Source organism: Microcoleus harperi Pol14_C6, from assembly GCF_036701295.1.
Taxonomy (GTDB): Bacteria; Cyanobacteriota; Cyanobacteriia; order Cyanobacteriales; family Microcoleaceae; genus Microcoleus.
In genome coordinates this window covers 57,672-170,636 of sequence record NZ_JAUBQN010000001.1, presented here as the reverse complement: position 1 = coordinate 170,636, position 112,965 = coordinate 57,672, and the positions used below count along the sequence as shown (strand labels likewise).

95 protein-coding genes, 4 tRNA genes and 1 pseudogene (1 of these 100 cut by a window edge) are annotated in these 112,965 nt (G+C 45.9%); 36 read left to right on the top strand and 64 right to left on the bottom strand.

The features are described 5' to 3' along the window. Positions 1 to 876, top strand: a pseudogene (locus tag QUA27_RS00725) (hypothetical protein); the annotation flags it as partial. 25 nt (positions 877 to 901) lie between these two features. Here QUA27_RS00725 and QUA27_RS00720 read toward each other — a convergent pair. From QUA27_RS00720 to QUA27_RS00705, 4 genes are all read right to left on the bottom strand, one after another. After that, positions 902 to 2,791, bottom strand: a complete 1,890-nt coding sequence (locus QUA27_RS00720) for a tetratricopeptide repeat protein (RefSeq protein ID WP_333065702.1) — start codon at positions 2,789 to 2,791, stop codon at positions 902 to 904. 459 nt (positions 2,792 to 3,250) lie between these two features. Continuing rightward, the gene (locus QUA27_RS00715) at positions 3,251 to 7,840 is read right to left on the bottom strand and encodes a tetratricopeptide repeat protein (protein ID WP_333065700.1); all 4,590 of its coding nucleotides are present in this window, start codon (positions 7,838 to 7,840) and stop codon (positions 3,251 to 3,253) included. Between the two features lie 473 nt (positions 7,841 to 8,313). Next, on the bottom strand, positions 8,314 to 8,919 hold the full coding sequence (locus QUA27_RS00710) for a 50S ribosomal protein L25/general stress protein Ctc (RefSeq protein ID WP_333065699.1): 606 nt from the start codon (positions 8,917 to 8,919) through the stop codon (positions 8,314 to 8,316). A 190-nt stretch (positions 8,920 to 9,109) separates the two neighbouring features. Then, the gene (locus tag QUA27_RS00705; RefSeq protein ID WP_333065697.1) at positions 9,110 to 10,447 is read right to left on the bottom strand and encodes an adenylosuccinate synthase; all 1,338 of its coding nucleotides are present in this window, start codon (positions 10,445 to 10,447) and stop codon (positions 9,110 to 9,112) included. 255 nt (positions 10,448 to 10,702) lie between these two features. On the opposite strand from QUA27_RS00705, the gene QUA27_RS00700 reads away from it, so the two are divergent. The 6 genes from QUA27_RS00700 (at position 10,703) to QUA27_RS00675 (ending at position 18,771) form a co-directional block, all read left to right on the top strand. Beyond that, positions 10,703 to 11,740 carry an adenosine deaminase gene (locus tag QUA27_RS00700; protein ID WP_333065695.1) on the top strand — a complete coding sequence of 346 codons (1,038 nt, stop codon included), beginning with the start codon at positions 10,703 to 10,705 and terminating at the stop codon, positions 11,738 to 11,740. Between the two features lie 328 nt (positions 11,741 to 12,068). Next, the gene (aptA, locus tag QUA27_RS00695) at positions 12,069 to 13,373 is read left to right on the top strand and encodes an omega-aminotransferase AptA (protein WP_333065694.1); all 1,305 of its coding nucleotides are present in this window, start codon (positions 12,069 to 12,071) and stop codon (positions 13,371 to 13,373) included. Between the two features lie 266 nt (positions 13,374 to 13,639). Further along, positions 13,640 to 15,118: a TldD/PmbA family protein gene (locus QUA27_RS00690; RefSeq protein WP_333065692.1), complete on the top strand. Its 1,479-nt coding sequence runs from the start codon at positions 13,640 to 13,642 to the stop codon at positions 15,116 to 15,118. Positions 15,119 to 15,243: 125 nt separating this feature from the next. Continuing rightward, the gene (locus tag QUA27_RS00685; RefSeq protein ID WP_333065691.1) at positions 15,244 to 16,590 is read left to right on the top strand and encodes a TldD/PmbA family protein; all 1,347 of its coding nucleotides are present in this window, start codon (positions 15,244 to 15,246) and stop codon (positions 16,588 to 16,590) included. Between the two features lie 239 nt (positions 16,591 to 16,829). Then, entirely contained in the window at positions 16,830 to 17,954 is a 1,125-nt protein-coding gene (locus QUA27_RS00680; protein WP_333065690.1) for a THUMP domain-containing class I SAM-dependent RNA methyltransferase, read from the top strand. A 112-nt stretch (positions 17,955 to 18,066) separates the two neighbouring features. Continuing rightward, positions 18,067 to 18,771, top strand: coding sequence for a hypothetical protein (locus tag QUA27_RS00675; RefSeq protein ID WP_333065689.1), 705 nt, complete (start codon positions 18,067 to 18,069; stop codon positions 18,769 to 18,771). A gap of 24 nt (positions 18,772 to 18,795) precedes the next feature. On the opposite strand, the gene hpxZ is transcribed toward QUA27_RS00675, so the two are convergent. The 3 genes from hpxZ to QUA27_RS00660 all read right to left on the bottom strand — a co-directional run bounded on the left by hpxZ (position 18,796) and on the right by QUA27_RS00660 (position 20,799). Then, positions 18,796 to 19,182: an oxalurate catabolism protein HpxZ gene (gene hpxZ / locus QUA27_RS00670; RefSeq protein WP_333065688.1), complete on the bottom strand. Its 387-nt coding sequence runs from the start codon at positions 19,180 to 19,182 to the stop codon at positions 18,796 to 18,798. Positions 19,183 to 19,273: 91 nt separating this feature from the next. After that, the gene (locus QUA27_RS00665; RefSeq protein WP_190732048.1) at positions 19,274 to 19,693 is read right to left on the bottom strand and encodes a peptidylprolyl isomerase; all 420 of its coding nucleotides are present in this window, start codon (positions 19,691 to 19,693) and stop codon (positions 19,274 to 19,276) included. A 236-nt stretch (positions 19,694 to 19,929) separates the two neighbouring features. Further along, positions 19,930 to 20,799: a prohibitin family protein gene (locus tag QUA27_RS00660; protein WP_333065685.1), complete on the bottom strand. Its 870-nt coding sequence runs from the start codon at positions 20,797 to 20,799 to the stop codon at positions 19,930 to 19,932. A 135-nt stretch (positions 20,800 to 20,934) separates the two neighbouring features. On the opposite strand from QUA27_RS00660, the gene QUA27_RS00655 reads away from it, so the two are divergent. After that, positions 20,935 to 21,726, top strand: a complete 792-nt coding sequence (locus QUA27_RS00655; RefSeq protein WP_333065683.1) for an RNA ligase family protein — start codon at positions 20,935 to 20,937, stop codon at positions 21,724 to 21,726. A gap of 15 nt (positions 21,727 to 21,741) precedes the next feature. Then, positions 21,742 to 22,926, top strand: coding sequence for an AAA family ATPase (locus tag QUA27_RS00650; protein ID WP_333065682.1), 1,185 nt, complete (start codon positions 21,742 to 21,744; stop codon positions 22,924 to 22,926). A gap of 10 nt (positions 22,927 to 22,936) precedes the next feature. Here QUA27_RS00650 and QUA27_RS00645 read toward each other — a convergent pair whose 3' ends face one another. The 5 genes from QUA27_RS00645 to QUA27_RS00625 all read right to left on the bottom strand — a co-directional run bounded on the left by QUA27_RS00645 (position 22,937) and on the right by QUA27_RS00625 (position 26,883). Beyond that, complete coding sequence (locus QUA27_RS00645) at positions 22,937 to 23,623, bottom strand: HAD family hydrolase (protein WP_333065681.1); 687 nt, start codon at positions 23,621 to 23,623, stop codon at positions 22,937 to 22,939. A 228-nt stretch (positions 23,624 to 23,851) separates the two neighbouring features. Next, positions 23,852 to 24,706 carry a manganese catalase gene (locus QUA27_RS00640; protein WP_333065680.1) on the bottom strand — a complete coding sequence of 285 codons (855 nt, stop codon included), beginning with the start codon at positions 24,704 to 24,706 and terminating at the stop codon, positions 23,852 to 23,854. Between the two features lie 373 nt (positions 24,707 to 25,079). Continuing rightward, the gene (locus QUA27_RS00635) at positions 25,080 to 25,289 is read right to left on the bottom strand and encodes an acetyltransferase (RefSeq protein ID WP_333065679.1); all 210 of its coding nucleotides are present in this window, start codon (positions 25,287 to 25,289) and stop codon (positions 25,080 to 25,082) included. A 27-nt stretch (positions 25,290 to 25,316) separates the two neighbouring features. After that, on the bottom strand, positions 25,317 to 26,483 hold the full coding sequence (locus QUA27_RS00630; protein ID WP_333065678.1) for a zinc-dependent alcohol dehydrogenase: 1,167 nt from the start codon (positions 26,481 to 26,483) through the stop codon (positions 25,317 to 25,319). Between the two features lie 274 nt (positions 26,484 to 26,757). After that, positions 26,758 to 26,883 carry a hypothetical protein gene (locus tag QUA27_RS00625; protein WP_333065677.1) on the bottom strand — a complete coding sequence of 42 codons (126 nt, stop codon included), beginning with the start codon at positions 26,881 to 26,883 and terminating at the stop codon, positions 26,758 to 26,760. 339 nt (positions 26,884 to 27,222) lie between these two features. Between QUA27_RS00625 and mutS the strand changes: the two genes are divergently transcribed. Further along, a complete protein-coding gene (gene mutS / locus QUA27_RS00620) occupies positions 27,223 to 29,850 on the top strand; it encodes a DNA mismatch repair protein MutS (RefSeq protein ID WP_333065676.1) in 2,628 nt (875 codons plus the stop codon). Between the two features lie 193 nt (positions 29,851 to 30,043). Here the strand turns inward: mutS and QUA27_RS00615 are convergent, their stop codons facing one another. The 18 genes from QUA27_RS00615 to QUA27_RS00530 form a co-directional block, all read right to left on the bottom strand. Further along, positions 30,044 to 30,754 carry a hypothetical protein gene (locus tag QUA27_RS00615; RefSeq protein ID WP_333065674.1) on the bottom strand — a complete coding sequence of 237 codons (711 nt, stop codon included), beginning with the start codon at positions 30,752 to 30,754 and terminating at the stop codon, positions 30,044 to 30,046. Positions 30,755 to 30,783: 29 nt separating this feature from the next. Continuing rightward, positions 30,784 to 31,461, bottom strand: coding sequence for an actin-binding WH2 domain-containing protein (locus QUA27_RS00610; RefSeq protein ID WP_333065673.1), 678 nt, complete (start codon positions 31,459 to 31,461; stop codon positions 30,784 to 30,786). A gap of 426 nt (positions 31,462 to 31,887) precedes the next feature. Next, positions 31,888 to 31,958 (bottom strand) — tRNA-Gly (locus QUA27_RS00605). 162 nt (positions 31,959 to 32,120) lie between these two features. Then, positions 32,121 to 34,139, bottom strand: a complete 2,019-nt coding sequence (uvrC, locus tag QUA27_RS00600) for an excinuclease ABC subunit UvrC (RefSeq protein WP_333065672.1) — start codon at positions 34,137 to 34,139, stop codon at positions 32,121 to 32,123. Positions 34,140 to 34,255: 116 nt separating this feature from the next. Continuing rightward, complete coding sequence (locus QUA27_RS00595) at positions 34,256 to 35,008, bottom strand: amino acid ABC transporter ATP-binding protein (RefSeq protein ID WP_333065671.1); 753 nt, start codon at positions 35,006 to 35,008, stop codon at positions 34,256 to 34,258. Positions 35,009 to 35,059: 51 nt separating this feature from the next. Next, a complete protein-coding gene (locus QUA27_RS00590; protein WP_333065670.1) occupies positions 35,060 to 36,259 on the bottom strand; it encodes an amino acid ABC transporter permease in 1,200 nt (399 codons plus the stop codon). Between the two features lie 117 nt (positions 36,260 to 36,376). Beyond that, positions 36,377 to 36,898, bottom strand: coding sequence for a DUF29 family protein (locus tag QUA27_RS00585; RefSeq protein WP_333065669.1), 522 nt, complete (start codon positions 36,896 to 36,898; stop codon positions 36,377 to 36,379). Positions 36,899 to 37,068: 170 nt separating this feature from the next. Beyond that, a complete protein-coding gene (locus QUA27_RS00580) occupies positions 37,069 to 38,283 on the bottom strand; it encodes an amino acid ABC transporter permease (protein WP_333065667.1) in 1,215 nt (404 codons plus the stop codon). A 180-nt stretch (positions 38,284 to 38,463) separates the two neighbouring features. Then, positions 38,464 to 39,549: an amino acid ABC transporter substrate-binding protein gene (locus tag QUA27_RS00575; protein WP_333065666.1), complete on the bottom strand. Its 1,086-nt coding sequence runs from the start codon at positions 39,547 to 39,549 to the stop codon at positions 38,464 to 38,466. Between the two features lie 322 nt (positions 39,550 to 39,871). Further along, the gene (locus tag QUA27_RS00570) at positions 39,872 to 40,099 is read right to left on the bottom strand and encodes a hypothetical protein (RefSeq protein ID WP_190656515.1); all 228 of its coding nucleotides are present in this window, start codon (positions 40,097 to 40,099) and stop codon (positions 39,872 to 39,874) included. A gap of 312 nt (positions 40,100 to 40,411) precedes the next feature. After that, the gene (locus QUA27_RS00565; RefSeq protein WP_333065665.1) at positions 40,412 to 45,517 is read right to left on the bottom strand and encodes a PAS domain-containing hybrid sensor histidine kinase/response regulator; all 5,106 of its coding nucleotides are present in this window, start codon (positions 45,515 to 45,517) and stop codon (positions 40,412 to 40,414) included. Between the two features lie 204 nt (positions 45,518 to 45,721). Next, positions 45,722 to 46,123, bottom strand: coding sequence for a CO2 hydration-associated protein CupS (locus tag QUA27_RS00560; RefSeq protein ID WP_194011615.1), 402 nt, complete (start codon positions 46,121 to 46,123; stop codon positions 45,722 to 45,724). Between the two features lie 339 nt (positions 46,124 to 46,462). After that, a complete protein-coding gene (locus QUA27_RS00555) occupies positions 46,463 to 46,849 on the bottom strand; it encodes a hypothetical protein (RefSeq protein ID WP_333065663.1) in 387 nt (128 codons plus the stop codon). A 1-nt stretch (position 46,850) separates the two neighbouring features. After that, positions 46,851 to 47,159: a hypothetical protein gene (locus tag QUA27_RS00550; protein ID WP_333065661.1), complete on the bottom strand. Its 309-nt coding sequence runs from the start codon at positions 47,157 to 47,159 to the stop codon at positions 46,851 to 46,853. A gap of 2 nt (positions 47,160 to 47,161) precedes the next feature. After that, positions 47,162 to 47,332, bottom strand: a complete 171-nt coding sequence (locus QUA27_RS00545; RefSeq protein ID WP_333065660.1) for a hypothetical protein — start codon at positions 47,330 to 47,332, stop codon at positions 47,162 to 47,164. A 273-nt stretch (positions 47,333 to 47,605) separates the two neighbouring features. Continuing rightward, positions 47,606 to 48,049 carry an Hsp20/alpha crystallin family protein gene (locus QUA27_RS00540; RefSeq protein WP_333065659.1) on the bottom strand — a complete coding sequence of 148 codons (444 nt, stop codon included), beginning with the start codon at positions 48,047 to 48,049 and terminating at the stop codon, positions 47,606 to 47,608. Between the two features lie 14 nt (positions 48,050 to 48,063). Next, positions 48,064 to 48,276, bottom strand: coding sequence for a hypothetical protein (locus QUA27_RS00535; protein WP_333065658.1), 213 nt, complete (start codon positions 48,274 to 48,276; stop codon positions 48,064 to 48,066). A gap of 26 nt (positions 48,277 to 48,302) precedes the next feature. After that, positions 48,303 to 48,590, bottom strand: a complete 288-nt coding sequence (locus QUA27_RS00530; RefSeq protein ID WP_333065657.1) for a hypothetical protein — start codon at positions 48,588 to 48,590, stop codon at positions 48,303 to 48,305. Positions 48,591 to 48,775: 185 nt separating this feature from the next. Between QUA27_RS00530 and QUA27_RS00525 the strand changes: the two genes are divergently transcribed. The 4 genes from QUA27_RS00525 (at position 48,776) to plsY (ending at position 52,196) form a co-directional block, all read left to right on the top strand. Then, positions 48,776 to 49,570, top strand: coding sequence for an MlaE family lipid ABC transporter permease subunit (locus QUA27_RS00525; RefSeq protein WP_333065656.1), 795 nt, complete (start codon positions 48,776 to 48,778; stop codon positions 49,568 to 49,570). Positions 49,571 to 49,633: 63 nt separating this feature from the next. Continuing rightward, complete coding sequence (locus QUA27_RS00520; RefSeq protein ID WP_333065654.1) at positions 49,634 to 50,026, top strand: DUF3119 family protein; 393 nt, start codon at positions 49,634 to 49,636, stop codon at positions 50,024 to 50,026. 58 nt (positions 50,027 to 50,084) lie between these two features. Then, positions 50,085 to 51,416: a DUF3086 domain-containing protein gene (locus QUA27_RS00515; RefSeq protein WP_333065653.1), complete on the top strand. Its 1,332-nt coding sequence runs from the start codon at positions 50,085 to 50,087 to the stop codon at positions 51,414 to 51,416. 99 nt (positions 51,417 to 51,515) lie between these two features. Beyond that, entirely contained in the window at positions 51,516 to 52,196 is a 681-nt protein-coding gene (gene plsY / locus QUA27_RS00510) for a glycerol-3-phosphate 1-O-acyltransferase PlsY (protein ID WP_333065651.1), read from the top strand. Positions 52,197 to 52,293: 97 nt separating this feature from the next. On the opposite strand, the gene QUA27_RS00505 is transcribed toward plsY, so the two are convergent. Beyond that, complete coding sequence (locus tag QUA27_RS00505; protein ID WP_333065650.1) at positions 52,294 to 53,094, bottom strand: calcium-binding protein; 801 nt, start codon at positions 53,092 to 53,094, stop codon at positions 52,294 to 52,296. A gap of 124 nt (positions 53,095 to 53,218) precedes the next feature. Here QUA27_RS00505 and QUA27_RS00500 point away from each other — a divergent pair, with 124 nt between their 5' ends. Further along, positions 53,219 to 55,642: a bifunctional serine/threonine-protein kinase/ABC transporter substrate-binding protein gene (locus tag QUA27_RS00500; protein ID WP_333065649.1), complete on the top strand. Its 2,424-nt coding sequence runs from the start codon at positions 53,219 to 53,221 to the stop codon at positions 55,640 to 55,642. A gap of 36 nt (positions 55,643 to 55,678) precedes the next feature. Here QUA27_RS00500 and proC read toward each other — a convergent pair whose 3' ends face one another. The 9 genes from proC to der all read right to left on the bottom strand — a co-directional run bounded on the left by proC (position 55,679) and on the right by der (position 62,224). After that, positions 55,679 to 56,524, bottom strand: a complete 846-nt coding sequence (gene proC, locus QUA27_RS00495; RefSeq protein WP_333065647.1) for a pyrroline-5-carboxylate reductase — start codon at positions 56,522 to 56,524, stop codon at positions 55,679 to 55,681. A 206-nt stretch (positions 56,525 to 56,730) separates the two neighbouring features. After that, on the bottom strand, positions 56,731 to 57,348 hold the full coding sequence (locus QUA27_RS00490; protein WP_333065646.1) for a cell division protein SepF: 618 nt from the start codon (positions 57,346 to 57,348) through the stop codon (positions 56,731 to 56,733). Between the two features lie 117 nt (positions 57,349 to 57,465). Beyond that, positions 57,466 to 58,131 carry a YggS family pyridoxal phosphate-dependent enzyme gene (locus tag QUA27_RS00485; RefSeq protein ID WP_333065643.1) on the bottom strand — a complete coding sequence of 222 codons (666 nt, stop codon included), beginning with the start codon at positions 58,129 to 58,131 and terminating at the stop codon, positions 57,466 to 57,468. A 72-nt stretch (positions 58,132 to 58,203) separates the two neighbouring features. Next, a complete protein-coding gene (pipX, locus tag QUA27_RS00480; protein WP_006634205.1) occupies positions 58,204 to 58,473 on the bottom strand; it encodes a transcriptional coactivator PipX in 270 nt (89 codons plus the stop codon). Between the two features lie 42 nt (positions 58,474 to 58,515). Beyond that, entirely contained in the window at positions 58,516 to 58,974 is a 459-nt protein-coding gene (gene acpS / locus QUA27_RS00475; protein ID WP_333065641.1) for a holo-ACP synthase, read from the bottom strand. A gap of 165 nt (positions 58,975 to 59,139) precedes the next feature. Next, positions 59,140 to 60,135, bottom strand: coding sequence for an energy-coupling factor transporter transmembrane component T family protein (locus tag QUA27_RS00470; RefSeq protein ID WP_333065640.1), 996 nt, complete (start codon positions 60,133 to 60,135; stop codon positions 59,140 to 59,142). Positions 60,136 to 60,511: 376 nt separating this feature from the next. Next, positions 60,512 to 60,628 carry a four helix bundle protein gene (locus QUA27_RS00465; protein WP_333065930.1) on the bottom strand — a complete coding sequence of 39 codons (117 nt, stop codon included), beginning with the start codon at positions 60,626 to 60,628 and terminating at the stop codon, positions 60,512 to 60,514. Between the two features lie 27 nt (positions 60,629 to 60,655). After that, a complete protein-coding gene (locus QUA27_RS00460) occupies positions 60,656 to 60,838 on the bottom strand; it encodes a hypothetical protein (RefSeq protein ID WP_333065639.1) in 183 nt (60 codons plus the stop codon). Positions 60,839 to 60,862: 24 nt separating this feature from the next. Continuing rightward, entirely contained in the window at positions 60,863 to 62,224 is a 1,362-nt protein-coding gene (der, locus tag QUA27_RS00455; protein ID WP_333065638.1) for a ribosome biogenesis GTPase Der, read from the bottom strand. Positions 62,225 to 62,580: 356 nt separating this feature from the next. Between der and QUA27_RS00450 the strand changes: the two genes are divergently transcribed. Both QUA27_RS00450 and QUA27_RS00445 read left to right on the top strand, forming a co-directional pair. Beyond that, positions 62,581 to 63,168, top strand: a complete 588-nt coding sequence (locus tag QUA27_RS00450) for an acireductone dioxygenase (RefSeq protein WP_333065637.1) — start codon at positions 62,581 to 62,583, stop codon at positions 63,166 to 63,168. A gap of 43 nt (positions 63,169 to 63,211) precedes the next feature. Further along, the gene (locus QUA27_RS00445; RefSeq protein WP_333065635.1) at positions 63,212 to 63,811 is read left to right on the top strand and encodes a class I SAM-dependent methyltransferase; all 600 of its coding nucleotides are present in this window, start codon (positions 63,212 to 63,214) and stop codon (positions 63,809 to 63,811) included. A 233-nt stretch (positions 63,812 to 64,044) separates the two neighbouring features. Here QUA27_RS00445 and QUA27_RS00440 read toward each other — a convergent pair whose 3' ends face one another. The 4 genes from QUA27_RS00440 to QUA27_RS00425 all read right to left on the bottom strand — a co-directional run bounded on the left by QUA27_RS00440 (position 64,045) and on the right by QUA27_RS00425 (position 67,080). Beyond that, entirely contained in the window at positions 64,045 to 64,941 is an 897-nt protein-coding gene (locus QUA27_RS00440; protein WP_333065634.1) for a hypothetical protein, read from the bottom strand. A gap of 121 nt (positions 64,942 to 65,062) precedes the next feature. Further along, positions 65,063 to 65,536: a DUF732 domain-containing protein gene (locus tag QUA27_RS00435; RefSeq protein ID WP_333065633.1), complete on the bottom strand. Its 474-nt coding sequence runs from the start codon at positions 65,534 to 65,536 to the stop codon at positions 65,063 to 65,065. 212 nt (positions 65,537 to 65,748) lie between these two features. After that, positions 65,749 to 66,369, bottom strand: coding sequence for a cupin domain-containing protein (locus QUA27_RS00430; RefSeq protein WP_333065632.1), 621 nt, complete (start codon positions 66,367 to 66,369; stop codon positions 65,749 to 65,751). 144 nt (positions 66,370 to 66,513) lie between these two features. Next, on the bottom strand, positions 66,514 to 67,080 hold the full coding sequence (locus tag QUA27_RS00425; protein WP_333065630.1) for a sigma-70 family RNA polymerase sigma factor: 567 nt from the start codon (positions 67,078 to 67,080) through the stop codon (positions 66,514 to 66,516). 622 nt (positions 67,081 to 67,702) lie between these two features. Between QUA27_RS00425 and QUA27_RS00420 the strand changes: the two genes are divergently transcribed. The 3 genes from QUA27_RS00420 to QUA27_RS00410 all read left to right on the top strand — a co-directional run bounded on the left by QUA27_RS00420 (position 67,703) and on the right by QUA27_RS00410 (position 72,178). Continuing rightward, positions 67,703 to 68,917 (top strand): DUF4331 domain-containing protein, encoded by a 1,215-nt coding sequence (locus tag QUA27_RS00420; protein WP_333065629.1) that lies wholly within the window; start codon positions 67,703 to 67,705, stop codon positions 68,915 to 68,917. A 109-nt stretch (positions 68,918 to 69,026) separates the two neighbouring features. Next, complete coding sequence (locus QUA27_RS00415) at positions 69,027 to 70,433, top strand: tetratricopeptide repeat protein (RefSeq protein ID WP_333065628.1); 1,407 nt, start codon at positions 69,027 to 69,029, stop codon at positions 70,431 to 70,433. A 242-nt stretch (positions 70,434 to 70,675) separates the two neighbouring features. Then, positions 70,676 to 72,178, top strand: a complete 1,503-nt coding sequence (locus tag QUA27_RS00410; protein WP_333065627.1) for a nickel/cobalt transporter — start codon at positions 70,676 to 70,678, stop codon at positions 72,176 to 72,178. 120 nt (positions 72,179 to 72,298) lie between these two features. Here QUA27_RS00410 and QUA27_RS00405 read toward each other — a convergent pair whose 3' ends face one another. Both QUA27_RS00405 and QUA27_RS00400 read right to left on the bottom strand, forming a co-directional pair. Continuing rightward, on the bottom strand, positions 72,299 to 72,736 hold the full coding sequence (locus tag QUA27_RS00405; RefSeq protein ID WP_333065626.1) for a DUF6918 family protein: 438 nt from the start codon (positions 72,734 to 72,736) through the stop codon (positions 72,299 to 72,301). A 372-nt stretch (positions 72,737 to 73,108) separates the two neighbouring features. Next, a complete protein-coding gene (locus QUA27_RS00400; RefSeq protein ID WP_333065624.1) occupies positions 73,109 to 73,291 on the bottom strand; it encodes a QAALIT motif small membrane protein in 183 nt (60 codons plus the stop codon). A gap of 372 nt (positions 73,292 to 73,663) precedes the next feature. Here QUA27_RS00400 and QUA27_RS00395 point away from each other — a divergent pair, with 372 nt between their 5' ends. The 3 genes from QUA27_RS00395 to QUA27_RS00385 all read left to right on the top strand — a co-directional run bounded on the left by QUA27_RS00395 (position 73,664) and on the right by QUA27_RS00385 (position 77,415). Further along, positions 73,664 to 75,304 carry a Ycf66 family protein gene (locus QUA27_RS00395; RefSeq protein WP_333065622.1) on the top strand — a complete coding sequence of 547 codons (1,641 nt, stop codon included), beginning with the start codon at positions 73,664 to 73,666 and terminating at the stop codon, positions 75,302 to 75,304. Positions 75,305 to 75,643: 339 nt separating this feature from the next. Then, positions 75,644 to 77,110: a cobyric acid synthase CobQ gene (gene cobQ, locus QUA27_RS00390; RefSeq protein WP_333065621.1), complete on the top strand. Its 1,467-nt coding sequence runs from the start codon at positions 75,644 to 75,646 to the stop codon at positions 77,108 to 77,110. Positions 77,111 to 77,178: 68 nt separating this feature from the next. Continuing rightward, positions 77,179 to 77,415, top strand: a complete 237-nt coding sequence (locus QUA27_RS00385) for a 2Fe-2S iron-sulfur cluster-binding protein (protein ID WP_333065620.1) — start codon at positions 77,179 to 77,181, stop codon at positions 77,413 to 77,415. 65 nt (positions 77,416 to 77,480) lie between these two features. Here the strand turns inward: QUA27_RS00385 and QUA27_RS00380 are convergent, their stop codons facing one another. Beyond that, the gene (locus QUA27_RS00380) at positions 77,481 to 78,815 is read right to left on the bottom strand and encodes a BAR domain-containing protein (RefSeq protein WP_333065619.1); all 1,335 of its coding nucleotides are present in this window, start codon (positions 78,813 to 78,815) and stop codon (positions 77,481 to 77,483) included. 82 nt (positions 78,816 to 78,897) lie between these two features. On the opposite strand from QUA27_RS00380, the gene QUA27_RS00375 reads away from it, so the two are divergent. Beyond that, positions 78,898 to 79,698, top strand: coding sequence for an SDR family NAD(P)-dependent oxidoreductase (locus QUA27_RS00375; protein WP_333065617.1), 801 nt, complete (start codon positions 78,898 to 78,900; stop codon positions 79,696 to 79,698). A 179-nt stretch (positions 79,699 to 79,877) separates the two neighbouring features. Here the strand turns inward: QUA27_RS00375 and QUA27_RS00370 are convergent, their stop codons facing one another. From QUA27_RS00370 to QUA27_RS00345, 6 genes are all read right to left on the bottom strand, one after another. Continuing rightward, entirely contained in the window at positions 79,878 to 80,657 is a 780-nt protein-coding gene (locus tag QUA27_RS00370; RefSeq protein ID WP_333065616.1) for a photosystem II electron transport protein, Sll1252 family, read from the bottom strand. Positions 80,658 to 80,895: 238 nt separating this feature from the next. Next, on the bottom strand, positions 80,896 to 81,720 hold the full coding sequence (locus tag QUA27_RS00365; protein WP_333065615.1) for an SWIM zinc finger family protein: 825 nt from the start codon (positions 81,718 to 81,720) through the stop codon (positions 80,896 to 80,898). A gap of 15 nt (positions 81,721 to 81,735) precedes the next feature. After that, positions 81,736 to 85,014: a DEAD/DEAH box helicase gene (locus QUA27_RS00360; RefSeq protein ID WP_333065614.1), complete on the bottom strand. Its 3,279-nt coding sequence runs from the start codon at positions 85,012 to 85,014 to the stop codon at positions 81,736 to 81,738. Between the two features lie 217 nt (positions 85,015 to 85,231). Beyond that, complete coding sequence (locus QUA27_RS00355; RefSeq protein ID WP_333065612.1) at positions 85,232 to 85,846, bottom strand: Uma2 family endonuclease; 615 nt, start codon at positions 85,844 to 85,846, stop codon at positions 85,232 to 85,234. Between the two features lie 77 nt (positions 85,847 to 85,923). After that, positions 85,924 to 86,430: a hypothetical protein gene (locus QUA27_RS00350; protein ID WP_333065611.1), complete on the bottom strand. Its 507-nt coding sequence runs from the start codon at positions 86,428 to 86,430 to the stop codon at positions 85,924 to 85,926. A gap of 47 nt (positions 86,431 to 86,477) precedes the next feature. Then, a complete protein-coding gene (locus tag QUA27_RS00345; protein WP_333065609.1) occupies positions 86,478 to 87,512 on the bottom strand; it encodes an RRXRR domain-containing protein in 1,035 nt (344 codons plus the stop codon). Positions 87,513 to 88,021: 509 nt separating this feature from the next. Between QUA27_RS00345 and serA the strand changes: the two genes are divergently transcribed. Together serA and prmA are read left to right on the top strand one after the other, a co-directional pair. Then, positions 88,022 to 89,605 carry a phosphoglycerate dehydrogenase gene (gene serA, locus QUA27_RS00340; protein WP_333065608.1) on the top strand — a complete coding sequence of 528 codons (1,584 nt, stop codon included), beginning with the start codon at positions 88,022 to 88,024 and terminating at the stop codon, positions 89,603 to 89,605. A gap of 184 nt (positions 89,606 to 89,789) precedes the next feature. Further along, entirely contained in the window at positions 89,790 to 90,680 is an 891-nt protein-coding gene (prmA, locus tag QUA27_RS00335) for a 50S ribosomal protein L11 methyltransferase (protein ID WP_333065606.1), read from the top strand. Between the two features lie 54 nt (positions 90,681 to 90,734). Here the strand turns inward: prmA and QUA27_RS00330 are convergent, their stop codons facing one another. Beyond that, on the bottom strand, positions 90,735 to 91,328 hold the full coding sequence (locus tag QUA27_RS00330) for a hypothetical protein (protein ID WP_333065604.1): 594 nt from the start codon (positions 91,326 to 91,328) through the stop codon (positions 90,735 to 90,737). A gap of 87 nt (positions 91,329 to 91,415) precedes the next feature. Further along, a complete protein-coding gene (gene trxA, locus QUA27_RS00325; RefSeq protein ID WP_333056552.1) occupies positions 91,416 to 91,733 on the bottom strand; it encodes a thioredoxin in 318 nt (105 codons plus the stop codon). A gap of 73 nt (positions 91,734 to 91,806) precedes the next feature. Between trxA and fabG the strand changes: the two genes are divergently transcribed. Further along, complete coding sequence (fabG, locus tag QUA27_RS00320; protein ID WP_333065602.1) at positions 91,807 to 92,571, top strand: 3-oxoacyl-[acyl-carrier-protein] reductase; 765 nt, start codon at positions 91,807 to 91,809, stop codon at positions 92,569 to 92,571. A gap of 60 nt (positions 92,572 to 92,631) precedes the next feature. Here fabG and QUA27_RS00315 read toward each other — a convergent pair whose 3' ends face one another. From QUA27_RS00315 to QUA27_RS00305, 3 genes are all read right to left on the bottom strand, one after another. Continuing rightward, positions 92,632 to 93,087: a GTP pyrophosphokinase gene (locus tag QUA27_RS00315; RefSeq protein WP_333065601.1), complete on the bottom strand. Its 456-nt coding sequence runs from the start codon at positions 93,085 to 93,087 to the stop codon at positions 92,632 to 92,634. Positions 93,088 to 93,371: 284 nt separating this feature from the next. Continuing rightward, the gene (locus tag QUA27_RS00310; protein WP_333065599.1) at positions 93,372 to 93,812 is read right to left on the bottom strand and encodes an NUDIX domain-containing protein; all 441 of its coding nucleotides are present in this window, start codon (positions 93,810 to 93,812) and stop codon (positions 93,372 to 93,374) included. Between the two features lie 36 nt (positions 93,813 to 93,848). Next, on the bottom strand, positions 93,849 to 94,904 hold the full coding sequence (locus tag QUA27_RS00305; RefSeq protein WP_333065598.1) for an adenylate/guanylate cyclase domain-containing protein: 1,056 nt from the start codon (positions 94,902 to 94,904) through the stop codon (positions 93,849 to 93,851). Between the two features lie 552 nt (positions 94,905 to 95,456). Between QUA27_RS00305 and QUA27_RS00300 the strand changes: the two genes are divergently transcribed. Both QUA27_RS00300 and QUA27_RS00295 read left to right on the top strand, forming a co-directional pair. Continuing rightward, positions 95,457 to 96,590, top strand: a complete 1,134-nt coding sequence (locus QUA27_RS00300; RefSeq protein WP_333065596.1) for an SAM-dependent methyltransferase — start codon at positions 95,457 to 95,459, stop codon at positions 96,588 to 96,590. Positions 96,591 to 96,907: 317 nt separating this feature from the next. After that, complete coding sequence (locus tag QUA27_RS00295; protein WP_333065593.1) at positions 96,908 to 98,611, top strand: lipoxygenase family protein; 1,704 nt, start codon at positions 96,908 to 96,910, stop codon at positions 98,609 to 98,611. Positions 98,612 to 98,670: 59 nt separating this feature from the next. Here QUA27_RS00295 and QUA27_RS00290 read toward each other — a convergent pair whose 3' ends face one another. From QUA27_RS00290 to QUA27_RS00275, 4 genes are all read right to left on the bottom strand, one after another. After that, entirely contained in the window at positions 98,671 to 99,810 is a 1,140-nt protein-coding gene (locus tag QUA27_RS00290) for a fatty acid desaturase family protein (RefSeq protein WP_333065591.1), read from the bottom strand. A gap of 330 nt (positions 99,811 to 100,140) precedes the next feature. Next, the gene (locus QUA27_RS00285) at positions 100,141 to 101,406 is read right to left on the bottom strand and encodes a glutamate-5-semialdehyde dehydrogenase (protein ID WP_333065589.1); all 1,266 of its coding nucleotides are present in this window, start codon (positions 101,404 to 101,406) and stop codon (positions 100,141 to 100,143) included. A gap of 4 nt (positions 101,407 to 101,410) precedes the next feature. Further along, positions 101,411 to 101,815: a hypothetical protein gene (locus QUA27_RS00280; RefSeq protein ID WP_190663244.1), complete on the bottom strand. Its 405-nt coding sequence runs from the start codon at positions 101,813 to 101,815 to the stop codon at positions 101,411 to 101,413. Positions 101,816 to 102,078: 263 nt separating this feature from the next. Further along, a tRNA-Gly gene (locus QUA27_RS00275) sits at positions 102,079 to 102,150 on the bottom strand. A 218-nt stretch (positions 102,151 to 102,368) separates the two neighbouring features. Here QUA27_RS00275 and QUA27_RS00270 point away from each other — a divergent pair. Next, a complete protein-coding gene (locus QUA27_RS00270; RefSeq protein ID WP_172188980.1) occupies positions 102,369 to 102,509 on the top strand; it encodes a hypothetical protein in 141 nt (46 codons plus the stop codon). Between the two features lie 35 nt (positions 102,510 to 102,544). On the opposite strand, the gene QUA27_RS00265 is transcribed toward QUA27_RS00270, so the two are convergent. Then, the gene (locus QUA27_RS00265) at positions 102,545 to 102,775 is read right to left on the bottom strand and encodes a hypothetical protein (protein ID WP_333065587.1); all 231 of its coding nucleotides are present in this window, start codon (positions 102,773 to 102,775) and stop codon (positions 102,545 to 102,547) included. A 23-nt stretch (positions 102,776 to 102,798) separates the two neighbouring features. On the opposite strand from QUA27_RS00265, the gene QUA27_RS00260 reads away from it, so the two are divergent. From QUA27_RS00260 to QUA27_RS00250, 3 genes are all read left to right on the top strand, one after another. Then, positions 102,799 to 104,619: an ABC transporter ATP-binding protein gene (locus tag QUA27_RS00260; protein ID WP_333065586.1), complete on the top strand. Its 1,821-nt coding sequence runs from the start codon at positions 102,799 to 102,801 to the stop codon at positions 104,617 to 104,619. Positions 104,620 to 104,816: 197 nt separating this feature from the next. Beyond that, positions 104,817 to 104,898 (top strand) — tRNA-Tyr (locus QUA27_RS00255). Positions 104,899 to 104,971: 73 nt separating this feature from the next. Continuing rightward, positions 104,972 to 105,043, top strand: a tRNA-Thr gene (locus QUA27_RS00250). Between the two features lie 364 nt (positions 105,044 to 105,407). On the opposite strand, the gene QUA27_RS00245 is transcribed toward QUA27_RS00250, so the two are convergent. Next, positions 105,408 to 107,966 (bottom strand): alkaline phosphatase D family protein, encoded by a 2,559-nt coding sequence (locus QUA27_RS00245; protein ID WP_333065583.1) that lies wholly within the window; start codon positions 107,964 to 107,966, stop codon positions 105,408 to 105,410. Between the two features lie 145 nt (positions 107,967 to 108,111). Here QUA27_RS00245 and QUA27_RS00240 point away from each other — a divergent pair, with 145 nt between their 5' ends. The 3 genes from QUA27_RS00240 to QUA27_RS00230 all read left to right on the top strand — a co-directional run. Then, positions 108,112 to 110,274 (top strand): CBS domain-containing protein, encoded by a 2,163-nt coding sequence (locus QUA27_RS00240; RefSeq protein ID WP_333065580.1) that lies wholly within the window; start codon positions 108,112 to 108,114, stop codon positions 110,272 to 110,274. A 950-nt stretch (positions 110,275 to 111,224) separates the two neighbouring features. Further along, complete coding sequence (gene bchL / locus QUA27_RS00235) at positions 111,225 to 112,091, top strand: ferredoxin:protochlorophyllide reductase (ATP-dependent) iron-sulfur ATP-binding protein (RefSeq protein WP_006634709.1); 867 nt, start codon at positions 111,225 to 111,227, stop codon at positions 112,089 to 112,091. A 34-nt stretch (positions 112,092 to 112,125) separates the two neighbouring features. Next, positions 112,126 to 112,965 carry the 5' portion of a DUF5331 domain-containing protein gene (locus QUA27_RS00230; protein WP_333065579.1) on the top strand. 585 nt of this gene lie beyond the right edge of the window, so the window shows 840 of its 1,425 coding nt (coding positions 1-840); it begins with the start codon at positions 112,126 to 112,128; the stop codon falls past the right edge of the window.

Genomic DNA, 112,965 nt, shown 5'->3' with positions numbered 1-112,965 from the left:
TCCCAAACTCAACTGCATCAGACTCAAACGGAATTGGAAAACTCCCAAACTCAACTGCATCAGACTCAAACGGAATTGGAAAACTCCCAAACTCAACTGCATCAGACTCAAACGGAATTAAAGAGATCGCAGTCTCAACTCGATCAGACGCAGGAAGAATTGGCGCAATCGCACTCTCAAGTTTACCAAAGCCAGAGAGAATTAGAACAGTCACAGATACAACTGCATCAAAGCGAGGCTTTATTAGAACAGTCACAGATACAACTGCATCAAAGCGAGGCTTTATTAGAACAGTCGCAAACTCAACTGCATCAGAAGCAAGAGGAATGGAACCGATTGCAGACGCAACTTTATCAAATTCAGGAAAAATTAGAACAATCTCAGACGCAACAGCATCAAATCGAGGCAAAAGTGCAACAATTTCAGATGCAACTGCATCAAACTCAAGAGCAATTGAAACTGTCTCAGACTCAACTGCATCAAACTCAAGAGCAATTGCAACAGTCCGAAATACAACTGCATCAGACTCAAGGAGAATTAGAACTATCCCAGTTTCAGGAAGCTTTAGGCAACGATAAAGATGGACAAGACCAGATGCAGTACAAACTTTTAGTTTGGGAGGCGTGTCGCGCTTATCACAATAAGGCTTTGACTAAGATGCAGGAGTGCTTGCAGCAATCTTTAAAATATACGCCTTTTTCAGGAACCCAAACCGTTAATGACTGGTTAGAGAGTTTTGCTAAGTTTTCTTCAGAAAAAGGTTGTGAACTTGATACCTATTCGCTGACTAACTCACAAGAGTGGAAACAATTAATGGCTCGATCCGTTAGGGTTAAGTCAATAGTAGGCACAAGTCGATTTGTGGGACAGGCATAGAATAAAACTTCAGGTGAATCGCACCTTAGTCACCCAGTAGAGCCTTCTCTAATCTTTGGTAATACTGGGTAAAAAAACTAGGATCGAGTTCTATAGCCTTCAAGCAAGAAGCAACAGCTTCACGATTCCGAGCTTGTTTGGCTAGAACTCTGGCTAAATTGTGGTGAGACCAAGCAAAATTAGAATCAACCTCAATAGCTTGGCGGTATGAACTAATAGCTTCTTCAAGATTTCCCTTGGCTGCCAGGGCATCCCCTAAGTTGTGGTGAGACCATACAAAGTTTGGGTTCAGCTCAATAGCTTGATTGTAGGCCGTGATAGCTTCGTCAAGAAAAGTCTTTTGTTGAAGGACATCCCCTAAATTATGGTGAGAGCCAAAGTAGTTTGGATCGAGATAGATAGCTCTTTGGTAGGCGACAATAGCCTGATCTAGATTACCTTGTTTTTGCAGAGCTTCCCCTAACTTGTGGTGAATTTGAGCATCCTCTGGGTTAAGCTCAACAGCTTGGTGATACGATGCGATCGCATTTTCTAAAGCATTGTTTATTACAAAAGCTTCCCCTAACTTCTGGTGGATTTCAATATCATCGGACTTAATTGCCAGTGCCTTTTGATAATAAGCGATTGCCTCATCCACCCGATTTTGCTCTAACAAAATATTGCCTAATGGTTTGTATAATTCATACTCGTCAGCCTTAATCTCCAGCATCTTTTGGTAAGTCTCGACATTCCTTGGGTTAAGTTCGATCGCTTTGCGATAACACTTTATCGCCTCATCTAAATCCGACTGAACTTGTTGTGTAAGAGACGGGATACAATATCGCTGTTGTAGAGCATCTCCTAAATGGTGATAAACCACATCCGAGTCGGGGGCTAGCTCAATAGCTTTGCGATAAGAGTTGATCGCTTCGTCCCAGCGCTGAAGTTGAGCCAGAGCAAATCCTAAATGGTCTTGGGATTCAAGAGAGTTTGGTTCAATCTCGACAGACTTCCGGTACTCAGCTACAGCTTCGTGCCACCTTTGCTGTGTCGCTAAGGCATCGCCTAAATGAAAGTATACGGTAGCAACGTTGGGGGCAAGAGCGATCGCTTTTCGATAACAAGCGATCGCCTCCTCCCACCGCTGCATGAGCGACAAAGTATGCCCCAAATAGTGGTGAACGATCGCCGAACCAGGTTCTAACTCAACCGCCTGCGAGTAAGATGCGATCGCCTCCTCCCATTTACCTTGTGCCACTAAAGCCGTTCCCATTTTATAGTAAGACCAATGCACATCAGGCTTCAACTCAATCGCCTTTCGGTAATAACCCACGGCTTCTGCTAATTCATTCTTTCCTTGCAAAGCTTCTGCCAACTTCAGGTACAAATCTCCCTCGCCCGGATTTAGCTCGATCGCCCTTCGCAAGCAATCAATCCCTTCATCAACCCGTCCCTGTCTTGCCAAAGCCTCCCACAAATTTTGGTAAGGCAAAGCCGATTCCGAGTCAAGCTCGATCGCTTTTCGCAAACAACTTATAGATTCATCCAGTTGACCTTGCAAGCACAAAGCCTTCCCTAAACTATTGTGAAACTCGTAGAAATCCGGATATATTTCCACAGCTTTGCGGTACGCAGCCACGGCTTCATCGAGATTCCCCTGCTGTTCCACAACCTCCCCTAAATTGTGCCAATACCAAGCCGAATTCGGGTTAAGTTCGCAGGCCCTGCGATAACTTTTCTCCGCCCCATCCCGCTGCCCCAACTTCCCCAAAACTTCACCCAAATTATGGTGATACCAGGAAAAATCCGGGTTAAGTTCAGTACATCGCTGGTAGGCAGCCGCGGCTTCCTCTAATTTATCCGACTGTTTTAGGAGGTTGCCTCTATGAAAATAATTAGAAGCTGTCTCTTCATGCACTTGTAATGAGTTATTCATAGTTTTGTACCGTATATTTCCTTTTTTTAGCTTTGTTGAGAAAGGGTTTATAACTACCTTGTATCTGAGAACTTGCACCACAGTCAATTTTCAGGATTCTCGCGCGGGGTGGGGGCTAGTTTTTTAGTCTTTGGGTATTCCTTCAAGCTACCGGTGAACCCGCCCCTACAGGTTTTTGACATTGGTGCCGTCCGGTGAATTGTATCGGTTTTGTGTCTGAATCACAATCCTCTCGATCCCCCCTAGCCCCCCTTAGCAAGGGGGAAGAGCGTTCAACGTCCCTCTTCTTGAGTCTGAGTCACACTCCTCTCGATTCCCCATTGCGGCCCTTAACAAGGGGAAAGAGCCTTCAAAGTCCCCCTTTTTCAGGGGGATTTAGGGGGATCGAGACTTGGGTACAAAGCAGAAATACAGAAGGCTGGAGGCTTAAGTTCACACCCTAAACTCAGGGAGATGTTCTTAATTCGTCGGCCGCCAATTCTCGTCCTCCAATCTGATACCGCTGTCTTGACAAGCTCTGGTTAAATGAGGGCTGTAGTAAGGGTCATTGTCAATATATTTTTGCCACCGGCTTTCAATCAGCTTTGATTCCTTCCTCAGCCGCTCTTTCTTTTCAGGCGAGTCTTCGTAACCTCGGCTTTTAGATTCGTGGTGGTATAAAACTACATGAGGCAGGTAAATATTGCGATACCCTTGCTCTAGCATTTTCAAACACAAATCCACATCATTGTACGCCACTGTTAGTTCTTCGTCAAACCCCCCAACACTTTCAAATACTTCGCGGCGACACATTAAACACGCAGCAGTTACCGCTGAAACATTATTCATACCTACCACATTCCCGAAATATCCTGGTATCGATCGAGGCATATGATAGAAGCTGTGACCGGCCACTCCGCCGCCGAGTCCCATCACTACTCCCGCGTGTTGAATTTTGTTATCTGAATATATCAACAAATTGCCCACCGCCCCGATCGAGCTTCTCTGAGCTTGTTCAACCATTGCGTCAATCCAATCGGGGGTAATTACCTCTGTATCGTTATTCAAGAACAGAAAGTAATCTCCCTCCGCTTTGCTAGCAGCGTAGTTGTTAATCTTAGAGAAATTGAAGGGAATATCGAGTCGATAACTTTTAAACCTCGCTGATTCCTTGGCCCTCCATTTAGCCATAATTTCCGCCGTGTGTTGCTCTTGACTGCCGTTATCGATCACGATAACTTCGTAGTTGGGGTACACGCTCTTAGTAAAGATAGACTCCAAGCAATTGTCCAAAACATCCCCTAAATCCCGCGTGGGAATAATGATGCTGACCCGCTTGTAATCTGCAATTTTGTACCGTGCAATAAAGTGTCCCAAAAAGTCGGGAACGCCTTCAATTTTCCCCGGTTCGCCCCTGCGTTCGATCGCCTCTTGCAAAGCTTTTTGCCCTGCATCATAGGCATAGGGTTTAGCCTCTACACCGCCAGCAGCCGATCCCGCGTGCATTCTCCAGTGATATAGAATTTTGGGAATATGAAAAATTTTGTCTGTTTTTTCCGTAAATCTCAAAACCAAATCGTAATCCTGAGCTCCTTCAAAACCCGGTCTAAAACCGCCGATTTCGTTAATTAGCGATCGCCTGTAAGTTCCCAAATGGCAAGTGTACATCCGAGATAAAAATGAATCCGGACTCCATTCTGGCTTAAAGAAAGGATTTATCAGTTCTTGATCCTGATAAATCTTATCTTCATCTGAATAAATCATGTCCGCTTCCGGATGCCGATTCAGCAACAGCACCACTTCATACAACGCCTCTGGTGTCAGTGTATCGTCGTGGTCTAATAAAGATACAAATTCACCCGTCGCCAACTCCAAAGCAGAATTAGAACAGTGAGAAATGTGACCGTTTTTTGTTCTGTAAGCTACTTTTATCCGGCTATCTTTGGCTGCATATTCTTGCAAAACTTGCTTGACATGAGGCGCGGTTGATGCGTCATCCGCAATGCACAATTCCCAATAAGGATATATCTGATTGATAACTGATTCTATTGCTTCCTGCAAATAATTTTCTGGCGTATTGTAAGCCGGCATGACAATGCTAATCAGCGGCTTGTAGTTAAAGATTTCTAATGTTTCCGCCATCTTCCGCAAGTCAGCTTCTCTGGGGCTGTTCTTAGCGCGCCACTTCGTGTAAGCTGGGTCTTGACCGAGGAATAGCGAATCTCGCAAGTTTTGATAATCCAAACCAAAAAGTTTCGGATCGAGTTTGCTCGCCGTCTGATAAGCTTCCAGAGCTTCCGAAAGCTTGTCTTGTTTAGCTAAAGTTTTTGCTAAATTGTGGTACGACCAGCCAAAGTCAGGAGCAACCTCGATCGCTTTCCGATAAGCAGCAACAGCTTCATCAAGGCGACCTTCTTGTTGAAATAAATCCGCTAAGTTGTGGTGCGACCAAACAAAACTTGGATTCAGTTCAGCAGCTTTCTGATAGCTTTTAATAGACTCATCAACTTTACCTATCGATTTGAGGACATCGCCTAAATTGTGGTGAGTTCCAAAGTAATTGGGATTAATTGAAATTGCTTTGCCGTAGGCGACCACAGCCTCAGCAAATTTACCTTCTTCTTGCAGAGACGCCCCTAATTCGTGGTACTCGGTAGCTACCCCAGGGGTGTGTTCTATCGTATTTCCAGAGTGTTGGTGAACCGCGCGATCGCTCTTTTCCGCCGCCCTACTTACACCCTTTTTTTTTAACACCTCTTCCAGCAGCGCCGAAATCCCCTGATCGTCCGGCCGAATCTGCAACGCCATCTGATAAAAGACGATCGCCCCGTCCGGCCAATTCTTCCGCACCAAAGCATCCGCCAACTCAACATAAAGGTCAGCATCATTCGGCGCAATCTCCAGCGCCTTGTGATACAACTGCACGTCATCAGGATTCTCCTGAATCGCCCGCCGGTACAAACGCATCGCCTCCTGCAAATCCCACTGCGATCGCATCCTCAAAGCATCAGCCAACTTTTGCGAAAGCCACGGCAAATCCGCCTGAATTTCCGCAGCGCGGCGGTAAGCGGCGATCGACTCCTCCCACCGTTCCTGCTTCTCAAAAGCTGTTGCCATGTTGTAATAAGTCCACGGAAAATCGGGATTTAACTCAGCCGCGCGTCGGTAAACATCGATCGCTTCCTCCCACCTTTCCATTTCTAGCAGCACGTCGCCCAATTTGCTCTGCGACCAAAAGAAATTCGGATTAACTTCGTTAGCACGCCGGTAGGCAACAACTGCCTCATCCCAACGTTCCAAATTCACCAGCGCTTCTGCTAAATTGTTGTGCGCCCAAAAATGGTCGGGATTGAGTTCTATCGACCTTCGGTAAGCCGAAATTGCCTCATCCCACCTTCCTAGTTTAATTAGCGCGTCTGCTAAATAGTTGTGCGACCAACTGAAATCAGGATTTAATTCTGTTGCTTTCCGGTAAGACTCTACAGCTTCTTCCCACCGTTCCAACTTCAGCAACACATCTGCTAAATTGTTGTGAGACCAGCTAAAATCGGGATTTAATTCGATAGCCTTGCGGTAGGCATTTACCGCTTCTTCCCAGCGTTCCAGCTTAACCAGCGACTCAGCTAAATTGTTGTGCGACCAAGAAAGAGCGGGATTGTTTCTAATGGCATTAGTGTAAGCATCTACCGCCGCTTCCCACTGTTCTTCACCCTTAAGAATTTCGCCCAATTCGTGATAAGCTGCGCCAGCATTTGGGTTCAACTCAACCGCGCGCCGGTAACACTCAATTCCTTTATCTACCTTACCTTGCTCGATCAAAGTTTTGGCTAAATTCTCGTGTTCCTCAGCCGTGCCGGATTTGGGGTCGATCGCAAATGCTCGATACCAAGCCTCAGCCGCCTCCTCCGACTTGCCTAACTGCGTCAAAAGTTTGGCAAAATTGCGGAAAGCACCGGCAAAATCCGGTTTCAGGGCTATCGCCTTTTCGTAAGCAGAAACCGCTTGCTGCCACTGTTCTTGCTGCGCGCAAATGCTGCCGTAATTAGCATAAGCTTCGGCAAAATTCGGGTTAATTTCTATTGCTTTGACATAGCAACTTTTAGCTTCATCAATTTTTCCGCCAGCTTGTAGGGCGTTGCCCAGCATTTTGTAAAGCGGCGCTTCCGGCTTTATTTGCAGCGCCTTTTTGCAAGCTGCGATTGCCTGTTCTAATTTGCCCTGAGCAAAATAGCCTTCTGCCAATATTTTGTATGCTTCTGGATCTTCTATATTAATTGTAGAATTAACTGCCTGCTGAACTGGCGGCTTAACTGGCTGCTGCACTGGCTGCTTAACTGCCGTTGCTGCTGGCTGCTGCTTAACTGCACCGTTTTTCGCAGTTGCACCCGCCAAAGTTTGCTGTCCCTCGCTGCCATTTCTCGCATTAGCTGCGTTCAGTTCAATAGCTTTGCGATAATATGCTGTCGCTTCCTCTAACTTCCCTTGTTTTTTTAGCGCTTCGCCCAAATTTTGGTAAGCAGTCGCCACATTAGGATTTAATTTTATGGCGCGATCGTAACAAGCGATCGCTTCGGGGTATTTTTCCTGCCGAAAAAAAGCGTCGCCCATATTCAAGTGTTCCCCAGGCGCTACTTTTTCCGGTTCCAAACTAAATGCTTGATACCAGCAATGCTGGGCTTCTTCCGGTTTGCTAATTTGTCCGAATACTTTTGCTAAATTCCGGTACACTCCCGCGAAATTCGGCTTAATCGCGATCGCCTTTTGATAAAATCCGATTGCCTCCTGCCATTTTTGCTGCTGCGCGCCAAGACTACCTAAATTCGCGTATACTTCCGCAAAATTCGGTTCTATTTCAATCGCTTTAGCGTACCAGTGCCGCGCCTCTTCCATCCTGCCTTGAGCTTGCAGCGCGTTGCCCAAAGTCTTGTAAGCCGGTGCAAAATTGGGGTGAATCTTCAAAGCTTGCTCGCAGGATGCGATCGCTTCTTCTATTTTTCCTTGGGATAAGTATGTTTCTCCCTGTTGGTTAAATTGAACCGCTGTTGATTCTGTATTCACTGTTGATGGCATATGGGCGGCGGCTCCAGAGGCAGGAATTAAATAAGGTAGTCAAAACGTTTCACAATTATACTCGCGTTTGACACTAAGAGTACCGGACTTGTTCCCCCAATTCTTAATTTTTTTGACTGCCGGTGCTGGCGAGAAACCGGGATTCTCGGTTGATTTTTTTGATTTTACGGCTAAATATGTAAGAATCAGTACGGTTTCTGGCGGATTTGTGCGCCAGTCCCGACTTTTGTACCTTCCGGGCGATCGCCCGTTTTGTAAAGCAAAGTAAACAAGGCTGGTTCTTGCTTGTGGGAGGCTTTCTTGTGGACTGGGCAAGGGAACCCGCCTAAAAAAATCTTACAAACGGTGCCAGATGTGCGATCGAACCCAAACGAGAATAGCCTTTTTAGCAAAAAACGATCGCCCTTTTGCGAGAAAGCGATCGCCCTTTTTTTTCAACCATTAGTTAGTTAACAACTATTAGCAATTACTAATCAAGCTGCTGCGTCTGCGTCTGCTTCTGCGTCTTCTGCTTCAGAACCTGCTTGAATTCCCAGCACGGTAACAACCACCTGATCTGGTTCGCCGAGAGCTACCACTCCCGCAGGCAAAACTAATTCGTGAATGTGCAGCGCATCCCCAACCTTTAAATTAGAAATATCTACATCAATTCCTTCAGGAATGCTGTCAGGTTTGCACTTAACTGCTAGTTGCGTCAGCACGGTATCCAAGATGCCGCCTTCTAACTTGACGCCCACAGCTTCGCCGACAAAATTCAGCGACACTTCAACTTCCAGACTGTCTTGAGTTGCCACGGAGAAAAAGCTCAGGTGGTAAGGATAGCCTTTCCAAGGATGAACTTGAACTTCCCGCAGCAAGGTTTTTCCGCTCCAAGAGAGGTCGGGAATGCTGAGGTCAATTAGGGTATTGTTGACTACGTGCTTTTTGAGCAGGTGTTCAACTGTTTTGGCTTTTATGGTAAGGGAAATGGATTCAGAGCCTTTGTGGCCGTAGAGGACGGCGGGAATCAATCCAGAGCGGCGTAGGGCGTTAGGTTTGCTGCCTTCTGCCCGCTTTTGACATTCTACTGCGAGTTCCATTTTATGACTTTCTGTTGATTGTTTTTACATTTTATCAAATTTATGCTACAGCGATCGAAGTTAATTAAATTCGCTGAATATTTGATAATAATTGGGAATTGGGAATTGGGAATTTGGCTATTCTCCGAATCTCGGCCTCTTCAACTCACCCAATCTCCCCATCAATCTTTCCCAATCTAAAATCTCAAACCTAAAATGGTTTGGCGGGATGGCCGTCTGCTGACAGCAAAGCGCGTTTCGGGCCGTGAATCGGGTCTTCTACAATAATAGTTTGGTCGCGGCTGGCGCCGAGAGAAACAATTGCGATCGGCACTTCCATCAAATCTGCCAAAAACTTCAGATAATCCAAAGCTTGCGGCGGTAAATCTTCCAAATTCCGGCACTCTTCCGTAGACTGTTTCCAACCGGGAAGGGTTTCGTAAATAGGTTGGCACCGAGCAAATATCCGGGAACTTTTCGGGAAATCAACACATTTTTCGCCGTCAATTTCGTAAGCAACGCAAACTTTTATTTCTTCTAATTCATCCAAAACATCTAGTTTGGTAATTGCCAGACAGTCAAGGCCGTTGATGCGGACTGCGTAGCGCCCGATTACCGCATCGAACCAACCGCAGCGGCGTTTCCTGCCCGTTGTCGTGCCGAATTCTGCACCTCTCTCGCCCAAAATTGCGCCTATTCCATCTACCATTTCGGTAGGGAAAGGGCCTTCTCCGACGCGGGTTGTATAAGCTTTTGCTACGCCAATTACGCGATCGATCGCTGTCGGGCCTACTCCTGTTCCCACACAAGCGCCACCTGCGATGGGATTGCTCGAAGTAACGTAAGGATAAGTGCCGTGGTCTAAGTCTAATAAAGTGCCTTGCGCGCCTTCAAAGAGAATATTTTTCCGCTTGTGAATTCCCTCATAAATTTTCAGGGAACTATCTACTACGTGCGGTCGCAAACGTTCCGCATAAACTCGATATTCATCAATTACATCTTGCGGATTTAGAGGCGGCAAATTGTAGAGTTTTTCGAGAAGGACATTTTTACAATTAATCGTCCATTCCAGTTGTTCTTGCAACCCTTCCAAGTCCATTAAATCGAGCATCCGAATGCCAGTGCGTTCGGACTTGTCTGCGTAAGTAGGGCCAATTCCGCGTCCCGTCGTCCCGATTTTATAATTTCCCCGCTGGGTTTCCGATGCTACATCAATTAATCGATGATAGGGCATGGTTACGTGAGCAGTTTCCGAAATCATCAGCGAGGCCGTTGAAATATTCAGTGCCTCTAGCTGATCTAACTCTGCAATTAAAACTTTAGGGTCGATGACCGTACCGCAGCCGATAATACACTCTTTATCAGGGTAGAGAATCCCAGACGGAATTAAGTGCAGCTTGAAAGTCTGACCGTTAACTACCACGGTGTGACCCGCGTTGACGCCCCCTTGGTAGCGGACAACGATATCTGCTGATTTGCTGAGCAAATCGGTAATTTTGCCTTTTCCTTCATCGCCCCACTGGGCGCCGATCACAACTACGTTAGCCAAGGGTTTCTCGCGTTCAGTTCAGGTTGACACAATCTCCGATTATCTATGAATGCGTCCCAAATGTCAATCAATTTTAGATTTTAAATTTTGGATTTGAGATTTGAGAGGCTACGCCACGGATACATTGGTTCGCAGGTCGATCGGATACGCAAATTAGTGAGAGCCGATCCACAGACGAGTCCGGGGGCAACAGACCCAATTGCTTTCGGTCAAATTAATTTTTGTTACAATCGAGAAAATTGAGGCTTTTTTGCCATGACTTTACACGCTGAGTTGCACCGCCATCTGGGTGGTTCTGTCGTTCCTAGGGTGCTGTGGCGGTATTTCGATCGCCACAATGCTGAGATGGTTAATCGATTTCAAAAATACTCGGATTTTGAGGAATTTTACACTCGTCCCCGCAATACTCTCAATGAGTATTTGGAACTGCACACGCTGGTAGAAAGCGTTCAAACTGTTGAGACTTTGCCTTATTTTATTTATCGGTTGATGCGGGGCGCTTACGTGTTTGAAAATATGGCTTATTTGGAGTTGCGCTATACGCCTTATTTGCGCACTCCAGAACATTTGGAACAGTCAGAACGCATTGATTTGATGGCAGAAATTGTAAAGGTTGTGGGCAAGGCAAGTCAAATTAGCGATTGTCCGATTGTTACCAGCCAAATTTTGTGTATGCACTCGCGTTTGCCTTATGAAGTGAATCGGGCGATCGTAGATTTGGCGGCCGGGATGGGAGAATATGTTTGCGCGATCGATCTAGCTGGGGGCGATGCTGCTATTGGCGAGCGTTTAGAGGAGTTTGTCGGATTGTACCAGTACGCGAGGTCGATCGGCATTAAAACTACCGGCCACCTCTATGAAACTACCTCTGGCTGTTATCCCGAACTTCTGCCTTATCTGATGCGTATCGGCCACGGGATTCAAATTCCTTTAAAATATCCCGAACTGCTGCCAGAAGTCGCGCGCAGGGGTCAATGCTTGGAAGTTTGCCCGACTACCTATCTCAAAACGGGGACGTTGCAGGATATGCGCGAATTGAAGGTTGTGTTCGATCGATGTTTTGAAGCTGGCGTCGATATTGCCATTTGTACCGACAACGCGGGATTGCACAACGTGCGACTACCTTTCGAGTACGAGAATTTGTTAACTTTGGATATCATTGATTTTCGGCAGTTGCAAGCGTGTCAAGAAGCTGCTTTCCGCCATGCTTTCGCCTGGCCCTACGGGGAGCGGCCTGTGAAAATGCTGACCGGTTTGTTGCAGCATGAGTCTGTGGAGGCGATCGTTAATTAGCTAGTTTTTGTCATTAAACATCAAGTTTTAAGGTTCCTTAAAAACCCGGTTTTTTTATGTTAATTAATGAACCGGGTTTTTTATCTGATATCTCTGTCGCTAGGAAAGCCATCGCCAAGATTTAGGATGGCGGCAGTGATTTTATTTCATTTGTGAATGATATTTTTTTTACTAACCGCAGAGGGCGCAGAGGGCGCAGAGGAGATAGAAAAGATAGAAAGAGGGAGAGAGGTGTTTTGTAAAATTATAATAAGCGTCTGGCGAGCGGCGATCGGGAGCCAGTTATAGTTTGGATGCAGAAGCATCAATATAAAAGGATAAAAAAACGATGACAAATATGGACGCTTACTGGATGCCATTCACTGCCAACCGACAGTTTAAAGCAAATCCGCGAATGTTGGTCTCTGCCAAAGATATGCACTTTACAAGCGATGATAACCGCTCAATTTTAGATGGTACTGCGGGGCTTTGGTGCGTGAATGCAGGGCACGGGCGCGAGACAATTGCCGAAGCAGTTAAACAGCAGGTTTTGCGTTTGGATTACTCTCCGGCTTTTCAGATGGGACATCCAGGTGCTTTTGAATTAGCGGAACGTTTGGTAAAGATGATTCCTGGCAATTTCGATCGCGTTTTCTTTACTAATTCTGGTTCGGAATCTGTAGAAACTGCTTTGAAGATTGCAATTGCTTATCACCGGGTGAAAGGTGAAGGAACTCGCCAAAGATTGATCGGTAGGGAACGCGGCTATCACGGCGTTGGTTTTGGGGGAATTTCTGTCGGCGGTATCGGTACAAACCGCAAGTTTTTTGGCAGTTTGCTCACGGGAGTCGATCATTTGCCTCACACTCACAATCTCGAACACAATGCTTTCAGCCGCAAACAACCGGAATGGGGAGCGCATTTGGCGGATGAACTGGAGCGGATTGTCGCTTTGCACGATGCGTCGAATATTGCAGCGGTAATTGTCGAACCAGTGGCTGGTTCTACAGGGGTTTTGATTCCACCTAAAGGTTATTTGGAGCGGCTGCGGGCGATTTGCGACAAATACGGAATTCTGCTGATTTTTGATGAGGTAATTACCGGATTCGGGCGACTAGGCTCTAGTTTTGCTACGGAATATTTTGGGGTGGTTCCCGATATTGTGACGGCGGCAAAAGGGATAACTAACGGTACGGTGCCGATGGGGGCGGTGTTTGTGAAAGAAGGCATTTATGATGCTTTTATGAATGCTCCTGAAAATGCGATCGAGCTTTTTCACGGTTATACTTATTCTGGTCATCCTCTGGCTTGTGCGGCTGCTCTGGCGACGCTGGATATTTATGACGAAGAAAGGCTGTTTGAACGAGCTGATAAGATGGCTGGTTATTGGGAAAATGCGGTGCATTCTTTGAAGGGGGTGCGGCACGTAATTGATGTTCGGAATCTGGGACTGGTAGCGGGTATTGAGTTGGAATCTATTGCTGGGAAGCCTGGGAAACGGGCTTTTGATTGTTTTATTCAGTGCTATGAAAAAGGCTTGCTGATTCGCACGACTGGTGATATTATTGCTTTGTCGCCACCGCTGATTATTGAGAAGGAACATATCGATAAAATTGTGGAAATTTTGACAGGGGTTTTGCAGGAAATGGAGTAGGATTAAACTGAGATATTGCCCAATGATAAACAACAGGCAAGATGCCTGTTCCACAAAGAGTGAATTTATTGTGGGGTGGGTATCCTGCCCGCGATTAAACTCACTCTTTGTACTATTTTTAAGAACAGGCAAGATGCCTGTTCCACAAAGAGTGAATTTATTGTTGGGTGGGCATCCTGCCCGCCCATAGAAGGCTTGTTGAAAATGGTTCAAAAAATTGAAAAGCGCTATAATAATTAACAACTAACGACGAATGACGAATAACTATGGTGCAATTAACTGCAAAAATCTCTGCTAACGAGTTAGCAAATTTGGCTGTAGATTTGATTCGGAAAACAGGTTGCGAGTACGGTGATGTACGTTTTTGCAGTTACCGAAGGCAGAATCTTTACGCGCGCGATCGATCTTTAAGTCAACTGTCAGATAATGTAAGTTCCGGTTTTGGCGTGCGAGTGCTTCTAGACGGCGCTTGGGGGTTTGCCGCCAGCCACAGCAAAACACCCGCAGAGGTTGCAAGAATAGTCGCTTTGGCTGTAGAAATCGCTAAAGGCAGCCGCTTGACTCAGAAGGAACCGGTGCGGTTAGTACCGGTCGAAAAATATGTCGATACCTATGTAACTCCGATCGCCATTGACCCTTTTTCTGTACCGGTTGCTGAGAAAGCTGAACTGCTACTAACTATCAACGAGAAGCTACTAGCACACGGCGCACAAGGCATCAAAAAAGCTTCTTCTTTTTTGCAGTCAAGCCGCGAAGACAAGGTTTTTGCTTCTACAGAAGGCTCGCTAATCGAACAAACAATCTACCGCAGCTATCCGGGTTTTGGCTGTACCGCAATTGCGGGCGGCGATGCCCAAAGTCGCAGTTACGAACGCCCGCCGCTGAATATCGGTTACGAACATATTAATCCCGATGATTTGTTGAGTCAAGTCGAAAGAGTTGCCGCCGAAGCTATTGAGAAAGTCCGCGCTCCCAAAATCCCTGCTGGTATTTGCAAATCTCTGATTCTTAAGCCGACAAATTTGTATTTGACAATCCACGAATCAGTAGGGCATCCAACTGAATTAGACCGGGTTTACGGCTACGAATCTAATTTTGCTGGCACGAGCTTTGCTACTACTGATAAGTTAAATAAACTGCAATACGCTGCACCTTGGGTGAATTTTAAGTGCGATCGCACTCAACCGGGCGGCCGCGGTACAATGGGTTACGATGATGAGGGCGTAAAATCACAAGATTGGTACGTTGTCAAGGATGGAATTTTAGTTGATTATCTCACTGACAGAGAGACGGCTTATCGCCTCGGACGCGGTAGCAGCAACGGTTCTGCTTGCGCTGACAGTTGGTCGAGCGTGCCGATGGTGAGAATTCCCAATTTGGGATTGGAGCCGGGCCCGGATGGCGGCAGCCATACTGCTACTTTGGCCGAGATGATTGCTGATACTGAAGATGGGATTTTAATTGACGGTGTTGGTAGTTTTTCTATCGACCAGCAGCGGCGCAATTTTCAATTCGGTGGCGATGCTTTTTGGAAGGTGGAAAAAGGTAAAGTAGTCGGTATGTTGAAGGATGTAACTTATCAGGCGATGAGCACTGATTTCTGGAATCAAATAGATGCGATCGGGCCGGCTTCGGAGCTGGTTCAGTGCGGTACTAATATATGCGGAAAGGGCGAGCCGATGCAGGTTGCTCAGATGACTCACGCTTGTGTACCGGTGCGAGTGAGAAATATTCAAATTGGGTAATAGGACATGGGACACGGGGCATCGGTTCTTAGTTATTAGTTAATTGCTAACAATGCCCAATTTGCAATGCCCAATTTGCAATGCCCAATTCGCAATGCCCAATTCGCAATGCCTAATTACCAATCATGATTGTAACAACATCGCCCGCACTTTTAAGTGAAGACCAAGCCTTATCTGTAGTAGAAAAAGCAGTCAAACTATCCAAAGCAGAGGAAGTATTTGTCAGTCTCTCTACTGGCGAAGAATCTCTTTCCCGCTTCTCGGAAAATCAAATTAGTCAAAATATTAGCAAAACTGTATTTAGCCTGAGCATTACTAGCTATTTTGGCAACAAAAGCGCCTCTGCTGCTGTTACAGAATTTGATGAAGATGCGATCGCCTCTGCAGTCAAGCGATCGGAAGAATTGGCCCGAATTGCGCCGGCAGACCCCGAATGGATGCCGCTGCTGCCGCCTCAAACCTACGATTTGCGATCGCCCGCATTCGACGCAGCAACGGCAACTGTATCGCCTCTAGCGCGGGCCAAAATGGTGCAGCAAGCTTGCGCCATTGCCGCAGAGGGGGGGGCTCACGGTTCGGGCACTTTGAGCGCTGAGGCGTCGCTGTACGCGATCGCCTCGTCAACCGGACTCCGCGCCTGCAACCATTCTACAGAGGCGGATTTCAGCTTTACGGCTCGCGTTGAAGACGGTTCTAGTTGGGCTCAGAGCACTGCTTGGAGTATCAACGAATTGCCCATCGCCGAATTAGCAGAACAAGTGCTCGATCGGGCGATCGCATCCCGCAACCCGCGCCCCATCACTCCCGGCGTTTATCCGGTAATCCTTGACGGCGCTGCTTTTGCGGGCTTGCTACCGTGGGTGATTTGGGGGCTGGATGCGAGGGCGGCGGATGAGGGGCGATCGTTTATGTCGATCGCCGATGCAGAGGGAAAACCAGCGGGAAACCGCGCGGGGGAACAACTTTTCAGCCCGTTAGTGCAAGTGCAGCGCGATCCGGCTCATCCTTTGTTGCGATCGAATACTTTTTTCGGCGACGGATTGAGCAATAATTATTTGGAAATCATCAAAGATGGCGTCCCTCAAAGTTTGTCTTATTCCCGCTACTGGGCCGCACAAAAAGGCAAAGAGGCAAAAGGTGCTTTTTACCCGATCGTGATGACAGGTTCCGACCAAAGTTTAGCAGATTTAATTGCTCAAACCGAGCGAGGAATTTTCGTCAGTCGAGCTTGGTACGTGCGTTACGTTAATCCGAAAACATTGGAAGTAACGGGGATGACTCGCGACGGTACTTTTTGGATTGAGGATGGCAAAATTGCTTATCCGATTAAGAACCTGCGTTTCAATCAAGTTTTACCTGATATGTTGCGCGATGTGGATGCAGTTAGTGCGGTGAAGCGTTACGGCGGTAGTGTCGTGCCCGGAGTGCGCGTGAAAGCTTTTAATTTCACGAGTATTACTGACAGTTTGTGAGTTGCAAGGGTGAGGTGCGCGGAAACCCACCCGGAGGAGGTGGGTTTTTGTGTCGATAAGGTAGATTGGGTGCGGCTTGGGGCGATCGCCTGTTGACAACGCTGTTCGGAAAATTAGTATTTTTTTTACCGAGGCATCTAGCTTAAGGTAGAGTATTGTTTGTGAGAGTTAGGATTTAAACCAGCTACTATCTAATTTAGAGCGATCGAGAAAAAGCAATTACCAATTACCAATTATCAATGAATCAATATTTTGCTACAGTTGCGCGCGGTTTAGAAACTATTGCCGCCCAAGAATTAGAACGTTTAGGGGCCCAGGATGTCAAGCCAGATTTTACTGGGGTTTACTTTGCGGGCGATCGCGCTTTATTGTACCGCGTGAATCTTTGGTCGAGAACAATTTTTCGAGTGCTAATGCCGATCGCCGAATTCCGGTGTTACAACTCGGATATGCTCTACCGCGAAGTGCAGAAAATCCCTTGGGACGAATACTTATATCCCGAAAATACTTTAGCAGTAAACTGCACCGGCGGCAACGAAAAGTTGAACCACACTCACTATACAGCTTTGCAGGTCAAAAATGCGATCGCCGACCAACAGCGCCTTCAATTTAACAAGCGTTCTAATGTTGATGTAGAGCATCCCGATTTGCTAATTAACATTCACATTCATCAAGATAGAGCTATTTTAAGTTTAGACAGTTCTGGAGGCAGTTTGCACCGCCGGGGATATCGACCGGCGATGGGGCTTGCTCCCCTCAAAGAAACCCTAGCTGCCGCTTTGTTGGAGATGGCAGAATGGACGCCTGACTTGCCGTTTTTAGACCCGATGTGCGGTTCGGGAACTTTGCCTTTGGAAGCGACTTTAAAGGCATTGAATATTGCACCGGGATTGTTTCGAGAAAATTTTGGATTTATGACTTGGCGGGATTTTGACGAACCTTTGTGGGATAAATTGTGGGCAGAAGCTGAAAACAGCGAATTGCCGGAACTTAAAGAGGTGATTGCAGGGTGCGATCGCGATTTCGATATGTTAACTCAAGCTCGCACGAACGCGCAGCAAGCCGGTATTTCCGGTAAGATTCACTTTGCTCAAACCGAGTTATCTCAGTTGGAAGCGCCCGCAGACAGAGGCGTTCTGATTTGCAATCCTCCCTACGGAGAGCGCCTAGGAGAGGCTAGCGAATTAGGAGATTTGTACAAGATGTTGGGGGATATTTTCAAGCATCGTTTTAAAGGTTGGAATGCGTTTATTTTGACGGGAAATAAGGAGTTGGGTAAAAAGGTGGGACTCAGGACATCGCGGCGAATTCCTGTTTATAATGGATCGATTCCGTGTACTTTGCTCAAGTATGAACTGTATTAGAGGATGGGATATGGGAAAAACAGCGGTAATGACCAAGCTAGTGCAAAATTGGATAACCAAGAAAGACCTGCAGCTATGGTAGAATTGCTCCGGCTATAGTTAAATTTAGCTTTTGGATACCGCTTTAGAATCATTTTCATTTACAGCCTCTAAAAATATGAAATCAAAATTTATAGTGTGGGGTGCGATAATTTTTAATATATTAAATTTAATTATCGTACTCTGTCCCTATTCTTTAGCTGGTATGGCTCTTGACTTGTGGGCGGGATTATTTGGTATAGTTTTTGTGTTAACTTATATTTTTTATATATTTTTAGACAAACAAATAATGTTACAAAATCCCAACAAGTTAGCTACCAAAATAGTGGCTTTTTATGTGATTATTTCCACCTGCACATTAATTTATGATATTGGTAACTTACCGAAATATTTGATTGGTATAATTGTTATTGGGGAAGGAAGAGGAGAATTCGTACAAGTTGTACAGTCACCCAATCAATTAAAATCTATTTATTGCTACTACAACGGAGATTTAATGTTAAACGATCACGATGATACCACAGGGTCATGCAGTCTCAGGTTAAGATACAAGTTAATCCCTTTTATTGAAAAAAAAATTTACTCTTATGACGGGCAAGAGCTTTATTTTAGAGTAAATGAACATGAAAACGAACCAAATGTGCCACCTTTGCCTATGAAGAATACAGGTAACAAAGCAGAGGCACTAATAGTAAAGGAAAAAAAGAATATCTGCCGAATTAAATGGCTCAACAATAATCAAATTCAAATACCGACAGGGGAAATTGTTTCACCTTGAGGGGAGGTGTATCACTGCTCATCCCTACGCAGGCAAAAAAGAAACGTGAGCGGAAACAATCTTCCACCCTTCAGGAAACTTGCGCCACATCTGACTCTGCCGCCCCAGCCGCACCACTCCATCGATCGCACGGCGGAATTCCAGCGTCACAGCCGCTGTGTCTGCATCGAAAGTCACGACTTTGAGGTTGAACATTTCTCGATCGACATTTACAGGCGATCGTCCTTTGCGAAAAGCCCTCACCTCATCGCTCCCGTACAGGTTCTCCGTCACCCCAAACCGCACCACTTCCGGCGCATCCCAGAACAAATTATCGAGAGTTTCAATATCATTCGTACAAAGAGCTTTTTCGTATTTTAAATATAGTTCAGTTAACTCAGCCACCACAGCAGAATCATTGATAACAGTCATAAATTGTAGATTTTAAAACTCTTAATTTTCAAAAGTTTTGTTGGCAATAACGACTTTATTCCTTATTGCCAACAAAACTAATTACTGGAAATTAATGCTCAATTTTGAGCGAAATAATCTTGTCACCTTGGCGGATAGCATTGACGACAGACATATCTTCTGTTTTGCCAAAAGTTGTGTGAACTCCATCTAGATGAGACTGGGGAGAATGGCAAATAAAGAATTGGCTGCCACCCGTATCGCGGCCTGCGTGAGCCATCGATAAAGTTCCTGCCAAATGTTTGTTGGAGTTGATTTCGCACTTGATTTTGTAGCCGGGGCCGCCCGTTCCATTGCCTTTTGGACAGCCACCTTGAATCATAAAGTTAGGAATGACTCGGTGAAAGGACAATCCATCGTAAAAACCTTTTTCCGCCAAGTCAACAAAATTCTTCACTGTGTTAGGCGCATCCGCATCGAACAATTCCAAATTGATTGTGCCTTTGTCGGTTTCCATAATAGCGCGGGTCATGATTTCTCCTGGCTTCCTAAAATGAGTGTGTTGCCTGCGTTTTAATTGCGGACTTCGCTTTTATAACGACAGGTTTTAAACTGTCGTTATATTGTGGCTTTCAGAAGTGTAGCATATTCCCGCAACTCTCATAAGACTTATGTGTGCTTTCTGAGTAAACCCGGTTTATTGCGAGATTTCTGGTTAGCAAAGCCAATATTTTCGGAGACACCGAGTTTGTTACCCTCAGTCATATTTTAATTGTTGGTCACTTGCGGGTGATCGGGTTCTTCCTGAATATCGCTCATATTAAAAATGAAAGGAACCCGACTATAACCTGCGCCCATAACCAGCACTTTTGGCATCTGAGCCCCGCCGCTTCTCCAAGCTTCGATCGCCTCTTTTTGCAGAACTAAATTGCCGCCTTGAGCCTTCAAAGTTTCAGCCAAAAGTCTTTGAGCTTCCGCCCTACCTTGAGCGCGGTTAATGTCAGCTTGAGCCTGTTGCTCTGCTTCCTGAGCCACATAAACAGCTCTTTGCGCTCGCTGTTCAGCAACCTGTTTCTCCTCAACCGCTTTCGCAAAATCTGAGGAGAATCGAATGTTAACAACGCTCGTATCGAGCACGATTACATCATACTTTGATAGCCTTTCCTTCAGCGCCGTATCAAAGTCTCGCTTCAGTTCACTTCTTTGAGTAATAGATTGTTCGGCGGTTCTCAGTGCAGCGGCTGTTTTAAATGCTTCTTGCGTCTGAGGAGCAATAATTTTTGAGACTATATTCTCCAAAGTTCCTTGAGTCCTTCGGACATCAACTATTTTATCAGGATCGAGGCGAAAGTTGATCGCAAAACTGGCATTTAAATCCTGAAGGTCTTTAGTAGCACTCTGGGCGGGAACTTCAAATTTTTGCACGGTTACATCGTACACATCTACCTTGGATATTAGCGGGGGTCTGAGGTGAAACCCTTCTAACAATGCTCCATCTGTGGCTTTTCCTAAAACGCTAACCACCCCTGCTTCACCGGGATTGATGACGACAAAAGAGTTTAAGCCGATGAGTAGCGCGCCTACTAATAGAATCCCAGCGAGTGCTGATGATATGCTCTGGAAACTTTGATTTTTCAACTTACACGCTCCTTTGTGCTCATTCCATTATAATCGTTAAATAGATTCGGCAGCCTCTCAAGTCTAAAATCTAAAATTACAATCTAAAATGGATGGGGTTGCCTCTGAAATCTCAAATCTAAAATGGATGGGCTGATGCTCAAAATTGTTAAATATCCTAGAACTTATCACATCGAAGGTTCGCGTTTCCAACCGGGTGATGAAGACCTCGACAGCGTGCCATTTAGCGCCCTGAGCGATCGCCCTCTAATTATAGAAGAAAAGGTAGACGGCGCTAATACAGGCATCAGCTTCGCACCAGACGGACAAATGCTGCTGCAAAGTCGCGGTCACTATCTCACCGGCGGGGCGAGGGAAAAACATTTTAACTTATTCAAACAGTGGGCTTTCAGTCTCAGCGGAGCCCTGGGAGAAGTGCTGGGAAATCGCTACATTCTTTACGGCGAATGGCTTTATGCGAAACACACTGTTTTTTATGATTTTTTGCCGCACTATTTTATGGAATACGACGTACTCGACTTAGAAACAAATCAATTTTTGAGTACAGAATCCCGCCGCAAGTTGTTAAACGGACTGCCGTTAGTGTCAGTTCCCGTGTTGTTTTCGGGAGTGGTGAAATCTCCCAAGCAAATGATGCAGTTTATGGACAAGTCTAATTTTATTCAACCTGGAAATTTGGAGCGATTGCGTTTGTACTGCGGGGAATTGGGATTAGATGAAGAACGGTGTTTGAAAGAGACTGACAAGAGCGATCGCATGGAGGGTCTGTACATTAAAGTTGAAGAAGATGGCATAGTAAAGGCGCGTTACAAATACGTGCGTGCCAGCTTTTTGACAGCTATTAAAAATGCAGAAGGACATTGGCTAAATCGCCCCATTATACCTAATATTCTGCGTCCCGATGTGAATTTATTTAATTTTAGTTAACCAGCAGGTGAATTTATGAAGGCACTGTTATCGCCCTCGGCAACTTGGACTTTTCCCTTTTGTCCTCAACCGCCCGATTGGTTCATGGATTGGGACAGCATTCAAAATCATTTCGATTGGATTCAAAACTTAAAAGGATGTCAGCAAGACCCGATTTATCACGCCGAAGGAGACGTTTTAATTCATACCAAAATGGTCTGCGAAGCATTAATATCTTCCCCAAATTGGCGACAATTACCCGTGCAAGAACGATCGATACTTTTTGCCGCCGCTTTGCTGCACGATGTCGCTAAACCAGCCTTTACAAAAATAGAAGCCGACGGCAGAATTAGCTCAAAAGGTCACGCCCGCCAAGGTGCGAGAATGGTCAGACAAATTTTAGCTCAATTCGAGCCGCCTGTGCAGTTTGAGATTCGCGAAACAGTGGTGGCGATCGTCAAATTCGGCAGTTTACCCATCTGGCTGATCGACAAACCGAACCCGCAGCAGTCGGTAATTAAAGTCAGTCAAGTTGTCCGCTGCGATTTCCTCGCACTTTTAGCCGAAGCAGACGTGCGCGGCCGACACTGTAGCGACAGACAAGAATTGCTCGATAAAATAGAACTATTTCGGGAGTTTTGTCAAGAAAATAATTGTTTGGATTCTCCCCGACAATTTCCATCAGCACACAGCCGATTTATCTACTTCCGCAAAGAGAACGGCAACCCGGATTACGAAGCATTTGACGACACTAAATGCGAAGTAATTTTGATGTCTGGCTTGCCAGGAAGCGGTAAAGATTATTGGATTCGGGAAAATCTTCCAGATTTGCCGATCATCTCGCTGGATGCACTGCGAAAAGAGATGAATGTGCCTCCCGACGAAACACCTGGAAATGTGGTGACAGCCGCCAAACAAAGAGCGCGCGAATATATAAATGAGGGGCGTTCTTTTGTGTGGAACGCCACGAATACAACTAAACAAATGCGGCAGCAATTAATTAATTTTTTTGCTGCTTACCAAACGCGAATTCGCATTGTTTATCTGGAAGTACCTCTAGAAGAAATATTGCAGCGGAATCGATCGCGCACAGCAACTGTACCGGAAGCAGTCATTCGCAAATTAGCTGCGCGGCTGGATATTCCAGATATCACAGAAGCCCATCAGGTAGAGTGGATTGTAGCCGATCAGGCTACTTTAGGGGCGATGCCCCGCAGTTAGCCATATTACTTCAACGCGCTACCAACTCCTTTTTCCCTAAAATAGAATCGTCATAATGCGCCAACAAATCAGCAGGGTGATCGTAAATTGCCGCAGCCTTTGCTAGCGAAGCATCATCGAAACCTCCGCACCTAAAAGCAATTACTGCCACCCCGCACTTGCCCGCAGCTTCGATATCGTAAGGAGTATCAGCTAACATGACAGTCTGACTCGCTTCCATCTGCAATTTGCTCAAAGCAGCTTCGACAATATCCGGTTCCGGCTTAGAAGCTTCTGCATCGCTAGATGTCGCCGCTTGATCTTGATCCAATAAATCGTCAACTTGTGCAGCTTTCAGCAAACCGGAAAGTTCTTCATTGGTAGCTGAAGTAGCAATAATTAGCCGCAATCCTTCTTGCTGCATTTTTAACAGCAAATCCCGCGAACCGGGGGTTGGAGAAAGTTCGGGAGCAAAGCGGTTAATAATCAGTTCTTTGCGCCGCTGTGCAATCTTTTTCCCGTCGCCTTCTTCGTCGGAAAGTCCTGATACCATTTTGGGTATCACTTTGTCGCCTCCCATGCCAATTAGCGGGCGAATTTTATCGAACGGCACCTCGTAGCCGTAAGCCGCAAATGCCTCTACCCAAGCTTGAGCGTGGGCGTCATTGCTGAGCGTCAGAGTACCGTCAATATCGAGAATTACTGCTTGCAATTTCATAAGTTATTTGCTGTTTGTTATTAAACTTTTTGCCAAAACCTGGTTTGTAGTAAGGACTCAACTCCTTAACTAATTAATTAGTAAATATGCGAGTAAAGTTCTTACCACTAACCCAACGTTAGTAGTAAGAACTTTAGTTGTTGTTAGGTTAGGAGTAAGCACTTTAGTCCTGAATTACTTAATTACTCTATCGCGGACAGAAAACTCCACTACTAACTTTTTGATTGGCTATTGCATGCCAGTGCCGTGCAATTTGGGTTCTGGCGGCGGCGGTACTGGTTCAGGCCCTAACGGTTGGGGATCGGCTACATATTCAAATTCGCCTTTGCCGTCCATTGATTTGCCTTTCGCCCAGCGTCCCTCGCTACTTTCGGAACCTTCAGAATGATTCCAAAACTGATAAGCAAATTCTGATTTTTCCAACTCTTGGGGGAAGGAACTCGGAACGGGTGTTGTTTCCATTCCCGAACTTTCTAAATCTTCGATCGCCGCCAGCCACAAATTTTGGTGCATCGTGTCGCGGGCGATCATAAAACTCAGGGTGTCTTTCACGCCCGGATCGTCTGACATTTCATACATCCGCACAGCCTGCAATCTTCCTTGCGATTCGGCGTGCAAATTCGAGCGAAAATCTGCTAAAAGATTGCCGCTAGCAACGATATAACGGCCGTTCCAGGGATACCCTACGCTGTCGCTAGGAAGTGCGCCCAAACCAGATACAATTGCGTGCTGCGGATTCATGCTGGCGGCGATCGCATCTCGCGGGCTGTTTCCTCCCATCACAGCACCCACCACAGCATCTTTGAAACCTTCTTCTTGCATAGATACAGGAGCTTTATCTAACAAGTGAGCAATCATAGTTGCTAGCATCTCGATATGCCCGATTTCTTCTGTACCGACATCAAGCAACATATCGCGATATTTTGCTGGACCTCGGCAGTTCCAACCTTGAAATAGATACTGCATCATCACGGTCATTTCGCCAAATGTACCGCCAATTAGTTCTTGTATTTTCTTGGCGTAAACGGCATCTGGCTTTTCTGGTCTTTTGTAATACTGTAGTGGCTTCTTATGGTAAAACATGGGGAAGTCCTCCCAGGGTGTTTTGAACAAGTTTCATTATTTGTAACGCTGCCACCGATGGAGGGGAATCAGCTTTTAGTCATAAAGAAATTAAATCAAGCCCGGTTATCTTTATCACTTTAGTTTAATGCGGTTTCTCGCGCCCGCGAACTAAAGACTCTGCATTAAATTTGGTCGATCGTACATTCTATTTAAACAAACACAGCGCTGTGTCCTCCGGGTGTCAAAAAACACATCAAAACCGCCCTCATCCAGGGGTTTTAACCCCGATCGGAGAGCGGTTTTTCGGGTAGAGCGGACACATATTTGTTGTGTCCATCCCCCTAGCTTCGAGTCCCGCCCTTGTTAAGCGGGATGGGGAGAATCAGGGGAATCAATGAGTTTGATAATTTTCCTCAGTCCAACAGCGCGGCAGAGTTTCACCAGAAGGAAACACTAAATTGCTTTTTGCAAAAGTTGCTTTCTCTTGCTCTTCTTGACCAGCTTGATTTTTTCCCGGCACTTCTTGTTTTGTAGGGCTGATTAAAGCATCTACATCGAGGATTTCAATCAAGTCGCCTGATTCTTTTTCTTGTAAAAGCATAGTTTTTCCTTAAAGGGTAAATGCGAGTTAGGGTTTGAGGACAACTTTGATGCAGTTGTCTTTTTTGTTTTTGAAAATGTCGTAGGCGTGGGGCGCTTCATCCAATTTCATTCGGTGCGTAATTACGAATGACGGGTCAATTTCACCTTTTTGAACGCGATCGAGCAAAGGCCGCAAATAGCGGTGAACGTGCGTCTGTCCCATTTTCATGGTCAAGCCTTTGTTGAAAGCTGCACCTAGGGGCACTTTGTCAACGAAGCCGCCGTAAACGCCGGGAATTGACACTGTGCCACCCTTGCGACACGCGACGATCGCTTGTCGCAGGGCAGTGGGTCGATCGCTCTCCAACCGCACGGCTTGCTTGGCTTTGTCGTACAAAGCGTCGAGACCGGTGCCGTGGGCTTCCATCCCCACCGCGTCGATGCAAGAGTCTGGCCCGCGTCCCCCCGTCATTTCGGTGACTGCTTCCCCGGCGTCGATTTCTTCGTAGTTGATGATTTCAGCTTTGGCCGCGGCCGCCATTTGCAAGCGTTCCGGTATGCGGTCGATCGCAATTACTCGCTCGGCCCCCAGCATAAACGCGCTTCTGATCGCAAATTGTCCGACTGGCCCGCATCCCCAAACAGCTACAGTATCCCCCGGCTGAATGTCGCAGTTTTCGGCCGCCATGTAACCAGTAGGAAAGATATCGGTGAGGAACAATACTTGTTCGTCAGAAAGTCCGTCGGGAATTTTTAAAGGGCCGACATCTGCAAACGGAACTCGCGCGTATTCTGCTTGTCCGCCTGCATAGCCACCCGTTAAATGCGAGTAGCCAAACAGTCCTGCAGGCGAATGACCGAACATTTTTTCCGCCAGCCCAGCATTGGGGTTGGAGTTGTCGCACAGCGACCACAAATCGCGGTTGCAAAAAAAGCAACTGCCGCAAGAAATAGTAAAAGGAATGACGATGCGATCGCCCTTTTTTAAGTTCTTGACTTCGCTGCCGAGTTCGACTACTTCTCCCATGAATTCGTGCCCCATGATGTCGCCCGATTGCATTGTCGGGATGAAGCCATCGTAGAGGTGCAAATCCGAGCCGCAGATTGCTGTAGACGTGATTTTAACTATCGCATCGCGCGGGTTGATAATTGTTGGGTCTGGTACATTATCAACTCGCACATCATTTGCTCCGTGCCAGCAAAGAGCTTTCATTATTTCGTTCTCCTCTAGTTAACTACTAGCTAGCAAATTTTTGCTTCTAAATCTTAAATTTACTGCGCCGATAAATTACCTGCTTGGATGTTTTAATTTTAATCATAAAAAATATAATTTCTCTCTATCCGAGGTATAATTTATAAATCTATCTTCGGGCTGTTTTCAATAACAAAAATGTAAAGTTTATCCTCGAAGTAAAGTGCGGGGGATTTCACATTCTTCTGTTAAGCCCCAACAGTTATAGCAACCGCGCCCGACGGTTAGAACGTTCTTAATTGCTGAAACCGTTGCGAAAGATTGCTTCTTGCTTCTCTCCTAGATAACTAAAGCCTTCTTCCTTCTCTTCTAGATAACTAAAGCCTTTTTCCTTCTTCTTTCTTCTTTCTTCCTTCAACATCTGCTATAAAAGCTAACAACTACATAGCTGAGATTGTTTTTGTCGCTCGCCGAGCGCTCCCCTCTCACAATCAATAAAATTTCCGCATTTTGCCTCACTAGAGCCGATATTGGGGCTCACTTTAGATAAATAGCGACCGAAAAATTCTCACTTAAAAGCGGGTTTATCAATTATTAAGCAGGGTTCGTGACTTTTGTATAGCTCAACACTTCACACCAATCAGGAGAATCTTGCACCCTGCTTAAGGAGGATTAATCGTCAAATATTGTATATTAGTTATAGCTAAAAGCCGAGCTTGCGCTAAAGTTGTTAAAGATTAAAATTTATCGATCGCCTTTTATGCCTTACACTGCATCTACCCCAACAGACCCCAATCAACCCAACATCCGCAATGCCGACCACCGCCTACTAGAATTCACCAAGCTGACACCGATGATGCAGCGGTATGTGGAAGTGAAAGAACAGTATCCCCACGCACTTTTATTGTTTCGAGTCGGAGATTTCTTTGAGTGTTTTTTCCAAGATGCAGTTACGATTTCGCGGGAATTAGAACTTGTTTGTACGAGTAAAGAAAGCGGCAAAGAAATTGGCAGAGTGCCGATGACAGGAGTGCCGCACCACGCCCTCGACCGCTATACTTCAATGTTAGTAGAAAAAGGCTATGCTGTGGTAGTTTGCGACCAAGTTGAAGATGCCTCGATAGCTGCTAAAGAAGGCCGCCAAGTCAAGCGAGAAATTACCCGCATTCTCACTCCCGGAACTTTGACTGATGACGGAATGCTCAAACCAAGACAAAATAATTTTTTAGCGGCAGTAGTCATCGCTGGGGAACATTGGGGATTAGCTTATACAGATATTTCTACTGGAGAATTTGTCACTACCCAAGCAGACAGTTTAGAACAATTAACCTTAGAATTGCTGCGTTTGCAGCCTTCGGAAGTCTTGGTGCCGACTAATGCGCCGGATTTGGTGACTATGTTGAGGCCCGGAGAGAAATCAGAGCATTTACCGGAGTGTTTGCCGAATTCATTCTGCTATTCTTTGCGATCGCAAATTCCGTTTAGTTTGTCCGAAGCAAAACAGAGAATCCTACAAAAGTTCAAAGTGAGATCGCTCGAAGGTATGGGATGCGGACACCTTTCCCTCGCAGTGCGCGCCGCCGGGGGTTTGCTGCAATATCTCGAAGAAACTCAAAAGGAAAAAGCAGTTTCTTTGCAAAGATTGCACACTTACACTCTCACCGATTTTCTCATCCTCGACTACCAAACCCGTCGCAATCTAGAAATTACTCAAACAGTGAGAGATGGGGTTTTTCACGGTTCGCTGCTGTGGGCTATAGACAAAACCAGCACCGCAATGGGAGGCCGCGCTTTGCGCCGCTGGGTGCTGCAACCTTTGCTCAGCATTAAAGGCATTTGCGCCCGACACGACACGATTCAAGAATTAGTAGAAAATAACGCCTTGCGCCAAGATTTGCAGCAGTTGCTGCGCCAAATTTACGACATAGAAAGACTCACAGGCCGCGCTGGTTCTGGAACAGCTAGCGCGCGGGATTTGGTCGCTTTAGCTGATTCTCTCTCGAAACTGCCGGCATTAGCCTCGATCGCAGTCCAAGGGCGATCGCCCTATTTGAAAGCACTGCAAAATGTACCGCCAATTCTAGAAGAATTAGCAAGTAAAATTCACGCTCATTTAGTTGATGAACCGCCGATTCATTTAAAAGAAGGAGGTTTGATTCGACCGGGAATCAATCCCATGCTAGATGAAATGCGACACACTGCATCAGCCGACCAAGAATGGATTGCAAATTTAGAAGCAACTGAGAGAAAACGCACCGGAATTTCTAATTTAAAAGTAGGCTACAATAAAGCTTTCGGCTATTACATCAGCATTACAAAATCGAAAGTAGACCAAGTGCCGAAGGACTACACCCGCAAACAAACTCTCACCAATGAAGAACGTTATAGCACTGAAGAATTAAAAGAAAGGGAAGTGCGAATTCTGACAGCGCGAGAAGATTTAAATCAATTGGAATACGATATTTTTGCTCAAGTGCGATCGGAGGTAGGAGAACACGCCGAAATTATTCGGAACGTTTCCCGCGCCGTGGCGGCGGTCGATGTTTTGTGCGGTTTGTCAGAAGTAGCAGTTTACCAGAATTACTGCCGCCCCACTATGACAGAAAGTCGGGAAATTAAAATTATTGAAGGTTGTCATCCTGTGGTGGAAAAGTCTTTGCCGCCGGGATTTTTTGTACCTAATTCGGCTTTTTTGGGTCGGGAAGACTCGTTAAACCGCCCAGATTTAATTATTTTAACCGGGCCGAATGCTAGCGGGAAAAGCTGCTACTTGCGGCAGGTGGGTTTGATCCAGTTAATGGCGCAGATGGGCAGTTTTGTGCCGGCGAAAGTGGCGAGTTTGGGAATTTGCGATCGCATTTTTACCCGCGTCGGTGCAGTAGACGATTTGGCAACGGGTCAATCTACGTTTATGGTGGAAATGAATGAAACTGCAAATATTCTCAATCACGCCACGCCGCAATCATTAGTTTTGTTAGATGAAATTGGCAGGGGAACGGCGACGTTTGACGGACTTTCTATTGCTTGGTCTGTGGCAGAATATTTAGCAACTGAGATTCGGGCGCGGACAATTTTTGCGACTCACTATCACGAATTGAATGAGTTAGCTTCTATTTTAGATAATGTCGCAAATTATCAAGTAACAGTGAAAGAATTGCCAGATCAAATCGTATTTTTGCACCAAGTTCAGCCGGGAGGTGCTGACAAATCTTACGGAATTGAAGCGGGGAGATTGGCGGGTTTGCCGCCGTCGGTGATTGACAGGGCGAGACAGGTGATGAAGCAGATTGAGAAACACAGCAAAATTGCGATCGGGCTGCGGAAAGGTGTTAAAAAAAATGGTAGAAAAGAGTCGGAGGGCGAACAGTTGGATATTTTTGATGATTGAAATTTCCGGTGGTAAAAAAAGTTTGTAGTAACTTCTATATTGCACCATTTTCAATCAGCCTTTCAGGGGCGGGCAGGATGCCCACCCCACAAGAAAATTTAATTTTTGTGGCACAGGCATCCTGCCTGTTGTTTAGCATGGTGCAAGATATCAGTTACTACTTTTACAACAAACCAGGAACGCTGCAACAACTCTAACGTCCATTTTGCAACTTTCTTACCTCTTTGTGCACGCTCATCCCAATTTCCAAAGCCTCATTCAGCAACCGCCCGTATTCAGTCGCCCGATCGCTCACATCCAGCGCCATCAAAGCAGCCAAATTACTTTCAATATTAGCAAATAGCTCGTAACGGCGACCGATAAATTGCTGATTCTCCCTGAGAATTCTTTCTGTTTTCAAAGCACAGACTAAACTTTCTCTGGTAATTTTTAAGGCTTCAATTGCATCTCCTCGGTTAATTAAATTGGCTTGTAAATTCCCAGCATCCGTTAGGCGATCGATAATATCTAAAGCCTGAATTACCTCATGATACTTCTCAACTTCATCCAGCAGACCCGCCAGCGTTGCCAGAGGCTTTGCCTTAACCCATTTATAGATATTCCAAGCAACAGTAATCGCCAGCGACAAACCCAAAGTTATTTGTAAAACCCTGACAAATATCTCAGCATCGCTAAATGAACCAACATTATGTTTATTAGCCAGTAAAGCAACAGGCAGCGAAACAACTAATGTCACGCAAAATATCAGCAACTCATTCACCAAAAGAGAAAACAGCTTTTTGCCGTCCCGGAGTGCAGCAGGTCGGTAAAAATCCGCTGCAAAACCGTCGCTCAAAGCTATTCCACTCAAATCCTCCAACTCCTTCTCAGAAATTTTTAACTGTTCCAAATCCGCTTGTATCACTCTTCAAAATCTCCTTTAATTGGGATTAATTACGATCCTCCCAGAGACATAATTGATTGCCACAGACTCATATAAAAATTGCTTTCTCGGTCTCGGAACAGTTGAAAAGCCATTCCCGGCGACCCCAAAAACGGTCTCAGCGTCCATCCCAACTGAGTCCCAACAAACGCATAAAGTCCCAACCAAAAGCGCAAAATATTTAGCCTGATGTCTTTGCCTTCCGCATCTTGTTCTGAAAGAAAGTGCATTCCTTGATAAATGAAACTTACTCCCAAAAATCCTGTGATTGCCATGATAGCAACATTCAGCAACAGATAAAAATTGTAATTGGTACTGCTTATGAGGAAAAACAAACTCACAGGTGCAAATCCAAACAGCAAAACGCTAATCATCGCCATCGCTGTCATCAACAATGTCAAATACTGTTCAAAAGTTCGTTTAGAACCAAACATGACATTAAAAAAGTACAGTGTGGGAAAGCAGATAATCAGCGTCAGCAAGTAAAGTGCTGGCAACTTAATTGCTGAAACCAGACATTGCATCCACGTACTAGATGCACCTAATATCGCTCCGTAAATGCCAAAAAATACGGTACTAGAAATCAACAAACCGAAAATTTTAGATTTGAGCTTTACACCTTGGCGAATTTCTTCAAGAAATTGTTGCCGTTCCCGCAGCAAATACATTACTACTGAAAAATATTTCACGGGCTCTCCTTGTGACTGATGCGACTCCGAATCAGTCATAACTCAAGCTGAGTTCGATCGGCAATCTTGCCAAACCAGGGTACTCTATGTTAACTAATGATTCTTGTACCCAGCTCACCGCAAGCTGAGAGGTGGAGGCGTTTTGAGAGATACTTGCCAAGCTAAACGGCTCAAACTGAATACAGTTATGCTTTGTATTCAATTTGTATTCATTTGTCTCCAAATTGTCCCCAAAAAGGGCGATCGGGTAGTCATTTGATACTCAGTTGATACTCAGTTTGGTCGTTCCGCAGTCAAATCGTAGTCATTTTGTATCCAATTTGTATTCAATTTCTAGTCAATCCGACCGCTGGATAACCGAAAAAATCAGCAATAAAAAACCTCAAACCGTTGATTTCTGGTTGGTTTGAGGTTTTTGTAGGCGCAAGCGGGCAGCGGGAATCGAACCCGCATAGTTAGCTTGGAAGGCTAAAGTTTTACCACTAAACTATGCCCGCGCACAGAAACTAAACATACCACAAGCCTCTGGGAATTGCAAGAGATCTGTTCAAAAATTTTGAAGACCTCCCTCACACAGGCGGAATCGGGGCTGAATCGGGACTTGCGCGCCGATCGCCCCCTCGCCCCAAAAATCCCCGTCTCCCATGCTGCGTAAGACTTTACGGGTGGAAATAATCGTAAATTTGCTGCGCCAGACGCGGGCCAATCCCAGAAACTTCTGCCAACTGTTCGGGAGTCGCTAAACGGAGGTAGTCGATCGACCGAAAATGTGCCAACAATTGTTTTTGTCGGTGGTGTCCCAATCCGGGAATTTCATCGAGGCGCGATCGCTTCATTCTCTCGCTTCTTCGATCCCGGTGAAAACTCACAGCAAACCTGTGCGCCTCATCCCGCACCCGGCGCAATAATTGTACGCCCGGTTGCTCAGAATTAGTTGGCAGCGGCAAAGATTCCCCCGGCAAAAATATCTCCTCTCGCTGCTTTGCCAAACTGACAACGCGCAACTCTTCTAGCAAATTCATCTCCCGCAAAACAGCCACAACTGCTGACAGTTGACCTTTGCCACCATCTATCATAATTAAGTCTGGTTTGTCGGAAATAGTATGAGAAACCGAGGATAAATTGCTGAGTTCTTTCGGTTCTTCTAAATCGCTAAATCCATCTTCCATCTTGCCTGTTTCTTCTTCCTTCAATCCTCGGAATCGGCGACCGATAACTTCGGCTAAACTAGCAAAATCATCAGAATGACCCGATTTAATTTCAGGATTTTTAATTTTGTAATGGCGGTAGTGTTGGTTGGCAGGCAAACCGTCAATAAATACGACGCGGGAAGCTACGGCGTCAGAACCTTGAATGTGAGAAATATCGTAACCTTCAATGCGGCGAGGAACTTCCGGCAAATCGAGAATTTCTGCTAAATCTTCCATTGCTTGAGAATTGCGATCGCTCAATCTTTGCATTCTCGCCAATTCATACTCAGCATTGCGTTCCACCATCTCAATCAATTCTGCCTTAGTTTGCCGCTGCGGCGTCAAAATCGTAACTTTTCGTCCCTTACGGTTGCTCAACCAATCTGCTAATATTTCCGCTTCTGGCAATTCGTACTGCACTGAAATTTCGCTGGGAATTTCTACGGATTCGACATTTTGATAGTGTTCTTCCAACACCCGCTGTAAAATCGCTCCGGCCTCTACCCCCCCTCGTTCCCCCCCAAGGCTTGGGGGGGAGGAAAGAGAAAGTTGAGATAACTCTTGCTCCCCCTTGGCAAGGGGGGGTTGGGGGGGTATTTCCGCCATAAATCCCAATCTTCCGACCAATTGACCGGCCCGAATTTGGAACAATTGAACGCAAGCGTGCTGACTATCGGCCGCAAGTGCGATCGCATCTCTCGAAACCGTATCGTCTGGCAAAGATACTTTTTGACCCGCACTCAAAGACTGCAAACCCTTAATTTGGTCGCGAATGCGTGCCGCCGTTTCAAAGTTTAAATCTTCGGCTGCCTCTTCCATTTGGGGCTCTAAAATATCCAGCAATTCATCAGTCCTTCCCTGGAAAATCATCGCTACTTTTTGGATGATTTTTCGATATTCTTCCGGCGAAGTTAACCCTTGACAAACGCCAACGCAGCGCCCGATGTCGTAGTTCAAACAAGGACGGTCTTTAAACAACGGTTGAGGGCGCTGCCGCAGCGGGAAAATCCGCTTAATTAAATGCAGCGTACTCCTCAGTGCCCCTGTATCGACGTAGGGGCCGTAATAGCGGTCTTTTGCACTACCTGCGCGGCGTTTGCGAGTGATAAAAATGCGCGGGTATTCCTCAGACCAAGTTATGCACAAATAAGGATATTTTTTATCATCTTTGAGCAGGACATTAAAGTAAGGTTGGTGCTGTTTTACGAGGTTTGCTTCTAAGGCTAAAGCTTCTGCTTCTGTGTCGGTGGCGATGAATTCAATTTCGCGCACTTGCTGCACCATCATCGCAATGCGGGGACTAAGATTTTGGCTTTCGCGGAAGTAGGAACGGACGCGGTTTCGGAGTTTTTTGGATTTGCCGATGTAAAGGATGCGATCGCTCTCGTCTCGCATTAAATATACACCAGGAACCGCCGGGATTTCTTTGAGGCGACTTTCTAGGCGTTCCGAGTCTTTAACTAACGGCAGAGTTTTTGTGGATGGCATTGCAAGCTATCTCAGCAAAATGGAGACTGATTGTACACTCTTTTATTTTACCTTAATTAGGTCGATTTTGACGGCTGCGACCGTCGCAAAACCCACCGACTACACTTGAAAATCAGTTACAGTATCTGAGATAAAAACTTGCGAGTGCGTTCTTCCTTCGGGTTCTGAAAAAACTCTTCGGGTTGGGCTTCTTCCACTAAAACACCGCCATCCATCAACACAATGCGATCGGCAACTTCGCGCGCAAACCCGACTTCGTGAGTCACCACTACCATTGTAATTCCTGTTTGAGCCAAATTTCGCATTACATCTAACACTTCCCGCACCATTTCCGGGTCTAATGCTGATGTCGGTTCATCAAACAGCATAATTTTAGGCTGCATGGCTAGAGAACGTGCAATAGCGACCCGCTGTTGCTGTCCTCCAGACAACTGTCCGGGATATTTTTTTGCTTGTTCCAAAATCCCCACTCTTTCTAACAGTTGCATTGCCACTTCTTCTGCTTTTTTCTTGGGCCATCGACGCACCCATACTGGCGCTAGCATGACGTTTTGCAAGACTGATAAGTGGGGAAACAGGTTGAATTGCTGAAACACCATTCCTACTTCGCGGCGAATTATCTCGATGTTGCGTAAGTCGTGGGAAAGTTCGATTCCGTCGATCGTAATTTTACCTTGTTGGTATTCTTCTAATGCGTTGAATGTGCGAATAAATGTGGATTTTCCCGAACCAGATGGCCCCATCACGACCACGACTTCACCTCGGTTTACGGTCATGCTGACACCGCGCAGTACGTGAAATTGTCCGTACCATTTGTGGACCTTTTCTGCTACGATTACTTGTTCTGCGATTGTGGGTTTAGTTTCCATATTTTTTTGTTTTTAAACCGCTGATAAATGCGGATGAACGCAGATATTTTTTTACCTTTCCCCTACGCCTAAAGTTCGCTCTATTTTGCGGCTTGCTAGGGACATTGAGTAGCAAAATATCCAATAAATGATCCCGACGAATATGTAAACTTCGGCGTACCTGCCAATATAGGATGGATTTGCTAAAACTGCGCGGGATATTCCGATTAATTCTAACATTCCGAATAGAGATAGCAGGGATGTATCCATGAATAATCCGATGAATTGACCGCCGATCGCCGGAATGACTATTCGCAGTGCTTGAGGCAGTACAATGAGAATTGTGAGTAGGGGTGTATTGAGTCCGATCGACCTCGCTGCTTCTATTTGTCCCCTGGGCACGGCCTGCAAGCCACCACGCACGTTTTCTGCCAAGTAGGCCGCACTAAATAAGGTTAATCCAGCTATGGCTCTAATCACTCTATCTAATTTCGGATATTCGGGCGGCAAGAAGAGTTGCAGCATTACTTGACCTAAAAACAAAATGCCAATTAAGGGTAAACCGCGAATAATTTCAATGTATAGTGTTGATAACACTCTTACCACTGGCAAAGAACTTTGTCTGCCGAGTGCTAGCAATACTCCTAAAGGAAAGGAAAGCACAATACTAATAACTGCTAAAAACAGCGTTAATACTAAACCGCCCCAATCATTTGTTGAAACTTCGATCAAACCCAACCCGCCTTTAATTAACCACAAAACTATTGGGAAGGAAAGAACCCAGATTGCAGGCATCCAGTCCATGATTTTTGGGTGAATTTGCCTTCCGATAGCATAGCTGGCGGCGGCTGCGATAATAATTCCTAAGAGGTAGAGGCGAGAGGTTAGGTCGATCGGCGAAATGACCGCACCTACAACAGCAGCACCGAGTATAATTAGTAAAGGCGGATTCCAAAGACGTTCTTGCCGCTGAATGTTTCCCCAACTTAATCCTCCCAACCAGGCAATTATGGCAGTTACTATCCACAGCCGCCAGTAGGATTCGCGGGGAAATCTGCCCGCGAAAAATAGTGGCAAGTTAGCTTCTAACACGTGCCACTGAGCTTTTGTTGTTGCCCAAACAATAATTCCTTTAATAGTTTGGAAGGCGATAATGAGGCAAACTACTGTCAGAATGCTGTTGTACCAGGTACTAAATAAGTTTTTGCGCGCCCAATTCCAAGGGGTAGGCGATTCGGTGGCTGGAGGCGGTAATATGGGGACAGTTTCCATATAGCGGTTTTCAATCCTATGACGTAGAGTAACAACCAGTTATTTTATTAACCCGCGTAGGCGGGTTTTGTTTGTGTAGACGCGATTTCCCATCGCAACGGCTAAAAAAAATCCTACTTATTTTCGCCGATTTATCCAATCTTCTCCACCTGGTAACTGACTTAAATGCTGGGCTAACACTGCGGGTAAATCTTTGGCGGAATGGATATAAGTCAAGTTCAATAACCTCACAGCGGTTTGAATAATCAGGTTTCTATCCATCATCTCGGCAAGTTGAAATTGAGTATAAACACCATTCAATACTTCCTCCGCAGCCTCTGCGATCGCATCCTCAATCACCTCCTCGTCTATAAAACTCTCCCATTCATCAGAATTGATGTAATAAGATGTTTTATTATCTTTAATATTTGCCTTCTTAATTTCTCTGATTGCATTGCGAATCGAACTTGCCCAAGAACCCGTTAATCGCTGTTCAACTTGATTTTTAATCAAGTGAATCAGCAAAACATTTAAAAAAGATTGGATTTGTCGCAAAATAGCCTGTTTGCTCATTCCATCTAACTCATCGACTATTGCCAAAGCATCCGTATACCTTCCTTCCACTATGCTCTTTCTAAGAGCAATTAATTCTTGTGTCATTTGATTCCCCTCAACTTTGATACTAGCAAGCCAAAGATAGTGGTGAGTTATTTATTATTGCTTAATCCTTAACTCACAATTTTTAGTTACTCGGTCTAAGCTAAAGTCACTGTATGCCATTTGACGCGCTCTCCTTTTATTCCAATTAAAATAGATTAAATATAAACTATTTACCTCTCCTTGATTTGTACAGTTTTATTGTACCAATTCATGAACAGAGAAACTATCAAACTAATTGTTAGATATGTTACCATGATAATTAACATTGCTTCGATCGCCCGACCGGTCTGATTCAAGGTTGGAGAGCCCACAACAAAATAAACGTCGGGATAAGCAACCGCAACCGCTAAACTCGAATTCTTAGCTAAATTCAGATACTGACTGGTTAAAGGCGGCACAATCACCCGCAAAGCTTGCGGCAAAATTACCATCCGCATCATTGTTCCCGACTTCAGCCCTAAAGACTTTCCCGCTTCCCACTGGCCTCTCGATACTGACTGAATTCCGGCCCGGACAATTTCTGCAATGTAACTGCCAGTATACAAGCTGAGCCCTGTCACCAAGGCTGCAAATTCTGGAGTTAATTTTAATCCTCCTTCGATTTGCAATGCTGGTGTCAGGCGCGGGAAATCTAGCCGGAAGGGCAGATTTTTGGTAATAATCAAAGCTAAGATTGCACTCAGCCCGATCGCACCTAAAGCCCAAAACAACTGTCTTCCCGGCTTAGCTTCTTCCAACATCACCCGCGCCCGCCACATCCACAGCCCCGCCGCCGCCAAAACTCCGACTGTTAGCAAAATCACCCAAATCTCAAAACCCGGCAAAGCCACAGCCCAAGGTACAGCAATGCCGCGATTTGTCAAGTAAATCGGCCCCCTCATCTGCTGATTGTCTTCGAGTTTTGGCAGGGAAATGAAAACTGCAAAGTACCAGAAAAATAATTGCAGCAATAACGGCGTATTTCGCAAAATTTCTACGTACAAACCAGCTAAATTCCGCAGCAGCCAATTGTCGGAAAGGCGCGCAATTCCTACCGTCAAACCCGCAACTGTTGCGAAAATAATGCCGATACCCATCACCCGCAGCGAGTTGATTAAACCGACAAAATAAGCTTGCCTGTAACTGTTGGCGGGACTGTAGGGGATTACACTTTCGCCAATGTCAAAAGATGCTTGGGAATTGAGAAAATCAAATCCAAACGCAATCCCCAGTTGCGAGTAATTGGCACTGAGATTATCCCAGAGAATGGCAATAACAACTATTACTAAAATTAGGGCGATCGCCTGTCCGGCTATTTTCCAGAAGCGATCGTCCCGCAGCAGTTTTGATATATCTTTAAATTTTGGCAATTTCTGCGATTTGCCCGGTTGAGGTTCTGGGTTCATAACTGTTTAATGTAGAGCACACTATACCTAACTTTAGCCTGCCTAAAATATCTTGTAGGGTACACCTAGCAAGCACCTTAAAAGTCGGGTAAGCGCGGAGTACCTTGCTGTCTAAAATATCTTGTTGGTTAACTGTTAACAGTTAACAGTCAACAGTTAACAGTCAACAGTTAACTAAAATTAACGGAACGGCGGCGAGTAAAGCAAACCGCCATCTTTCCAGAGTCTGTTTTGACCCCGTTCTAACTTGAGTATACTTTTGGGGCCGAGGTTGCGATCGTACATTTCTCCGTAATTCCCGACTTTCTTAACAACGCGGACTGCGTAGTCGTTCGGGAGTCCCAAACCTTTACCTAAATCTCCTTCTGTTCCTAGCAAACGTTTGACGTTCGGATCTGTAGTGCTTGCCACTATTTTGTCTACATTTCCCGAATTAATTCCCAAATCTTCAGCTTCAATCGCCGCAAAAATAACCCATTTCACCGCGTCCGACCATTTAGGATCGCCGCTTTTCACCGCTGGGGCTAACGGTTCTTTTGACATCACGATCGGCAAAACAACATTATTTTCGGAATTCGGCAGAGTTGTCCGCTTAGAAACAAGTTGCGATCGATCGGCAGTAACACCTTGACAGCGACCTTCTTGATAGGTAGCAAAGACAGCATTCACATCTTCAAACACCACAGGAGTGTATTTAACTCCTAATTTTCGCATTTGGTCGGACAAATTTTGTTCGGTGCTCGTACCTGTCTGCACGCAGATAGATTTGCCCGCAAAATCTTTTAAACTTTTGATGCCGCTGTCTTTTTTGACCATGATGCTTTGAGAGTCATAAAAGATCACCGGGGCAAATTCCAGTCCGGTAGTGCTGTCGCGACTCACCGTGTAGGTAGTATTTCGGCTGAGAATGTCGATTTCTCCGGCCTGCAAAACTGTAAATCTATCTTTAGCGTTGAGTTTTCGGTACTCGACTTTTTCGGGATCGTCAAATATTGCCGCCGCGACAGCCCTGCACACATCCACATCCAGTCCCGAATATTTGCCTTTTTCGTCTACAAAGCTAAAACCCGGCAGTTCGCCGCTGACGCCGCAAATCAGTTTGCCGCGGCTGACAATTGTATCTATCCGGCTGGAACCTTGTTGCGAGTTGCCACCTGCAGTAGTTGTTGCTGTTGTTTGTCCGATTTGTGCCGATCGATCCCTACAAGATGCCAACGGTGCCACAAATAACACGCTTGCTAGTAGCAGAAATCCCCATTTACGCATAGATTTTAGTAGAACGCTTTCCTGACAATCCTACCTTGTAGCTGTCGAGAACTGTGGCGATGATCTGCGAACTACAACAGCCTCCGGCTTCAAATTAGCCATTCTGCATCCGGTGCTGCACTGCAGCCACTGCACCGACTACCCGCCTGTTTTTTTTGAGCAAACTGGGAGCCCAGAGTTGGAAACCCGGTTTCCGGCTGGAGGTCTGGTCGTCAAACCTAAGATTTATCCTTGAAACCCGGTTTCTTTTCTGCTATTTCTGCCCAGCGCGAGGGCTCATCGCCCTTCCCTGGAACATTTATACGATTTTGATTGAATGGGCTCACAGTAGCTCTGGTGCTAGCCGCTGCTCAGCTAAATCGCGGATTAGGGAAAGCCGAGACTGGATGTATTCGTCCAACACATCTGCTTCTTTGCCATTAAGCGCAGAGTTCGTCTTTAACTGCTTTAGCAGCCACTGTACCAAGGTCGCATCGTCCAAATTGACTAACAAAGTAGCTTGGGTGGTCTCAATTAATGACCAGAGTTGGCGTAACATGACTGGAGTCATAAAACCTCGTTGAGCGTAAATACGCACTTAATGGGCGGGCCTAGCGAAAAGCTAGTCTTGGTGTCTCAAGCCGATAGACGAAAAGTAGCCTCAAAGCTATCGGCTTAATGATTATTTTATATTTGACCAGAATAACTTAATAAAGTAGTGTCACAAGCTACAACACACAAGATGTTATAAGAGTTCCCAATTCCGTCACATTGAGATAAATATCTTGATAAAAGATTAAAAATCTTTACACGCGATCGCTCGCGGGGGCTGCCAAGAGCTGTCGGGGATCCGGCTGGAGAGCCCGGTTAAAAACAAAATTGATTACTCACGAGCCACCAACTTTTCAACCCTCGCCAGAATTACTTCTAATTCAGCGATGATTTTTGTAGCCCCCTCCAAATCATTTGATTCTGCCCGACTTTGAAGCTGATCTGCCATATCGGGCATTAACCGCACCGCTGCCGTAGCGCTGACACCTTTAATTTGATGAGCGTGGCGGGCCAGTGTCTCCATATCTCCCGAGGCGATCGCCTCCTTAGCAGCTTCTAAATAACTAGCAGTATCCACCACAAAAGCTAGCAGTATTTCCCGCTCAAACTCTAAATCAGCGCCCGAAATTTCGTGCAAACGTGCCATATCGACTACCGATTCGATATCTGGCTCAGAATTTTGAAGTTCCTCGCCCTTAAACTTGGGAGTTTCAATTTTTAGCTTGGCGGACCAATTTTCTAGTACCGATTTTAACTTTTCAATCGAAATAGGTTTGCTAATATAATCGTCCATGCCCGCGGCCAGACACTTTTCGCGATCGCCCTTCAAAGCATTCGCAGTCATTGCAATCACCACCGTCTTTTGATGCAGCTTCATTTTTCCAGCAGCAACATCTGCCGCTTCTAGGCGGCGCAATTGCAGCGTTGCTTCGTAACCGTCCAAAATCGGCATCTGACAGTCCATCAACACAATGTCATACTTTTTCAGAGCAACCATAGATAGTGCCTCTGCACCATTATTGGCCACATCCGCCGCGCATCCCAAAACTCTGAGTTGATTGAGACCAACTTTTTGATTGATTGGAGTATCTTCAACTAACAAAATCTTTAAACTTGCTAAGTCCCGGTTGTCAATAGCTGAGGCTCGATTGGACGTTGGATTTGCTCGCGGCTCATCAATCAGCGTCATCGGGGCGATCGCGTTCGCCAAGCAATCAAATAGTCGGTGAGCTTTCACAGGTTTAGTTAAATACCCGCTAAAACCGCTATCTACCAAGCGTTTTGCCTCTGCAACCTGAGTCATTGAAGTCAGCACCACCCACTTTGTCTGCTGCATTGCAGGCTCAGAAATCCTCAAGCGTTCGAGACTTCCCGCCACCATTTCCGGCAACTGAATATCAACCAAAACAATATCGTAAGGGGAATTAACGCTGACAGCTTTGTACAGAGATGCGATCGTCATCCAACCGTTCTCAACCTCCTCAACCTCCATTCCCCACACAACAGCCATTCTCACTAACACTTTTCGCACTGTCGCCTTGTCGCTAGCAATTAACATTTTTCGCCCCGCCAGCACCGTTTCCAAATTCACTTCGCACGCTGTCCCTACAGCAGTTAAATTTTCCTTAACTGTCGGCACAGTAAACCAAAAAGTCGAGCCTTCGCCAGGGGTACTTTCCACACCGATTTGCCCACCCATTAACTCCACCAACTCCTTAGAAATAGCCAGACCCAAACCTGTGCCACCATATTTTCTTGTTGTAGAGGCATCAACTTGAGTAAAAGATTGAAACAGCTTTTTTTTATTTTCTGGAGCAATCCCAATTCCTGTATCTGTCACTTTAAACAACAGGAGCATCGACTCATTGTTTTCTATTTTTAACGGTTCGATATTCTCTAAAATTTTCTGAGTATCGCTGGCGGCCAATAACCCAGGATTACTAGCATTAGCAACCTCAATTACCACTTCTCCTGCTTCTGTAAACTTAATAGCATTGTTGATCAAATTAGTGAGTATTTGCCGCAACCGTGCTGCATCGCCTTTAATTTGCAGTGGCACGTCGCTGTCAATCAGTGCCACCACTTCTATACCTTTTTCTTGTGCGGGAGTTGCCAACAAATCCAGCACTTCATTCATACAGATACTCAGGTTAAATTCTAGTATTTCTAAGCGCATTTCTCCAGCTTCCAGTTTGGAGAGGTCTAGAATATCGTTAATAATCGATAGTAAATTTTGACCGCTGAGTTTCAGCGTCTGTACAAAGTCAAGCTGTTCGGGAGTAAGATTCGTTTTCAGCAGCAAATCCGTCATCCCCATCACTCCATTCATCGGAGTACGGATTTCGTGACTCATATTTGCTAAAAATAACGACTTCATTCGAGACGCTTCTAGGGCTGCTTCTCGGGCCTGCTGCGCTTGTTCAAAAAGAGTAGATTGCTGAATGGCGATCGCCAACTGCACGCTCAACCTTCCCAGCAAATCCATCTCAGAATCAGTCCAAACACGCGGAGCGCTGCACTGATGGGCAATCAGCAACCCCCACAACCGATTTTGACTCGTTTCCAAACTCCTTCCCGGCGGTTCAATTCGAGTTTCTGGCGAATATTCTGTTGCCAACTCCTGACTTTCATCGCCTATAAAAATTGGTACAACTAAATTAGCCCTTACCTGCAAACTAGCAAGTAAATCTCGGTGGTCCTCACTTAAGTTTGCCGTATCAATATCTGCCATTGCTTGAATTGTTCCTGCACTGTACAGCCATACATAGCTTTCCCCAAAGGATGTTCTTTGAACTTTTCTGCCCCGCAGGGGCATCCAATCATCCCCTACTGATTCCACAAGAACAACCGCTGTTTCCTCGGAATCAAAATGATAAATTATCGTGCGGTCAGTTGCCAGCAAATGCCGCACTTCTTGTACTGCTGTACTCAGAGTTTGAGTGAGGTTGAGAGACTGCCGGACTCGCTGGGCGATCGCCGAAACCAAGCGTTCTTGTTCTGCTTGTTCCCGTAGCATTCTCTCAGCTTTCTTGCGTTCGGTGACATCGCGAATTACCGCAGCAAAGCATAGGGGTTCGGTGGTTTGAGGGTGCTTGACCAGAAAAGCATTCATCACAACATCAATTGGTTGTCTGTTGCCCAAGTGCTGCATTTGACCTTCGCCTTGCCACTGGCCATGACTGATAATTGTTGGTAAAATTTCTGGACCGAATTTATGTTGGAAATAGGGCCCAATATAATCCCATATCTCCGTATAAAGCACTGCCGAAAGATTCTCTACACCCACCAGTTTTCGTCCGGCTTCGTTGACAAACAGTGTTTTGCCTTTCAGGGTAGCCATACCGATAAAATCGCTGCTGTTTTCAATCAGCGACACAAATTTTTGCCGTTCTTCTTCTCCTTTTTTGCGTTCGGTAATGTCGCGCTTGACGCAGACGTGACAAATTACATCATTGGCGTTGTTAATCACAGAGTATGCCGCAACGTCGATCGCCAGCGTCTGGCCTTTTTTAGTGCAGTTAGTAATTTCGCCCCGAAAACTTCCTGTTTTCGCTAAACTTTGGGCAATTGCCGAAAAACGCTCCCCCGCAACCAGTGGCGAAGCTTCTGCTTCTAATTCCGCGTCTGTGTATTCTAGAAGCGTTTGGTGAGCAAGATTTTGTTCGAGGAAAAACCCGTCAGCATCGATAATGACGATCGCATCATTGGAGTTTAAAAATATTTCTCGGTAAAGCTTTAGTTTTTCCTCAGCTCGCTTGCGTTCGGTTATGTCTCTTTTGACACTTACGTAACAAACTACATCTCCAGCATCATTGAGAACCGCAAAAGCCGAAACCTCCACCTCAACTGTTCCTTCTTGCACAGCCTTAATACAGGTCATTTCGCCTCGGTAACTCCCTGTTTCTGCCAAGCTTTGCATTACCGAGGCAAATGCCTGTTCTCCCATGTGAGTTGCAGGCGTTTTTCCCCACAATTTTGACGCGCTGTTACCCAGCAAAGCCGTGTGAGCTTGATTTGTTTCTAAGTAATAGCCTTGAGGGTCTAATATGGCGATCGCATCGTTGGATTTCAAAAAGATTTGTTGATAAAGTTGCAGCTTCCGTTCAGCTTGTTTCCGGGCGCTAATATCCGTGAACAAGCCGTAGTAAACTATCTCGCCCGATGCTTGGAATTCTGGCTGGGAAGCTCCTTGCACCCATTTAAGTTTTCCTGACGGAGTGACAATTCTTCCTTCCCACCGCCAAGGCTGCAAATTTTCAGCAGAAAGCGTCACCGAGTTGAGAAAATCATCTCGATCTTCGGGATGAATCATGTCAACAATTACATTAAAATCCTGCTGAGCCACCTCTGGTTCTATTTCATACAATTCTCGGCAGCCCGCGCTCACAAACGAGAAAGCCATCGAGCCGTCTGGATGCAAGTCAATTTGATATACCGTACCGGGTACGCTAGCAGTAATTTTTTGCAGTTTGGCTTGGCTTTGATTCCTCGCTTCATCTGTGACCTGCAATTGACCAATCTCTCTAGAAAAACCCAAAACCCCAAATATATTACCCTCTGCATCGCACAGCGGCACTTTTTGCGTATCAAAAACGTGCTGTTTGCCACTTTCAAAGGCGATCGCCTGGTAGGGATTGCGAACCCTCTCCCCAGCCAGCACAGCTCGATCTTCCTCGCGGACGCCCCTAATTTGGCTGTTGCGATCGCCAAATACTAATTCGGCTGAAAACCCTAATTCAATATCATCTTTGCCGAGAATTTCCTCAACATTTTTCCCCACATATTCAGCAAAACTTTGATTGACAAAAATGTATCTAAAGTTTCTATCTTTCGCAAAAACTCCGTCGGGGGCCTCGTCCATTACAGCCCGCAACAATAGTTCTTGACTTTCCGAATCCAGAGCAAAAATATTTTGGAATTTATCCTTGACACTGGTTGTTTTAGATGCTACTATCTTTAACTGTTTGGCGCCAATTTGAGCTACAGTGTGGAGCAAACAAAGGTGTTCCAAATTAAAAGCAGTTGCCTGCTCTGCACCAATGAAAAATACTGCCAACAATTCTTCACTTTCATCCAGGTTGGCTGGTGCCATCAATACCGACTGAAACTGAGCAATTGGTGGCGGAGTGATGTTGTGCGCCCAGTCCCGATTGCCAGCGAGCCATTCACTCCGAGCAGCTTGCAAGCGCCCTTCTATTTCGGCTTTGGCGCTAGCACTTAACGGCTGTAAGTGTTCCAGGTATATTCGATCGTCCGGTAGCGTCAAAATGGCGATCGCCTGTGTGGGAAGGAGGCGATCGAGATGTGCCAGACACGCAGACCAAATTTCCTCAACACTGAGAGCGGCTTGAACTTTTGCAGTAAGTTCGTTGAGAACTTGCAGTTCCAAGGTACGCTGGCGGACTTTTGCTTTGAGGCTGGCGGCTAGGATTTGCATAGTGCTCACCAAACTGGTTTGCTTATATTATAATTATTGATTTTTAAACTTTTTCAAACAATCATCTTAAAATACCTCCGCCGAAAAAACAACTTTTTTATATTGAAATTACCTTCTACCGATAAAAAAACAAGGGCGCGATCGGGAGCAAAGCGGCACCGCAAAGCACCTGCTTGGCTCCCGCAGCGAGATTAAACGGCGAAATTATCCCATTAAAATTACGTTATCGATCACATGGATCACACCGTTATCAGCTTCGATATCTGCCGCGACAACTGTGGCATTTTTCACCTCAAAACCGTCAGAACAATCAATTTTAATCGGCGAACCTTCCAAGGAAGTAACAAAACCGAGTTTGGCCAAATCAGCTTTCATAAACTTGCCGGAGACGACATGAAACATCAAAATCCTACTCAGTTGGGGAACGTTCTGCACTAGGGTGGTGATAGTTCCCGGTGGCAATTTCGCAAAAGCATCGTCCGTGGGTGCAAAGACAGTAAAAGGGCCTGGACTTTTGAGTGCGTCTACTAAATTAGCTACTTGCACGGCTGTTACGAGGGTTTGGAAGGAACCCGCACCTACGGCAATATCAACAATATCAGGCATTGTGTTTTACCTCATCTGGGAAAAAAGTTCTATTAAGTATCGTAAACTGAGGCGGGCAACAATACCTACTGTCTTTTTTGAAAAATTGGTAATTATTTTGTAGTCAGGACTTCAATCCTCACATTTTTGATGAGGACTTCAGTCCTCACTGCACACCTAATAATATAGGACTTACGCATGGGGGTCCAGAAACCGGGTTTATTACGAAAATACTTCGTTAAAACCCGTAGATTAGGTAAAAAACCCAGTTTCGAGGAGTCGGAGTGCGTAAGTCCTGTAATAGTTATTTTACCCGATATAATATTACTAACGCCTTGGCAATTTAACCGCGGGGTGCTTTTAAATTGCTGGCGATTGTGATACCAAATCCTCTGTTTCTAAATCTGCTACTTCAGCATTTAGGTTTTCTCCCTTGTGAATGCTAAAACTGCCGTACAAAATTGAAATTTCAAAAATATCCGTATGAATTAAAGCTGGTTTCCGGTGCGCGTCTTCACCCACATGAAAACCAATCAAATCAGCTAATGGTTCTTTTACTTCCTCTTCATCATGCACCTCCCACATAATTTCTCGGCAGTCTTGAAAAACTAAAGAGTAAGGCAATCGATCGCCTGTAGGATCGTAGATACATTCCAGTAATACTTCATTCCCCCACAAAGACACATCGACATTTTTCACGAGGGATGTAAGTCCACCTAAATTAAGCAAGTTGTAGTCATCAGGCATATTAATTACTCACTTTTTCTCCAGTAATGTGCGTATCAGGAATCTGATTGCCAAATTCATCGCGTGTTTGGAGTACCCTACCATCTTTGCCCAGACGCAAACCCCAGTTTATTCTTCTACCATCGGAGCCATATCGCGGTGCTGGCAGGCGAACAACTTCACTATTAGTGCGGATTATGACTTTTGACCTGTCGGAAAATTTGTATTCAACATAATTTCCTGAAGAAATTTGGCGTTGCTTAATCAGGGTATGAAAAAAATAAGTTGAAAATCCAGAAGCTTTGTAGATACTGGTTTCTAGGATTTGCATATTTAGTCTTTCATACCGTAAATCAGCAACGCCGAAATTTTTACCTTAGCACCCAATCCGCGCAAAAAATCATCGACTTCTTGGCGAGTCATCCCAATTAAGTCTCCAAAGTCAGATGCAATTCCATTTCCTCCAACTCCCGGACTCGGCACGCAAGTCTCCTCACCAACCATTGCATCTTCGAGTTTAGCACAGTTGCAGAATCGGAAAAAGGAAGTTCGGCAACGGATTCGCTTTCTGAAGATGTAACGGATGGATGGAAGAAGGAAGAAGGAAGAAGGAAGAAGAAGGATAAAGGAAGAATCATTCCTCAAACTCGCAATGGCCAATGCTTTTAGGTCCAATTTTCAATTCCCAATGACCAATTATCAATTCCCAAAACAAATAGGGGGTGCCTTGCGCACCCCTACTAATTAACTAAAACTAACTAAAGTAGGAAACAATTATTAGCCGCCAATTTGAACTTTCACGACGCGGTTCTTTTCTGCTTCCGCTTTAGGCAAATTCAGGTGCAAAACTCCATTTTTGTACTCAGCTTCTACGCTGTCATTTTGAACCCGTGCGGGTAGGGGAATCACCCGGCGGAACGAACCGTAACGGAACTCAGAGCGAGTCATGCCTTTATCTTCACTCTTAGTTTCCTGACGGCGTTCGCCGCTAATAGCAACCGCTTCTGCGGTTACTTGTACGTCCAAATCCTTAGCTTCCATGCCCGGAACTTCTAATTTAAGGTGGATGGCTTCGGGAGTTTCATCGAGTTCGGCGGCGGGTAGAAAAGCAACACCGTTAGATGCGCGATCTGTTGCCGGTGACAAGCTATCAAACAACCGATTCATTTCTCTTTGCAAGGAGTCCCTTTCCCGCAAAGGTTCCCAACGAATAAGTGCCATAACTAATACCTCGACTATCTGAAGTGTTGATGGTTGAGAAACACTTGACTCAACCTGTATTTAATATATTCCAGCTCCAGAAATAGGGGGATTCGGTTTTCCGCAAAAAGGGCGATCGCATTTCCGAACATTCGCGATCGGTATTGTAAAATCATCCCCGGTGCGGGTATCCGAGCCAACCAGAACCCAGCAATTTTAGATTTTAGATTCGAGCCAGGAATTCCCATCTAAGAATCTAAAATCGAAGATTCGATTAACTCCACCGCGAATGCTGATAAGAAGCGTAGGTATCAAACAAAGCACCCACCAAACCAAAAGTTAGACCAATGACGAAAAAGCCCTGAAGGGGACAGCCGCTGCCGAAAGTAGCTAAGAACTGCAAAATCAGGTCTTCTCCAGAACGACCAACTCCTTGGAGAGCAGGCACGAAGCCGATCAGCAAAAAGCTAGTCAATCCCGCGCCGATTAACAATACGGGGGCGACAAAGCTCAACAGGCTGGTCAGCAGTACAGAGCGAAGAAAATTGGGAAAAATGCTCATAAGAGTCAGTAAATTCAGCTAAACTGCCGAAAGGTGCAAGCAAACAAAACTTGTCCTTTTCTACGATAGGCAGCGATCGCCCTCAGCGGCCAATTATGTCAAAAATCTTAAATCTTAGAGAAGAAAGTTGTTTAAGATTTGTAGATAGATTTCATTTTTGGCAGTTGTTCTACACTCGAAATCCCTTGAGCACAACTACACCATCGAGCATCAGTTTGTGGAGTCAGCGGTTGCTGGCAGCAATTTTATTGGGCGGCCAAGTCATGCTGCACTTGCTGAAGGGCAAAATTCACCGCCGCAACACCCTCGACCAAATGGCAGCAGTCGGCCCGGAATCTCTGCTGATTGCTTTGCTGACTGCGGGTTTTGTCGGCATGGTATTTACTATTCAGGTAGCGAGGGAATTTATTAACCTCGGGGCCGGCAATGTCGTCGGTGGCGTTTTAGCTTTGTCTTTGACTCGCGAGCTCGGCCCCGTCTTAACAGCCGTCATCGTGACGGGACGGGTAGGTTCGGCTTTTGCAGCGGAAATCGGCACGATGCAGGTAACAGAACAGATAGATGCCCTGCTGATGCTCAGAACAGACCCGATCGACTATTTAGTAATTCCCCGCGTCCTTGCTTGCTGCTTGATGCTGCCAATTTTAACCATCATGTGTCTCGTCACCGGCATCGTCGGCGGACTGCTGATTGCTACGACAATGTACGGCATCTCTCAAAGCGTGTTTTTAGAATCAGTCCGCAATTTCCTGAGTCTGTGGGATATTTGCAGCGCGGCAATTAAGGCTTTTGTATTCGGTGGCTTGATTGCTGTAATCGGCACTAGCTGGGGTTTGACCACCACCGGCGGGGCAAAAGGCGTCGGTCAATCGACTACTACGGCGGTGGTGACGGCTTTACTGGCTATTTTTATTGTGAACTTTTTCCTGACTTGGCTGATGTTTCAGGGGACGGGCTCTAGCGTACTCAAAGGCTTGTAAGCTAGGAAACATATAAAATATGAATAATCGGCAACATTCGTTTACTACCCTTGATTTAAACCCGTGAATAACACTGCCTCTTCGACTGCGCCGACAAGTACGATCGAACTCGCTCCGAGTTATGCGATTCCCCTAGTCTTGGTACTGGCGGCCCTACCGCTGCTGTTCGTTCAGAAGTGGGTGAGTTTGCCGCTTTCTGTGTTCGGCTTGTTTCTGATGTACCAAGCCGCCACCCTCCGGCTGCAATTTACCCCAACAGATTTGGATATTTATCGAAAGTCCAACTTAATCCGCCGCTTTCCTTACCGAGAATGGCAAAATTGGCGGATATTTTGGCCCGCTGTGCCGATTTTGTTTTATTTCAAAGAAATTAACAGCATTCACTTTCTGCCGGTTCTGTTCGATCGTAAAATGCTACAGACCTGCTTAGAACAGCGCTGTCCCCGTCAAGACTAAAAAAGTTGTTAATTTTAAATTTTTAACTTTTCCATGCCCACGCCGAACAAAATTTCCCATGAATTCAGACGAATCTCCAACCCAAGAACCGCAATCACAACCAGCCGCCCCAAGCGGTGACGGCGAAGTCGATTTACCCGTGAATGAGACGGAGTATCAGCTTCCATCTCAAACAGAGGATTTGTGGCTCGACCAAAATGAAATGCCAGCCCAACTCCCGCCAGAAACAGACCCGCCGCTGGGCGAGGAAGATGCCGAAATCGCCCAATTCGTGGACGAAGCAGGCGCAATCGCCCAAATTCCGCCCAACACCGACGATGGCGAATCAGAAAGTCCGATCGCTCAAATCGATCCTCCAACAGACTCCCAGGCAACAGCAACCGCAGAAACGGTAACGCCCATCCCAGAAAATGTTACCGAACAGTTGGCCCAGAGAGTCAAAGAATTGCAGCAGCAAGAACAAGCTTTGACAGAAAAAATTGCCGGCTTGGAAGCCGACAAAGCCAATGCTATAGAAGCGTTGGGCCAGGCTCAAGCATCGATCGGGCGTTTGGTACAAGACGGCTTGATTCAATTAGATCAGCGCAAACAAGCGCTACAAATCGAAGTAGAAAAACTCGAACGCCGGCGCGATCGAATTCAAAAGGAAATGCGAACCACTTTTGCCGGCGTTTCCCAAGATTTGGCCATTCGAGTCCAGGGTTTCAAAGACTATCTAGTAGGCAGTTTGCAGGATTTGGCCGCCACCGCCGAACTCTTAGATTTGACGCCACCGGCGCAAGAGACACCCAAGCAAATTCCTGCTGAGGAGTCTCAATCCTCAGCACCAGTAAACCCCAAATTTGCCGAACAGGGATTTCAAGAACAAGCCAAACAAATTCGCCGCACCCTCGATCAATACCGCACTCTCCCTGACTACTACGGCCCGCCTTGGCAACTTCGCCGGACTTTTGAACCCATCCACGCAGAACGAGTTTCTAACTGGTTTTTCACCCAAGGAGGAAGGGGTGCTTTGCGGACTATGGGTTCGCGCTTGCAAAATATCTTGATTACTTCGACTATTATTTCTGTACTCAGAAGCGTATACGGTGGACGGGTGCGGACTTTGGTGCTCGCCAACAGTCCCGAACGTTTGGGAGAGTGGCGCCGGGGTTTGCAGGACTGTTTGGGCATTACTCGCAGCGATTTTGGCCCAGAACGGGGGATTATTATGTTTGAGTCTGCGGAGGCTTTGGCTCAAAAAGCTGATCGACTGGTGAAAGATGGCAAATTGCCACTAATTGTCATTGATGAAACTGAGGATTTAATTAGTTTGTCAATCCTGCAATTTCCGTTATGGCTAGCATTTGCTGCCGATCCGCAAACTTTAATGGCTGCTAAGGATTTTTGATTGGCTAATTGGTAATTGCTAATTAGTAATTGCTAATTAGCAATTATCCTAGGGGAAAGGTGGCAAATTTTAAAAGTACACGAAATCTCAAAGTAAAAAATGACTAGCTGGATAATTTTAAATGGCGCACTGCTAATAGCAGCTTATCTGCTGGGTTCGATTCCGACGGGGTACGCCTTGGGGAAATGGATGCTGGGAATTGATATTCGACAGGTTGGTTCGGGTTCGACGGGTGCGACTAACGTACTGAGGACTTTGGGGAAGTGGCCGGGGTTGGGGGTGTTGCTGGTTGACGTGTTGAAGGGGGTAAGCGCGATCGTCCTAATCCGCTACATTTATTCTCTCAGTTTTACCCAGCAGCTAGCAACCGCCGCAGGTTTAGAAAATACTGCAACTGTCATGCCTTGGATGGCAACTTTGGCGGGTTTCTCTGCTGTTTTGGGTCACAGCAAATCAATCTGGCTGGGGTTTACGGGCGGTAAATCGGTGGCGACGAGTTTGGGAGTTTTGCTTGGTTTGTATTGGCCAGTTGGTTTGGGGACTTTCGGAATTTTCGGGATAGTATTTGCGGTATCGCGAATTGTTTCTTTAAGTTCGATTATCGGGGCAATTAGCGTTGCTGGATTGATGTTTGCTTTACATCAGCCGCTGGCTTATGTATTGTTTGGAATTGCGGGCGGTGTATTTGTAATTGTGCGGCACCGGAGCAATATTCAGCGTTTGTTGAACGGTACTGAACCGAGGATTGGGGAGAAATTGGAAACAGCAGCTAGCGATTGATCGGTAGTATTGTTGTACCGCTGGTTGCAGATTACCATTTCTATGTCCAATCTTCGATTTAAGCTTTTGCAGGAGGCTTTGCAGCGCATTCTACAGCTTAGAATCCCTGAGCAGAGATAATACTCCCTTGAATCTCAGCCACACTTACATTTGCCACAAAGCCTACTATGTCGCCGGAATTCCTAACTTTAATTAGAGTGCCTTGACTCTGTATCGGTTGAGGATCGAATACACCTGGCGCGAAAACTTGATTGAAACTTTCTGGTGCATCAAACCCCAATAAGAGTGTCACGTTTGTCACGTATTGCAAGTCTACATCGCTAGCAGTCAAACCGCCTGCCAATCCAATTCGATCGGCACCTACTCTGAAACCGGCAATAGCATCGGCATTATTGACATCTGTAACTCCGGGTTCTGCTTGGAGGACGTACAAGTTGCTGCCCCCGATTTTGATTGAATTATTTTCATTCAAGGCGGCTAAAAAGTCGCGACCCAAACCTCCCACCAGAGTGTCATTTCCGTTACCGCTGGCTAAGAAATCATTGCCTCTACCGCCCAAGAGAATATCGTTTCCCGCATCACCCGCAAGCAAATCTGCATCTTGACCGCCGCTGAGAGAGTCATTTCCCTCATTTCCTTCCAGTAGATCTATTCCTTTTCCCCCAAATAAAGAATCGTTGCCCAACTCCCCGCTGATAAGATCTTCCCCTTCATTGCCAAATATCAAATCATTAGCTGTTGAGCCGGTGACTAGATCGTCACCTTCGAGCATCCATACTCCTGAAGGGAAATTAGTTACACCTCCGAATCTGGAATTATCGATGAATAAATCAACTGATTCCGATGTATTGTCGCCAACTAAGCGAGGCACTCCTGCGGGGTCTCTTTGTAAAGCCATAAAATATTTTCTCCCTAAAATCTCAGATGCCAAGATTATTAAATAATCCACTCTCAAAATCAATTCATATATTCATAACTTTGAGTTCATAAAAGTCATAACTTTGAGTTCATAAAAATCATATTTGTGGTACGATCGACACCAACGGGTGCAGCGAGTCGAGGGAAGGGAACAATTTATGTGTCTGAATGCAGGGGATATTCTGCGCGATCGCTACCAAATTATCGGTCAATTAGGTGAGGGAGGATTTGCCACAACCTATACGGCTAACGACGCTTTAGGCCACCCCGAAAATCCCCTGTGCGTCGTCGTCAAGGAAATTGGGCAGCCTCAATCTAACGATCCGCGACTGTTGGAGTCCGCACGACAGCAATTTGAAAAAGAAGCTAAAACCCTGCTGCATCTAAAAGATAAATGTCCGCGCATTCCCGCGTTAATCGATCGCTGTGAAGAAAATGGAAATTTTTACTTAATTCAAGAATACATAGAAGGAGAGCCGCTGAGCCAAGAACTCAGTGACGGCAAAAAATTAACAGAACAACAAGTCATCGATCTATTGCTGGATATTTTAGAGGTTTTAGATTGCGTCCACTCTCAAAATATTATTCACCGCGATATTAAACCGTCCAACTTAATCCGGCGGCAACTAGACGGCAAAATTGCAGCGATCGATTTTGGGGGAGTAAAAGCGATCCGCAGTTTGGCGATGGAGTCGGGGAACATCACTCAAACTCGCGCCGTTGGTACAGAGGGTTATATGCCGGCCGAACAGTGGAAAAATCAGCCGAGATTTAACAGCGATATCTATGCCGCAGGAATCGTCGGCATTCAAGCGATCGCAGGTTTAGATATTGAAGAAATTTTTACTCATAAAAAAACTTGCGAACTCGTATGGCGCTATGCAACACACGATCGCCCGATCGTACAAATTAGCGATAAGCTGGAAAAAATTTTAAACAAGATGGTACGCTACCACTTTAACCATCGCTATCAATCCGCTGCTGAGGTGTTGGAGGAGTTGCGTGAAGCGAAGCTATGCCGTAAGGAATCGCTGGCGGTTGAGAGTGCGACAGTGGAAGTGGAAGATGCGATCGCCAGTTACAGCAAAACACCTTCCCCCCCAAAGCCTCCACCCTACCCAGATGGTTTAAGTGCCGGAGAAAAAATTCTCTTTACAAGTTCTCGTCCTCGGTTAAAGCAAAGAGGAATTATAGAATTTGCAGCTTCAAATTCAGAACAAGCTTTTAATTTATTCAAAGAATCGTGGCAGAAAGAATTCGACAAAGATCCAGAAACTTTAATTTACACGAACAATGCTTTTCTGGAGGTCAGCAACGCTCGTTATTACACAATTGCTGTAGTCCTTTCCATTTGTCGTAGAAATCCAGACTGTTTTTCTCAGCTTGGCGAGCAGGCGAAAGAATATCTGCGCGGAGTGGCTCAAGCGCAAACAGAAGTTAATTTGGGAGTGGCCAATTCTAGCGATCGAGACTTTCCCGGTCGAGGTTTTTTACCGAGTAAAGCCATTAACGGCAAAGGACTTAAAGTCATTATTGCTGACGATGCGAACGATGAAGAGGAGGCAAAAGAAAGAGCACTTTCACTGGTAAATCAACCGGATATTTTAGCAGTTGTAGGTCACGCTAGCAGCGAGATGACGATGCACACTGTAGATATTTACAATAACAATAATTTGGTTTTGATGTCTCCGGGTGCAGCCACGGAAGAGCTGACAGATGAGCCTAAAGAAAATTTCTTTCGGACTCCATATACGACCAGTTTAATCGCTAGAGATTTAGCGGACTACCTCCTAGCAAAAAATCAAAAACAAGCAGCAATTTTATACAATCCGGGAAGCCCATTCGGCGCATCTTTTGTGGAAGATTACACAAACTATTTTCGAGATGTCGGAGGGGGAGAAATAGTCTGGATTCGCAATTTCGATTTATTAAAAAAGGACTTCAACGCCGAAAGAGCGATCGAGGAAATCCAGGCAAAGGGAGAAACTGCGATCGTGCTAGTTCCAGACCCCCATCATACGAGATCCCTAGACAGCGCATTTGACATAATAAAACTTAACGGATCTCGCAATTGGATTGTCGGCGCATGGATGCTGATGTGTCCGCAAATGTTAGAACTGGCATCCCAGCAACCGCAAAAGTTGTTTAAAAAACTAATCTTTTCTGTGGGCTGGCATCCTTTAAACAGTCCCGATAGAGCATTTCCCCAGCAGGCTCGATCGCTGTGGGGAGAAGAGGGAAATACTCGTATAGCTTCAGCTTACGATGCAGCGCGCGCACTCATAAAAGCATTGGAAATGCAGCTAAAACCCAGTCGCGAAGGAATGCAAAAAATGCTTTCATCTCATGATTTTAGTGCTTGGGGAGCAACAGGAACCATTCAGTTTAACTCGCCGACAAATGGCGATCGCAAAAATCCTCCCAGGGATTTAGTACATATTGTAGAATGTCCAAAAGAGCAGTTCGGCCTCGCTTTTGTTCCCGTCAAGTATTCGACAGCGGCAGCGGCAGGTTTAAATTGCGATTGAACTCATTTCTGATTGTTTCTGTGCGTTATTCCTGACTTATTTACCTAATTCTTGAGAACGCAAACAAGCTGCTTTCACTGCTTCGATTAGGGCCGATCGAAAGCCGTTACTCTCTAATTTAGCAATTCCGGCAATAGTTGTGCCACCGGGACTTGTAACTCGATCTTTCAATTCTGCTGGGTGCATTCCTGTTTCTTGCAACAGTTTCGCTGTACCGAATACTGTTTGCAAAGCTAATTGAGAGGCGATCGCCCGTGGCAAACCCGCACAAACCCCCCCATCTGTCAAGGCCTCAATCAAAATTGCTACATAACCAGGCCCGGAACCCGAAAGCCCAGTCACCGCATCGAGCATACTCTCAGGTACTTCTACCACTTCTCCCACGGCCTGAAAGATGCGCTTTACTAATTCTAAATCAGCCGGTTGCACGAGTTTTCCCGGAGCGATCGCGCTCATTCCCGCCCCCACCGTCGCCGGAGTATTCGGCATCACCCGCAGCACTCCCCGCCCGGGAAAAGCTGGTTCTAGCTTGCTCAGTGGCACTCCTGCCAAAATCGACACTACCAGCGCTTCTGGCTGGGAATTAGCCGTTTCTCCATTATTTCCCTGTTTGCGATCGCCTGCCACGGCCAATTCCAAAGCTACCGTATCAAAAACTTGCGGTTTAATCGCCAAAAACAGCACTTCTGTAGCGGCAGCAACTTCTAGATTGCTGGCTGTTGTTCCAATCCCGTATTTGTTAGTCAAAAATTCGCGGCGCTTTACCCCAGGCTCGCTCACCAATATTTCTGAAGGCAAATAAACTTTTTGTGCAATTAAGCGGGATAAGAGAGCTTCCCCCATTACCCCGCCGCCGATCGTACCAAATTTTATGTTAGTCATTAGTCATTAGTCACTTGTCACTTTTGAGTTATCAGTTGTCAGTTGTCAGTTGTCAGTTGTCATTGGTTACTTAGTTGTTAGCTAATGTTATTAATCCGCAGTGTTTATTCCACAGTTATTAGTTGTTAACTATTGACTACTGATTACTAACTACTGACTACTGACTACTGACTACTCACCACTGTCAACTGACTACTAACTACTCACTACTGAGCGATGGGAGCTTGTTCTGCCGGCCAGACTGTCGGTGCAGGAGCAGCAGCACGGGGCCGTCCTTGAGCAGGAGGCACTTCGTGAACCACACCAGACTGAGTTCTCACCTGCACGCAGCTAGGCGTAAACAAGAAAATACTTTCGCCAATTCGCTCTTGATGACCGTCAAGGGCATAAGTACCGCCCGCCACAAAGTCCACAGCTCTTTGCGCTTGGTCTGGGTCCATCACCGTCAGGTTCAAAACCACAGACTTGCGTTCCTTAAGGGCTCGAATTGCTGCCGGCATCTCTTCAAAAGTGCGCGGCTCCATTACTACTACTTCCGAAATCCCGTTCATAGCTCCAGGCATTCCTATCACGTTATTCATTACTGACCCTACTCCCCCGGTTGGTGCAACGACATCCATACCTGTCGATCCTACTACTGACCGCTCTCGCATTCTACGATTTTGACGACGTTCTTCTTCGGCTGCTGCGACGGCAGCGGCGTTGGGTTCAGGCGCTTGGTAGAAGTTCTGATAGCGCTCCCCTTCCGTTTCGTCGTACACGTCATCGTACTCAGGCTCATTGTTGATGCCTACAAAATCTCGCAGTTTAGAAAAAATATTCATGATTCACGCTCCTTCACGACTTTGCTGCCCCGACTATACTCGCGTTGCGCGTTAGTCGCGGGTGGCTGACTATTCTATATTTAACCCAAATTGTCTTTATCAGAAGATTTCAATTACTTATCCCCTCCTAGAGCCAAATAAGGTTTGTCCTAGCCGTACCATAGTAGCACCTGCTTGAATTGCCAAATGATAATCTCCCGACATCCCCATCGAGAGCTGCTGCATTTGAATGGAAGGCAAGTTTTGCTGCTGGATTTTCTGTGCAAGTTCGCGGGTGCTGTTAAATAATTCTAGGATTTGCGAGTCATCTAATCCCAGCGGAGGAATTGTCATCAAACCTTGAATTTTGATATGCTGACATTTGTTGAGTTCTGGAAGGTCGGCAAGCAGTTCTGGAACGCTCCAGCCGTATTTGTCCGGGTCTGGCAACATTTTGACTTGCAGGCAGACTTGGGGAGAGCAGGACTGTTCGCCCGCCAAGCGCGAAAGTCGCTGAGCGATTTTTAAATTGTCGAGAGAGTGAATCCACTGGAAATGCTCTAGGGCTTTGGCGGCTTTGTTGGCTTGCAAGTGGCCGATCAAGTGCCAGTTGATATCCGGTAAATCTTGCAGTTGGCTTTGTTTTTCGGCAGCCTCTTGAACCTTACTCTCGCCAAAATCCCGGATACCGGCGTCGTATGCTTCGCGGATAGCATCAGTCGGTACCTGTTTGGTAACGGCAATTAACCGCACTGAGTCCGGCAACCGTTGGCGAATGCTGTTAATTCGAGAGGCTATGGTCATGGGTACTCAACGCTCTTGACGGGAGGGAAGGAAAATTAAGACAGTTACCAATTACAAAATTACTGATTTTCGTTATTGAAATGTGCGCTGGTGAATGGTCTGCAATTGGTCGTACTCTTGATATTGACCGCTGCGACGCAGGGTTCGCAGGCGAATTTCGACCATGAGGCGAGCGTCGGAGCGGCTGATTGGTTCAAATCTCAGCCCGCCTGGGCCGTTTGTCACCAAAAAAAACAGGCGCTGGGCGTATAGGGTGGTAAATAATTCTTGGCTGTCTTCAACCTGGGATACCCTGAAGAGGAGGCCAAAGTTTGGATGATTCAGGTAAGTTTCGGTAGTCATTCACGCTCACAATCGATCAATTTTAGATTAAAGATTTAGATTTTAGATTTTAGTTTCGCTCGATCGCCCGACGGCGTTGTTTGACGGCGGGGTACAAAGAGCGATCGCCGTAGCCGTGCAATAGTCTCCGTCGTGGCTGAGGCTCAATTGCCACTGGCAATTTCCCCAAACAGAGGCTTGTGCTGCTGCGGTTCCGTGGAGTTGCACGTTGGGAGCACCGTTTTCGGAGCGCCGAATTTCCACATCTGCATACCGTATTCCCCGCCATCCCGTCCCTAGAGCTTTGACAACGGCTTCTTTTGCTGCCCAGCGCCCTGCTAGTTGGTTGCAGGAAACTCGATTCATTTTACCTTTAATGCTGCTGTGTTGAGAATTTAGTGACCTACAATCCCTTTGTTCGGCGGGCGTGTAAACTTTTTCGAGGAAGCGATCGCCAAACCGGTCTAATGCGGCTTGTATGCGCGGAACATATACGATATCTGTCCCAAGATAGATGTTCAAGGTCTTGGTTCTCTAAATATTTTTCTCCATTACTTTAGCAGGACTGTCGCGCACCAGACAAAACTTACTCAAATTTAGGCCCGCGATCCAAACCCCGCTCGAATCAGTCCTTGTCAATTCTTCAATCTCAAATCTAATCAATCAATCAATCTAAAATCTAAAATCTTAACTGTCCCAACCCCAAACCAAGCGGGCGCTCCAGAGGACGAGCAAGCAGCCGAGGGCGATCCAGTCTCGGATTTTCAATTGCAACTGGTGCCATTCTACACGGTGTCGATCGGGACTGGTGAAGCCACGAACTTTCATGGCGCTGGCTATTTGTTCAGCTCGCAGCAGTAAGTTTTCTAACAGCCGCTCGGCGATCATCAACCAAACTTGAGCGGCGCGGCGAAATCCTAGTTTTTTCCAGTTTATGGCTCTAGTGCTGACCGATCGCACTAAATTTTGTATTTCTTCCAATACTAGGGGAATGAATCGCAAAGATAAAGTTAATGTTAAGGCTATTTCGGTAACAGGCCAGTTCAAGCGGCGCAGAGGCTGCATTAAGTTTTCAATCGCGGCGGTGATTTCTTCGCTGGCTGTGGTGAGAAGGTAGAGGTTGGTGCTGTAAATTACTGTGAAAAATAAGGTGCTGACGTTGATAGCTAAATCTAGGGATTTGCGGGTGATTTTAATCGGACCTTGTTTGAATACAACGTAACGGTAGTTTGTGGGTTGGGGGAGTTGATTTGGGCTTTGGGCTTTGGAATTGGGGATTGGGGAGTTTGAGCCTAAGTTAAAAGGTTTGTACCAGGGTTTGGGCTGTTGACGGGGTGGAAGAGTTGCGGGCTGTTGGGAAAAGGTTAATTCGTCGGCGGGGATGCGGGGCTGGTGCTCTGAGGGGAGTCCGTCGGGGGCGATCGCGCTGAGGCAAAATACTAAAATGCAGAATAGCAGCAGCATTCCCATTTGCTGTTTCCACACCCGCAAGGGAATTGCTGCGGTTAGTGTCAGTACGATTAACATTCCTACTAGCATCAAGCGCCAGATGGGATTGGCGAGTATTGGCGCAATCAGAAATGTCATCAACCAGGCTAGTTTTACGCGGGAGTCTAGCCGGTGAAGCCAGGTTACGGGTTGTTCTAGGTAGAGTCCAATAGGGAGCGATCGAAGTAAATCCATCTTGAATATTTTAGATTTTAGATTTTAGATTTTAAGTTGTTTGATTTCGGATTGTCTGATTGTTGGATTGTTGGGTTGTTTGATTGCTTGATTGCTTGATTGTTTGATTTTTTAATTTAGGATTTGGATTGTTTAATTTTTTGGCTATTTTGGTTAAAAACTTGAGATTTTTTCATTTTCGATTACCTGTGGGATTTTTCGCCATTAATTTTTTGATTGATGCAACTGTTATTACTAAAATTTCATTCGTTTCTGAGATGATAGTTTTCAAATTAGTTACCTCTACTAATTTAGTTTCAACTATCAGCTCCATCTAGTAAAGACATTCATCTGCTTCTTCTTCCACTATTCTGAGTTTGGCAATTAAGTCTGCTATTTATCTAGCGCGACAAGCTCCTCGATAGTTAGCCCCTACAGAAGTTCCTGAACGAATTAACTGCTTGCCAAGTATTTCAGAAACGGTATTTTTGGGCAGTGAACTTACTAGCTTAATAACTCTTCATGCTAGAGCCTTCGTTCTTTATTTAAACTCTTGTTCGTCCAGCTTGGGATTTGAGATTTGAGATTTTTTCATTTGGGATTGAAGATGGTTAATTTTCGATTGGTATTTGACATTTGGAGTTGGCAATTGTTGGATTTTTGATGAAAGAAAAAAACGCAATTCATTAATTTTATCATTAAATTGCGTTTTTTCTTCAATCAAAAATCCCAAATCCAAAATCCCAAATTACTTGACGCGCAGTGCTCTGTTTGTTGTACTCATTTCTGTGGCACGAACTTTTTTGCCTCTCCAAAGTAGTCGCATTGGTGTACCGGTAAAGCCTAGGTGTTTGCGGAATTGGCTTTCCATGTAGCGGCGGTAATTTTCGGTGAAGCGTTTGGGATCGTTGACAAATAGGGCGATTGTCGGTGGCTGCGATCGCACTTGAGTACCGTAATAGATTTTGCCTTGTTTTCCTTGGCGGGTAACTGGGGCTGAGTGCCAGCTTGTGGCTTCTTCTATGACTTCGTTAATCACGGCGGTAGTGACGCGGCGCTTGTGTTCGTCGGAGGCTTTGTCTACTAATTCAATGATTTTTTCAACTCGCTGTCCAGTCATGGCGCTAACAAAAATCATTTCCGCCCAGTCGAGGAAATAAAGTCTGGTTCTTACTTCTCTTTCATACTCGTAGATGGTGTCGGAGTCTTTTTCTACGGCGTCCCATTTGTTGACGACTATGATGCAAGCGCGACCTTCTTGGCTGATGCGATCGGCTAATTTTTGGTCTTGATCCGTAACCCCGTCAATTGCGTCAATTACTAGCAGTATGACATTGGCGCGGCGGATAGCTTTGAAAGCGCGGTTGATGCCGAAAAATTCTGCACCGTATTCAACGTTTTTCTTTTTGCGAATGCCTGCCGTGTCAATCAGCCGGTAGGTTTGACCGTTGCGTTCTACTAAGGTGTCGATCGCGTCGCGGGTTGTGCCGGAAATCGGGCTGACTATAGCGCGGTTTTCTCCGAGAAATGCGTTTAACAAACTCGATTTGCCGACGTTGGGACGACCGATAATTGCTACTTTAATTTCCTCAACTTCTGGTAATACTTCGGTGGGAAGGTAAGTAATTAATTTGTCAAGCAATTCGCCGGTGCCGTTGCCGTGAATGCCGGAAATTGGGTAAGGTTCTCCGAGTCCCAATTGCCAAAAGTCGGCTGCTTGGGTGAGTCCTGTATTTTCCGATTCGCATTTGTTGACGGCGAGAATGACTGGGACTTTTTGCAGTCTCAGCCAAGATGCGATCGCTTCGTCGCCGCCGGTGAGTCCGGTTTTTCCGTCTACTACGAAAATGGCTGCGCTGGCTTCTGCGAGGGCCGCCATTGCTTGTTCGCGAATTAAAGGCAGAAATTCTGTTTCGTCGTCGAATACTAGCCCGCCGGTATCTACGACTTGATATTCTCGATCGCCCCAGTATGCTGGTCTGTAAGTGCGATCGCGCGTGATTCCTGGTTCGTCGTGGACGATCGCGTCTTGGGTGTTGGCTAAACGGTTGACGATCGTCGATTTGCCTACATTGGGGCGTCCAATAATAGCAACTATAGGTAGAGACATAAAAGTAGCAGCAATTAGGCTGCGCCGTAATTTTGAGGTTTAGTCTTGTATTGTAAGCTAATCTGACCGGAATTTTATAGATTGAGCCTCTGTTTCTGTCTTTTCATGCTGTAAACGGTGTTTTACCGATCGCCCGTTTAAACATTGAACCCTAAAAAATAGGCACAGCCTATGGATCTGCATTCCCAGCCCGACTCTGAGAATTAGAAATAAAACTTAAATAACTCAACAAATCATCTCATGTGTGGTAATTCTTTGATGATTGTGAAGGTAGATATAGGATTTTAGCGATCGGCTATTATTGAAAATAAGCAGGAGTTTAGTTTTTGACCAAAGCTTAAAACAGCAGCTTAAAAATGGAAACTAAATTTCCCTCAAAGCTCAACAAATTAGGTGGTAATATGGCTGTTCTGCAACTAGAAGACGGTAGAACATATACGGATATCCGGGCGATCGCCAGTCAACTGGCAGTTTTAAATATTGAGATCGATTCCCGGCCCACAAACGAAAATCCGGCGTTTCAAGAACTGCTCGTTCAAGACATTCTCAATGTTACAGAAAAACAGCAGATTCTCGCAGCCTTTAATAGCGAGTTTGAACAGTTCAAGCGCGCCAGCGGATATCGGTGGTGCGACTTAAAAGTGCTGCATCCAGGTTCGCAGCAGATTTACGCGCTGATGACTCAAAGCGATCGCACTCATACCCACACAGATGCAGAAGTTCTTCACATTTTAGCTGGGGAATGCGTTTTTGGGTTTGTGTATTCTAACGGCTCTCAGGTACAATTAATGCTGCAAGCTGAAGAATACATTAAAGTGCCTGCCAATACCGAACATTGGTTTTATCTCACTCCGTCGCTGTACTTGAAAGCCTTGCAGTATTACACCACTGCTCAAGGCTGGGTTCCTCAATATACTAACAGGAAACTAAAAATTAAAAATTAAGAGCCAGAAGAAGAGGGGAAATTTGTAGAGGAGGAAGAAGAAGATGAAACAGAATTGGGTGACTTACTATCAAGCGGTGGAAGGTCGCCCGCCGCATGAAACTTTGCTGAAAGCCTTGTCAATTTTTGACACGGAACCGTTGCTCGATCGTCCTCGATTCGCTGTAGATTTAGGCTGTGGCGATGGACGAGATACGGTGGAACTCCTGCGTCGAGGCTGGCGGGTTTTAGCGATTGACAGGGAACAAAATGCCTTCGATCGCCTGCTGGATCGTCCGATTCAACGCGATCTGCTGCAAACTCAATTGATGCGTTTTGAAACCTTAACTTTGCCTCAATCGATCGATCTAATCAATGCCAGTTTTTGCCTTCCTTTTTGTCAGCCCGCCGATTTCCCCCATCTTTGGGAAACGATCGTGAAATCGCTAAATCCAGGAGGATATTTCTGCGGTCAATTGTTTGGCGATCGCGACTCATGGGCTGTTTATCCCGATCGCACTCATCATACTCGCGAACAAATTCAAGTGCTGCTAAAGTCCTTTGAGATTGAGTGGTTTGACGAAGAAGAACATCCTGGAGTAACGGCGCTAGGCGAGGAAAAACACTGGCATATTTTTCACATTGTTGCTCGTAAGAGAGATTAATATATATAGTGCCGACTGCTTAAAGAAGTCGGCACTCTCTTGAAGTCTGAGTTTTGGAAAAGTTGCAGATCGTTTTTACTGAATTTTTAGGAATTTACCGTTAAATTAGCTTCCTAATTGCTAAGAAATAAGGTGACTAATAGAGCAATAGTTTACCTTGGATCAAGGCTTCTGGGGTTTAATTGTGCAAGGTATTGATTGTTCATTCCTTAGTATTGAACCTTTCTGATTTTTTAAATGCTCTCCGCTTTATTAGGTGCGGCCATTTCAATTTCTTCGCAACGTTGCAAAAGCGCTTCTATTTCCTGGGCTAAAAAAATTACTTCCGGCCAAGAAGAACCGTTAATTAAATCTTGAGCGTGAGCTAATTTGTTTCTCAATGCTTCTGCTGACTTTAAAAAACGCTCCCCGTAGCGTTTGGATTTGAGCCCCAGCCGATCGACTATTTCAGCAGAAGTCAGGATTAAATCTCGCTTGTCGCAGAATTGCAGGTAATCGATTAAGTCAATTGCTTCATTTCGCGATCGCCCCAATTCCCAAAGGTGTTTTGCGGCTAAGATACGATCGCCCTTAAGCAATTTTTGCCAAGAATCCTGGGGAAAGTAAATCCGCACGATTCGCAATAAATTCATTTCCAGAAGCGTCACCAATCCAAACAGCAGCATCCGCACCGGTGCTTTTTGCAAATCGCCACAGGTAACGATCCCGTTGATCCTGTTGCTTTCTAATACAAATAATCTCGGTTTTTCTCGCAGCAGCGGCAGCAATTCCATCAAAGGAGTCGAAGCAGCGATTAATTGTGAGGGGTGAAAAATTTGCTGGTAGTCACTGCACTTCCCTTTACCTAAGTGCGATCGTTCTACATAGCCGCAAACCGTGCCGTTTTCTTCGATACCGAGCACGTCAAAATCGCGGGCTTCCATCCACGATCGTAATTTGGCTGCATCATCGCAAGCGGGGACAGATTTCAACGGTTCCGCGAGGTATTTAACTGTAATGCTGTCTTTGAATAAATCCCGCAAGTCGGCGGAACTTGATTTTAAATGTTTCATCTCATGTCCGGTAATTTCATGGATCGTTGCCCGACAAAGTGACAATTCATATTTTAACTGCAAGTAGAGACGCGGCATTACCGTGGGAGAATATCAGTTTTGTAAAAAGCGTTTTTTAGCAGTGCGAACCTCCCCCTTGAACTCCTGTAAAATCTAAGCTGAGATGCTGCCTTACCGTGTCTCTAAAGATTTCATGATATTACTTACTGGCTAATTCCGGGCAATAATGGTTGGCGGCAAGAGTGGTAATAATATCGGCATCCGCCAGAAAACTTTCTTTGAGACTTGGATTTTCGATACTGACAGCTTGCCCGATCGCTCTTAATTTAAATTCCGGCAGAGAAAGGCCAGATTTTGCTTCCGCACACATTCTTTTAGCGGCCGCAATTTTTTGACCGGGCGCCCTTTGGATTGCTTGCAATAAATTATCTGTTGCTTCGGGAGAGTAGCTTTTTGCTAAGCGTTTGTAGTCTTCGATAAATTTCCCATCGTTTCCTGTCAGCTTAATGTCTGATTCTTGAGGCGAACACAACAAATTTAAGTTAATTACTTCTCCCGCTGAATTGACAATAAAACATCCTTCGCGTTCTTGGGCAATCGCGCTTTGGTTGCTGGGTACAAATTGTATAATAACGGCGGACAGAACAGCAGTTAAACGCGAGTAATTTAGCATGGGAATTACGTGATATACTTGGGATTTTTAACCGTATAATGCGGAGCAATATGGCGTTTTTGAGTTAGAGCGAGTGCCGGAAATTAACCGACGAAATACTTGGAAAAGCTAGTTTCACCAACACTCTCTAATTTCTACTAAAAATCGGCATACATAAACCAGCCCCGACTAACCGACAAGAAATCATTGCAGGAAAATCAACCGACATAATATCAGACGAACATTTCGTTGTCTAGGGAAGTTTTCATTAACAGCAAACATCCCCCTTGTGTGAGGGGCGAATGTGTGGAACCGGGAAGGGCTCGAATGTAGTCGCCTTGATGGCAAATTTCCCCTTCTACAATTAAGTCTCCTTCTAATACAAGCACTTCCTCGGAGGCAGCGTGTCGGTGCATGGGAAAAGTTACTCCAGGTTCTAGTCGCATCAAGCAGGTAATTTCGCGCTTTGTTTTGTCAATGTAAAGCTTGCCGAACGAAACTCCCGGAACTCCATAAGATTTCCATTTGACATCCTGCGATCGCACGATTAAAGATGGAGCATTGTTCTCTGTTGGGGAGGTAACAATTGGCTTTATATTGGCTGATTCTGCCGGGGTTGGCTGGTGTTCGGCTATGCGCTGGAACAGGCGGTTTTTGAGGTCGGGTGCGACGGGAACTGGGGGGACTGTGTAGGCGATCGCGGCAATTGTGGCTTCAAAAGCCACTAATTCACTTTTAAGTTCTGCGAACTCTTTCAATCTCTCTGCAAATGCGCCACGTTCTGACTCGTCGAGGGTATCGAGAGCTTGAAGGGCTGCAAGGATGATAGACTCCTCGTCTGGCATCATTTCCATCTATTTTCCGCCATTAATTGTAATTCAGCCTAGGTTGATTTTAAATTTGAAATTGGTCTGCTGCCCTCGCACTCAAGATGGATGATTCGAGATGGCATAATTTTAGATTGATGTTAAACAACTTAAATTTTGTTGTTTGACTATCTAAAATTGTTCGCTCAAAGCTTGACGCAATTTGGAAATACCCAACCGAATTCTGGTTTTGATTGTACCTGTCGGGATACCCGTTTTATTTGAGATCGCCGCGCAAGTCAGCCCTTGGTAGTAAGCGAGTTCGATCGCCTGTTGCTGTTCCTTTGGCAGCTTTTCTAAGGCTGCTTTGACTTGTTCGCTGCGTTCTTTAAACATTGCATCTTCCATCGGTTCTGCAACGCTAGAGATGGGTACTTTAGCATTTTCCAGACAAGCTTCAGCAGCCCGGACTGTTCGCTGCATCGCTCGGAGCCGATCGAGGGAACGACTGCGGGTAAGCATGAACAACCAGGTATCTGCTCGACTGCGAGAAGGATCGTAAGTTGCTGCTTTTTGCCAAATTTGGGAAAAAACATCGATTACCACTTCTTCAGCTTCTTCTACCGAACCCAGGATTTTGTAAGCGAGAGCGTAACTTGGGCGACCGTAGCGATCGTAAAGTTTAGCTAATGCCGTTTGGTCTTTCCGGGCAATCTGAACTAAAAGCAGCGATTCATCGCCTGACTTCTGGCCTGTCATTTCAGTGTACCGAAAATTTTTGTTTTGACTGCACAGATCCAAAATTAAAAATTCGGCGTATATCCCTACATAACATAATTGTAAGTTTGAAGTTGGGGGTACCAGCTAGAATATGCCTTTTCAGGCTAAATTTGTCGTGCTTTGAATTGTAAAAATCCCAAGTCATCTGGAATTTTACCACCGAATTAGTTATTTTATTGAGACTTAGCAATCCGCTTTATGCAGAACGAAGAAATGCCCGGAGCCTGAACAGTCAAAACAACGCCATTCACTCGCTCCCAAGCTTTGTTCCCTCACTTCCAAGAAGAGCCTGGGAACCCCTATAAGCGATGCTCTGGCTCCACTAAATCGAGGGATGCTCGGTCTCCGAGGAGGCATTCCCAAGCATAGTCCGGGAACGAGTAAATGCTCAAGAACGCACTTTTTTAGATAAATTAATCTGGCAGCACAGATCCAAAATTGCCAAACCTTCGTATACCACCAATAGGAGAAGGCTCAGCAACAGCGCAAAAGCGCGACAGGTTGAAATCTGTCAACCTGTTGCTACACAAGTAAAACCCGCGAATGCGGGTTATTTACCATGGATTTGTGCACAAATATCATTGAAATAAAGGTGCTAAGAGTGAAGCTAACAAAAAAAAATCGCCGAACCATACTAGCTATTGAAGTAGCTCTAATTGCTCTATTAACTCCAGGGATAATTGTTGCTTCTGACCACGACGACGGCGAAGTAGATATTAAAGGTCGCGCTGTTAATTTAACTGACCTGTACGTATATCGCGAAAAAGACCAAAACTCCGGTGCTGCGGACGGGGATTTAGTATTTACCATGAATTCAAATCCCAGGTCTGTAGCTCGCTATCAATATTATTTCAGCACTACAGCCCTCTACCAATTTCACATCACGCAGGTAGGTGACGTGAATTCTACACCTACTGGACGCTCTGATATTATCTTGCGGTTGGCCTTCAGTCCGCCTAACAATAAAGGTATGCAAGCGGTAGCTGTAACTGTTGTTCGCGGTGGCTCAGAGACAACTACTAAGACTACAGTTAACGGCGGGCTAATTGCCACAACTCCGCTGAATTCTAATGCTGTTTTGAATACAGTACCTGTGGGCGGTTCTAACTTGACTGTATTTGCGGGTTTACGCGAAGACCCGTTTTTCTTTGATGTGGAACAATTTTTCCGAGTTCGCGCCGCAGCTTTGGGAACAGGGCCGCGCACTGCTTTTAAACAACCGAATCAAGCGATCGACTTTACTAAAGGTTACAACGTCAATACAATTGCTGTGCGCGTTCCGAAGGCGTTTTTGCAAGCAGGAACTGGGGCGAATACTTTTGATGTTTGGTCAACAGTTTCGATCCGGGATGGAGCTGGTGGTTTCAAACAATTCGAGCGTTTGGCGAGACCTGCAATTAATGAGGGTTTGATAGTTTCTCCCGCTTATCTGGAGGCATTTAATAATATTCCTCCGAGAGCGGATTTGAGCGCTGCTGCTGCTCCGGTGCGGCAGGAAGCTGTTGCTACTCTGAATGCTGTGGATCTTTTGGACGGTCGGGATAATGTCGATCCAAATGCGATCGCCGGAGCTTTCTTACCAGATGTCATGCGGATCGATACCACAAAAACCAGCGGCTACGCTAGCGCTACAAATGCTCAAGGAAGCTTGATCGGAGGTCGTATGCTGATGGACGACGTTATTGATATCACTCTGGGAGCTTTGGTGGGCTCTCCGGTTGGCGATAACGTTTCATATAACGGAACTCCGGGAAATCCGGCTCAGGGACACAAACCTTTAGAACCGAATTTTCCTTATTTGGCTTTGCCTAATTAGTCGTTAGTCGTTAGTTATTAGTCATTAGTCATTAGTTCTTGATTATTGGCTAATGACATATCGAAAATACTTTTTTGAACCGCAGATGAACGCTGATTAACGCGGATGTATGAAAACTAAAGTTAAACAGAAAATAAAATCGGATATTTTGTCGTATTGGCTGCTGATAGCGGTTCCTTTAGTTGGGATGGTAGTAGTTAATTTACCTCCTAATTTGCGTTTAATTTCAGATAATTTTTCTAACAGAAGCCCAGAAAATCTCGATACTAATTACCGCTATCATTTTTCGGAAAGTTTGAGAAATAATCCCAATCAAAAGGAAGCAATTCAGCAAGAGATTGCTTTTTACCAGCAGCGATTGGCTGTTGATTCCCGCAGCGGTTTGAACCGGGCGGCGCTGGCGGGAGCTTATTTGAAAATGGCTCGCGCTACTGGGGAGGGAGGTTGGTTTTTATTGGCAGAACAAGCGGCTCAAAGGTCGATCGCCGATTTGCCTTTTGACAACAAAGGTGCGCTGTTAGTTTTAGCTCGAATTGCTGAGGCTAGACACGATTTTGCTACTGCTTTGCGCTTTGCTAAGCAGGTGGGTTCTGATAATGAAGATGCGATCGCCCTTTCAGTTACATCTCACTTAGCGATGGGTAAAGTGAGCGAGGCAAATGCAGCCGCAGAAGCCTTAGTTAACCGGATTCCTAACTTGGGTTCTCTCACTTTGAGAGCTTTAGTGAGAGAGTCTCAGGGCCGAGATGCTGAGGTTGTGCAGGATTACCGCCAAGCAATGGCGGCGGAGGAACCGGGAGAGGTTGCTGGTTCGGCGCGGGCCCGATCGCTCTTGGGTCGATTTTACGCCCGTCGCGGGCAGTTTGTGCAGGCGAAAGCGCTGTTTTTGGAGGCGCTGCGGTTGGTGCCGCGATACCCGCTGGCGCTGATTTATTTGGCGGATTTGGAGACGCGACAAGGCAATTATCGGGAGGCGGAGGGTTATTACAGCAAGGTTTCTGCCTATTCTGGTGGGGTTGCGACTGTGTTCGATCGTATTGTCGATCGCGGTATGGCGAGAGTTAAAGAGTTTGAGGGAGATGCGATCGAATCCCGGCGACTTCGCGACAAAGCAGAAGCAGGGCTGCGACAGGAACAGGTTTCTGGATCTCGCGGTTTCGGACACCGGCGCGATTTGGCGAGTTTACTGCTGGAAAAAGGTCGATCGCAGGATGTCACCGAAGCGCTGGCGTTAATGCAGGAGGAGGTGAAAATTCGGCGGGATGCGGTGACGCTGGATACTTTAGCTTGGGCGCTTTCCGCCGCTGGGGAATGGCAAAAGGCCGATCGAGTGATGGCGGAAATAGTGCGATCGGGGATTCGGGATGCGGGGATGTTTTACCGGGCTGGTGCGATCGCCCGGAATTTAGGTAAGGATGCTGAATCTCGCGCTTTTTTTCAAAAGTCCAAGGAAATTGACCCGAGTTTTGACGATCGATCCCGCCAAGCATTGGGTTTGGGAAGTTATGAATTTTGAGATTAGCTAATAGCTGCAACTCCCCCAGCCCACCACGGGTTGAAACCCCTGGTTAAAAGCTTAAGTCCTCTTGCATAGGACTAAAAGATTTCACTAAAAAGTAGAAAATCTTTTAGTCGGTTTCAACCGACTTTCGCTATTAGACAGGGGTTTCAACCCCTGGCGGACTGTGATAATCACGAAAATATCGCGCGCCTAAAAAATCACAAACACTAAAACAAAATACCGAAAAAATTGTATTTATGCAGTACAAACTTAACCGAATATCAAAATTACTCATCCTATTTTTCCTGACAGTTTCATTGTTACTAACAACCTCAACCAGACCAGTTTACTCGCACTGGTCAGACTTATCCGTAGCAGAAATAGTAGTCAACGATTTGCAAACCGAAATAACATTAACCTTCCCAACCGGTTTAACAAACTTCGCCGACGACAATCGAGACAGCCAGCTACAACCTGCTGAAGTTCGCAGCCACCAAACACAGCTAGAAAAGTTTTTTAGCCAACAAATCCGCCTCACCAACAGTAGCAATATTCAAGGCTCCCTAGCAGTAAAACCGCTAGAAATAGCAGCTAAAACCGCCAGCTTAATCCAGCAGCCAAATACCCACAGCACCTTAATTTTAGACTACACCTGGCCCGCACCTTCTCAAGATAAAACCCCCGGTTTACCTGACTCAATTTCCATTTCTAAACCCGAGAAATTGCGGATTAATTACAATCTGTTTTTTCCCGGAGTGGTGACAGCTAGCTGTCAAGCTACGATTGTGCAAGCGGGTGCTGTAAAAAGCTTTGTGTTTACGCCGCAAAACCGCGAGTTTTTGTTAGCAGGAAAGGAATCTATCTGGGATTCAGGTTGGAGTTTACTGCTAGCAATAGCGGGAGCATTTGCTTGGGGATGCGTGCACGCGATGTCGCCCGGACACGGAAAAACCATAGTCGGCGCTTATTTAGTGGGTTCGCGGGCTACTCCGGTACACGCTTTATTTCTAGCAGCGACCACTACAATTACTCACACTGCCGGCGTATTTGCTGTGGGCGGAATTACTTTGTTTGCTTCTAACTTGATCGACCCGGAAAAATTAGATCCTTGGCTGAGTTTAATCTCTGGTTTATTAGTAGCCTTAATCGGGTTCAACTTACTATTATCAAAAATTAAGACTAGGTTGGTAGTGAGGACTGAAGTTTTCAAAAAAATCAAAACTAAAATTTTTAATAAAAACTGGTTTTTAAGGAGTAAAGTCCTTACTGCGGAATGTGAAGAACCAGTGAATCTTTTGAGTAGAGGAAGTTGGGAGCGAGAATTTAAGCCTGTAAAACCGGATATATCTCACCACTACCACCATCACGGAGACGGCCGGATTCACTCGCATTTGCCGCCCGGTGCAGATGGTTCTGCTATTACTTGGAAAAGCTTATTAGCGTTGGGAATTTCCGGCGGTTTGTTGCCTTGTCCTTCCGCTTTGGTGATGCTGTTGAGCGCGTCGGCTTTGGGCAATGTTGGTTTGGGAATGACGTTAGTGGTAGCGTTTAGTTTGGGATTGGCTTTAGTGCTGAGTGCGATCGGGTTAATCTTAGTTTATGCCAAACGAAATTTTGATAAACTGCCAAAACAGATAACAGCAGTTAAATTTCTGCCGGCGATTAGTGCGATGTTTGTAATGTTTTTGGGGTTGGGAATTACCGGACAGGCGATGTTGAAAATATTGGCTGCAAATCAGTGGGTAATTGGCAATGGATAAGCCTAAAATTAGGACTCTTTCTCCTAACAGCAAACTTACGAATAAGTCTGCTTTTAGATACCCGATTTCTAGAAAAAGCCGGGTATCTGGGTATTCTGTTTTTTAGCCGTTGCTCACTTATCAGGCGGCACTATGTTTATTAATAATTTCGGCTAAATCCGGTACTCCCTTTTCTACATAAGTCTTAGCTGAGGGGCGGAGTTTGGCATAAGCGCCTTTAACCATCCCTCTTGTGCTTTTCTCGACCCTTTTGTCACTTATCTGGAGCAATTCGTCTGCTACTTCACCTTTTCTTTGAGCAAAATATTCGACTGGGTTGCCATTGTTTACGGCTTCAGTCCACATCGGATCGAGTGCGATCGAAATTTCTGGCAGAAGTTGATCGACGACTTGGGCGCAATAGTCAGCCCGTATCCCCTTGACAGTAGAGTAGGCAGCTTTCAGAGCCATACCACCCAATCCTGACGCTGCAGCAACTTGTTGGTCTATCAACTTTACACAGTCATCAACAAAAGTTTCTCTGTGGTTTTCATTCAAGAGAATATCACTAAGTCCCATTTTCACTTTCCTTGATTTAATAGTCAATGTGCTTATTAGCTTTAAGCTCAATCTGACATCATATATCTATTTTGACCCTTTACTCAAGGTTTGCCAAGTTTTTTAAGGTTTGAATGTGTCGATGACACCACCTAATGTTGAGATTTGTTTAGTATGTTATGGGAATTAATGTTCTATCTGCTACTAATTATTTGCCTAGGTTTGTAGTAAGGGCTTTAGTCCTTATTAGGTGATATTAATGAGGACTAAAGCCCTGACTACAAACTGATGAGTTGTAAACAGTCACATAAAAAAGAGAACAGCTCGAAAAAAATATTAGAAAGGCTCTGCCTAAGTCCGATCGCACTTGCAGGTATGATCTGGCACGTATCATTAGGATTGGACATTCGGCTTGATGCCCGCAGGTACTGCAACAATGGGAAGTTTCAGGGTTTGAGCCGGGCGATCGCTCGATCGCACTACCAAATTTTTCGGCAATTTCGCGGAAGTGCTTAGTCCGGGAAATATTTGAAGCGATAAGGTTAAGCCGGCGGCTAATAATAGTTTTTCTAACATGGCCTTGTCTCCCATACATATGCCCTAGGGCATAATTCCTCTTACACCTCCAACATATAAACATCCTCAGTCGCTTGGTGCGATCGCACGGGCATAGTTTAAGTGACATCTATCACCACTCAGGAGGGGGTGATGGGGATAGGGGGTGTGGGGATAGGGGGTGATGGGCCCTAGGGAACTGGGGGAGAGTGGGAAATCTTTCCTGGCACTTGTACCGTCAACATCGGTTGAACGTGTTAAATTCCTTACACCGGTTCGTTGGCAAACTTCCCTACAAATCAAGAATTGTCCTAGAGAAAGAAGCCGTTGAGTCTCTCTCAAAGGTAGAATTAGCGCGTAGAAGTTATTTGACACAGCGGAGGTACCGACAAGATGCTTGCATACATTCTGGCGTTGGCGGTCGGTCTAGGCAGCTTCAGTATTTACATGGCGGCCTTCTTTTTTCCAGAAGTGCACCGCAAAAGTGATTTTACCTGGAGCGGGGTAGGGCTTTTTTATGCGTTAATTTTATGGGCTTGTGCGGGACGAATTACTGGTGCTCTCCTGCTTGGTCAAATGGCGGGCGTGGCTATGTTGGGCTGGTTTGCCTGGGAAACTCTGACTTTGCGCCGGCAGGTGACACCCGTTGCTGAGCAAACGCCGATTCCTCAGTCGGTCATTTTGCCGGGGGCAGCAGGTGGACTGTTGGCGGGCTTGTTTCCCAAGAAACAAGAACCTGCAGCGAAAAAACCTAAGTTTGTTCGATCGCCCAAACCGAAAACTGATGTGGTTGCAGCACCCACTCTGGATAAGGGCGAGGTAAAGCTAGAGGAACAGCCGGCGATTCCCCCCATAGTTGAAAGTATTGCTGAAAGTTCGATCGCTCCGACGACTGAAAAAAGTGCGATCGCCCCTGAATTGAAAATCCCCGACTCGAAACCACCTGCAATTGCAGAAATTCCAGTCTTTTCAGTCGAAACTCCTGCTGCTGAAACTTCACCAACCCCAGCAGAATTAGCCAGCAGCTTCACTCCTCCACCTCTACCTCTAGAAATTTCAGAAATAGCCGTTGCACCAAGTGTGGAGCCAGCAGAGGCTCAGCCAGAACCTCCACAGCAGCCAGAAGTAGATGATTTTGACGAGGAAACAGAATGGAGGACAGCCGTTAAAGAGTCGCAGGCGGCAGCGGCAGCGGCGGCGGCCCCAACTCCTCCTACTCCTCCTACTCCTCCTAAACCAGCTAAAAAATCCGGCGGTTTCGCAAGTCTGTTCGGCAATTTCAAAAATAGTCTCGGCGGTATGTTAGGACTCGGTGCGGGTAAAAACAAGTCTGATGCAACTCCCCAGACGCCAAAACCTTCAGCGACTCCAGAATCGATCGCACCTGAATCTAAAATAACGGCAACTCCTGCACCGGGTATCGACCAAATTCTCGAATCCGAATTAGCCGAGGTGGCTGCGGAAGTGGCAGCCGAAAGTAGCAACACTGTTGTGGAAACAAGCCAAGGAGTGCCGTTTCCCAACGATGTTGAAGCAATGGCCTTTTTGATGGCCACAGAAACCGCGAGTTCTGACAAAATAGGGGAAACTCCGATCGAAGATCGATCGTCCGCCCAAACCCAGACACCTCTGGCTGCCGTTGGTGAACCGGAAGCAGCAGCAGGCGTACCAGAAGCAGAAGCCCCTGCTGTATCTCTGGAAACCCAGACACCGCTGGCTGCCGTTGGTGAACCGGAAGCAGCAGGCGTACCAGAAGCAGAAGCCCCTGCTGTATCTCTGGAAATGACTGTGGTGGAAATGGCAGAGCCTGTAGAGATAGAAGTACCGGGAGAACCTGGGTTGAGCGTGCAGGTGGAAACGGTTTCAGTATCAGTGATCTCGATCGAATCAACAGGTGAAGAACTCTCTTCTGAGGCAGAACAAACTGAATTGAGTCCCCTGAATCCCCCCGATCCGAATCTAGTCGAAACTGCTAAACCTGCCACTGAATCCAAGTCGGAGAAGGTATCCGGCGAAGATAAGCCGTCATCTTGAGGCAGAAAGTAAAAGGTAGAAACCAGAATTTTTTTTGATTCTGCCTTCTGCCTTCTTACTTTTTACTTCTTACTTCTTACTTTTTTCTTCTGCCCTCTTCCTTCACGCTTGACTTCAGTCCTCAAAATCCATCGGTTAAATGCGTTAAATCCGTTATATGGGTTCTGGTTGCATCGGAATAATAAAATCGAGTCAACAGTTAACACTCAACCATTTAGTTTTTAGACTCGCCCGTCAACAGTTAATAATCAACAATCAACAATCACGGACGGTGTAACCGGAATAAATATTAAATCCCTTACGCTGCTTCGTTGCCGAACTTCCTTCTCTCTTAATATTATGAAAGCAATTATGGTCGTGGGAACAACATCTCACGCAGGGAAATCTTTACTCGTGGCAGCTTTGTGTCGAATCTTTGCTCGGCGAGGCTGGCGGGTAACTCCGTTTAAAGGTCAGAATATGGCGCTGAATTCCTATGTCACAGCCGCCGGTGGAGAAATTGGTTACGCTCAAGCAGTGCAAGCTTGGGCTGCGGGCGTCGCACCTTGGGTAGAAATGAATCCGATTTTGCTCAAGCCACAAGGAGACATGACTTCTCAATTGATTGTCAAAGGCAGGGCGATCGCCAATGTGCGAGCATCTCAATATTACGAGCAGTATTTCGATCTCGGCTGGCAAGCTATTCGGGAATCTTTAGAATTTCTCTGCCAAGAATTTGACATGATTGTGTGTGAGGGAGCCGGTAGCCCTGCTGAGATTAATCTCAAACACCGCGATTTAACAAATATGCGGGTAGCTAAATATTTAAAAGCTCGAACTTTGCTAGTAGTTGATATCGATCGGGGCGGTGCTTTTGCTCACATTATCGGTACTTTGGAATTGCTCGATCCCGACGAACGAGCTTTAATTAAAGGATTCATTATTAATAAGTTCCGAGGGCAAAAATCGATCTTAGATCCGGGCTTGACTTGGCTAGAAGAAAGGACGGGAATCCCGGTAGTTGGGGTGATTCCTTGGATAGACGATGTGTTTCCCTCAGAAGATTCTCTCGATTTGCTCGATCGACGTTCTCCTAATTCTCAAACCGACATCAATATTTCGGTCATCCGCCTGCCCCGAATTTCCAATTTTACCGACTTTGACCCTCTAGAGTCGGAAACTAGCGTTACTGTCAAATATGTCAGCCCAAAAGACCAGTTAGGCCATCCAGACGCCGTTATTTTACCAGGCTCTAAAACTACAATTGCCGATTTGCAGGTGCTGCGCCAAACAGGTATGGCAAAAGCTATTCAAAATTATTTAGTAGCTGGCGGTACAGTCATGGGAGTTTGCGGCGGCTTTCAGATGTTGGGACAAAGTATCACCGATAAAGAAGGCATTGAGGGAGAAAAGGGAGAATTCCCAGGATTGGGATTGCTGCCTTTGAAAACTGCGATGGCACCGAACAAAATTGCGCGCCAACGAATCGTAACATCTAACTATCCTCAACCGGGTTTGCCAGTTTTCGGTTACGAAATTCATCAAGGAAAAACGCAAATCCTAGAGTCAGATTTGACTCAACCGTTATTTGACGATGCTAGTTTAGGCATTGTCAATACTTCTCAATCAATTTGGGGTACATACCTGCACGGCATCTTTGACAACGGAGCTTGGCGGCGAGCTTGGTTAAATCACTTGCGACAGCAGCGGGGACTCCGCGCATTGCCTACAGGTATTCCTAATTACCGAGAACACCGAGAAACTCTGTTAGACTCTCTAGCAGATACGGTGGAAAAGCATTTAGATATCAAGCATATTTTAGGTTAATTAGTTAACTGTAGACTGTTGACTGTTAACTGTTGATTATTGTTTGTTAGAGTTGAGGTTCAAATTCAATGACAAAAGTTTGTTTTTTACCTGATAACGTGACAGTTGAAGCTGAGCCAGGAGAGCTTTTGCTAGATGTAGCTAAACGTGCAGGGGTTTCTATTCCTACTGGCTGCCTCATGGGTTCTTGTCACGCTTGCGAAGTAGAAATTGATGGCGGAGATACGATTTGTGCTTGTATTTCCGCCATCCCTTCGGGGAAAAAGCAAGTGACAATTAATCTTTATGTTGACCCGACTTGGTAATTGGTTAGTTGACAGTTGACTTTTGACGGTTGACTGTTAACTGTTGAGTGACAACTGACAACTGACTAATTTTTTTGCCATTCTTGCTGTTTCTTGCGAGCAGATTGCAGCCATTTTTGGGATTCGGGATAAGCAGTTGTCCCAGGTTTCACCGATTCTAATTGATTGATAATTTGTTGCAACTGGCTGAGGGAGTAACCGGGATTTTGAGAATTCACATCTTTTTGCAAGTTGGCCAACAAGCTTTTAGCTTCTTGCAAAGCTGTTGCAGAATCTTTTTCTGCTTCCAATCTAATCTGGGTAATTCCTAAATTTTTTTGATATTCAGCGAGTTTAGTTTGAGCGTCGAGATAGCCCGGGTTATCGACAGAAACCAATTTCAGTCTGTTAATTCCTTCTTGCCACAATTCTGCTATTTGCTCCCAGTGTGCGGCGGGATGTGGCGGTTTTTGGGAGGCGACGGCGGCGGAGAGAGCAAATTCTTTGGCAGCTTCAATTAAGTTGTCGGCCCGTACAGAACCGGTGGCGACGCCGCCCATTTCTTGAAAGTCTCTTTCTGCTGCTTTGAGTGTTTTCTTAGCCGTTTCTCCCGCGAGGGTTTCGGCGGGAATTTGATTGAGTTGATCGATCGCACTTTGCCAATTTACCGTCGCTTTTTGTCTATCCGCAGCCGTTTTGGCTTGCTGATACTCCTGTTTCGCGGCTTTTAGCGTTTGTTCGACTTGATTTAACTGAGTAAAAGCATTTTTTTGCTGAAAAATCTGAGCCTCCATCCGCCCGACATTTTTGCGGGCGGCTTCAAATTCATCGAGTGTAAACCGCCAACTGCAGCCAAAAAAATTGCAGTAAGTTTGGGGATAGTAGCCCAGGAACCACACCGGCAAGGCGTCGAGGTGTTTTTGAGCCTCTTTTGCTTTTATTTCGCCCAAGTCAAAATCAGCGACAGCCGTGGCTTTATTCACCAGTTGATCGGATTGTTCCACAAGGGCGATCGCCTGCCGGTAATTGTGATCCATACTGATAAAACTCGGCAGCAACAATATCGGCATTGTTTTGGCCACGGGCCAGCGAATCATCGGAAAAGGTAGATTTAGCAGCCAAATTATCCCTGCAGCACTTCCCAACAAACTCCCAGCAAAAATAATTTGATCGAACAATCCGGGCGGGCGGTTCGCTTTGACGGCTGCTTTGAGAGCTTGTTCGCTGAAGTTGGGAAATTCGTCTTTGAAGGTATCGCGAATTTCTTCTCTTGAGGCGAAAGTGCCGTTTTGCAAGCGTAACTTCTCCAACCGCTTGATTACCATCCGTTGGTAGACATCACCGGTGAGATTATCAGCCGCCGCGCACTTGTGAACTTCGGCCCGCAAAATTTCAAAAGCTCGATCGGTAAGACGCGCCATAAAACTCACCTATTCCCTTTTAATTATTTTACAGGTTCCCCGTCACAATAATTGTTAAAATATATAAAGTTTCTATTAAATAATGCGAATTAAGTTCATGCCCACTGCTTTAATCACCGGTGCTTCTGGCGGAATTGGCGCAGCCTTTGCCGCCGAATTAGCCAAACGCCAGCACAATCTAATCTTGGTAGCTCGTTCCGAAGACAAATTGCAACAGCTAGCTGGTACACTGCAACAACAATTCAAAGTTCAGGTAGAAGTGATCGTGCAAGATTTGAGCGCACCGGGCGCTGGAACTTCTGTATTTGATACGGTTGTTAAAAAAGGTTGGACGGTTGATTTGTTGGTGAATAATGCGGGTTTTGGCGATTATGGTGTTTTTGCCGATCGCCCGCTTGCGAAACAACTAACAATGGTGCAACTAAATATTGTAGCATTAGTTGAACTTTCGCACTTATTTTTGCAGGGAATGCGCCAGCGAAAAGCAGGAAGTATCATCAATGTTGCCTCCATCGCAGCTTTTCAACCGATGCCGTACTTGTCGATGTATGCAGCTACTAAAGCTTTTGTTTTAAGTTTCAGTGAGGCACTTTGGGCGGAAAACAAAGACTTAGGAATTCACGTTTTATGCCTTTGTCCCGGGCCGACCGAATCGGACTTTTTTGCAGTAGCTGAATTCCCGAAATCAATGGCATCCAGCAGCGGACAAAAACTCGTTCCCGCAGCGGAAGTAGTGCGAGATGCTTTGAAAGCTTTAGACAAAAATGAGTCTAATGTTGTCACAGGGGGAATTCCCAATCAAATCATCGCCAATATGCCTCGATTGATGCCGCGAGAAGTTTTGGTGAAGTCGGTAGAAAAGGTGTTCCGGGCGAAAGCGTAATTACGAAGGATGTTCGGCAAGGAAGTAGTCTACGGGATTTAACGGATTTAACCGAGGTGGGTTCTAGGAAAGTTCGGCAACAGATTGTGTACGAGATTTAACCCATTTAGCCGATATAGGGAAAAAGGAACAGGGAAAAAACTTCCCAATTCCCAATTCCCAATTACTAATTCCCAGAATTACAAATATCGAGTTAACTGCACTCGATAGCGTTCTTTTTTAGTAACAGCAACTTCCCCAATTTCCAATCTTCCCTTGCCCGTAACAGCAATTAAATCTCCAGACTTGACATTATAACTAGCTTGAGTAACGTCTTTCCAGTTAACTCGCACGTCGCCACTATCAATTAAATCCGCCATTTTGCTGCGAGACATTGCGAATCCAGCCGAGGCTACAGCATCCAATCTCATGGATGCTTCAACGGTGGTCATTTCTTTCTTTTTGGGTTCTCTAATTTTTAGTTCGCTCAACTCAATGCGCCGCGTTTGCACAGGAACCGATCGCACTTGCTGCAAACTCATCTCCAAATACTCTACCATCTCCGGCATGACAATGGCTTGCGCGCCGCGTTCTCCCAAAACAATCACATCGCCAGTTTTCTCGCGGACAATTCCCGTACCCAACATCGCCCCCAAAAAGTCGCGGTGAGAAGCTGTATCGAACAAGAAATTGCCAGCGATTTCTACCGCAGCAACGTTAACGCTAGCAGAGTCGATCGGGATATCCGATCGCGCGATCGCAATTCTTTGTCTTTCAGCTTGCGGGTAGCCGCCCCAAGCCACTAATTCCACATCAGTTAAGCGCTTAAATACACTCAGAGTGTCCGCCAATTCTGGCGGCGACAGAAAATCAGTCAGAGTAACTTCCCAAGTTTTAATTGCTTGTTCCGCTTGGTCGATCGCCCGCGCCACACATTCGCGGTTTTCAATGCCTTTTAACAGTTCTTCTCTTGGTAACATCAGTCAATTTTAGATTCTAATTTGCAATTGCCAAAGCTTGCTGTAACTAAAAAGTCTACTTTTTTAACAGTCGCACTAACTTAATTATAGTCTAAAATCATCAAATAACGATTTTATGATTTTAGTTGCTGATAAAGCTGATATGATGAGCACGATTATTGTACCAAATGTATGAAGTCTTCGAGTTAAAGTTTTTGCAGGAGCTCGATCGAGTATGGCAGCAAAATTGTCCACCCAACTACTTATTCTTCTTCACCCGCAAATACAACTCTTCCATCGCCTCAATAAACGAACCATCCTTGTGCCAAAACTGTGGAAAATCTCCCTGTTTCTTCACCACGATCGCACTTACCCCACTTTGCGCTGCCACCTCAATCGTCTGCGGTAATCGCTTCGCACCATGCCAAAACTCTTTCAGGCTGACCGTTGGCGCCTCACTGGCGATCGCCTGCGTGTAATAGGAATCCACCGCCACAGGGGCCGCTGCATCCGCCGTTAACTCGGCAGAAAGCGCCATTCCCAAAGGCGTTTTTGCCAATTCGCGGTGCAGCACTTCCTTAGAAAGCCCCCGTAATTCAAACAGTAAAAATGGATCTTTGTCTAATTCGGCCGCCACCAAATAATAAACTCCGGCAATATGTTTGCAGGGATTGCTATAGTCTGGGCAAGAGCAAGTAGTCTTAAAGTCCTCGCGGCTGCTGGGTAAAAGGTGCAATCCGAGGGGTGAGAAAGCATTTTCAATGTTGTCAGGCATTTCGTTGAGTAGCAGCCGGGAAATGAAGCTGGCTTTCGATGCCATTTGGGCGATCGCCAATTCCCACTTTGCCTGACTAATCGCCTGAAACTCTATTTTAGTTTTGTACAGAGGCTCCTTATAAACCCCAAAATAAGGATTTACCGACCCCCTGACTTCTGCCATCACTAAGCCATCATTAATCTTAAAGCTTTTTACCTTGTCATTCCGTGCATAGGAACGTCCCCGTCCGAGTCGCCCCGAATCGGTAAATCTTTCTAACGCATCGATAAATTTATTGCCCCACCAAGTCCGAGTAAATTGTGACATATTTTTAATTTTTTCCTAATCGAGAACCGCATTTTTATTGAGCCTAATTAACTTCTTAAATGCCTCATTATCCAATTCAGTCAGCCACGATTCATCAGCACCAATAATTGAACCTGCCAATTTCTTTTTGTCCTCAATCATTTGGTCAATCTTTTCTTCCAAAGTGCCAATCGCCACAAACTTATGCACAAACACATTTTTTTGCTGTCCGATCCGAAACGCCCGATCCGTTGCCTGATCTTCCACTGCCGGATTCCACCAGCGATCGAAATGGAACACGTGATTGGCTTTTGTCAGCGTAATTCCCACGCCGCCCGCCTTCAGTGACAGAATAAATACCGAAGGTTCAGACTCTGGATCTTGAAACTCGGAAATCATCCGTTCCCGTTTTTCGCGACTGGTTCCCCCGTGGATGTAGTAAGTGTTGTAATGTAGCGTTTGTTTAATATATTTTTCCAACGCGCTTCCCAGTTCTGTAAACTGCGTAAATACCAATAAACTTTCGCCTTCTGCTTTGACTTCCTCAATCATCTCGATCAGCCGTTCCAGTTTGTGCGATCGCTCTGGTGTAAACTCACTTTCATCTTGCAAAAACTGGCGCGGATGGTTACAAATTTGCTTCAGCTTCAGCAGTGTCGCCAAAATCATCCCCTTGCGCTTCATCCCTTCCGCCGCGTCAATTTCTTGTTCTACCTCTTTGACGATCGCTTCATAAAGCGAGGCTTGCTCGCGGGTGAGATTGCAGTAGAGTTTTTGCTCAACTTTGTCGGGGAGATCCTGAATAATCGACTTATCGGTTTTCAGGCGCCGGAGAATAAAGGGTTCCACTAATTTTTTGAGCGCTGCCGATTGCGTGCGACTCCCATTTTTTTGAATCGGGATCTCAAACAACTTCCGAAACTGTGCCTCTTTGCCCAGATAGCCCGGATTGAGGAAATTAAAAATTGACCATAAATCCAGCAATCGATTTTCCACGGGTGTTCCAGTCAATGCTAGTCGATGGGTAGCGGGTAACTTTAAAATCGCCTTGGTTTGCGCCGCTTTCGGATTTTTAATATTCTGCGCTTCATCAATTACCACGCGATGCCACGCTACGCTGCTCAACAGCTTCTCATCTTTTCGCACCAAGGTAAAGGAAGTAATCAACATATCGCAATCTTGGACGGCGGCTTTAAATGCTTTGGCATCTTGCAAACGTTGAGGGCCGTGGTGTATGAGCGATCGCAATTCTGGAGCAAACTTTTCCATTTCCTTTTGCCAGTTACCAACTACGGAAGTGGGCGCAATTAGCAGCGTGGGGAGAACCGAAGGTGCGATTGCTTTTTCCGTCTCTTTTGTAGGAGATAAAACTTCTCTTTCTTGCAATAATCGAGCAATTACCTGCGCCGATTTACCCAAACCCATATCATCTGCAAGACAGCCATTTAATCCCAAACTTTCCAAATAACTCAACCAAGAAACGCCGCGCTTTTGGTAATCCCGTAACTTGCCCTCAAACTTTGCTGGATCTGCAATTAACTCTAACCGACTCTTATCGTGCAGCTTCTCCAACATATCCGATAAAGTGCGATCGCGCTCAACCTCCAACTGTTCGCTCGCTTCTCCTTCTGCCGTCAACTTCATAAAGTCAATCAAGCTTAAATCGGGGTTTTCTTGGCGATGTTTTTTCCAAAACTCCAACATCTCCTGCATCTTGTCTTTGTCCAGTTCCATCCATTGTCCTCGGAACTGCACCAGCGGTGTTTTGCTATTTACTAACGCCTGCCATTCTTGTTCGCTAACCCGTTCACCCCCGATCGCCAATTCATATTGATATTCCACCAAGGAATCCGCCGAAAACAATCCTTTACCCTTGATTGCAGCGCTCTTGCTGCCCTTCCCTTTGACTTGCAGTCGAATCTTCGCCCGCTGTCGTCCCTTCGGCGTCCACCAAGCGGGGACTATCACTTTGTATCCGGCATCTTCTAATACCCAAGCGGACTCGCTGAGGAAGGTGAAAGCATCATCTAAGCTGAGGGAAATGTTAACGGGTTTGTCGGTTTCTAGCCCTTGCCAAAGTTGGGGATAAATACGGGCAGCGTAGCCGAGATTTGTCAGCAAATGTTGCTCAAAGTTGTCTCCGAATTGTATTTGCAACTGTTTTTGTTGAGTCGATCGCGATCGCCAATAATCCTGCAACGGCATCCGCAGAGATGGGTCTTTTTTCGCAGCCACCTGAAACTCTAAAACCCAAGGCTGTTCGGGGTTTTCGGGGGATTGTAGTTGAAAGCAGAGGGAGAATGAGTCAGCAGATTGATTGCGCGTAATGCGATCGCGCCAGGTTTGCCATTGCCGGTATTGTTCAAGGCTTACTCGCGCGATTTTTCGTGTTTGGTTGAGGCAGATTTGGAGTAAAGAATCCGCAATCTTATTCTCAAACGATGCTGGGATGGGGGTTTGAGTGACAATTTCGGCGATCGCACACTCGGAAAAATGCCGCAGCAACCGTTCGCGATCGTAGAACTTTGGTGTATCTTGTAGCTGGATCTTCCGAAAACCGGACACACAAACTAAAGGCATCCATTCCACATAGCGTGGTAAATCAGTTTCGTACTGTGTTGAAACAATTTCCCATCCCGGATAAATCTCAAAGCTGGGTGCAATTTTGGCAGTTGTTTTTGGAGTTTTTGCAGTTGTTTTGGTTTTTGTCTCGCCCGCTTTCTTGCGCCCGCGCGTGGCTTTCTCAGCGGGTTCGGATGTTTCGATGGGTGCGATCGCGATCGGAGCAGTTTCTCGATAGCGCAACGCCGGAATATAATGATCTTTCAGAACAATTTGCTTAAAAAATTGGGTGTAGTGATACCAAAATAGCAAGTCTGAACCAAACTGAACTTCTGCTAAATCGTAGAGGGCCAAAAAATGCAGATCGTTCAATACTTTAGTCAAAATGTGGGTGGCGATGGACACACAATCAACTTCCCAATACTCCAACTCAAATGTTTCGGGTAACTCTGTCTCTAAATATCGCGCTAGTTCTAAAGATGGCAACGGCTGGTTGTCGGCAGTGGGCAGTAAAAAATACCGAGGGACGATCGCGTATTCTAGCCCCATCGCACTTGTATTGCTGACTGGTTGCAGTTGAATACCGGCTTCTTTCGTTAGAAACTCTTTTAACTGTGCCGTCTTCAATTGTCGGGGATGAACCTTAGCAGGCTGTTTTTTCTTTTCAGTGGTTTCAACCCAAATATAAAACGTTCCACCTTGAATAAAATTCTCTTCTGCTTGAGGAATCCAAGTCCCGTGGAGGATTTTCATAGGTCATACCAAACGCAACCTTTGGCAGCCTATCATATCATGAATGAGTGGGAAAAGATAAGAAGGCGGTTGAAAGCAGGTTTATACAAACCATCCATGTCTGCTGGATGCCGACTAAAGAGAATAACGCAATTTTACCCCAGTTGTCCTCTTTAACCCGCATCGGCGGGTTTTGACTTTATAGATGCGGTTTCAAACGCCGAGTCTTCTTACAAATTTAGAAAATATCAGTTAAATCCAAAACAAAACCGCGTAATATATCTTCCCCTGACAGAGTTGCAGGTTCATCTAAAATTTCTACTTCTCTACCTTGACGGGAGATTTCTACTTTCCGATTTTTGCGATCGAGCAACCATCCCAACCTCGCTCCATTTTTCACATACACTTTCATTTTAGCCCGCAATTTTTCTAGCGAGTCAGTGGTCGATTCCCTTCGGGATAGCTTCGCTTCACGCAATTCCACCACAAAATCTGGACAAATCGGCGCAAATTTCTCTTTTTGTTCGGGAGTTAAACCATCCCACCTATCGCGCCGCACCCAAGCACCGTCGGGAGAAATATCTGTACCGTCGGGCAGTTTAAATCCAGTTGAAGAATCAAAAGCAATTCCCAAATGCTTATTTTGACGGCTCCAACCTTCGATTTGAAAACTTAGAGCCGCATTCCGTCTGCCTGTATCGCTACTAGCAGGCGGCATAATAATTAATTCTCCCGTTGCAGTGCGCTCAAATCTCAAATCCCGGTTGTCTGTACACAACTTAAAAAACTGCTCGTCTGTTAATTCGAGCGTTAATTCTAGAGGAGAATGTAGGGGGATAGTTTGTAATTCCATAACTGCCTTCAAATATTACACGAGTTGACTATCAACAGTTAACCGTTAACTGTCAACTGTTGACAGTCAACAAATAACTAAGTCTCTGTGTAACCTTGGATATTTTCCGGTTCAAACTGCTGCAAAATATTGGCAGCTTTCCCAGTCAAATCATCAGTACCCTTAACCGCAATCAAAAATTTACCCGCATTCAAACGGTTGCGGTAGGGCAAAGCATCGCCACTACCAAAAGCCATACCGCCCGCGCCTCCAACAAAAACGCTCCCCATTGCAGCGGCGATCGCACCGAGTAAGCCACCGATTGCGTGATCGCCAATTTCGCCCGCCCAGGCGAAAGTCTTCAACTCAGTCATCAGACTGAAAGTAACGCCAGCAATAAAGCCAAAGGGAATCAGCCAAATAGCCATGAGTTTAGCTTGTTTCTTCGCTTGCTGGTTGGGGTCGATCAAGCCAAATTCATCAGCAGTTTTGTAGCCGCGACCCAAAATGCTCACTTGCTTCATAGGCAAGCCTTCTTTTTCCAGAGCACAGTAGGCAGCTTCGGCTTGAATTCGATCGGGCAGTACGGCGATAAGATAATTCATCAAAAATCCTGGGTTTGAAACCCCGTCCTTATAGGACGGCTTTACAATTAATTTGCAATACGCCACGAGTTGTAAGACAAAAACTTACAATCTGCAGGCAACGCATTTTGACACAATCGTTTGCCAGTACCTAAACTGTGCAAACTAATTGTTTTCCGGCTTGGGTCTTTTTTTGTGGGTGACTCAAGCCATCCACCTACATAGCAAAACCCATACTTTCCATGTTTAACAATTGAGCCGCGCTTGAATCCTGCGCTCAAAGTACCGCCGTAACGCGAGCGAATATGACCGGCACAATGCTGCAATCGGTGTAGTTGCCGTCTGTGAAATTCAAGAGGAATTACCTCTATCAATGCGGTGTTGTCAGGTACTACCTGTCCTCCCACATACCAATTAGCTAGTACCCAGGAATCAACACAGTGAGCCTCAAACTTGTTTGACAACTTCTGCTTTGATTTCTTGAGTCCTAGACTTTGGCGCAGGTTATAGGTATCGTTACCCGTTTTGATTTCAAGGTGAGCAATACGAGTAAGTTCCCCATAAAACCATCGTTTACCTACTTCCAGAGGGCTAAATGACACATTCCAATTGCGTCCGTTTTTCCATGTCCGAGCCTTGATGTCTTCTACAACAAAAGCTGATATGGGGAACATCAAAGCTAACCACTTAGCCATCCTTAATTTCCACTGCCACCTGGCTTTAGTTGACGGAGGGATGCGATTTTTGTTGACCAGTCGGTTAGCTCGGTTTAGACGGCATGGTGTCTTGCGAAAACGCCTGGCACGTCGCATATTTCGCCTAATTTCTATACGGTCTTTCACCCAATCGACCGCATGAGTTTGCACGTTGAGGTAGGTATGAGCTTTGGATTTGACTGTAAAGGCTTCTCTCTTTGAACCGGGGTCAATACCGACCGCTATCGGTTGGCGGTGCGTGTTGGATGGTTCTACATTGAGTCGAACACCCCACACTCCTTTTTTCCAAAATGGTGTTGCCTTGCCAGACTTAATCCAACGCTTTGCCCTGCTTGGAGTTGTCGGCATTAGCGGTCTATTTTCGCTATCTAAAACTGGAACAAACATTTGCAATAAGCCCTATTACTAGGTATATATTTCCCTTCGCCACTGGCACATCTGAGCGGTTAAAAACTAGGGAAGCATTCTTAACGTGAGTTGGGATACCACTCCCAGATGGCTCAGTTTGTCTTGAAGACGCAGGCTAGACACTGTTTTAGTCTTGAATTAAGAAAGTGGTGAGTCTTCCTCTTTCTTGCCCCATGCCTTAAGGCTGGGGTTAGTGACTAGAAAACAATTCCTGATAATTAGGCTGGAATAGCCAAAGTCTATTATAGCCAGAAAAGACATACTAGCTAAGCCGTTGGGGGATTTTAACGCGGTCAGAGAGTCCGATCGCCCGCAAAGCTAAAATATTTCACGCAAAAAACGGCCTACCTTGACCGAATACAGATACAATTCAAACTGCACAAAGGCAAGCTTGAGCTGAGCTGTTAGATACTGCTCTAAGTCAAAAGTCTCAACTTTGAGCTCGCCAACGCTCGGTCTATTTTTACTATTGCACTCAATTGCTTGCTATGCCTAAAGTTCTAGTATCGGATCCGATCGACCAAGCCGGAATTGACATCCTCTCCCAAGTCGCGCAAGTTGACGTAAACACAGGACTCTCAGCCGAACAACTGGTAAAAATTATTCCAGATTACGACGCTTTGATGATCCGTTCGGGCACCCAAGTTACCAAAGAAATCATTGAAGCAGGGAATTCACTTAAAATTATCGGCAGAGCCGGCGTCGGCGTAGATAATGTCGATGTACCCGCCGCTACCCGCAAAGGAATTGTAGTCGTCAATTCCCCCGAAGGCAACACGATCGCCGCCGCCGAACACGCGATCGCCATGATGCTCTCCATGTCCCGCCACATCCCGGAAGCCAACGCATCCGTCAAAGGTGGTAAATGGGAACGCAACCGCTTTATCGGCGTAGAAGTTTACAAAAAAACCCTCGGCATCGTCGGTTTGGGCAAAATCGGCTCTCACCTCGCGGCCGCAGCCAAAGCAATGGGCATGAAACTGCTGGCCTACGACCCCTTCATTTCCACCGAAAGAGCCGACCAGTTGGGCTGCCGCTTGGTAGAACTCGAACTGCTGATGCGGGAATCCGACTACATCACCCTACACATCCCCAAAACGCCGGAAACCCTGCACTTAATTAACGCTGAGGTGCTGTCGAAAATGAAGCCCACGGCCCGCATCATAAACTGCGCCAGAGGCGGCATCATCGACGAAGCAGCCCTCGCAGAAGCCATCAAAGAAGGCAAGATCGCCGGCGCAGCTTTGGACGTTTACGAACACGAACCCCTCGAAGCCGATTCCCCGTTGCGGAATGTCGGCCAGAATATCGTCCTGACGCCCCACTTGGGAGCATCCACAGCGGAAGCTCAGGTAAATGTGGCGATCGACGTTGCTGAACAAATTCGCGACGTGCTGTTGGGATTGCCCGCACGATCGGCTGTCAACATACCCGGCATTTTCCCAGACTCGATCGAAAAACTCAAACCCTACCTGCAACTCGCCGAAACCCTCGGCAACCTCGTCAGCCAGCTAGCCGGAGGCCGAGTCGATTACCTCAACGTCCAACTGCAAGGCGAATTGGCAAGCAACCAAAGCCAGCCCGTAGTCGTTGCTGCCCTCAAAGGCCTGCTCTCCCAAGCCCTGCGAGAGCGCGTTAACTACGTCAACGCCAGCATCGAAGCCAAAGAACGCGGGATTCGCGTCGTCGAAACCAGAGACGCCTCAATTCGCGACTACACCGGCTCCCTGCACCTCTCGGCTAAGGGAACTCTCGGCGAACACACAGTGACAGGTGCAGTGCTCGGCGAAAGCGAAATTCGGATTACCAGCGTTGACGATTTCCCGGTCAACGTTTCCCCCACTCACCATATGCTGTTTACCCTGCACCGCGATATGCCGGGGATTATTGGCAAAATTGGTTCCCAATTGGGCAGTTTTAATGTCAATATTGCCAGTATGCAGGTAGGCCGTAAAATCGTGCGAGGCGATGCGGTGATGGTTTTGAGCCTCGATGACCCTCTACCAGAGGGGATACTGGCGGAGATCCTAAAAGTTCCGGGAATTCGGGATGCTTACACGGTAAATCTTTGACGGATTTAGAAGTTTAGATTTTGGATGCCAGGACTGATAATTGGTAATGGGTAATTGGTCATTGGTCATTGGCCTGAAAGCGGGAATTTTTCTATTAGCCAATCCTCATTCCTCACTCCCCAGTTCCCAGTCTCCAGTTCCCCTGGGCCAATCTAAAATCTAAAATCTAAAATCTAAAATCGTTATGGCACATAGCTGGTGGGAAATTAGAATTCTTTGCGATCCGGCGCTGGAAGATATCATCTTTTGGCGTCTGGAACGATTTAACTGTCGGGGAACTGCTACTGAGATCAAAAGCAATTCCTGCCTGATGTCGGCTTATTTGCCCGAAGAACAGGCAGGATTGCTGGATTTGGCCGCTCTGTCTCTGTGGCTGCGCCAAGATGCTCTGTGTGCAGGTTTGCCCCTACCTGCAATGCAGTGGGATTTGATTGAAGACGAAGACTGGGGCAGCACTTGGAAGGAGCACTGGCAGCCTCAAGAAGTGGGCGATCGCTTTTTAATTAACCCGGCCTGGCTGCCCTTACCGACTGATACCGATCGCGTCATTTTGCGTTTAGATCCGGGTGTGGCTTTCGGTACCGGTGCTCACGCCACTACTCAACTTTGTCTGGAGTCGCTGGAAATGCGTCTCGGTTTTGATGAGAGCAAGTGCGTAGTTGCGGATATCGGGTGCGGATCGGGTATTTTGTCGATCGGCGCGGTGTTGTTGGGCGCTACAAAAGTTTATGCTTTGGATACAGATCCTTTGGCAGTGCGATCGACCATTAGCAACAGACTGCTCAACCGCGTTAATTCTCAGCAGTTGGTTGCAGAGCTCGGAAGTATCGATCGCTTGAAAGAAATGGTCGATGAGCCGATCGACGGTTTGATCTGCAACATTTTAGCAGAAGTAATCATTGATTTAATCCCGCAGTTCACTGCAATTAGCAAACCCACTACTTGGGCAGTGCTCAGCGGCATTTTGCTCGAACAAGCTAAGCCAATTGCCGACACTCTCGAACAGCACGGCTGGATTGTGGCTACTCTGTGGAAGCGCCAAGATTGGTGTTGTTTTAATATTCGGCGTAGTTAACAATATGGTAATTGCTAATTCCTAATTGCTAATTGGTAATTTTGAATTCATGTTTCATCTTTGGGAAGTGAATTTAAATAAATCTCGCACCTGAAAATAAACCGCGCCAGCCCAGTAAAAACCATTCACCAAAATTAACAACGTTTTTCCAGCATAAGAATTAACAAAACCAAAAACGCGGTAAGTTGACAGCAGCACTAACAACATTTCAACCAAAGAAACAATTGACCCGTAGTGCTTCCGATCCCAATAAGAAAACGGACTGATAAAACGGTAATTGCTGAACGGAAAAAAGTGTCGGTGAGCGTCGTCATTGTGGACAGGCAAATCTCCCAGAGAGTGCAGTATCATGCTGATAAACAGAATTTGCACACTTGGCCAGCCAAAGTAATAAGCAATTAGCAAACCAATAACCGCAAGGGGAATTGAATGAAACAGAGCTACAATATTTTGTACAAAAGGCTCATAATATGCTTTTGACCAAATTGTAGCTGCGGGCAAGCGAGCAATGTATTTCGCCCACAAGTAAAATAAAAATATCGGAATATCCGGCAAAATTCCGCCGATCGCAATAATGAGATTAGCTTGCGGCAGTTGCGGTTTGCCGAGAATTGCCAGATTGATAATAGCGTGGCTGGGAGTTTTCATAAGTAGGGTGCGTCAACTAGGATTATCTTATTCATAATTAATCAGATATTGGCTGACGCACCCTACGTGTGAGATAATTGGCTCGTGTTACAAGAAAGGTTGCACTCGATCGATCAACTGCGCCGCTTGCATCACTCCCTCAATGCGATCGACCTCAGCGCCATTTTTGAACAACACCAAAGTCGGCAAAGCATAAATGTGATGCTGTGACGCCAACTGTTCGTACTTATCGGTGTCAATTTTGACAACCATGAGCTTGTCTTTCATCTGACCGCTGACTTGCTCCAAAATCGGTGCCATCATCTGACAAGGCCCGCACCAAGTAGCGTAAAAATCTACCAACACCGGCAAGTCAGAGCCCGATAGTAACTCTTCAAAACTGCTGAACTGTTTTTGAACTGCCATAAGACAAAATAATTTTTTGGGTTCTGGCTCGATTTTAGTGCAAAATTCTCTGGTAGATTGCGAGGATACAATTATGGAATTATTGCCAGAGAATTTTCAGAGATTGCGGGGTCAAGTTGCTGTCGTGACCGGTGCGTCGCGGGGAATCGGCCGCGCCGTTGCTTTAGCCCTAGCGGCAGAAGGCGCTAAAGTCGCCGTCAACTATGCGAGTTCGAGTGCTGCTGCTGATGAGGTGGTAGCAGAAATAGTCGCTGCCGGAGGAGAAGCTGTGGCACTTGCAGCAGATGTCTCGAAAACTGACCAAGTAGATTTACTCGCCAGTAATGTCATGGAAAAATGGGGACGGATTGACATTTTGGTGAACAATGCAGGCATTACTCGCGATACTTTGCTGCTGCGGATGAAGTTGGAAGATTGGCAAGCGGTAATTGATTTGAATCTAACCGGCGTGTTTTTGTGTGCAAAAGCGGCCAGTAAAATCATGCTGAAACAGCGAAGCGGTCGAATTATTAATATTGCTTCGGTTGCTGGGCAAATGGGAAATCCAGGACAAGCTAATTACAGTGCGGCGAAGGCTGGGGTAATTGGGTTTACTAAAACTGTGGCGAAGGAGTTGGCGAGTCGCGGGATTACTGTGAATGCAGTTGCACCGGGTTTTATCACTACAGATATGACTAAGGATGTCAAGTCTGATGAGATTTTGAAGTATATTCCGCTGGGGAGATACGGGGAAGTTGAGGAAGTTGCGGGGATGGTGAAGTTTTTGGCGGCGGATGCGGCGGCGGCTTATATAACGGGGCAGGTTTTTAATGTGGATGGGGGGATGGTGATGGCTTAGATTTGGGAATTTTTTAACCGCAGATGCACGCGGATTAACGCGGATATTTGCGGTTAATAATTACTTTAAGGCGGCGCACAACTGACTGAGGATTTTTTTGTATTTTGCAATCCGTTGAAAATCTGCTTCTGTCGGATTGGCGATGCGACGAAGATCGAGGTTATGAGTAACATCAGCGATTTTGACTCGCAGTGCGATCGGGTTGGCAATCACACGTTCTAAATAAGCTGTATAAGCTTCTCCTTCTATTTTGGTAATCGCCTCGATCGCCGAAACTAACACTTCAGGAAAACCTTCGCTTCTAAGTTGATCGAGTGTAAGTTCAGAATCTTCGACCGCATCATGTAGAACCGCTACGATTTTTTGCTCTAGATAATTTACATTTTTCATCACAAATAGCGGATGGTCGAGATAGGGATTGCCTGCCTTATCGACCTGTCCTTCATGAGCTTTTGCTGCGATCGCGATCGCCCGCTGTAGTAATAATTCGTACTCTGAGTTTGTATTTGACAACATAGTAAAGAAGTTCTCTATTATAGTTTCATATCAAATCCGGTAGCATCGGAATTATAAAATCGAGTCCTATCAAATCCGCGCTTCGAAAGTCCTGTATTCATCTCTCTCCGATCTTCCTCTGTGTTCTCTGCGCCCTCTGTTGTTAAATCATTCCGATGCAACCGGAAAGGATATCATCCCCTCCCGGCGAAAAGCAAAGCTAAGTAGTGGGACATAAATAGGACTTACGCAAGTGAGTAATTTTTTCACTGTCTGTCTATGGTGTAAGCTACGCACTCCGCACCCTACATACACAGGCTATTTGATTTTAAATATTCTTGCAACAATTTCCAAGCCATTTGAGTACCTTCCCCTGCATTGACTTTCTCGAAATCGACATTTTTTCTCAAAACTACAAAACCCACACCTTCTTTGATTTCTATTTTTTCAATATTGCTAACTTTTGCCAAAAATAGGTGATTTTTTTGGCAAAAGTTGGGATTGTTGTTTTTTATGTAAAGAAAAGTTGTGATAAATGCAATGTTGCAATCGCTTTTTAGGCTAGTTTCTTCCTCCAGTTCTCGCACTGCTGCTTGCTGTGGACTTTCTCCTATGTCCACGCCACCACCAAAAGTAGAAAGCATTCCTTGGCTTGCAATACCTGGAATATTATCTCGCAGTTGTGCGACGATCTGACCGTTCGGGAGCATTATAAAAATGCGGACTATTGAATTGGGAATATTCATATTCTTGAGGAAATAACTAAAGTCCAAAAAGTTGCTCTATAGTTTTTTGAGGTGACTCCAAATTTTTCCAATCCAATTGTACACAAAAGCATACAAAGCACGCAAATTTTTGTCAAAAATTTGCCAAATTGATTTTTCTTTGACCTCGGAAATCTCTTCGATTTCCACGGGCAGCGGCGGCATTCCGACTACTTCATAGAGCGGATATTCGCCGCTTTTTCCCGGAATTTCAACTAATATGCACCGATCGACGATCGCCAATTCCTTCACTTCCTGATAAGTCTCCTCGGAAATCAATAAACTCGTTCCTACTTGCTTATTAGCCGCCTCTATCCGGCTGGCTAAATTCACTGCATCCCCGATCGCAGTCACTGTCTGATTTTTCAACGCCCCCAAATTCCCCACAACCACCCAGCCGCAGTGAATCCCAATCCCAATCCGCAATCGGTGACGGTACAAATTTTCAAAATAGGGATTGAGTTTCTCTAGTTCCTCCAGCATTTCCACCCCAGCCCTCACCGCTTGTTCGGCCGCCTTGTCAGGATTTTCCAACCCAAACAGCGCCATTAAACCGTCACCCATATAATTATTAATCATCCCGCCATTCCGGTTGATCGCAAAACCCATTTTTTGGAAATAGCGATTTAAAACATAGATTACGTCGTAGGGCAACAGCGATTCTGCAAAAGGCGTAAATCCTCGAATATCCGCAAACAAAATCGCAATTTTTTTCTCTTGACCCACAGGAGTAGAAATCAACTTTCCGGCGATTTGGTCGGTAAATGATTCCAAGTCTTCAGAATCGATCGCCAATCGGCGCAAAATCACCTTGCCGCCCGCAACCTGCGTCTGACAAGCCAGCCTAATTTCCGGCTCTAAACGCAATTTTTTCGCGAGTTCCTCCTCCGGCGAAGTGCGCGGAGAGCAAAATTCCAAACCTTCGACAATCAATACCCGGCAAGTCGAACACCGGGCGCTACCGCCGCAGATGTGGGTGTGCGGAATACCGGCACGCAGGGAAGCTTCGAGAATTATATCGTGGTCGTCTATCTCGATCGTGCGATCGTCCGGCAGATAGTGAATCTGTGGCATATGTAGCGCGTCTAGCTAATTAGCGAGGAATCTCGCGGACATCTGTTATTGCAGCGAATCTGTATGCAAACCCGGTTTCTAGGCATTTTTTCTGTATCCCCTGATTCCTTAACTATAAGTCGCGATCGGCATTTGCTTCTCGTTGCGTCAGCTCAAGCACCCAACTGGCACCAGTTTAAAAAAAGAATGCAACTCTAGGCAATAGTCAAACTCTTAGCTCATCATTCATTCTCAATTCTAAGATAGAAATGGTATAACTGAACACTGAAATTTTCATTTCACCGTGAAAACACCCCCATTTAAGCTGTGGAGTTAATCTCAAATCTCAAATCTCAAATCTCAAATAAATTGACATAATTCTTAATAAAATTCCGATCGCCCAAAGCCCGATAAATCCGTTCTCAAATCCCCTTCAACCGTCATATATTTTTAGCATTTTGGGGAGTTGGGCTGTGCAAACCTTACTTGGCAATTGTTTCAGCTTTTTTGCTCTCTAACAACCAGCCAATTTTCGTGAGATAGAATAGCAGCATCTTTAAAAGCAGTATAACCATGACTTCATCAACAGCCCTACAAAACATCGAAAACCACATTCCCATCGTGGGAAATATTCATACCAAAAGTCCGATCGCCTACGGAGCAACCCGCCTCGCAGTCAGTGCAGTTAACACGGTGCAAATGGCAGTAGCAGAGTCTTACATCAACGGATTAGAAGTCCCAGATTCAGTATTGCGATCGCTTTTTGATACCTGTATGCCGGTCTTTTTTAAGCATTTCCCGTCCCTGCTTGCACCCTACGAATGGGTACTAACAGAAACCGACCATACAGCCGAAGGGCCGCGGGATTTAATGAAGATTCAGTACGACTTACCTCAAGCAATGCTGAATCCGATGTTAGGCGACGGGAAACTCATTTATCCTAAATACAGCATGGGATTGTGGGAAAAAGGAGCCGCCAACCTTGAGCAATCGCAAATGCAGATGATTGATGATGTGATTGAAAAGCTAGAGATTCAGGATGGCGACAATATTTTAGACTTTGGCTGCGGTTGGGGTTGTGTTCCGAATTACATTCTTTCCAAATTCCCCAATGTCACCTTTACCGGGATTAACTTGAGCCATCACCAATGCAAGTATATGCGTCAGAAGATGCAAGACCCCGAAAGCTACCTTAGTTCCGGTCGCTTTACCTTATATGAAGGGGATTTGAACGACGCCAACTTCGAGACAAAATTTGATAAAATTCTCTCCATCGGAGTTTTTTGTCATGTAGGTAATTTAACGAAGGCTTTCCAAAAGCTGGCATCTTTCCTGAAGGATAATGGCAAAGTTTTCATTCATATCATTACAGTTCGCACGCCCAACAATATATCCAGCGTTTTCACCCACAAATACATTTTCCCCCACGGTCGTTACTGGAAATACGATGCCGTTCCCACCCACAATAAAGACCTCAAAACCATTCAAAGATGGTATCTCAACGGATACAATTACTCCACAACCTTTGCTAACTGGCTGAAAAACTTTGACGATTCTCAGGCAATAGTCAAAGATTTGGACTACGGCATCGACTATGCCAAATTTCGCCGCATCTGGCGGTTTTACTTGATTTGGTTTGTGGCTAATTTCGCGAGTTGCGATGGTGAATATAACGGCAACGGTCAATATTTAATGACTCATGCCTAACCGCTAATCAAGACCCAGCTCAAAAAACCCAACACCCCGAACCCCGAAATCTCAAAGAAGTCGGGGTTCTTGAGTGCGAGCTACTTATCGGGAGAATGAAACCTTTCAACCTAGATTTAGGGCGATCGAGAAGTGTTGCCTTCTTTTGAGGGATTTTTCTGAGTTTAAAAAAATCCGGAATAAGATTATTCCTCGGTGAATAAGACCTATATCAAGCGTGAGCCTGCACAATACTTTTTAAATTCCATGCTCGATCAGTAGTGATGATGTGCGATATTTTACTACAAAGAGAGTTGATTTATACAATGGTAGACAATATGAAACCTTCTCTTCCTCAAGACGACCCGAACCAAGAACAGCGCAAAGATTCCTTGAATCGTCAGCAACAAGCTTATCAGTTTGACTATGAGAGTTTATCACCTTTGGCATTATTGAAAGATGTGCCCGCAGTCGAGAACTTTTCGAGCAGGTATATTGGAGAACGGATATTAGCAACATCGGAACTTCCAGCAAATATGTTGGCATCCGATGCGAGATCTTTTCTCGATCCTCTTGACGATCTCCAAGACTATGAAGACTTCTTTACTGTGCTGCCGCTACCTGCAGTTGCCAGAATTTACCAAACCGATCGCTCTTTTGCAGAACAACGCCTGTCTGGAGCAAATCCGATGATGCTTCGCCTGTTAGATGCGAGCGATCCTCGGGCACAAATACTGGCGAACCTTCCGACTTTGCACCCATTAGTCGATCGGCGCCAAGAGTTGCAGGATAACAACATTTACATTGCCGATTACACAGGTACTGACGAACACTATCGGGCGCCTGCTGACGTTGGAGGCGGAACCTATGAAAAAGGCAGAAAATACTTGCCGAAACCGCGGGCTTTTTTCGCTTGGCGGTGGACGGGAGTCCGCGATCGGGGTGAAATGACACCTATTGCCATTCAACTAGATCCGAATCCAGATAGCCATGTCTATACCCCATTAGATCCTCCTATCGATTGGCTGTTTGCGAAACTCTGCGTACAAGTGGCAGATGCTAATCACCATGAAATGAGCACGCATTTAGCTCGAACTCATCTGGTGATGGAACCAATCGCGATCGTCACCGCCCGACAGTTGGCTAAAAATCATCCCCTTAGCCTACTGCTGAAACCGCACTTTCGCTTTATGTTGACCAACAACGATCTGGCACGTACCCGATTGATCAATCCCGGCGGGCCCGTCGATGAATTGCTAGGCGGTACCTTGTTAGAGAGCATGGCACTGGCTAAAGAGGCGTACAGTACCTGGAGTCTCGATCAATTTGCCTTTCCCGCTGAACTGAAAAATCGGGGAATGGATGACCCAAATCAACTTCCTCACTACCCTTACCGAGATGATGGATTGCTGCTGTGGAATGCGATTAAAACCTTTGTATCGGGCTATCTCAAATTCTTTTACCCGACGAATGAAGAGATCGCACAAGATGTGGAACTGCAAACCTGGGCAAAAGAATTAGCGTCTGATAATGGCGGTAAAGTCAAAGGAATGCCAGACCACATCGACACAGTTGAACAATTAATTGAAATTGTCACAACTGTAATTTTTACGTGCGGCCCGCAGCATTCAGCAGTCAATTATCCCCAGTATGACTACATGAGTTTTGCTGCCAATATGCCCTTGGCAGCCTACCGGGATATTCCTAGAATGACGGCGTCGGATAATCTAGAAGTGATTACGGAAAAGGACATTTTACGGTTGCTTCCTCCGCATAAACGAGCCGCTGACCAACTGCAAATTCTGTTTATTATATCCGCTTATCGATATGACCGTTTGGGTTATTACGATAAATCTTTCCGAGAACTCTACCGGATGAGCTTCGATGAAGTTTTTGAGGGAACGCCGATTAAAGTTTTAGCCAGAGAGTTCCAGCAAAATTTGAATATGGCAGAACAAAAGATTGATGCCAACAATCAAAAACGAGTAATCCCTTACTTTTCTCTGAAGCCTTCGTTGGTACTCAATAGCATCAGTATCTAGAATTAAAAATTCAGCACAAAATCTCAGCGTAGGGTGCGCACGGCGCACCTTACTCTGTATTAGCCGTTTTTGAATTTTTCAACAATCGAGCAATTCACGCACATTGTACCAGACGAATCGGTGAAGGTGACTTCATTTTGATAATGCCGGGGTGTTTGCATCAGCAACCGCCAAGCTTCTCCAGCATCGATTAAATTCAGGCGATCGGGATAGTGAATTTGCAACAACTCTTGCACCATCGGATAATAGTTTGAGTTGATGCTGGGGAAAATATGATGCTCTGTGTGGTGAGAGAAATTTAAGTGCAGCAGGTCAAATATTTTAGGAACCCGCACTGAAGCACTGTTGATCAGCGGATCGTTAATGGCGGTCATCCGGCAACCCATGTGGTTGGTATAGATGTAAAACATTGCGCCTGCATGACCAATTGCGATCGGCAAAAAGTACGCAAGAGCGATTTTAAGCGGATGAAAATTTAGGTAAAACAAAATACTCGCATGAATTCCTAAAATTCCCAGACATTCAAATGCGATTGTCAATCTATCTTTAGAACTAACTGTAAAGGCAGCCGGTACGTAATCGACAGATTTATCGTTAAATAACAGTACCGAGGTGAGATTGCGGAAATTATGCACTAACCACGAACCAGCCATCCCTACAATTAACCACAGCGGATTGACTTCCACCGACGGGACAAACAGATTTTGAATCCATTTTCCCCAAGTATCTGGTTGCTGGTAGAGATAGTTGCGATCGGGGTCGGCCACAGAGTTCGTGTTATTGTGATGTACGAGATTGTGCAGATTTTTCCACTGAGTAGGCGGCATAAACAGCATACTTAGTCCCAAAAAGGCGATCGGATAAGTGAAGCGCGACTTTTTCTGAACGCTACCGTGCATTAAATCGTGGGAGCTAAATAGCAAAACTATAATACTATTGCCCATGATGACGGCTAAAGGTAAGTAAAGCCCTAAAAGATAGACTGGCCAGCGATCGAGATTAGCAGCAATTCCCCATCCCAGCAATAAAATAGCAGTGTTGATGAATAGTATTGCTAACTTGCTCGGATCGGGTTCAAAGGCATCTGACGGCAGCAGAAGACGCAATTTTTTAACATATACCGAGTGGTGAATTAGCGTTTCTTCGCCTAAAGTCTGCGTTGCTGCGTCGAGAGTATTGAGTAATTTTTTGGATTTCATGTTATCGCTAAGATTATTGTCATGGGTGAGTTAATAACTTTTTAAAGTTAATGAGAGCCAGTACCGATTTTAGATTGACCCACAAATGAATCGGGAGCTTATTGTCAGGACGCGGAAATGTTATCGTCCACGGTGTCGTTCCGGGGGCTTGTGACTAAATTGCTTGAGTTCAAAGCTGCCTAATTGTTTTACTAAAATATTATTGTCTTCCCTAAATAAAAATTGGGAAACAACTATTAAAGGCTTATAAAGGCTTAGGCATCGATAATACTATCCGACTTTTGACTTTGGTTTAATATTCCAATAACTAATCCTAAATATCCTATAAGATTAAAAAAGTCCGTTTCCTTGAACAATTTCTTTAATTGTCGTCAGCGTATCTAACCCGATCAATCCCCTACGATAACCTTTTTGGTTGGACATTCCCAAAAATATCGCATCTCCCCGATTTTGATAACGCCAAAACCGAGGTGAGGCATTAATAAAAGTTGAGGCGCTGTTAACATCCAGAGCAAATTGGCGACTTTCTAAGTAAGATTCAGTGGCGATGCAGTCAGCGTGGCCGCTGCTGTAGCGGTTGATCCAGCCGATCGCAATCTCTAAACTATCGACAACTTTAAACGCTATGGTTTTGTTTAAATAAGGTTGAGTCCACTCGTATGGTTCCGCCAGCTTCAAGTCTGGGAAATCTGCGACGAGATCCGCATCAGCGCTAATTTGAAAACCTTTTTCTTTTAAACTGTTCCACAGCCTAACTAAGGAAGAAGGCTTTTGGTTGCGATCGATCAGCACTTTCTCGATCGCGTTAACAGGATCTGGAACGCTTTGATGGCTGTCCAAAATCATCCACCTTGCCATCTCCAAACTGCCAGTCGGTGACCAATAAAGGTAACAATTTCCCATTGCCGACCTCAAAACTGGTGCTGTACACAACCTTACTACCTGCTGCACCAAACTTGGCCTGCCGTAGGGAATAATTAAATTGAGATATTGGTCTTGAGTGACCAATTCTCTGATCGAAGCGCCCCGGTCTGGCGGCAGTACCTGCAAACATCCCGAGGGCAAACCAACCTCCTCGATCGCCGAAATCAAAGCTTCTCCAATTACTGTATTAGTTTGCCAGCTTTCGCTGCCACCTTTAAGAATCAAACTGTTAGCGCTTTTGAGAGACAAACCCGCGGCTATCGCCCCCAACTCGGGAAACGCCTCGTAAATTAGAGCGATCGCCCCCAGCGGTAGCGACTGACAGTAAACCTGACAGCGATCGACCTGATAAGAAGCATTGATCACCCTGCCGATGGGATCTGGCATTTCCCCCAACCGTTCCAGAATTTGCACAGTTGTTTTGATCCGTTCGGGCGTCAGCTTCAGCCACTCCACGATCAACTCCGGAATCGCCATGTCCCGACTTGCTTCTAGATCCAGAGTATTTGCTTCTAAAATGTCATTTTGCCGGCGTTTCAGCGAGCTTGCCATCGCCTGCAAAGCAGCAGCGCGATCGGCACTCTTTGTCGTAGCCAACTCCAAAGAAGCTTGATAAGCGCGACGCGCGACATTTGCGGCATCTGATGAATGGGTAAAATCCTCTATTATCATCTAGCTAACGCCTGTAAGCGAGCCATACCATCAGCGCCGGCAGCATTGCTAGCAGCACGGCGACCATTGCCCACAGAATAATATTCGGGCCCGGCGAGTGTAACGCCAAGGGCAACCAAATCACTAACGGCACCAATATCATACCCAAAGCCAGTGGCAAATAATGGGCCTTCAAACCCGGATGCGCTCTGTTCCACTGATTCCCTGTCCACCGCCAAGCCTGCTTGTAAGGATAGTTCGTTGATAGTTGCTCGATCACGTATCCACTTTCGTCCAATACAAATATTTGTTGACAGCGGTTGCATCCAAAGGCTTCTGTCAACGTTATAGGCACTAGACGACCCCGGCGTCGGCAAGGACAGGGGTACTCATCGTTTAAGTCAATCTTTGGAACTTTTTGAGATGGCACGAGCGATCGGATAAAAAAAGCGTTTTTGCAAAAATAATCCTTAACATATCCACTTAATCAAACTTGTCAATTCCGCCATAGCAAGGCTTTCAACTGCCTGTTACGAAATCTCGCCCACTTGGCAATTTTGACTTGCAAGTTCTGCATTTAATCTTACCACTAAGTTAGGTACTTTCAACCATCATTAGGAGTATATCGAAAACTTTCTGGATGTACTTTCCGGTTTCCTGGATTGCGGTTTCTTGGATTTTTTTATCTTCTAAAGCGGGTGACGCGATTCGAACGCGCGACATTCACCTTGGCAAGGTGACGCTCTACCACTGAGCTACACCCGCATTTCCTGCGGTATTAACAATATTGTCTCACTTCCCGAAATTTGTCAAGTCTTTTTAGTAAGTTTTTTTCACAAACCCAGTAAACCCCCCCAAACCCACTCCCCAGGTCAAATTTGAGCAGCCAGATTCTTAACCAAATCAGTAATTGCCGTGAAAATTGACCGCCATCCGCCGACTGCAAAGCTACAATCAAGCTGGAATTGTGGGAGAACACTGTCATGTCAGATTTAAATCGCGGAATCATGAAGTTCAAGGGAGCTGACAGTCCTATAGCGATCGCCATTTCGGCGATTGTCATTGCCGGCGGAATCGGCTTCTTGATCTGGTGGGCGCTGCAATCAGCCTACACCTTCAGCTAACAGACTACTCAAACGTAAAACTTATAAGACCTTGCTCAGAAGGCAGAATTTAAGAAAAATTCTGTCTTTTGCATTTTTTTGCCCTTAGTCTTAAATTTATTGCCCAGGAATGCGGATCGATTGCTGACGATCGAATGATTGCCATAAATCACCCGATCGGGCGAGTCGCTAGCATGAGCCGAGATGACTTCCCGATCGACTACTTTTGTAGTACACTTGTAAACAAAGCGCGCCGAGAGCGCAATTTTAGATGCAAGTGTTTGCAAGGGTTGTATCTCAACACAAATTTATGGCAAGCTTTCAGGACATTTTCCAATACTACAGTCGCTACTGGAAAATATCAGTTTACAGCATAGGCGCATCGAGCGTTTTGGCACTAGCCGATTTGCTTGTTCCTTACGCGATCGGTCAAATATTAAACGTATTGTCGGGTCAACCTACAGATACAGTAACCCAAAAACTCATAACAGCGATCGCCTCTGTTACCCAGCACTCACCCAACAAAATATTATCGCTATCCGTCTTGCTGGGCATAATTTTTCTGGTAACAGTCGCCAAAGCACCGGTACAGCCTTGGGTGGGAAATTGGTTCCACTGGGCGATACCATTGAGAGCAAGGCGCGATCAAATGAGAAGTGCGATCGGCAAAATCCTCACCTTACCCCTAGAATTCTACGACGAAAACAACGCCGGACGGATTGCCAGCCGTATCGCCAAAGGCATCGCCAACCATACTTGGACTTACCCAGAAATTGCCGGCGAATTCATCCCCGAAGTCGTCCGCTTAATCGGCATTTTTGCCGTTATCTGCTTAATTGAGTGGCGGATTGGCTTATTAATTTTGGTTTCATTCCTATTTATACTCAGTTTCACCCTCAAAGGCCTGCAAGGGGTGACGGCGCGAGAAGAAATTCTGGATGAATACATCGAAGATACCGAAAGCCGCAACTCGGAAATTATCACCAACATCAAAACAGTCAAAGCTTTTGCCACAGAAAGCGATGAACTCAAAAGGCAAACCACCAGACTCGATCGCGAATTAAAAGTCGTGATCAACCGCATTCACAAAGGATACGTCACCTTGGGGACATACCAGCAGACGATCGTCCAGTTGTGTTTGTTTTCAGTTCTTGGTTTTAGCCTAGCAGCCACGGTTGCAGGCAAAATTTCCCTCGGATATTTTGTTACCGTCTACACCCTGGCAAGCATGGCATATTCCCAACTGCGTCCGATTAGCATTATCGCCGAATTATTGGCGCGGCGTTATTCTTCAATGATCCGGTTCCACGAGTTTATGCAAACGCCAGACGGTGTTGATGCGGTTAATTTAGCAGAAAATGCTCGATCGGCACAGCCACCTTATAAATTTACCGGCAAAGTTGAGATCAGCAGTTTGACATTCGGGTACGACAGTCAAAAACCGGTTTTGCAGGATGTGAATTTATTGATTCATCCCCGTCAAACTGTAGCATTAGTCGGGCGATCGGGTTCCGGGAAATCGACTTTAGTTAAACTTCTGTTTCGCTACTTTGAACCCAACTCCGGCCGCATTCTGATCGATGGCGAAGACATTCGCAGCTTAGACGTGACTCGCTACCGGCAGCGTTTAGCGATTGTCCACCAAGAAGTAGACGTTTTTAACGGTACTTTGCTGGAAAATTTGACTTACGGAAACAGAAGCGCCACTTTCGATCAAGTTGAGGATGCTTGTCGCATTGCCAAGGTAGACGATTTTGTGCGAATGTTGCCCCAAGGTTACTATACCGTGGTCGGGGAGAGAGGAATGCGGTTGTCCGGCGGTCAGCGGCAGCGGTTGGGGATTGCGAGGGCGCTGTTGGTGGAGCCGGATGTGTTAATTTTTGATGAGGCTACTTCTAGTTTGGACTATGAGTCGGAGCGATCGATCCAGCTAGCCATGCAGAATATCCTCGGTACGCGCACCACCATAATTATTGCCCACAGACTGAGTACAATTCGCGAAGCCGATGCGATCGTCGTACTCGACGGGGGTAGAATCGTCGAAGTTGGCAGCCACGAAGAACTTTTGAGTCAACAAGGTATTTACCGCCGCCTCCACTCCCTGCAAGAAACCGGGGAATTAGTGAATTAGGGATTTCCTCTCAGTCTAGACTTAGGGTGCTCCGGGCGGGCACCCAGCCTAGACTTAGCAATGCACACCTTAAATAGTGTTCAATTTTTCAGTCAGCCCCTAACTCACTTATGTCTTTTTAACTGAATCATTAGACTTTTAAATATCATGTTGCAAATAAAGATTCTGGTGCTAGGATTTATAACTGTGATAGAAATGGGTCGATGCCCGAGTGGTTAATGGGGGCGGACTGTAAATCCGCTGGCTACGCCTACGCTAGTTCAAATCTAGCTCGGCCCACCTCAATTTAATAAAAAGTTAAAATTTAAGAATTAAAAATTAATTTTTTAATTGGAGGTTCTTAATTTTTTATGCCCGTGTAACTCAGTGGTAGAGTACCTCCTTGGTAAGGAGGAAGTCACGAGTTCAAATCTCGTCACGGGCTTGCTATTATCTGCTATATACCTCAAGGATTTCAGGTTCATCGCACAGCAAGAAGGTTAGTTTTCCGCTCAACTTTCGCGCCAATGGTTTTCTAATATCTCCAAAACGACTTCCATATCTGTCAAGTTGGGGCCGGACTTTTTCCCTCTGACTTTGAACTGGTTGAGTAAGTCGGCCGGGGGAGCATTTCATATTGGTAAAAACACTTCTTCTAGCTCCTTCCTTCTTCCTCTGTCCTCTTGGCTCCAGGCTCCAGTTTCTAGCTTGGCTGCTTTCATTGAGATGCTCCCGGCGGACACTTCTACAAACTCATCACAATATTGTCCCCATATCGAATTCCCGGACTTGTTCAAGAAATCGGGAATCTAATCATCCTCATCCAATCCCAGTGGGACGAAATATTGACTGTAAACCACACTATCCGGCTCCCAAAGAGGTCGCCAATAAACATTTTGCATCACCGCTTTTTCCCCATCACCCTCAGCAGGCCACTGAAAACTGACGATCGCAATATTGCTATATCCCACAATCTCATCACCCTCTTGCAGCCAGCGATTGCGCCACAACAGCGCTATAAAATTCCACAACCTACGCAGGAATGACAATTGTTTATTTTTATGAGATCTATCTGACGCAGTTCCCTTTTCTAGCAGCAAAAATACCCGAGCTCTTTGCCGTTTAATCCAGTCAATCCGATAGCCCCAGTCAGGCAGAGATTGTCTATTCCTAACAGCAGCCTCCAGAGCTTTCTTTCTGCTACTCCTGGGAATTTTCATTAATTCCAGCGGCTGATTCCATCCCAAACATTCATGCGAGCGCTCAGGAAACAGCGACTTAATCTTAGTATGAACTAAATGCGTTTTCCACTCTTCATTGATAAAAGCACTAGCAGTCAACTGCGCCAGCACAGAATATTGACAATTTGACCGATAATTCTCCCTCGTCAAAGGCTCAATATTCGGCCGAGAATCGCCAAAATGACAATCAGACCAATAACTCAGTCGCACAGCAGCAGCATAGTGAATATCCCCAGTCAACACAATCACCCGATCGCGCTGCTTAAAAAACTCCGATAACAGCTTCACAAAAGCCAACTCATGAAAATTCCAGGCATCCCCCGCGTCACTATTAAAAACCTTCCCCTGTTCCACATCCCACTTTTGCACCGCATCAATAATCCACAAACCCACCAAATTTGTCGGCACAACCACCAGCGTCGCCTCAATCTCAAACTCCCCTGTTTTATTCAGCAAATCTGTCTCCCTCAAAGGTTTCTGAATTTGTTCCTCAAAACCTTTGTAAGTCAAAAGCATCGGTGGATCGATCGCGCTTTTCACCGGATACCCGCGCCAACTCCGCGTATCCAGCACAATCACCTCGTGCTTAAAACTTCTCACAGTAAAATGCCAATTCAAAACCTCATTGATACCCTCCTCATCTCGATCCAAAATAAAAACATCTTCATCTAATTTCAACTTAGGCAAATGAGTTTTCGGATCGAGTGCAGGAATTCCCAAATACGAAGCCGCCTCCTCCCAAGCAGAAACATCCGTACCAGCAGAAGCCGACCATTTTTCCGCAGTTGTTAATAATTTATCTCCGGGTTTTTCGCGATCGAACTGTGCAGGCGTATTGCCCCAAGCCTGAAACACAGCGTAAGCCAGCAAAGCATTCTGCACCACCCGTCGACCCAGCGGCTTTCCCAGCACCCGGTAACACCACTCTCGATTCAAATACAAATCGTCGCTAACATCATGGTCATCGCAAATCATATAACTAGGAATATTCGCTAGCGCCCTCCTCACCCTCCACAAATTGCGAGCAAAACCGTTAAGTTCAACAACTTCTCTATCCCAAACTTTTGCCTGCTTAGAATTTGGACAAATATCTTTACCCTTCGGAAAACTCGTACACCAGAGTATCGGCGACCAAACTAACAAATACATCGCGTAATATTCGCCCAAGCTAAATAAGTGACTTTTAGCATTGGCGGGTTTATTCACCAACATCGCCGTAAAGCCACCACAATCTCTGGCAATATCGCTGCGAGTCCCCGGCTGTAACTCAATTGGTTTTTTGGACTCATACTCAACATCAGACGGTTTCTGAATAGGCGACTCTCTAAAAAATTCTCTCTCTTGGCCAACTGCATTTTCGTTTTCCGAATTTTTAGGTATACTGATACACAAATTCTTTTTAATTTGGGCATCATCCATCAGGGGTAGACTTTCTTCCCAGCCCAACAGGGTATCGCCAGCATCAGTCAAAGCCCACAGCATCGCATCGGCAACGTCGTCGCCGTAAATTTGGTCGCCCGTTAAAAACAGTTGGTGGGGCCTGCTATTTGCCGTTCCTGCAAACTGTTCGAGCGCATTATCCAAGATTGGCAGTGCATCTCTGCCGTCTCCGTGGGGTTTGCGACAAGAACCGTGAACGATACGCAAATAGTTTAAATCCTGCGGCGGCAGGGCAAAAGTGGGCAACTGGTGAGCGAAATAACTAATCGTCTCCGGCCCCAAAGCCGATAAATCAGGGGCGGCAGGCCACAGGCAAGAAATGAGATTTTCTTTCTCATTTTCTGGGACTGCGCCCGCCGACGGCGACTCGCTACTTCCAGCAAACTTGATGTCATAAGCATAAATTTGCCCAGATGTCAAGACATTGCTATTAATTGGTTTAGCAGTCACCGCGACTACGTGCAGGTATTTGCCGAGCTGTACGGTAGAGCTCGCCCCTTGCAGTAAGGGCTGACCGACTATTTCGCCGGTTCCGCCCTCTGTCGAATAAACCTTGAGTTCGACTTGGCGGGGTGCTTTCAGAGCCAGCCAAACTGTCACGGCCCGACTTTCAGTCCGGCGCAAAATCGGGCCCGCAAGGATCAGCGGCAAATGATGAATTCGATGACTTAATGGTGTCCAGGACATAGGATTTAAAAAATAAAAATTAAATAAGAGTGTTCTAGCAATCAGATTTTAGGCGATCGAGCATCTGTCACCCGCTTAATTAATGCTAAGTCTGCCAACCCAAGTCTCCAAAATTGTAACAACTCATTAAGTAAAATTAATAATCATGCTACAAGAAGAAAAATTACAACATTTCCGAGATTCAGCCCCGCAGTTGCCCGTAATTAAATCATCAGAACCAGCCGGACGGCCTAACAGCCGGCCGCTCTACTCGTCACCTTTAGATCGGGCGATCGACCGCCACCCCCTCACCGTGCCTCCAGAAACCCCGATCGCCCAGGTGTTGGCTCTCATGAACCCGATGCGCGTCTCCTGTCAGCTTTGTGGCGAAAAACAAAACGCTGTTGCTAGCGCAGCCAAGCGGAGTTGCGTCTTAGTCGTCGAAGATAATCGCCCGATCGGCATTTTTACAGAACGGGATATTGTCAAGCTAACTACCGTCGCAGCTTGTACAGTCGGACTGACAATTGCTGATGTAATGACTCGATCGCCCATTACCCTCAAACAATCAGAGTCTCAAGATATTTTCACAGCGATGTTCACGTTGCGCCAGCACCAGATCCGGCATTTGCCCGTAGTGGACGAGGACTCGCGACTTCTCGGCATCATCACCCGCGAAGCAATTCACGAAGCCCTGCAACCGATTAACTTGCTAACCAATTTGCGCTCTGCAGCAGATGTCATGACGAAAGAAGTCATCTCTGCCCCAACAACTGCCTCAGCCCTCGATTTAGCCCAGCTAATGGTCAAGCATCGAGTTAGTTCCGTCGTCATTGTCAAAGAGCAAACTCAGCATCCCGATCGGGCGATCGCACCAACACAAAATTATCAAATTCCGATCGGCATTGTCACCGAGCGCGATATCGTGCAGTTTCACGCCCTGGAATTAAACCTGTCCCAAATATCGGCTATAGAGGCCATGAGTGCGCCTTTATTTTGCATATCTCCCGCCGATTCCCTCTGGAGTGCTCACCAGTCCATGCAGCGGCACTGCGTCCGCCGTTTGGTCGTAGTTGGCAGCCAAGGAGAACTTTTGGGCGTTGTTTCTCTGACAAGTTTGCCGCAAGTTTTTAACCAATCTGAGATGTACGGGACGATCGAGCTTTTGCAGCAAGCAGTGGACGATCGAGCCACCCAATTGCAGAAAGCCAACCAACTTTTGCAGGAAGAAATTTTAGAGCGGCAACGGGCCCAAGAAGCCCTGCGCCAAGCTCACGACGACTTAAAAAAACAAGTTGAAGAACGCACCGCTCAACTTTTAGAATCCAATGAATTGTTGAGACGGGATATTCTCAAGCGCCAGCGAGTCGAAGAAGCGCTGCGGCGAAAGCAAGCTTGCTTGAAAAATCAAGCGCAGCAATTAGAGCAAACTGTACGGAAGTTGCAGCAAACTCAAACTCAATTAGTGCAAACCGAAAAAATGTCTTCTTTAGGACAAATGATTGCCGGTATCGCTCACGAAATTAACAATCCTGTTAATTTTATCTACGGCAACCTTTCCCACGCCAGCCACTACATCAAAGAATTGTTTCAACTGTTGGAACTTTACCAGCAGCACTATCCCGAACCAGTCTCGGAAATTAGGGAAGCAGCAGCAAAGATGGAAGTCGATTTTTTGGTAGAAGACTTATCTAAGATCCTGTCTTCTATGCAAGTAGGAACCGAGCGCATCCGCCAAATAGTTGTGTCGATGCGTAATTTTTCGCGATCGGATCAATCTAACATCAAGCTCGTTGACATTCATGAGGGACTCGAAACCACCTTGTTGATTTTGCAGCATCGGCTCAAAGCTCACGGCGCACATCCAGCTATTAACATTATTAAAGAATACGGTAATTTGCCCTTGATCCAGTGCTGTGGCGGTCAGATCAATCAGGTGTTTATGAATATTATCGGCAATGCTATTGATGCTTTGGATGAAGAAATCCAGAAAGGGGAATGGGCGACGAGAGATGGAAAAAATTCACCCCCGTCAAATCCTAGTTCTCCATTGAGTGTGCCGACAATTACAATTCGTACTGAAGTTGTTGGTGGCGATTTTGTGGCGATCCGCATTTCCGACAACGGGCGGGGCATACCGGAGGAGATTCGCCGCCAATTATTTGACCCGTTTTTTACTACCAAACCAGTAGGCAAGGGCACTGGGTTGGGACTGTCGATTTCTTACCATTTAGTTGTCGAACAGCACGGGGGGCGGCTCGACTGCGTTTCGGAAGCTGGACGGGGCACTGAGTTTGCGATCGAGATTCCGATCGTCAGTTGTCATTAGCCAGCAGTCATACGATTTTAGATTTTAGATTTTAGATTGAAAAATTGAAGAATTGGAAATGACTCATTAAGCTCGTGGTTTGGATCACGGGCCTACAGTTGCATTATTTTTTTCAACTGGTATCAGTAGTCATTGGCAAGACATCATATTCTCCCACTCCCCCACTCTCCCCATCCACTCTACCTCTCCCCGACTCACTCCCCCACTCTCCGACTCGCCACCATTTCCTAAAAATTCACAATTTTTTACAAAACACCAGAAACCCAAGCAAAGTCAATCTTTCCCAATCTAAAATCTAAAATCTAAAATCTAAAATCCCATAACTTTGCCCTCCACTGACCCAATTGATCCGAACTCACTTCGAGTTTGCCTCATCCACTAGCGCCTTGATGACCGTTCCAGTTACCCGTACAACCCATCAACTGCCTGCATCCTAGCCCCAAAGCCAAAAGCCCAGATTGTTTTGGAAGTTAATTTTTGTTTTATTTTTGTACCTCTTTATATTAAAAAAGTATTCTAAAATCAATTTAAAAGCTAAAAAAAATATAAAAATAGATTTATATAGCAAAAAATCCGTTAAGATTCCTAGATGTAGAAAATAAACAAATTTACTAGCCTTTTCATTTAGACGCCCCCTTTCTTTTCATCGCAAGTTAGCTAATAATGCTTTCAACGAGGTGACTAAGGGCCGAGTCCAAAGTTGGCTTAACCCAAAGACGGATACAAATCCCAAACAAAAGTCGTCGAGATCGAAAATTTTAGTGAGAGACAACCCCCAGATTCATCTGTGGAGTCCATTCTTTCATCTCAAATCTGAAAGCTCAAATCGACTGACAGTAAGGGAATAGCAATTGGGCTATTGCAATTGGGCTATTGCAATTGGGCGATCGAAAACAAGCAGGAAAACCCAGCCCTCATCGTTTTGATAGAAACCTATAGGAGAACAAAGAGTGAAACTCGCAGTTTACGGAAAAGGTGGAATTGGCAAATCGACAACAAGCTGCAACATCTCCGTTGCCCTAGCCAAGCGCGGCAAGAAAGTTTTGCAAATCGGTTGCGATCCAAAGCACGACAGCACATTTACCCTCACTGGCTTCTTGATCCCCACAATTATTGACACCCTTCAGCAAAAGGACTATCACTACGAAGACGTTTGGCCCGAAGATGTCATCTACAAAGGCTACGGCGGCGTTGACTGCGTAGAAGCAGGTGGCCCTCCCGCAGGAGCTGGCTGCGGGGGCTATGTAGTCGGTGAAACCGTCAAACTCCTCAAAGAACTCAATGCCTTCGACGAATACGACATCATCCTCTTCGACGTGCTCGGTGACGTAGTGTGCGGCGGTTTTGCAGCCCCCTTGAACTACGCCGATTACTGCATGATTGTTACCGACAACGGGTTCGATGCTTTATTTGCAGCTAACCGCATCGCCGCCTCAGTCCGCGAAAAAGCCCGCACTCACCCGTTGCGGCTCGCCGGTTTAATTGGCAACCGCACCTCAAAGCGCGACTTGATCGACAAGTACATTGACTCTGTACCGATGCCGGTGCTGGAAGTGCTGCCCCTGATTGAAGACATCCGAGTTTCTCGCGTCAAAGGCAAAACATTGTTTGAGATGGCCGAAAGCGATCCTTCCCTTAACTACGTCTGCGATTACTACCTCAACATCGCCGACCAGATTTTGGCAATGCCCGAAGGAGTAGTGCCCAACGACACGCCGGATCGCGAATTATTCGCCTTACTTTCAGATTTTTATCTAAATCCAGTGCAACCGGTGGTCAAGAAGGAGGAAGATGAGCTAGACCTGATGATGGTTTAATAGGTCTAGCGATCAGGATGAGGATAAAGAGGTTATGGCTTTTTTTGATACTTTTTCAGTTGCTCTCAAACAGAAGTGGTTGGACTACTACCAGGTAAATCGGGCTTGGCTGCTCCTGCACATGACGGCTGAGAACACGGTCGCCACACCCGACGGCGGGAAAAGGCCTGTTTCTTACCTCATCCTGGGAATTGCGGCTGCCCTGGAGCCGGAACTCCAGCAATTAATGCTGCCCTTCTCAAAACTCAAGCCGGATGCAGACAGCCTGATCGAAGTGTTGGGACTAAATTTTGACCCGGACATCGCGCTGGGTATGCCCTCAAATATCGCGCCGCAGACGGCCGGTAAATCTCCAACACCTGCAGCAGCTCAAACTGCAACTACTGCACCCGCAGTCGCTCAAACTGCAACTGCTGCACCCGCAGTCGCTCAAACTGCAACTGCTGCACCCACAGTCGCTCAAACTGCAACTGCTGCACCCGCAGCAGCTCAAACTGCAACTGCTGCACCCGCTGATGCCAAATCTAATAAATTGGGCGGTGCGGCCTTAGCAGCAGCCGGAGTAGTTGCCGGAGTCGCCGGAGCAGCCGGTCTGGCTGCTGGTGCGTCAGCACTGAGCTCCGACGAATCCTTCGATGAGTTTGAGGAAGAAGCAGTCTCTGGCTTCGACTTGGGCGATGACGAGGAAGAAGCGGTCTCCGACTTCGAGATGGACGACGAGGAGGAAGAAGCGGTCTCCGACTTTGACATGGACGATGACGAGGAGGAAGAAGCGGTCTCTGACTTCGACATGGACGATGATGAGGAAGAAGCCTCGGCTTTGGACGCTCTCGGTCTCGAAGACGATGAGGAAGACGCCATATCTGACTTTGAT

What these genes read in the sequence shown, in the direction of transcription:
- aptA (WP_333065694.1), top strand. Translation starts at nt 12,069, where the DNA reads ATGACAAATATGGACGCTTACTGGATGCCATTCACTGCCAACCGACAG.
- QUA27_RS00485 (WP_333065643.1), bottom strand. Translation starts at nt 58,131, where the DNA reads ATGACCATAGCCTCTCGAATTAACAGCATTCGCCAACGGTTGCCGGAC.
- hpxZ (WP_333065688.1), bottom strand. Translation starts at nt 19,182, where the DNA reads ATGACTGTTATCAATGATTCTGCTGTGGTGGCTGAGTTAACTGAACTA.
- QUA27_RS00260 (WP_333065586.1), top strand. Translation starts at nt 102,799, where the DNA reads ATGGCAAGCTTTCAGGACATTTTCCAATACTACAGTCGCTACTGGAAA.
- QUA27_RS00555 (WP_333065663.1), bottom strand. Translation starts at nt 46,849, where the DNA reads ATGCCTGATGACTACAACTTGCTTAATTTAGGTGGACTTACATCCCTC.
- QUA27_RS00565 (WP_333065665.1), bottom strand. Translation starts at nt 45,517, where the DNA reads ATGCAAATCCTAGCCGCCAGCCTCAAAGCAAAAGTCCGCCAGCGTACC.
- QUA27_RS00410 (WP_333065627.1), top strand. Translation starts at nt 70,676, where the DNA reads ATGCAGTACAAACTTAACCGAATATCAAAATTACTCATCCTATTTTTC.
- serA (WP_333065608.1), top strand. Translation starts at nt 88,022, where the DNA reads ATGCCTAAAGTTCTAGTATCGGATCCGATCGACCAAGCCGGAATTGAC.
- QUA27_RS00645 (WP_333065681.1), bottom strand. Translation starts at nt 23,623, where the DNA reads ATGAAATTGCAAGCAGTAATTCTCGATATTGACGGTACTCTGACGCTC.
- QUA27_RS00710 (WP_333065699.1), bottom strand. Translation starts at nt 8,919, where the DNA reads ATGGAACTCGCAGTAGAATGTCAAAAGCGGGCAGAAGGCAGCAAACCT.
- QUA27_RS00375 (WP_333065617.1), top strand. Translation starts at nt 78,898, where the DNA reads ATGCGAATTAAGTTCATGCCCACTGCTTTAATCACCGGTGCTTCTGGC.
- QUA27_RS00585 (WP_333065669.1), bottom strand. Translation starts at nt 36,898, where the DNA reads ATGACACAAGAATTAATTGCTCTTAGAAAGAGCATAGTGGAAGGAAGG.
- QUA27_RS00570 (WP_190656515.1), bottom strand. Translation starts at nt 40,099, where the DNA reads ATGACTCCAGTCATGTTACGCCAACTCTGGTCATTAATTGAGACCACC.
- QUA27_RS00415 (WP_333065628.1), top strand. Translation starts at nt 69,027, where the DNA reads ATGAAAACTAAAGTTAAACAGAAAATAAAATCGGATATTTTGTCGTAT.
- QUA27_RS00240 (WP_333065580.1), top strand. Translation starts at nt 108,112, where the DNA reads ATGCTACAAGAAGAAAAATTACAACATTTCCGAGATTCAGCCCCGCAG.
- QUA27_RS00580 (WP_333065667.1), bottom strand. Translation starts at nt 38,283, where the DNA reads ATGAACCCAGAACCTCAACCGGGCAAATCGCAGAAATTGCCAAAATTT.
- QUA27_RS00590 (WP_333065670.1), bottom strand. Translation starts at nt 36,259, where the DNA reads ATGGAAACTGTCCCCATATTACCGCCTCCAGCCACCGAATCGCCTACC.
- QUA27_RS00385 (WP_333065620.1), top strand. Translation starts at nt 77,179, where the DNA reads ATGACAAAAGTTTGTTTTTTACCTGATAACGTGACAGTTGAAGCTGAG.
- QUA27_RS00650 (WP_333065682.1), top strand. Translation starts at nt 21,742, where the DNA reads ATGAAGGCACTGTTATCGCCCTCGGCAACTTGGACTTTTCCCTTTTGT.
- QUA27_RS00635 (WP_333065679.1), bottom strand. Translation starts at nt 25,289, where the DNA reads ATGCTTTTACAAGAAAAAGAATCAGGCGACTTGATTGAAATCCTCGAT.
- fabG (WP_333065602.1), top strand. Translation starts at nt 91,807, where the DNA reads ATGGAATTATTGCCAGAGAATTTTCAGAGATTGCGGGGTCAAGTTGCT.
- QUA27_RS00430 (WP_333065632.1), bottom strand. Translation starts at nt 66,369, where the DNA reads ATGGAAATGATGCCAGACGAGGAGTCTATCATCCTTGCAGCCCTTCAA.
- QUA27_RS00435 (WP_333065633.1), bottom strand. Translation starts at nt 65,536, where the DNA reads ATGCTAAATTACTCGCGTTTAACTGCTGTTCTGTCCGCCGTTATTATA.
- QUA27_RS00405 (WP_333065626.1), bottom strand. Translation starts at nt 72,736, where the DNA reads ATGGGACTTAGTGATATTCTCTTGAATGAAAACCACAGAGAAACTTTT.
- proC (WP_333065647.1), bottom strand. Translation starts at nt 56,524, where the DNA reads ATGACTAACATAAAATTTGGTACGATCGGCGGCGGGGTAATGGGGGAA.
- QUA27_RS00700 (WP_333065695.1), top strand. Translation starts at nt 10,703, where the DNA reads ATGACTTTACACGCTGAGTTGCACCGCCATCTGGGTGGTTCTGTCGTT.
- plsY (WP_333065651.1), top strand. Translation starts at nt 51,516, where the DNA reads ATGACTAGCTGGATAATTTTAAATGGCGCACTGCTAATAGCAGCTTAT.
- QUA27_RS00655 (WP_333065683.1), top strand. Translation starts at nt 20,935, where the DNA reads ATGCTCAAAATTGTTAAATATCCTAGAACTTATCACATCGAAGGTTCG.
- pipX (WP_006634205.1), bottom strand. Translation starts at nt 58,473, where the DNA reads ATGACTACCGAAACTTACCTGAATCATCCAAACTTTGGCCTCCTCTTC.
- prmA (WP_333065606.1), top strand. Translation starts at nt 89,790, where the DNA reads ATGGCACATAGCTGGTGGGAAATTAGAATTCTTTGCGATCCGGCGCTG.
- QUA27_RS00345 (WP_333065609.1), bottom strand. Translation starts at nt 87,512, where the DNA reads ATGTTTGTTCCAGTTTTAGATAGCGAAAATAGACCGCTAATGCCGACA.
- QUA27_RS00285 (WP_333065589.1), bottom strand. Translation starts at nt 101,406, where the DNA reads ATGATAATAGAGGATTTTACCCATTCATCAGATGCCGCAAATGTCGCG.
- QUA27_RS00290 (WP_333065591.1), bottom strand. Translation starts at nt 99,810, where the DNA reads ATGAAATCCAAAAAATTACTCAATACTCTCGACGCAGCAACGCAGACT.
- QUA27_RS00540 (WP_333065659.1), bottom strand. Translation starts at nt 48,049, where the DNA reads ATGGCACTTATTCGTTGGGAACCTTTGCGGGAAAGGGACTCCTTGCAA.
- QUA27_RS00640 (WP_333065680.1), bottom strand. Translation starts at nt 24,706, where the DNA reads ATGTTTTACCATAAGAAGCCACTACAGTATTACAAAAGACCAGAAAAG.
- QUA27_RS00330 (WP_333065604.1), bottom strand. Translation starts at nt 91,328, where the DNA reads ATGAAAACTCCCAGCCACGCTATTATCAATCTGGCAATTCTCGGCAAA.
- QUA27_RS00575 (WP_333065666.1), bottom strand. Translation starts at nt 39,549, where the DNA reads ATGCGTAAATGGGGATTTCTGCTACTAGCAAGCGTGTTATTTGTGGCA.
- QUA27_RS00305 (WP_333065598.1), bottom strand. Translation starts at nt 94,904, where the DNA reads ATGCCACAGATTCACTATCTGCCGGACGATCGCACGATCGAGATAGAC.
- QUA27_RS00245 (WP_333065583.1), bottom strand. Translation starts at nt 107,966, where the DNA reads ATGTCCTGGACACCATTAAGTCATCGAATTCATCATTTGCCGCTGATC.
- QUA27_RS00470 (WP_333065640.1), bottom strand. Translation starts at nt 60,135, where the DNA reads ATGGATTTACTTCGATCGCTCCCTATTGGACTCTACCTAGAACAACCC.
- QUA27_RS00625 (WP_333065677.1), bottom strand. Translation starts at nt 26,883, where the DNA reads ATGTTGAAGGAAGAAAGAAGAAAGAAGAAGGAAAAAGGCTTTAGTTAT.
- der (WP_333065638.1), bottom strand. Translation starts at nt 62,224, where the DNA reads ATGTCTCTACCTATAGTTGCTATTATTGGACGCCCCAATGTAGGCAAA.
- QUA27_RS00550 (WP_333065661.1), bottom strand. Translation starts at nt 47,159, where the DNA reads ATGCAAATCCTAGAAACCAGTATCTACAAAGCTTCTGGATTTTCAACT.
- QUA27_RS00380 (WP_333065619.1), bottom strand. Translation starts at nt 78,815, where the DNA reads ATGGCGCGTCTTACCGATCGAGCTTTTGAAATTTTGCGGGCCGAAGTT.
- QUA27_RS00515 (WP_333065653.1), top strand. Translation starts at nt 50,085, where the DNA reads ATGAATTCAGACGAATCTCCAACCCAAGAACCGCAATCACAACCAGCC.
- QUA27_RS00315 (WP_333065601.1), bottom strand. Translation starts at nt 93,087, where the DNA reads ATGTTGTCAAATACAAACTCAGAGTACGAATTATTACTACAGCGGGCG.
- QUA27_RS00310 (WP_333065599.1), bottom strand. Translation starts at nt 93,812, where the DNA reads ATGAATATTCCCAATTCAATAGTCCGCATTTTTATAATGCTCCCGAAC.
- trxA (WP_333056552.1), bottom strand. Translation starts at nt 91,733, where the DNA reads ATGGCAGTTCAAAAACAGTTCAGCAGTTTTGAAGAGTTACTATCGGGC.
- QUA27_RS00490 (WP_333065646.1), bottom strand. Translation starts at nt 57,348, where the DNA reads ATGAATATTTTTTCTAAACTGCGAGATTTTGTAGGCATCAACAATGAG.
- QUA27_RS00270 (WP_172188980.1), top strand. Translation starts at nt 102,369, where the DNA reads ATGTCAGATTTAAATCGCGGAATCATGAAGTTCAAGGGAGCTGACAGT.
- QUA27_RS00715 (WP_333065700.1), bottom strand. Translation starts at nt 7,840, where the DNA reads ATGCCATCAACAGTGAATACAGAATCAACAGCGGTTCAATTTAACCAA.
- QUA27_RS00395 (WP_333065622.1), top strand. Translation starts at nt 73,664, where the DNA reads ATGCTTGCATACATTCTGGCGTTGGCGGTCGGTCTAGGCAGCTTCAGT.
- QUA27_RS00445 (WP_333065635.1), top strand. Translation starts at nt 63,212, where the DNA reads ATGAAACAGAATTGGGTGACTTACTATCAAGCGGTGGAAGGTCGCCCG.
- QUA27_RS00300 (WP_333065596.1), top strand. Translation starts at nt 95,457, where the DNA reads ATGACTTCATCAACAGCCCTACAAAACATCGAAAACCACATTCCCATC.
- QUA27_RS00665 (WP_190732048.1), bottom strand. Translation starts at nt 19,693, where the DNA reads ATGACCCGCGCTATTATGGAAACCGACAAAGGCACAATCAATTTGGAA.
- mutS (WP_333065676.1), top strand. Translation starts at nt 27,223, where the DNA reads ATGCCTTACACTGCATCTACCCCAACAGACCCCAATCAACCCAACATC.
- QUA27_RS00505 (WP_333065650.1), bottom strand. Translation starts at nt 53,094, where the DNA reads ATGGCTTTACAAAGAGACCCCGCAGGAGTGCCTCGCTTAGTTGGCGAC.
- QUA27_RS00630 (WP_333065678.1), bottom strand. Translation starts at nt 26,483, where the DNA reads ATGAAAGCTCTTTGCTGGCACGGAGCAAATGATGTGCGAGTTGATAAT.
- QUA27_RS00535 (WP_333065658.1), bottom strand. Translation starts at nt 48,276, where the DNA reads ATGGGAATTCCTGGCTCGAATCTAAAATCTAAAATTGCTGGGTTCTGG.
- QUA27_RS00595 (WP_333065671.1), bottom strand. Translation starts at nt 35,008, where the DNA reads ATGGAAACTAAACCCACAATCGCAGAACAAGTAATCGTAGCAGAAAAG.
- QUA27_RS00690 (WP_333065692.1), top strand. Translation starts at nt 13,640, where the DNA reads ATGGTGCAATTAACTGCAAAAATCTCTGCTAACGAGTTAGCAAATTTG.
- QUA27_RS00545 (WP_333065660.1), bottom strand. Translation starts at nt 47,332, where the DNA reads ATGGTTGGTGAGGAGACTTGCGTGCCGAGTCCGGGAGTTGGAGGAAAT.
- QUA27_RS00360 (WP_333065614.1), bottom strand. Translation starts at nt 85,014, where the DNA reads ATGAAAATCCTCCACGGGACTTGGATTCCTCAAGCAGAAGAGAATTTT.
- QUA27_RS00350 (WP_333065611.1), bottom strand. Translation starts at nt 86,430, where the DNA reads ATGAATTATCTTATCGCCGTACTGCCCGATCGAATTCAAGCCGAAGCT.
- QUA27_RS00365 (WP_333065615.1), bottom strand. Translation starts at nt 81,720, where the DNA reads ATGTCACAATTTACTCGGACTTGGTGGGGCAATAAATTTATCGATGCG.
- QUA27_RS00685 (WP_333065691.1), top strand. Translation starts at nt 15,244, where the DNA reads ATGATTGTAACAACATCGCCCGCACTTTTAAGTGAAGACCAAGCCTTA.
- QUA27_RS00425 (WP_333065630.1), bottom strand. Translation starts at nt 67,080, where the DNA reads ATGACAGGCCAGAAGTCAGGCGATGAATCGCTGCTTTTAGTTCAGATT.
- QUA27_RS00680 (WP_333065690.1), top strand. Translation starts at nt 16,830, where the DNA reads ATGAATCAATATTTTGCTACAGTTGCGCGCGGTTTAGAAACTATTGCC.
- cobQ (WP_333065621.1), top strand. Translation starts at nt 75,644, where the DNA reads ATGAAAGCAATTATGGTCGTGGGAACAACATCTCACGCAGGGAAATCT.
- QUA27_RS00530 (WP_333065657.1), bottom strand. Translation starts at nt 48,590, where the DNA reads ATGAGCATTTTTCCCAATTTTCTTCGCTCTGTACTGCTGACCAGCCTG.
- QUA27_RS00720 (WP_333065702.1), bottom strand. Translation starts at nt 2,791, where the DNA reads ATGAATAACTCATTACAAGTGCATGAAGAGACAGCTTCTAATTATTTT.
- QUA27_RS00295 (WP_333065593.1), top strand. Translation starts at nt 96,908, where the DNA reads ATGAAACCTTCTCTTCCTCAAGACGACCCGAACCAAGAACAGCGCAAA.
- uvrC (WP_333065672.1), bottom strand. Translation starts at nt 34,139, where the DNA reads ATGCCATCCACAAAAACTCTGCCGTTAGTTAAAGACTCGGAACGCCTA.
- QUA27_RS00450 (WP_333065637.1), top strand. Translation starts at nt 62,581, where the DNA reads ATGGAAACTAAATTTCCCTCAAAGCTCAACAAATTAGGTGGTAATATG.
- QUA27_RS00440 (WP_333065634.1), bottom strand. Translation starts at nt 64,941, where the DNA reads ATGCCGCGTCTCTACTTGCAGTTAAAATATGAATTGTCACTTTGTCGG.
- QUA27_RS00560 (WP_194011615.1), bottom strand. Translation starts at nt 46,123, where the DNA reads ATGCCTGATATTGTTGATATTGCCGTAGGTGCGGGTTCCTTCCAAACC.
- QUA27_RS00370 (WP_333065616.1), bottom strand. Translation starts at nt 80,657, where the DNA reads ATGTTACCAAGAGAAGAACTGTTAAAAGGCATTGAAAACCGCGAATGT.
- QUA27_RS00400 (WP_333065624.1), bottom strand. Translation starts at nt 73,291, where the DNA reads ATGTTAGAAAAACTATTATTAGCCGCCGGCTTAACCTTATCGCTTCAA.
- QUA27_RS00355 (WP_333065612.1), bottom strand. Translation starts at nt 85,846, where the DNA reads ATGGAATTACAAACTATCCCCCTACATTCTCCTCTAGAATTAACGCTC.